Annotated in this window: 105 protein-coding genes, 3 tRNA genes, 1 pseudogene and 1 riboswitch; of the genes and pseudogenes, 44 read left to right on the top strand and 65 right to left on the bottom strand. The window is 54.8% G+C overall.

The annotated features are described in order from the left end of the window. The 11 genes from NWF31_RS14825 to NWF31_RS10885 form a co-directional block, all read left to right on the top strand. The coding region (locus NWF31_RS14825; RefSeq protein WP_258360782.1) for a 2Fe-2S iron-sulfur cluster-binding protein at window positions 1-81 on the top strand (81 nt) is incomplete at its 5' end. 108 nt (window positions 82-189) lie between these two features. Further along, on the top strand, window positions 190-318 hold the full coding sequence (locus tag NWF31_RS10930) for a hypothetical protein (RefSeq protein WP_258360536.1): 129 nt from the start codon (window positions 190-192) through the stop codon (window positions 316-318). A gap of 136 nt (window positions 319-454) precedes the next feature. Continuing rightward, window positions 455-1,087: a DUF3786 domain-containing protein gene (locus tag NWF31_RS10925; protein ID WP_258360535.1), complete on the top strand. Its 633-nt coding sequence runs from the start codon at window positions 455-457 to the stop codon at window positions 1,085-1,087. Then, on the top strand, window positions 1,075-1,944 hold the full coding sequence (locus tag NWF31_RS10920; RefSeq protein WP_489676601.1) for a DUF8753 domain-containing protein: 870 nt from the start codon (window positions 1,075-1,077) through the stop codon (window positions 1,942-1,944). Before NWF31_RS10925 ends, NWF31_RS10920 begins: the two co-directional genes overlap by 13 nt. 87 nt (window positions 1,945-2,031) lie before the next feature. Continuing rightward, complete coding sequence (locus NWF31_RS10915) at window positions 2,032-2,589, top strand: tetratricopeptide repeat protein (protein WP_258360533.1); 558 nt, start codon at window positions 2,032-2,034, stop codon at window positions 2,587-2,589. Between the two features lie 132 nt (window positions 2,590-2,721). Next, the gene (gene thiL, locus NWF31_RS10910; protein WP_258360532.1) at window positions 2,722-3,729 is read left to right on the top strand and encodes a thiamine-phosphate kinase; all 1,008 of its coding nucleotides are present in this window, start codon (window positions 2,722-2,724) and stop codon (window positions 3,727-3,729) included. Window positions 3,730-3,886: 157 nt separating this feature from the next. Then, window positions 3,887-5,443 (top strand): acyl-CoA carboxylase subunit beta, encoded by a 1,557-nt coding sequence (locus NWF31_RS10905; RefSeq protein WP_258360531.1) that lies wholly within the window; start codon window positions 3,887-3,889, stop codon window positions 5,441-5,443. Window positions 5,444-5,474: 31 nt separating this feature from the next. Continuing rightward, on the top strand, window positions 5,475-5,696 hold the full coding sequence (locus NWF31_RS10900) for a hypothetical protein (protein ID WP_258360530.1): 222 nt from the start codon (window positions 5,475-5,477) through the stop codon (window positions 5,694-5,696). Further along, the gene (locus tag NWF31_RS10895) at window positions 5,693-6,085 is read left to right on the top strand and encodes a biotin/lipoyl-containing protein (protein ID WP_258360529.1); all 393 of its coding nucleotides are present in this window, start codon (window positions 5,693-5,695) and stop codon (window positions 6,083-6,085) included. Before NWF31_RS10900 ends, NWF31_RS10895 begins: the two co-directional genes overlap by 4 nt. Window positions 6,086-6,115: 30 nt before the next feature. Beyond that, window positions 6,116-8,896: a helicase C-terminal domain-containing protein gene (locus NWF31_RS10890; protein ID WP_258360528.1), complete on the top strand. Its 2,781-nt coding sequence runs from the start codon at window positions 6,116-6,118 to the stop codon at window positions 8,894-8,896. Between the two features lie 215 nt (window positions 8,897-9,111). Beyond that, on the top strand, window positions 9,112-9,579 hold the full coding sequence (locus tag NWF31_RS10885) for a hypothetical protein (RefSeq protein WP_258360527.1): 468 nt from the start codon (window positions 9,112-9,114) through the stop codon (window positions 9,577-9,579). Between the two features lie 115 nt (window positions 9,580-9,694). Here NWF31_RS10885 and NWF31_RS10880 read toward each other — a convergent pair whose 3' ends face one another. Beyond that, entirely contained in the window at window positions 9,695-10,045 is a 351-nt protein-coding gene (locus NWF31_RS10880) for a TIGR04086 family membrane protein (RefSeq protein ID WP_258360526.1), read from the bottom strand. A 148-nt stretch (window positions 10,046-10,193) separates the two neighbouring features. Between NWF31_RS10880 and NWF31_RS10875 the strand changes: the two genes are divergently transcribed. From NWF31_RS10875 to surE, 8 genes are all read left to right on the top strand, one after another. Beyond that, window positions 10,194-11,183, top strand: a complete 990-nt coding sequence (locus NWF31_RS10875) for an acyl-CoA dehydratase activase-related protein (protein WP_258360525.1) — start codon at window positions 10,194-10,196, stop codon at window positions 11,181-11,183. Then, the gene (locus NWF31_RS10870; RefSeq protein WP_258360524.1) at window positions 11,180-12,292 is read left to right on the top strand and encodes a 2-hydroxyacyl-CoA dehydratase; all 1,113 of its coding nucleotides are present in this window, start codon (window positions 11,180-11,182) and stop codon (window positions 12,290-12,292) included. The genes NWF31_RS10875 and NWF31_RS10870 overlap by 4 nt, the downstream gene beginning before the upstream one ends. Continuing rightward, window positions 12,267-13,226: an acyl-CoA dehydratase activase gene (locus NWF31_RS10865; protein WP_258360523.1), complete on the top strand. Its 960-nt coding sequence runs from the start codon at window positions 12,267-12,269 to the stop codon at window positions 13,224-13,226. Before NWF31_RS10870 ends, NWF31_RS10865 begins: the two co-directional genes overlap by 26 nt. A 20-nt stretch (window positions 13,227-13,246) precedes the next feature. Further along, window positions 13,247-14,212: a hypothetical protein gene (locus NWF31_RS10860; protein ID WP_258360522.1), complete on the top strand. Its 966-nt coding sequence runs from the start codon at window positions 13,247-13,249 to the stop codon at window positions 14,210-14,212. A gap of 18 nt (window positions 14,213-14,230) precedes the next feature. After that, window positions 14,231-14,698 carry a Fur family transcriptional regulator gene (locus NWF31_RS10855; protein ID WP_258360521.1) on the top strand — a complete coding sequence of 156 codons (468 nt, stop codon included), beginning with the start codon at window positions 14,231-14,233 and terminating at the stop codon, window positions 14,696-14,698. Window positions 14,699-14,786: 88 nt separating this feature from the next. Beyond that, window positions 14,787-15,719 (top strand): tetratricopeptide repeat protein, encoded by a 933-nt coding sequence (locus tag NWF31_RS10850; RefSeq protein ID WP_258360520.1) that lies wholly within the window; start codon window positions 14,787-14,789, stop codon window positions 15,717-15,719. Beyond that, window positions 15,682-15,837 carry a YpmA family protein gene (locus NWF31_RS10845; RefSeq protein WP_258360519.1) on the top strand — a complete coding sequence of 52 codons (156 nt, stop codon included), beginning with the start codon at window positions 15,682-15,684 and terminating at the stop codon, window positions 15,835-15,837. Before NWF31_RS10850 ends, NWF31_RS10845 begins: the two co-directional genes overlap by 38 nt. Before the next feature lie 2 nt (window positions 15,838-15,839). After that, the gene (surE, locus tag NWF31_RS10840; RefSeq protein ID WP_258360518.1) at window positions 15,840-16,622 is read left to right on the top strand and encodes a 5'/3'-nucleotidase SurE; all 783 of its coding nucleotides are present in this window, start codon (window positions 15,840-15,842) and stop codon (window positions 16,620-16,622) included. Here the strand turns inward: surE and NWF31_RS10835 are convergent. Next, complete coding sequence (locus tag NWF31_RS10835; RefSeq protein WP_258360517.1) at window positions 16,583-18,124, bottom strand: putative polysaccharide biosynthesis protein; 1,542 nt, start codon at window positions 18,122-18,124, stop codon at window positions 16,583-16,585. The genes surE and NWF31_RS10835 overlap by 40 nt on opposite strands. Window positions 18,125-18,308: 184 nt before the next feature. On the opposite strand from NWF31_RS10835, the gene fusA reads away from it, so the two are divergent. Next, window positions 18,309-20,354: an elongation factor G gene (fusA, locus tag NWF31_RS10830; RefSeq protein ID WP_258360516.1), complete on the top strand. Its 2,046-nt coding sequence runs from the start codon at window positions 18,309-18,311 to the stop codon at window positions 20,352-20,354. A 186-nt stretch (window positions 20,355-20,540) separates the two neighbouring features. Further along, the gene (locus NWF31_RS10825) at window positions 20,541-21,809 is read left to right on the top strand and encodes a sensor domain-containing diguanylate cyclase (RefSeq protein ID WP_258360515.1); all 1,269 of its coding nucleotides are present in this window, start codon (window positions 20,541-20,543) and stop codon (window positions 21,807-21,809) included. A 77-nt stretch (window positions 21,810-21,886) separates the two neighbouring features. On the opposite strand, the gene NWF31_RS10820 is transcribed toward NWF31_RS10825, so the two are convergent. Next, window positions 21,887-21,962, bottom strand: a tRNA-Trp gene (locus NWF31_RS10820). A 188-nt stretch (window positions 21,963-22,150) separates the two neighbouring features. On the opposite strand from NWF31_RS10820, the gene NWF31_RS10815 reads away from it, so the two are divergent. The 5 genes from NWF31_RS10815 to NWF31_RS10795 all read left to right on the top strand — a co-directional run bounded on the left by NWF31_RS10815 (window position 22,151) and on the right by NWF31_RS10795 (window position 31,036). Further along, the gene (locus tag NWF31_RS10815; protein ID WP_258360514.1) at window positions 22,151-22,999 is read left to right on the top strand and encodes a PHP domain-containing protein; all 849 of its coding nucleotides are present in this window, start codon (window positions 22,151-22,153) and stop codon (window positions 22,997-22,999) included. Next, window positions 22,996-23,925 carry a D-alanine--D-alanine ligase gene (locus NWF31_RS10810; protein ID WP_258360513.1) on the top strand — a complete coding sequence of 310 codons (930 nt, stop codon included), beginning with the start codon at window positions 22,996-22,998 and terminating at the stop codon, window positions 23,923-23,925. The genes NWF31_RS10815 and NWF31_RS10810 overlap by 4 nt, the downstream gene beginning before the upstream one ends. Before the next feature lie 109 nt (window positions 23,926-24,034). Beyond that, entirely contained in the window at window positions 24,035-26,764 is a 2,730-nt protein-coding gene (locus NWF31_RS10805) for a UPF0182 family membrane protein (protein WP_258360512.1), read from the top strand. Between the two features lie 68 nt (window positions 26,765-26,832). Further along, complete coding sequence (locus NWF31_RS10800) at window positions 26,833-27,537, top strand: two-component system sensor histidine kinase NtrB (RefSeq protein WP_258360511.1); 705 nt, start codon at window positions 26,833-26,835, stop codon at window positions 27,535-27,537. 73 nt (window positions 27,538-27,610) lie between these two features. Further along, on the top strand, window positions 27,611-31,036 hold the full coding sequence (locus tag NWF31_RS10795) for a TSCPD domain-containing protein (RefSeq protein ID WP_258360510.1): 3,426 nt from the start codon (window positions 27,611-27,613) through the stop codon (window positions 31,034-31,036). Window position 31,037: 1 nt separating this feature from the next. On the opposite strand, the gene NWF31_RS10790 is transcribed toward NWF31_RS10795, so the two are convergent. Continuing rightward, window positions 31,038-31,682, bottom strand: a complete 645-nt coding sequence (locus NWF31_RS10790; protein ID WP_258360509.1) for a CBS and ACT domain-containing protein — start codon at window positions 31,680-31,682, stop codon at window positions 31,038-31,040. Window positions 31,683-31,799: 117 nt separating this feature from the next. Between NWF31_RS10790 and NWF31_RS10785 the strand changes: the two genes are divergently transcribed. The 3 genes from NWF31_RS10785 to gltX are packed head-to-tail and all read left to right on the top strand — an operon-like array spanning window position 31,800 to window position 34,953. Then, window positions 31,800-32,267 carry an HAD family hydrolase gene (locus NWF31_RS10785; protein ID WP_258360508.1) on the top strand — a complete coding sequence of 156 codons (468 nt, stop codon included), beginning with the start codon at window positions 31,800-31,802 and terminating at the stop codon, window positions 32,265-32,267. Between the two features lie 44 nt (window positions 32,268-32,311). Then, window positions 32,312-33,442, top strand: coding sequence for a glycosyltransferase family 4 protein (locus tag NWF31_RS10780; RefSeq protein ID WP_258360507.1), 1,131 nt, complete (start codon window positions 32,312-32,314; stop codon window positions 33,440-33,442). Window positions 33,443-33,480: 38 nt separating this feature from the next. Beyond that, window positions 33,481-34,953, top strand: a complete 1,473-nt coding sequence (gene gltX / locus NWF31_RS10775) for a glutamate--tRNA ligase (protein ID WP_258360506.1) — start codon at window positions 33,481-33,483, stop codon at window positions 34,951-34,953. Between the two features lie 81 nt (window positions 34,954-35,034). Here the strand turns inward: gltX and NWF31_RS10770 are convergent. Further along, window positions 35,035-35,108: transfer RNA gene (locus tag NWF31_RS10770), tRNA-Gln, on the bottom strand. Between the two features lie 132 nt (window positions 35,109-35,240). Between NWF31_RS10770 and NWF31_RS10765 the strand changes: the two genes are divergently transcribed. The 3 genes from NWF31_RS10765 to NWF31_RS10755 all read left to right on the top strand — a co-directional run bounded on the left by NWF31_RS10765 (window position 35,241) and on the right by NWF31_RS10755 (window position 38,026). Then, window positions 35,241-35,921 (top strand): response regulator transcription factor, encoded by a 681-nt coding sequence (locus NWF31_RS10765; protein WP_258360505.1) that lies wholly within the window; start codon window positions 35,241-35,243, stop codon window positions 35,919-35,921. Beyond that, window positions 35,918-37,330 carry a sensor histidine kinase gene (locus NWF31_RS10760; RefSeq protein ID WP_258360504.1) on the top strand — a complete coding sequence of 471 codons (1,413 nt, stop codon included), beginning with the start codon at window positions 35,918-35,920 and terminating at the stop codon, window positions 37,328-37,330. The genes NWF31_RS10765 and NWF31_RS10760 overlap by 4 nt, the downstream gene beginning before the upstream one ends. An 81-nt stretch (window positions 37,331-37,411) precedes the next feature. Next, on the top strand, window positions 37,412-38,026 hold the full coding sequence (locus NWF31_RS10755) for a hypothetical protein (RefSeq protein ID WP_258360503.1): 615 nt from the start codon (window positions 37,412-37,414) through the stop codon (window positions 38,024-38,026). A gap of 91 nt (window positions 38,027-38,117) precedes the next feature. Here NWF31_RS10755 and NWF31_RS10750 read toward each other — a convergent pair whose 3' ends face one another. From NWF31_RS10750 to NWF31_RS10740, 3 genes are all read right to left on the bottom strand, one after another. After that, window positions 38,118-38,840 carry an amino acid ABC transporter ATP-binding protein gene (locus NWF31_RS10750; protein ID WP_258360540.1) on the bottom strand — a complete coding sequence of 241 codons (723 nt, stop codon included), beginning with the start codon at window positions 38,838-38,840 and terminating at the stop codon, window positions 38,118-38,120. Beyond that, window positions 38,827-39,540, bottom strand: a complete 714-nt coding sequence (locus tag NWF31_RS10745) for an amino acid ABC transporter permease (RefSeq protein WP_258360502.1) — start codon at window positions 39,538-39,540, stop codon at window positions 38,827-38,829. The genes NWF31_RS10750 and NWF31_RS10745 overlap by 14 nt, the downstream gene beginning before the upstream one ends. Window positions 39,541-39,628: 88 nt before the next feature. Continuing rightward, window positions 39,629-40,483 (bottom strand): basic amino acid ABC transporter substrate-binding protein, encoded by an 855-nt coding sequence (locus NWF31_RS10740; RefSeq protein ID WP_258360501.1) that lies wholly within the window; start codon window positions 40,481-40,483, stop codon window positions 39,629-39,631. A 152-nt stretch (window positions 40,484-40,635) separates the two neighbouring features. Here NWF31_RS10740 and NWF31_RS10735 point away from each other — a divergent pair, with 152 nt between their 5' ends. The 3 genes from NWF31_RS10735 to NWF31_RS10725 all read left to right on the top strand — a co-directional run bounded on the left by NWF31_RS10735 (window position 40,636) and on the right by NWF31_RS10725 (window position 42,510). Then, complete coding sequence (locus NWF31_RS10735) at window positions 40,636-41,517, top strand: DMT family transporter (protein ID WP_258360500.1); 882 nt, start codon at window positions 40,636-40,638, stop codon at window positions 41,515-41,517. 22 nt (window positions 41,518-41,539) lie between these two features. After that, window positions 41,540-42,394: a deoxyribonuclease IV gene (locus tag NWF31_RS10730; RefSeq protein ID WP_258360499.1), complete on the top strand. Its 855-nt coding sequence runs from the start codon at window positions 41,540-41,542 to the stop codon at window positions 42,392-42,394. A 40-nt stretch (window positions 42,395-42,434) separates the two neighbouring features. Further along, window positions 42,435-42,510, top strand: a tRNA-Glu gene (locus NWF31_RS10725). 198 nt (window positions 42,511-42,708) lie between these two features. Here the strand turns inward: NWF31_RS10725 and NWF31_RS10720 are convergent. Both NWF31_RS10720 and NWF31_RS10715 read right to left on the bottom strand, forming a co-directional pair. Further along, window positions 42,709-43,518 carry a Dam family site-specific DNA-(adenine-N6)-methyltransferase gene (locus tag NWF31_RS10720; protein ID WP_258360498.1) on the bottom strand — a complete coding sequence of 270 codons (810 nt, stop codon included), beginning with the start codon at window positions 43,516-43,518 and terminating at the stop codon, window positions 42,709-42,711. A 169-nt stretch (window positions 43,519-43,687) separates the two neighbouring features. Beyond that, window positions 43,688-43,843 (bottom strand): hypothetical protein, encoded by a 156-nt coding sequence (locus NWF31_RS10715; protein WP_258360497.1) that lies wholly within the window; start codon window positions 43,841-43,843, stop codon window positions 43,688-43,690. A gap of 155 nt (window positions 43,844-43,998) precedes the next feature. Between NWF31_RS10715 and NWF31_RS10710 the strand changes: the two genes are divergently transcribed. The 3 genes from NWF31_RS10710 to lexA all read left to right on the top strand — a co-directional run bounded on the left by NWF31_RS10710 (window position 43,999) and on the right by lexA (window position 45,545). Further along, window positions 43,999-44,133, top strand: coding sequence for a hypothetical protein (locus NWF31_RS10710; protein ID WP_258360496.1), 135 nt, complete (start codon window positions 43,999-44,001; stop codon window positions 44,131-44,133). Between the two features lie 86 nt (window positions 44,134-44,219). After that, window positions 44,220-44,627: a (2Fe-2S)-binding protein gene (locus NWF31_RS10705; RefSeq protein ID WP_258360495.1), complete on the top strand. Its 408-nt coding sequence runs from the start codon at window positions 44,220-44,222 to the stop codon at window positions 44,625-44,627. Between the two features lie 297 nt (window positions 44,628-44,924). Beyond that, entirely contained in the window at window positions 44,925-45,545 is a 621-nt protein-coding gene (gene lexA / locus NWF31_RS10700; protein WP_258360494.1) for a transcriptional repressor LexA, read from the top strand. Here the strand turns inward: lexA and NWF31_RS10695 are convergent. The 45 genes from NWF31_RS10695 to NWF31_RS10475 all read right to left on the bottom strand — a co-directional run bounded on the left by NWF31_RS10695 (window position 45,527) and on the right by NWF31_RS10475 (window position 90,019). Next, window positions 45,527-46,822, bottom strand: coding sequence for a methionine gamma-lyase family protein (locus NWF31_RS10695; RefSeq protein ID WP_258360493.1), 1,296 nt, complete (start codon window positions 46,820-46,822; stop codon window positions 45,527-45,529). The genes lexA and NWF31_RS10695 overlap by 19 nt on opposite strands. A 28-nt stretch (window positions 46,823-46,850) precedes the next feature. Then, a complete protein-coding gene (locus NWF31_RS10690) occupies window positions 46,851-47,840 on the bottom strand; it encodes an AAA family ATPase (protein WP_277998979.1) in 990 nt (329 codons plus the stop codon). A 104-nt stretch (window positions 47,841-47,944) separates the two neighbouring features. Beyond that, window positions 47,945-48,331 carry a DUF1540 domain-containing protein gene (locus NWF31_RS10685; protein WP_258360492.1) on the bottom strand — a complete coding sequence of 129 codons (387 nt, stop codon included), beginning with the start codon at window positions 48,329-48,331 and terminating at the stop codon, window positions 47,945-47,947. A gap of 117 nt (window positions 48,332-48,448) precedes the next feature. After that, complete coding sequence (hfq, locus tag NWF31_RS10680; RefSeq protein WP_258360491.1) at window positions 48,449-48,694, bottom strand: RNA chaperone Hfq; 246 nt, start codon at window positions 48,692-48,694, stop codon at window positions 48,449-48,451. A gap of 40 nt (window positions 48,695-48,734) precedes the next feature. Next, window positions 48,735-49,700 carry a tRNA (adenosine(37)-N6)-dimethylallyltransferase MiaA gene (miaA, locus tag NWF31_RS10675; protein WP_258360490.1) on the bottom strand — a complete coding sequence of 322 codons (966 nt, stop codon included), beginning with the start codon at window positions 49,698-49,700 and terminating at the stop codon, window positions 48,735-48,737. Between the two features lie 34 nt (window positions 49,701-49,734). Then, a complete protein-coding gene (gene mutL / locus NWF31_RS10670; RefSeq protein WP_258360489.1) occupies window positions 49,735-51,615 on the bottom strand; it encodes a DNA mismatch repair endonuclease MutL in 1,881 nt (626 codons plus the stop codon). A gap of 4 nt (window positions 51,616-51,619) precedes the next feature. Continuing rightward, window positions 51,620-54,187: a DNA mismatch repair protein MutS gene (gene mutS / locus NWF31_RS10665; RefSeq protein WP_422880279.1), complete on the bottom strand. Its 2,568-nt coding sequence runs from the start codon at window positions 54,185-54,187 to the stop codon at window positions 51,620-51,622. Window positions 54,188-54,206: 19 nt separating this feature from the next. Further along, entirely contained in the window at window positions 54,207-55,541 is a 1,335-nt protein-coding gene (gene miaB, locus NWF31_RS10660; protein ID WP_258360487.1) for a tRNA (N6-isopentenyl adenosine(37)-C2)-methylthiotransferase MiaB, read from the bottom strand. 105 nt (window positions 55,542-55,646) lie between these two features. Beyond that, a complete protein-coding gene (locus tag NWF31_RS10655) occupies window positions 55,647-56,129 on the bottom strand; it encodes a bifunctional nuclease family protein (protein WP_258360486.1) in 483 nt (160 codons plus the stop codon). A gap of 54 nt (window positions 56,130-56,183) precedes the next feature. Then, window positions 56,184-56,627, bottom strand: coding sequence for a PPC domain-containing DNA-binding protein (locus NWF31_RS10650; protein ID WP_258360485.1), 444 nt, complete (start codon window positions 56,625-56,627; stop codon window positions 56,184-56,186). A gap of 33 nt (window positions 56,628-56,660) precedes the next feature. Beyond that, complete coding sequence (locus tag NWF31_RS10645; protein ID WP_258360484.1) at window positions 56,661-57,758, bottom strand: DUF362 domain-containing protein; 1,098 nt, start codon at window positions 57,756-57,758, stop codon at window positions 56,661-56,663. Window positions 57,759-57,848: 90 nt separating this feature from the next. Further along, window positions 57,849-59,309 carry an IMP dehydrogenase gene (gene guaB / locus NWF31_RS10640; RefSeq protein ID WP_258360483.1) on the bottom strand — a complete coding sequence of 487 codons (1,461 nt, stop codon included), beginning with the start codon at window positions 59,307-59,309 and terminating at the stop codon, window positions 57,849-57,851. Between the two features lie 217 nt (window positions 59,310-59,526). Continuing rightward, window positions 59,527-59,754, bottom strand: coding sequence for a helix-turn-helix domain-containing protein (locus NWF31_RS10635; protein WP_258360482.1), 228 nt, complete (start codon window positions 59,752-59,754; stop codon window positions 59,527-59,529). Window positions 59,755-59,812: 58 nt separating this feature from the next. Beyond that, window positions 59,813-60,457, bottom strand: a complete 645-nt coding sequence (gene cobC, locus NWF31_RS10630) for an alpha-ribazole phosphatase (protein WP_258360481.1) — start codon at window positions 60,455-60,457, stop codon at window positions 59,813-59,815. Beyond that, complete coding sequence (gene cobD, locus NWF31_RS10625) at window positions 60,458-61,582, bottom strand: threonine-phosphate decarboxylase CobD (protein WP_258360480.1); 1,125 nt, start codon at window positions 61,580-61,582, stop codon at window positions 60,458-60,460. After that, window positions 61,504-62,454, bottom strand: coding sequence for a GHMP family kinase ATP-binding protein (locus NWF31_RS10620; RefSeq protein WP_258360479.1), 951 nt, complete (start codon window positions 62,452-62,454; stop codon window positions 61,504-61,506). The genes cobD and NWF31_RS10620 overlap by 79 nt, the downstream gene beginning before the upstream one ends. A 15-nt stretch (window positions 62,455-62,469) precedes the next feature. Continuing rightward, the gene (gene cobS, locus NWF31_RS10615) at window positions 62,470-63,237 is read right to left on the bottom strand and encodes an adenosylcobinamide-GDP ribazoletransferase (protein ID WP_258360478.1); all 768 of its coding nucleotides are present in this window, start codon (window positions 63,235-63,237) and stop codon (window positions 62,470-62,472) included. Beyond that, a complete protein-coding gene (gene cobT, locus NWF31_RS10610; protein ID WP_258360477.1) occupies window positions 63,234-64,295 on the bottom strand; it encodes a nicotinate-nucleotide--dimethylbenzimidazole phosphoribosyltransferase in 1,062 nt (353 codons plus the stop codon). Before cobT ends, cobS begins: the two co-directional genes overlap by 4 nt. Continuing rightward, window positions 64,283-65,695, bottom strand: coding sequence for a cobyrinic acid a,c-diamide synthase CobB (locus tag NWF31_RS10605; protein WP_258360476.1), 1,413 nt, complete (start codon window positions 65,693-65,695; stop codon window positions 64,283-64,285). The genes cobT and NWF31_RS10605 overlap by 13 nt, the downstream gene beginning before the upstream one ends. Before the next feature lie 14 nt (window positions 65,696-65,709). After that, complete coding sequence (cbiB, locus tag NWF31_RS10600) at window positions 65,710-66,681, bottom strand: adenosylcobinamide-phosphate synthase CbiB (protein WP_258360475.1); 972 nt, start codon at window positions 66,679-66,681, stop codon at window positions 65,710-65,712. After that, complete coding sequence (locus tag NWF31_RS10595; RefSeq protein WP_258360474.1) at window positions 66,662-68,212, bottom strand: cobyric acid synthase; 1,551 nt, start codon at window positions 68,210-68,212, stop codon at window positions 66,662-66,664. The genes cbiB and NWF31_RS10595 overlap by 20 nt, the downstream gene beginning before the upstream one ends. Next, entirely contained in the window at window positions 68,212-68,850 is a 639-nt protein-coding gene (locus NWF31_RS10590) for a precorrin-8X methylmutase (RefSeq protein ID WP_258360473.1), read from the bottom strand. The genes NWF31_RS10595 and NWF31_RS10590 overlap by 1 nt, the downstream gene beginning before the upstream one ends. After that, window positions 68,834-69,217: a sirohydrochlorin chelatase gene (locus NWF31_RS10585; RefSeq protein ID WP_258360472.1), complete on the bottom strand. Its 384-nt coding sequence runs from the start codon at window positions 69,215-69,217 to the stop codon at window positions 68,834-68,836. Before NWF31_RS10585 ends, NWF31_RS10590 begins: the two co-directional genes overlap by 17 nt. A gap of 10 nt (window positions 69,218-69,227) precedes the next feature. After that, on the bottom strand, window positions 69,228-69,986 hold the full coding sequence (cobK, locus tag NWF31_RS10580; RefSeq protein WP_258360471.1) for a precorrin-6A reductase: 759 nt from the start codon (window positions 69,984-69,986) through the stop codon (window positions 69,228-69,230). Beyond that, a complete protein-coding gene (gene cobJ / locus NWF31_RS10575) occupies window positions 69,983-70,762 on the bottom strand; it encodes a precorrin-3B C(17)-methyltransferase (protein ID WP_258360470.1) in 780 nt (259 codons plus the stop codon). The genes cobK and cobJ overlap by 4 nt, the downstream gene beginning before the upstream one ends. After that, a complete protein-coding gene (locus tag NWF31_RS10570) occupies window positions 70,708-71,799 on the bottom strand; it encodes a cobalt-precorrin 5A hydrolase (protein WP_258360469.1) in 1,092 nt (363 codons plus the stop codon). The genes cobJ and NWF31_RS10570 overlap by 55 nt, the downstream gene beginning before the upstream one ends. Beyond that, on the bottom strand, window positions 71,792-72,556 hold the full coding sequence (cobM, locus tag NWF31_RS10565; RefSeq protein ID WP_258360468.1) for a precorrin-4 C(11)-methyltransferase: 765 nt from the start codon (window positions 72,554-72,556) through the stop codon (window positions 71,792-71,794). The genes NWF31_RS10570 and cobM overlap by 8 nt, the downstream gene beginning before the upstream one ends. A gap of 106 nt (window positions 72,557-72,662) precedes the next feature. Continuing rightward, on the bottom strand, window positions 72,663-73,385 hold the full coding sequence (gene cobI, locus NWF31_RS10560) for a precorrin-2 C(20)-methyltransferase (RefSeq protein ID WP_258360467.1): 723 nt from the start codon (window positions 73,383-73,385) through the stop codon (window positions 72,663-72,665). A gap of 12 nt (window positions 73,386-73,397) precedes the next feature. Then, entirely contained in the window at window positions 73,398-74,006 is a 609-nt protein-coding gene (gene cbiT / locus NWF31_RS10555) for a precorrin-6Y C5,15-methyltransferase (decarboxylating) subunit CbiT (protein WP_258360466.1), read from the bottom strand. Next, on the bottom strand, window positions 73,993-74,643 hold the full coding sequence (cbiE, locus tag NWF31_RS10550) for a precorrin-6y C5,15-methyltransferase (decarboxylating) subunit CbiE (RefSeq protein ID WP_258360465.1): 651 nt from the start codon (window positions 74,641-74,643) through the stop codon (window positions 73,993-73,995). The genes cbiT and cbiE overlap by 14 nt, the downstream gene beginning before the upstream one ends. Then, entirely contained in the window at window positions 74,633-75,730 is a 1,098-nt protein-coding gene (cbiD, locus tag NWF31_RS10545; protein ID WP_258360464.1) for a cobalt-precorrin-5B (C(1))-methyltransferase CbiD, read from the bottom strand. The genes cbiE and cbiD overlap by 11 nt, the downstream gene beginning before the upstream one ends. 17 nt (window positions 75,731-75,747) lie before the next feature. Beyond that, a complete protein-coding gene (cobU, locus tag NWF31_RS10540; RefSeq protein ID WP_258360463.1) occupies window positions 75,748-76,344 on the bottom strand; it encodes a bifunctional adenosylcobinamide kinase/adenosylcobinamide-phosphate guanylyltransferase in 597 nt (198 codons plus the stop codon). Between the two features lie 77 nt (window positions 76,345-76,421). Continuing rightward, window positions 76,422-76,597: riboswitch (cobalamin riboswitch) on the bottom strand. A gap of 29 nt (window positions 76,598-76,626) precedes the next feature. Beyond that, window positions 76,627-76,893, bottom strand: coding sequence for a translation initiation factor 2 (locus NWF31_RS10535; protein ID WP_258360462.1), 267 nt, complete (start codon window positions 76,891-76,893; stop codon window positions 76,627-76,629). Between the two features lie 49 nt (window positions 76,894-76,942). Beyond that, window positions 76,943-77,785: a PHP domain-containing protein gene (locus NWF31_RS10530; RefSeq protein ID WP_258360461.1), complete on the bottom strand. Its 843-nt coding sequence runs from the start codon at window positions 77,783-77,785 to the stop codon at window positions 76,943-76,945. Between the two features lie 56 nt (window positions 77,786-77,841). Beyond that, window positions 77,842-78,627, bottom strand: coding sequence for a TIGR00282 family metallophosphoesterase (locus tag NWF31_RS10525; RefSeq protein WP_258360460.1), 786 nt, complete (start codon window positions 78,625-78,627; stop codon window positions 77,842-77,844). A gap of 55 nt (window positions 78,628-78,682) precedes the next feature. Beyond that, window positions 78,683-79,210, bottom strand: coding sequence for a hypothetical protein (locus tag NWF31_RS10520; RefSeq protein WP_258360459.1), 528 nt, complete (start codon window positions 79,208-79,210; stop codon window positions 78,683-78,685). A gap of 154 nt (window positions 79,211-79,364) precedes the next feature. After that, a complete protein-coding gene (gene rny / locus NWF31_RS10515; RefSeq protein ID WP_422880277.1) occupies window positions 79,365-80,861 on the bottom strand; it encodes a ribonuclease Y in 1,497 nt (498 codons plus the stop codon). A 282-nt stretch (window positions 80,862-81,143) separates the two neighbouring features. Beyond that, the gene (locus tag NWF31_RS10510; RefSeq protein WP_258360458.1) at window positions 81,144-81,650 is read right to left on the bottom strand and encodes a regulatory protein RecX; all 507 of its coding nucleotides are present in this window, start codon (window positions 81,648-81,650) and stop codon (window positions 81,144-81,146) included. Further along, window positions 81,634-82,671: a recombinase RecA gene (gene recA / locus NWF31_RS10505; RefSeq protein ID WP_422880276.1), complete on the bottom strand. Its 1,038-nt coding sequence runs from the start codon at window positions 82,669-82,671 to the stop codon at window positions 81,634-81,636. Before recA ends, NWF31_RS10510 begins: the two co-directional genes overlap by 17 nt. An 89-nt stretch (window positions 82,672-82,760) precedes the next feature. Beyond that, complete coding sequence (gene thpR / locus NWF31_RS10500; protein ID WP_258360456.1) at window positions 82,761-83,357, bottom strand: RNA 2',3'-cyclic phosphodiesterase; 597 nt, start codon at window positions 83,355-83,357, stop codon at window positions 82,761-82,763. Between the two features lie 71 nt (window positions 83,358-83,428). Then, window positions 83,429-84,922: an AAA family ATPase gene (locus NWF31_RS10495; RefSeq protein ID WP_258360455.1), complete on the bottom strand. Its 1,494-nt coding sequence runs from the start codon at window positions 84,920-84,922 to the stop codon at window positions 83,429-83,431. A gap of 1 nt (window position 84,923) precedes the next feature. Further along, window positions 84,924-85,460 (bottom strand): hypothetical protein, encoded by a 537-nt coding sequence (locus NWF31_RS10490; RefSeq protein ID WP_258360454.1) that lies wholly within the window; start codon window positions 85,458-85,460, stop codon window positions 84,924-84,926. A 90-nt stretch (window positions 85,461-85,550) separates the two neighbouring features. Next, a complete protein-coding gene (gene rimO / locus NWF31_RS10485) occupies window positions 85,551-86,864 on the bottom strand; it encodes a 30S ribosomal protein S12 methylthiotransferase RimO (protein ID WP_258360453.1) in 1,314 nt (437 codons plus the stop codon). Beyond that, the gene (locus NWF31_RS14820) at window positions 86,864-87,622 is read right to left on the bottom strand and encodes a helix-turn-helix domain-containing protein (RefSeq protein WP_258360452.1); all 759 of its coding nucleotides are present in this window, start codon (window positions 87,620-87,622) and stop codon (window positions 86,864-86,866) included. The genes rimO and NWF31_RS14820 overlap by 1 nt, the downstream gene beginning before the upstream one ends. Before the next feature lie 72 nt (window positions 87,623-87,694). Continuing rightward, a complete protein-coding gene (locus NWF31_RS10475) occupies window positions 87,695-90,019 on the bottom strand; it encodes an FtsK/SpoIIIE family DNA translocase (protein ID WP_258360451.1) in 2,325 nt (774 codons plus the stop codon). 147 nt (window positions 90,020-90,166) lie between these two features. Between NWF31_RS10475 and NWF31_RS10470 the strand changes: the two genes are divergently transcribed. Then, window positions 90,167-90,943, top strand: coding sequence for a ClpP family protease (locus NWF31_RS10470; protein WP_258360450.1), 777 nt, complete (start codon window positions 90,167-90,169; stop codon window positions 90,941-90,943). 10 nt (window positions 90,944-90,953) lie between these two features. Beyond that, window positions 90,954-91,193 (top strand): YlzJ-like family protein, encoded by a 240-nt coding sequence (locus tag NWF31_RS10465; protein ID WP_258360449.1) that lies wholly within the window; start codon window positions 90,954-90,956, stop codon window positions 91,191-91,193. 203 nt (window positions 91,194-91,396) lie between these two features. Here the strand turns inward: NWF31_RS10465 and NWF31_RS10460 are convergent, their stop codons facing one another. The 4 genes from NWF31_RS10460 to NWF31_RS10445 form a co-directional block, all read right to left on the bottom strand. Next, the gene (locus tag NWF31_RS10460; RefSeq protein WP_258360448.1) at window positions 91,397-92,704 is read right to left on the bottom strand and encodes a TRAP transporter large permease; all 1,308 of its coding nucleotides are present in this window, start codon (window positions 92,702-92,704) and stop codon (window positions 91,397-91,399) included. After that, window positions 92,701-93,243 carry a TRAP transporter small permease gene (locus NWF31_RS10455; protein WP_258360447.1) on the bottom strand — a complete coding sequence of 181 codons (543 nt, stop codon included), beginning with the start codon at window positions 93,241-93,243 and terminating at the stop codon, window positions 92,701-92,703. Before NWF31_RS10455 ends, NWF31_RS10460 begins: the two co-directional genes overlap by 4 nt. Window positions 93,244-93,339: 96 nt before the next feature. Then, window positions 93,340-94,539, bottom strand: a complete 1,200-nt coding sequence (gene dctP, locus NWF31_RS10450; RefSeq protein ID WP_258360446.1) for a TRAP transporter substrate-binding protein DctP — start codon at window positions 94,537-94,539, stop codon at window positions 93,340-93,342. 127 nt (window positions 94,540-94,666) lie between these two features. Continuing rightward, the gene (locus NWF31_RS10445) at window positions 94,667-96,139 is read right to left on the bottom strand and encodes an FAD-dependent oxidoreductase (protein ID WP_258360445.1); all 1,473 of its coding nucleotides are present in this window, start codon (window positions 96,137-96,139) and stop codon (window positions 94,667-94,669) included. Window positions 96,140-96,496: 357 nt separating this feature from the next. Here NWF31_RS10445 and NWF31_RS10440 point away from each other — a divergent pair, with 357 nt between their 5' ends. Beyond that, window positions 96,497-97,396, top strand: coding sequence for a LysR family transcriptional regulator (locus NWF31_RS10440; protein WP_258360444.1), 900 nt, complete (start codon window positions 96,497-96,499; stop codon window positions 97,394-97,396). Window positions 97,397-97,498: 102 nt separating this feature from the next. Here the strand turns inward: NWF31_RS10440 and NWF31_RS10435 are convergent, their stop codons facing one another. The 5 genes from NWF31_RS10435 to NWF31_RS10415 all read right to left on the bottom strand — a co-directional run bounded on the left by NWF31_RS10435 (window position 97,499) and on the right by NWF31_RS10415 (window position 103,813). Next, complete coding sequence (locus NWF31_RS10435) at window positions 97,499-98,377, bottom strand: LysR substrate-binding domain-containing protein (protein WP_258360443.1); 879 nt, start codon at window positions 98,375-98,377, stop codon at window positions 97,499-97,501. Window positions 98,378-98,498: 121 nt separating this feature from the next. Then, entirely contained in the window at window positions 98,499-100,403 is a 1,905-nt protein-coding gene (locus NWF31_RS10430; RefSeq protein ID WP_258360442.1) for an oxidoreductase, read from the bottom strand. A gap of 80 nt (window positions 100,404-100,483) precedes the next feature. Beyond that, window positions 100,484-101,536 (bottom strand): zinc-dependent alcohol dehydrogenase, encoded by a 1,053-nt coding sequence (locus NWF31_RS10425; RefSeq protein WP_258360441.1) that lies wholly within the window; start codon window positions 101,534-101,536, stop codon window positions 100,484-100,486. Continuing rightward, window positions 101,533-102,483, bottom strand: a complete 951-nt coding sequence (locus tag NWF31_RS10420) for a flavodoxin family protein (RefSeq protein WP_258360440.1) — start codon at window positions 102,481-102,483, stop codon at window positions 101,533-101,535. Before NWF31_RS10420 ends, NWF31_RS10425 begins: the two co-directional genes overlap by 4 nt. 70 nt (window positions 102,484-102,553) lie before the next feature. After that, the gene (locus NWF31_RS10415) at window positions 102,554-103,813 is read right to left on the bottom strand and encodes an MFS transporter (protein WP_258360439.1); all 1,260 of its coding nucleotides are present in this window, start codon (window positions 103,811-103,813) and stop codon (window positions 102,554-102,556) included. 458 nt (window positions 103,814-104,271) lie between these two features. Here NWF31_RS10415 and NWF31_RS10410 point away from each other — a divergent pair, with 458 nt between their 5' ends. From NWF31_RS10410 to NWF31_RS10400, 3 genes and pseudogenes are all read left to right on the top strand, one after another. After that, window positions 104,272-104,661 carry a VTC domain-containing protein gene (locus NWF31_RS10410; RefSeq protein WP_258360438.1) on the top strand — a complete coding sequence of 130 codons (390 nt, stop codon included), beginning with the start codon at window positions 104,272-104,274 and terminating at the stop codon, window positions 104,659-104,661. A gap of 32 nt (window positions 104,662-104,693) precedes the next feature. Beyond that, a complete protein-coding gene (locus tag NWF31_RS10405; protein WP_340674375.1) occupies window positions 104,694-104,981 on the top strand; it encodes a VTC domain-containing protein in 288 nt (95 codons plus the stop codon). Beyond that, window positions 104,981-105,229: pseudogene (locus NWF31_RS10400) on the top strand (DUF4956 domain-containing protein); the annotation flags it as partial. The gene NWF31_RS10405 and the pseudogene NWF31_RS10400, both read left to right, overlap by 1 nt. 327 nt (window positions 105,230-105,556) lie before the next feature. Here NWF31_RS10400 and NWF31_RS10395 read toward each other — a convergent pair. Continuing rightward, entirely contained in the window at window positions 105,557-106,225 is a 669-nt protein-coding gene (locus tag NWF31_RS10395; RefSeq protein WP_422880278.1) for a radical SAM protein, read from the bottom strand. Window positions 106,226-106,266 lie beyond the last annotated feature (41 nt).

Here is a 106,266-nt window from a genome sequence, read left to right as displayed (position 1 = left end):
AGGGAATTGTCCGGGCATCTCTGTCGCTGCACGGGCTACCAAAACATCATCAAGGCCGTAGAAAAGGCCCTGGCAGATTAGAGACAAATGAAATTAACAAAAATTTAATTTTCCCCCTTGCATTTTCCACCTGTAAGTGTTATCCTGAAGACAGGATGGTGTATACAAAACACCCGAGGAGGCGGGGGTATGGATTACCTGCTGACCTGGATTGCCGGGGAAGAGGTCGATTACCGTTTTGTTAGCGCCGAAGAGTTGGAAAGGGTCCTGGCTGCCGAAGAAGAAAAACATAACTGCATTGTCGTCCCACTGCATTAGACACACCCGGCCGGTAAAAACCGGCTTTTATTTTTTATTAAACCATGATACTTTAAAGAAAAATATACTATGCAAGAATCCCGGCAACAGCAGTACCCCATAAGGTTATATTTTTTAAGAAAGGGGGCGTATTTACTTGGCCCTGCCCTATAATCTTGAAGTTACCCTGGACCTGGCCCGCAGAAAACTGGAACAAAAAAAACCCGGGGAGATAGCCCTTAACAAGGGGGCTTCCTGGGATGGAGACAAAAAAGTGTTAACCCTGACTTCTTTAAACGACGTCTTTTATATATCATACCCCGGTGGAAGCATTACTGCCAAGGACAGCAGTCCTGTCGACCCGCGGTTGCAGGTTTTAATCCTTCACTACCTGGTTGGCCCGGCATTAACCCTTAAAAGTGAATGGATTTCCTTCAAAGAATTGCCCGGCGGCGCCATTTATCAGCAGCCCTTTTATGGTCGCGCCGTTTTGCCCCTGGTCCGCACCTTCGGCCGGGATCCCGACTGCCTCCTCCAGGCCGCCCGGCCCCTGGGTGGCCGGCCGGTAAACCTCGGCGATGCTGGCGTCGAACTACATCCCTTTCCATACTTGCCGGTAAGACTTGCCATCTGGTCCGGAGATGACGAAATTCCTCCCGGCGGCACAATCCTTTTCGACGCCTCGGCGGCGGTAATGTTGGCCACGGAAGATTACGCCGTGCTAGCCGAATACCTTGTTAAACGTTTAAAAAGCCAGGCAAGGGAGTCGAGGCAGTTATCAAGCATGTAGTCAGTATCAGTTTAGGAACCGTTAAAAGGGATTACAAAATAAAGCTCTGTTGCGGCCGGGAGACAATCCTCCTGGAACGGCGCGGCTGCAACGGCCGCCTGGACATGGCTGCCCGCCTCCTAAAAGAACTGGACGGAAAAGTTGATGCCCTGGGACTGGGGGGCGTTAACTTTTATTACCACCTGGGTCAACGGCGTTACCTTTGTCCTGCAGCCCGGTATTTATCCCGCCAGGTAAAAAGGACCCCCCTGGTGGACGGTTCCGGCTGGAAGCAATGGGTGGAACCCCTGGCTGCAGGCAAACTGTTATTTTTACCACCCGGCAGCAGGGCACTGGTAGTTTCCGTACTTGACCGTTTCTGGCTGGCCCGGGCTCTACAAACAGCAGGCTATCCTGTCCTCGCCGGCGATGCCGCCTTTGGTTTAAAGATCCCCCTGGGGTTTCCTTTATCCTTCTTTATACTCTTAGGTTATTTAACCATGCCCTTACTCGCCCGTTTACCCCTGGCCTACCTTTACCCCCTGGGCCCCGAACAGGAAAAATCCCATCCCCGTTACCGCCATCTCTTCGCAAGGGTAAAAATCATTGCCGGGGACTGGCATTTTATCCGGCATCATCTACCCCTATCTCTTACCGGCAAAGTAATTATTACCAGCGGAACCACCCCTGACGATAGGGAACTACTGCGCCGGCGTGGTGCTACCTGGCTCCTGGCGACAACCCCTGTTATCAACGGTTTCAGCCCGGCGGCCAATGCCATGGAAGCCATTTTGGTAGCCATGGGGGTCGCAGCACCCCGGTACCCAGAACTGGCCGGTAAGCTTGGCTGGTTACCTGCCTTATTTCGCCTTCAATAAAAATATTTTCCTCCCATCAATCAGGAGCAATTTACCGCCCAAACTAGCTGTAATTTATCTCCCTTCCCGGCCATAGGATGTACGGGAATGGGGGAGATAGATATGATTGATGCCAGTATTCCAGCCACCTGCTGCATTAATTTCAAAATCCGGCACGCCGGGGAGAGAAAGACTATCGCCCGTTACCTGTACCTGACCCGGCAGGACATACCAACCTGTGCCGGCATCAACCTGAGGGGAAACAAACTGACTATCCGGGGTAACGGCTATGACGGCCGCTGCGCTTTCTGCCGTCGTTTCCGGAAGGCTTTAGAAAAGCACGGTATACGCGTTGACTACACCTGTCCCATGGAATTCCAGGATAATAACTCAAGCCGGCGTATAAAAATAGGCAGCGCTTTTTTTAACCAGAATTTACTGGAAGATGAAGGAAAATACCAATACTTTCTGCGCCGGGCGGAAAGAAACCCCCGGGACCTGGAAGCCAGCCTGGCCCTGGGTATCATCCATGAATACCACGGCCGCTTTGCCCTGGCCCTGGCCAGTTACTGGTACGCCTACAGCCTCGACCCGGAAGATGCCTTTATCAAGGAGCGCCTCCTGGATATCCTATCACTGCTAAGCAATCTATTATCTCCCGGGTAGAAGGATAGATAATATACCAGGGGTAAAAAGAGCAATAACTGCCTTCCTGAGTCGATTCCCCGGCACCTGAACTTGCACCCATCATGTCCCTGTGGCAATATATAGATAGCAAAAATAAGGATGGGAGTAGCTTTGAATTTAAAAACTATCGGTGAGTTTGGCCTTATCGAACGCCTGAAAGCTGGTGCCATTGTAGTACCGGATAAAGTTATTATGGGTATTGGTGACGATGCGGCAGTTTTGCAAGGAGAAAGAGACTACCTTACCCTGGCATCTACGGACATGCTGGTAGAAGACATTCATTTTACCCTGGCTACGGCTACAGCCAGGGAAATCGGCTACAAAACAATGGCCGTTAATGTGAGCGATATTGCCGCCATGGGTGGTATTCCGGAACATGCCCTTATTTCCCTGGGTTTAAGGCCTGAACAGACGGTAGAATTTGTGGACGAGCTTTACGCAGGCCTACGGGAATGCGGCCGGCGTTTTGGGGTCAATATAATCGGCGGCGATACTGTATCATCCCCCCGGGCAATGGTTATAAATCTGGCCATCCTGGGCAAGGTAGAAGAAGGAGCCTGTCTCTACCGCAGCGGAGCCCGGCCGGGAGATGTCCTCCTGGTAACCGGCGATCTCGGCGGGTCGGCTGCAGGTCTGGATACCCTGCTCTCACCGCGCCCGGCACCACCGGAAGCCGTTTCCTTCGCCCGGGAACGCCACTTCCGCCCCACCCCCAGGGTATATGAAATCCGTGCCGCCCTGCCGGCAGGCGGGATAACGGCAGCCGATGATATCAGCGACGGTCTGGTAGCCGAAATATATACCCTTGCCCATGCTTCCAATGTAGGCATTATCCTGGAAGCCGCATCTATACCCATTGCCCCGGCTACCAGGCAACTAGCCACCATTTATCAAAAAAATCCTCTGGACTACGCCCTCTATGGCGGCGAAGATTTCGAACTACTCCTCACCTGCCGGCCGGAAAAGGTGGAAGAAGTTAAAGAAACTGTAATGGAAACCTGCCATACGCCCGTCACTCCTATAGGTTATGCAGTCCCGCCCGGGGAAGGTATCTCCATAATAATTGATGGAAAAAGATTGCCTTTAAATCCCCGGGGGTACGATCACTTCAGTTATTAGCTTAAAACATTGTTCTTGCTGCCCGGGGAAGTACTAGAAGGTGCCAGGGCAAGAAATAGCCCGGTAGAAGGGTGAAAGTTTTTTCGGCAGGACTTGCAAGCTACCATTATTACCTGGTAATATAAGGAGGTAGGGGATAATAAGGAGGATAGTTTAATTGAGTGAAAATGTAAAGGCCCTGTTAGCCGACCTTGAAGCCAGACGAGCTGCAGTCTTTGCCGGCGGTGGTGAAGAACGCATCGCCAGGCAGCATGCTGCCGGCAAGCTTACAGCTCGTGAGAGAATCGAATTACTGCTGGACCCTGACAGTTTCCTGGAAATAGATCAGTTTGTGCGTCACCGGGCAACAGAATTTGGCATGCAAAATATAGAAACACCGGGGGAAGGGGTAGTTACCGGCTCTGGTACCATTAACGGCCGCCGGGTTTTTGTTTACGCCCAGGATTTCACAGTTATGGGTGGCTCCTTGGGGGAAATGCACGCTCTCAAAATTTGCAAGGTCCTCGACCTGGCTCTAAAGACAGGGGTACCGATTATCGGTTTAAATGACTCCGGCGGGGCCCGCATCCAGGAAGGGGTGGCTGCCCTCAATGGTTATGGAGAAATCTTCCGCCGTAATACCCATGCCTCCGGCGTTATTCCCCAGATTGCCGCCATTATGGGGCCCTGTGCCGGCGGCGCCGTCTATTCTCCGGGGTTAATGGATTTTATCTTTATGGTCAACGGCACAGCCCAGATGTTCATTACAGGTCCCCAGGTAATCAAAGCCGTCACCGGTGAAGAGGTTACGCCGGAAGAACTTGGCGGTGCCGCTACCCATGCTACGAAAAGCGGGGTAGCCCATTTCTGTACTCCTACTGAAGAAGACTGCCTGCATTTAATCCGGACCCTGCTTGGCTTTCTCCCGGGTAACAACCTGGAAGACCCGCCCTATGTACCCAGCCAGGACCCGGTTGACAGGCAGTGCCCCAACCTGCGTAATCTGGTACCTGTAGATCCCAATAAACCCTACGACGTTAAAGAAATAATTCGCGGGGTAGTAGACGATGGCCTTTTCCTGGAAATTCAGGCCCACTATGCTGCCAATATAGTTATTGGCCTGGCCCGCCTGGGCGGTTATACTATAGGTATTATCGCCAATCAACCCCGGCACCTGGCCGGATGCCTGGATATCGATGCCGCCGACAAAGCCGCCCGTTTCATCCGTTTCTGTGACGCTTTCAACATACCCCTTCTTACCATGGTCGATACCCCCGGTTATTTACCGGGGGTAGAACAGGAGCAGGGCGGTATTATTCGCCATGGAGCCAAATTGCTGTATGCTTTTGCGGAGGCAGTAGTCCCAAAAATAACCCTGGTGTTGCGCAAAGCGTATGGCGGTGCCTACCTTGCCATGTGTTCCCGCTCCCTGGGCGCGGATCATGTGGTAGCCTGGCCGACAGGGGAAATTGCCGTTATGGGTCCCGAGGGGGCGGCCAATATAATTTTCCGCCAGGAAATTTACCGGGCCGTTGATCCTTCTGAGATGCGCCGGCAAAAAATAGCCGAATACAGGGAGAAATTTGCCAACCCCTATATAGCAGCCGGTTTGGGCCTGGTGGATGCCGTAATTGACCCGGCCCTCACTCGCCGGCATCTAGTTCAGGTCCTTTTAACATTGCTAAATAAAAGAGAAAGCCGCCCGGCAAAGAAACACGGTAATTTTCCCGTATAACTGCATCCATGATCAGGGCAGGTGATATTTTATGTTTATCTATTACCCGCAAATTGTAATAGATAAAGCAGTAGCCCCTGAGATCGTCGCTGCTATTACCGCAGCTATAGCTGCGTATATGCCGGAAGAAACCGGCTGGCAAATCACGGCCATACGGCCTTCAAACTTGAAAATGAAACGCTGGGTCCTGGAAGGACGGCAGGAACTAATGCATAGTTCGCTGGTTTTAGAAAGGAGGCGGAAGGCCGGTTGAAGCGCCATTTTCAGGTTACTGTTAATGGGGAAACTTTTAACGTAGAAGTAGAGGAAGTAGGCGGTGCCCCCGAAAATTTACGTACGGTAATGAAAGGCCCGGCCAAGAAGACAACTGCCGCCTACCAATCCAGCCTTTCCCTGCGTCCTGCCATGACCCAGGATAATCCGGATACCCATACTGTTACCTCGCCTCTACCGGGTACAGTTGTAGAAATAAGGGTTAAACCCGGCCAGAGAGTAAATGCAGGCCAGGTCCTGCTTATTATCGAAGCCATGAAAATGGAAAATGAAGTGCACGCCCCGGCCGGGGGTATTGTCCGGGAAATCCTGGTCCAGACCGGCAGCAATGTTGCCAGCGGCCAACCCCTGGTTATGCTGGGTACTTAATCTCGAAAAAGAGGAAAGGGGGGCCGGTCAATGTTACCCTATAATTATATAGTCGTGGATATAGAGACAACCGGCCTTGATCCTGACCAGGACCAGATTATTGAAATTGCCGCCGTACGCCTGGAGGGAGGCCGGGTAACCGGCAAGTTTCATACCCTTGTCAATCCCGGCCGGCCCATACCGTCATATATCCAAAAACTCACCGGTATTAATGACGCTATGGTCGGGGAAGCCCCTCCTCTGGCCGAAATCCTCCCCGGGTTGCTGGATTTTATGAAGGGGGCGTTTCCCGCCGGTCACAACGGTAACTTTGACCTGGCTTTTTTAAACCGGGCCCTGGGCAATACCACCTGGCATCTCCCTTTGCTGGATACCTTAACCCTTAGCCGGATACTCTATCCCTGCCTGCCATCCTACCGGCTGGAGTTTTTAAGCCAAAAATTCTCCTTTGACGCAGGCGAACACCATCGCGCCATGGGGGACGCCCTGGCCACCGTTCAGCTGTTGCATATCCTCTGGCAAGCTACCTTGACCCTGGATAAACATCTGTTGAGCACTTTCTTCAAACTGGCTCCGGCCGGCCTGCAGCCATGGTTCCGGGCAGCCCTGGACGCCGAAGCCATCCCTGCGACCACGGAAGAAGTGGCTGCTACCGGGCTCTTCGCTCCGGAGCAACCCCTTCTAGCTTCGCCGTCAGTCCAGGAATACAGCCCGGACGAGATAACCGCCCTCCTGGGTCCAGGCGGCTTGCTGGCCTGCAAACTTCCCGGATATGAATACCGGCCCCAGCAAGCCGAAATGCTCCGGGCCGTAGCTACAGCCCTGGCAGGGCATAAGTACCTCATTGTTGAAGCCGGGACCGGCACCGGCAAATCCCTGGCCTATCTCCTTCCGGCCGTTTACTGGGCCTGCCATCAGGGCAAGAGGGTGGCTATTGCCACCCATACTATAAGCCTCCAGGAACAGCTCTGGAATAAAGATTTACCCCTCTTAAAGGAAGTCCTGCCTTTTTCCTTCAGGGCCGCCCTGGTCAAAGGGCGCAACAACTACCTTTGCCGCCGCAAACTCAGGGATTACCAGCTTAATCCACCTCCCGGGACAGAAGAACGCCATTTTCTCCTCAGGGTACTGCGCTGGTTTAAGCAGACTGCATCCGGGGATTGGAGCGAAATGAAGTTAAATCCAGAAGAGGAATCCTTAAAGCTGGCCCTGGCTGCCGATAAGGATACCTGCGCCGGAAACAGCTGCCCCTTTAATGACAGCTGTTTTGTAAATGCCGCCCGGCAGGAGGCCGAATCTGCAAATATCTTGATTTTAAATCATTCCCTGCTCTTAAGTGACGCCCGTTTAAATAACCAGGTCCTGGCCGATTATCCTTATCTCATTATAGACGAAGCCCATCACCTGGAAGAAGCTGCCACAGAACATCTGGGAGTGGTAGTACGGCAGTCCGGTGGTGAATTTTTTATCCAACGCTTGGGAAACAGAAATATAAATTTCAGTTTTTTAGGCCGGGCCTGGGCCCTTGCCCACCGTTTGGCGGGGGGAGAAAACGCCGGTTTGTTAGCCATTCTTGATGATATAGAAGGCAACGCTGCTCGAATTCGACGTGAATGGCAGGCTTTCTGGGATTGCCTGGCGCGTTTGCATGATGCCTGTCTTTGGGAAAACAACAACTCTACCCTGCGTTTTACTGCCCGCCTGCGGGAAACGCCGGCCTGGGATACCTTGTTAGGCACCTTCGGGCAACTGGAAGAAACCTTCAACAGCCTGGCCGGTCGCCTGGCCCGCCTGGCAGAATTACTTTACGCTGCCGGTGCTGAAGAAACGGCGGCTGATGCCGCCAACCTGGGAAATATTTTTGCCCAGATCAGCCATGATATGGGAGAAATCCTCGAGGCCGATCCGGAAACATTTGTTAGCTGGCTGGAAATAAATAACACCGGCCAGTATACCCTGCATTTGGCACCCCTGGAAGCCGGGACTCTGCTGGCAGATCTGCTCTTTACCCGGAAAAAAGCCGTGATTTTAACGTCAGCTACTATTACTGTCAATAATTCTTTTGATTTTTACCAGCAACAGGTAGGGTTAACGGCATTACCTCCAGGGCGGGTTATTACCTGCCAGGTACCATCACCCTTTGATTACCATTCTCAAGCCCTGGTTTGTACCGTCAAGGGCCTGCCCAACCCCGGTCAGCTCAACGACAGTGCTTATGCCGCAGCTATTACGCCGGTGATAGCAGAAATTCTGCCTGCAGTAGACGGGCGCACCCTAATCCTCTGTACTTCGCACCGTTTCTTGCGCGATGTTTACAACCTCTTGAGCGGTATGATGGACGACAGAGATTATACCGTTCTGGCCCAGGGCATAGATGGTGGTCGTTCCCAGCTCCTGGAGGAATTCCGGCAAACTCCCCGGTCTGTCCTCCTGGGGGCCAGTAGCTACTGGGAGGGTATCGATCTTCCCGGCGACCTGCTGCGTTGTTTGATTATCCCCCGCCTGCCTTTTCCTTCCCCGGGCATGCCCGTCCTGGCCGCCCGTATGGAACACCTGGCTGCTAAAGGCGGAAACCCCTTTACAGCTTTAAGTTTACCTCAGGCAATTATCCGTTTCCGGCAGGGATTTGGCCGCCTGATACGGAGTTCAATCGATCGAGGTGCCCTGGTAGTCCTTGATCAACGCCTCCTCTCCCAGCGCTATGGTCGATATTTCCTCCAGTCCCTGCCACCTGTTACAACGGCTGAAGTGACACCGGAGGAGCTCCCTGAAAAGTTAAAAGCCTGGTTTAACCCGGATGCAGCCCCTTAAACATGCACTTTTACCTCACCGGCTTAATACTATAATTAAGAGGCCAGACCGGAGTGAGGTGATTAGCATGAGGGTTTACTTTATTCCATTACCATCCTTTTTGAAACGCTTGTTAAAAAAAATATTACATCAAGAATGAGGGGGCAACCTCTCTTCTTTTTTGGCATAAATGGCCGTTCCCACCATTAAAATTAACATTGGAGGTGGGATTAGGAATGAAGGGCTTTAAATTTTTTTCTCTAGGATTAATTCTCGGTATCGGCTTGACCTGGGCGTGGTTTTCTTTTAGCGAAAAAAAAGAGATTTCCCCACCTGCCTTCCCGGTACTGGCCGCGCCCGGCCAGCAGCCGCCTTACGCTGTTATTTATGACTTTTACCAGGCCCTGGCCGCAGGAAGGCAAGAACAGGTTGCCGCCCTGGTTACCAGGGAGTTTAAAGCTGCTTTAAAATATAACTCCCTCCTCCAGAAGTGGCAACAGTCCAGGCAGCAGGATCCAACCTTGCGGTTCGTCTTTTTCTTGATCACAGAACAAGATTTTGATCTAAAAGCCGGAACGGCCCGGGTGAGGGGAAGTGCCGAATGGGTATCATCCCGGCAGGGTACCCTTTCTGTTCCCCAGACCATTTTCATATTAAACGAGGAAGGTGCATGGAAAATACAGGATATTAATGAGCATGGATAAAAGTTGCCTTTACCTTCATAAAGAAATCGGCCCCGAAGGGCCGGCAGTGGAGCTTCATTGCTACCTGTTTTTTGCTTCCCATTCCCCGCAGGAGAGGTTTTATCGCGGTACTAATTTAACGGCCGGCCATACCGGCTATCCCGCCCATGGCACCGCCCAGGAGACAAATTCCCAGCTTCTTGCCGGCTGCGCCCAGGACTAAAGGCCCGCCGGTCCATCCCATGGCCAGGGTAACTATAAAAAAGAGCAATGCTACTACCAAACCCTGGACAAGTCCCCTGGCCGCAGCGATCCTTGCCGCCTGCAGCCCCCCTAGAAAGACGGCCAGGGCCAAAATAATACTGGCAAGCAAAGGCAACAGGCCTTCGGAAAGGGGAGTAAAATACAGCAATAACCCGAGAAAAGTAGCCATACCCAGACCAGCTAACATGGCATAAAGTAAACCCGTCAAAACAGCACGCAACAAAATTTCCACCCCCGAACACTTAATCTTATTTCACCTAAACCCTATGCCTGCTTACCATAGAAAATACCTGCTTCTTTATAACCCCGGAAGGTTTTTTAAAATTGACGTCGAAATCTAGGTTGGATAGTTTGACAGGAGGAAAAAATCTTTGGCTTCACATATTGGCTTTCCTACGGCATTGTTTTATTACAGCCATTATCCTTTCTGGCTGGCCTTTTTTAACCGCTTGGGGATCGAAGTTGTCACTTCGCCTAAAACTACTAAAGCTATCCTTGATGACGGTTCCCGGGAGGCAGTAGCCGATGCCTGTATTCCCATTAAACTCTACCATGGTCACGTCCTGACCCTTAAAGATAAAGTGGATGCGATTTTTATCCCGCGTATGGTCAAGATAAACAGGCGTACCACCTTTTGCCCTAAATTTTTAGGGTTACCGGATATGGTGCGTGCCAGCCTGCCCCACCTACCTCCCATCATCGATCTCCAGGTCGATGCCAGCCGGGGTCTCCTGGGGTTTTGGCCGACCTGCCGGGGTCTAGCCGATCTCCTTGGTCGCACCAGGCGAGAGGCATGGTCTGCCTATCTGGAGGGAAGACACCACCATCACGCCTACCAGAAACTGCTGCAGGCGGGTTACCTGCCCCTGCAGGCCATGGCAAAGCTGCGTGGTGAGACAGTTGATGCCCCTGCCAGGACGCCGGGAAGTTTGAACCTGGCCGTCCTCGGCTATCCCTACCAGGTCTACGATCAATATATCAGCCTGGATATCATCGGTAAATTAAAAAAGTTACAGGTTAATATTTGGACCATGGAAATGATCAACCCGGCCAGGCTATACAGGTTGAGCGGCCGCCTTCCCAAACGTCTTTTCTGGCATTATTCCAACCTGGTTCTAGGGGCCGCCTATTACTATCTCCGGCAGGAAAATATAGACGGCATCATTCACGTCACTGCCTTTGGCTGTGGCCCCGACGCCATGGTGGACAAGATTATGGAGCTGGATATCCGTAAGTTTAGCCGGGGACAAATACCCTTTATGTCAGTAAGCATTGATGAACAGACCGGTGACGCCGGTATCACCACCCGCCTGGAGGCCTTTATCGATATGCTGCACCAGAAAAGGAGGGGAAACAGGTGAAAAAAGTATCTTTTGCCCACATGGGTTATTCCTACCTGGGTTTCAAACAGCTGGTGGAAGATATGGGATTTGAGGCCGTCGTCCCCCCCAACCCCAGTCCTGCCACCCTGGACCTGGGCGTCACCCATGCCCCGGAATATGCCTGTATCCCCTTTAAAATGGTCCTGGGTACATATCTTGAAGTTTTGAATAAGGGAGCAGAGATGATTATAACTTCCGGTGGAGTTGGACCCTGCCGGGCCGGTCTGTACGGGATGATGCATGAAAAAATTCTCCATAATCTGGGATACAACTTTGAAATTTTTGTTTTCGATCCCCCTCTGACGGGTTTGTGGTCTTTTTTCATCAAGCTAAGGCGGGTAATAAAAACAGCAGGGATATCCTGGCTGGCCTTTGTTGATGTCATTCGCCGGGCCTGGGCAAAATTAAAGCTCCTTGATGAACTGGAGCAGTTGGCCACCGGTATCCGCCCCTATGAAGTGAAAAGGGGAGACACTACCCGTACCTTTCACAGTTGCCTCAAAATAGTCGAACAAGCCCGGAGCCAGAAAGAAATAGCGGCTGCCCGGGAAGAATGCCGGCAACTCTTACAAAGCATCCCCCGGGATAACGGCCGCCGCCCCCTCAGGGTAGGTATTGTCGGGGAAATTTACGTCCTGCTGGAGCCTTTTATGAACCTGGAAATTGAAAAAACCCTGGGAGAAATGGGGGTTATTACCCATCGCTCTATTTACTTAACCCAGTACACGGCCACCGATGTCCTGGCCCATGGCGCCCAGGACGTACGCCAGCTTGCCCACCCTTATCTCAATCAATTTGTCGGGGGGCATGGTCAAAACAGCGTCGGCGAGGCCATCCTTTACGCCCAGAACGGTTTTGACGGTGTCATCCAGCTGGCACCTTTCACGTGCATTCCCGAAATAGTAGCCAAAAGTATTTTACCACGAGTCAGCCGGGACTTTGGTATTCCCGTTTTAAGCCTGACTATTGATGAACAGACCGGCCGGGCCGGAATAGAAACCCGGCTGGAAGCCTTTGTCGATCTTTTGCGCCAGCGGCGCGAGCAAATGGAGGCCAGGAGTAATGCAGCCCTGTTACCTGGGTATTGATGTCGGTTCCGTCAGCACCAACGTTGTTGTCATTACCCCTTCCGGGGAAGTATTAAGCAGCATTTACCTGCGTACCCAAGGCCAGCCCATCCAGGCCGTGAAAGAGGGACTCCGCCGGGTGAAGGCCGACCTGCCGGAAGACGTGAGAATTGCCGGGGCCGGTACCACCGGCAGCGGTCGCTATCTGGCCGGCGCCATAGTCGGCGCCGATATTGTCAAAAACGAAATTACCGCCCATGCCGTGGCCGCCCGCCTGGAAGTGCCGGATGTGCAGACCATCCTGGAAATCGGCGGCCAGGATTCCAAGATCATCATCCTTCGCCAGGGTGTTGTTATCGATTTTGCCATGAACACCGTCTGTGCCGCCGGGACGGGTTCTTTCCTGGATCAGCAGGCCGCCCGCTTAGGAATACCTATTGAAAAATTCGGCGAGCTAGCCCTAAAAGCCAGGAATCCCGTTCGCATTGCCGGCCGCTGCACCGTGTTTGCCGAATCTGATATGATTCATAAGCAACAAATGGGACACAATATAGAAGATATTATTTGCGGCCTCTGTGAGGCCCTGGTCCGCAACTACTTAAATAACGTTGCCAAGGGCAAAGAGATACTCGCCCCCGTTGTCTTTCAGGGTGGAGTGGCAGCCAATACCGGTATCCGGGCTGCCTTCAGCAAAGCCCTGGGACAGGATATCATCATCCCACGCCACTTTCCCGTTATGGGAGCCCTGGGGGCTGCCCTCCTGGCCAGGGATTCTGTCAACAATAATCGGGAAACCAAATTTAAAGGTTTTGAAGTTGCCGAAGAAGAATTCCGGGCCCACAGTTTTACCTGCCAGGGGTGTTCAAACCTGTGTGAAATTGTTAATATAGAAGAAGAAGGTAATTTGATAGCTCGCTGGGGCAGCCGTTGTGGTAAATGGGATACACTTGGTTAAGGGGAAAGGAGTAGATAGCTTTGCGAGAAAGTACCTTTTCTTTCTGGCAGGATACGGATTTTAACGCTTTACCTGATAAACCCCTGACGGTAGCAGACTTTGCTTACCAGGGCCTGGCCGGGGTGGAAGAAAACTGGCTCTGGGAAGCCAGCAGCAGTGACGGAACCTGCATCAGCGTTTTTTTTAACGTTGGCAATACAGGAGGAAAAGCCCTTCTCCTGGTGGCCAGGCCGGCCAGAGAAACAATCAGGCGGGAAGTAACCGCTCCTTTTACGGCCGCTACCCATCGTCTCGAGGTCCGGATGGCAGGTAATCACATCTTCCAGGAAGGCGAATTTTTCCACCTGGAATGGCAAACAGACGATATAGCGCTGCAGTTAAAATATAAACCGGAGTTACCGGGCTGGCAACCGGGCCACGGCCGGATTAATTACGGCGAGAAGGGAGATAAATACCTGTACTGGTGTGTCCCCGTACCCCGGGCCCGGGTTAGCGGCAGGATGCTTCTCGCGGGACAAGAGGAAAACTTTAACGGCTATGGATATATCGATTACCGCCGTTTTAATTTCCCTTTACCCCAGGTCCTTGGGGGAGCTATCCTCGGTCGCTACTATACCGATGCCTATACCCTTCTATGGGCCGACTTCTGGGGTAATCTCCTCTACAGCGGTAAACACGTAAGGGCCCTTTACGCGGCACGTCATGGGGAAATCCTGGCCTCTACCGCCAACCTTGATATCCAGATCCTTGACCGTAAAGCTACAGGGGAATTAACCTATCCGGCCGAACTATCCTTGCAGTCCGGTACTTCCCCCCTCATAAGGCTGGATATAAAAGATACAACGCTTATATCTCCCCAAATAGTTTCCGGCAGCGGGTTTAAAGGTCTTTACTGCCTCTTTAAGGGCAAACTAGTGCTGGCCACCCGGCCGGAAGAAGAAGTCGCCGGGCGCGGATGTATGGAAACCATCACAGCCAGGGATTAAAGGATTGCGGGTGTTACTATGGAAAATACCTTTAATGCCATTTGCCAAAAGCTTCACCAGCTTGATTATAAGGTAACACCCCAGCGCCAGGTGATACTCAGGGCCTTCCTGGAGAATGCCGCCGAGCACTTAAGTGCCGAAGAAGTATATAATATAGTCAAGGAACGTTATCCCGATATCGGCCTGGCCACCGTATATCGCACCCTGGATCTCCTGGCAGAACTTGATATTTTGCAAAAAATCAATTTCGGGGACGGCCGCACCCGTTATGAGCTTGACCAGCACGAAACCCATTACCATCACCACATGATCTGCCTGGGATGTGGCCGGGTCCAGGAGTTTGATGATGACCTCCTGGAATCCCTGGAGAAAGTATTAACGCGCCAGACGGGTTTTCATATAACCGATCACCAGTTAAAATTTTTCGGATACTGTCGTGAATGCGCCGCTAAAAACCGGGATAAGTCGGGTAATGATGTTATTTGACGTACGATTATTTCCATATGAGGGAGGAAATGGTATAAAGAAAGACGAAAAATAAGGACAGGATGGATATGCAAAGGAGCGATGGGCAATGTCCAGTCCTGTCCAAAATCCGATTTACAGCCGCGACCAGCAGCCAGTTGTCCATTCCCAAACGCAAACCTTAGAAGAGCAAGCCTGGAGGCTGCTGGAACAAGGACAATTCCCGGAAGCGGCCCGGCTATATCAGGACCTCCTTCATAACAGGAAGCGTCATGCTGCCGGGTGGAACAACCTGGGTTATTGTCTTTTTAAGATGGGGAATGCAAACGAAGCCCTGGCCTGTTACCAAAAAGCCCTCCGGCTCGCTCCCAGGGATACAGGTATTTTAATAAATACCGGCCTTTGTTACCAGTATCTAGGGCAATGGCAGGAAGCATACCGGTATTTACTCCGGGCCAGCCAGTACGGCGCCAGGGATGCCGAGCTGTTGAACAATATTGGTGTATGCCTTGCCCAGCTTAATCGACCTGAAGAAGCCATAAACTATTACCGCCAGTCTTTAAACCTGGCACCGCAGCAGGGGGAAGTTATTGCCAACCTGGCGGTTGCCCTGGCCCAGGCACGGCGCTGGCCGGAAGCAATCGACTACCTGGAAATAGCCTTGCGCTTGTTACCGGCCGACGTTTCCGTCCTCAATAATGCCGCCATCTGCCTGGAAATACTGGAGAAATATTACCTGGCTGCTTCCCTGTACGCCCGTGCCCTGGCCCTTCAGCCAGGTGACCTGAAGCTGAGGCGTAACTATGCTGCCTGTTTGTTGAAACAACACCGGCTAGAGGAAGCGCGGGAAATTCTGGAAGAATTACTGCGCCTTGATCCCGGCCACAGTGATGGATGGCAGCTGCTGGGCCATCTTTATGAGACTATAGGCGATCCGGAAGAAGCGGCCAGGTGTTACAACCATGCCTGGGGATTGACAGAAAGCAAGGAAAGGGTGGGCTCTCATGCGCCTGCTGGCCAGCAAGAGTTTCGCCAGCAATGATGAATTATATAAAATCGTTGACTTATTGAATAAAACCTTGAAGGATTTTAACCTCATGTTTGGCCTGTCTAAAGATACAAATGGAAAAACCATGACCCTTTCTATATACGAGGTGTGACATTGGTAATACTGCTAACTAATGATGACGGCATCTATGCCCCCGGAATAAAAGCCTTAAGCCTGGCCCTTGCGGCCGTCGGTAAGGTAGTCGTTGTCGCTCCTGAAAGAGAACGCAGCGCCATCGGTCACGGCATCACCATGCATAAACCTTTACGGGTTACCGAAGTCCCCTGGGAAGAGCCCATCGGTAAAGGCCTGGCCATTAACGGTACTCCCGCCGATTGCGTTAAACTGGCCCTGGATGCCCTCCTGGATGAGCCGGCAGCAATGGTCATCTCGGGTATTAACCGGGGTGAAAACCTGGGAACCGATGTCCTTTACTCCGGTACCGTCTCGGGAGCCATTGAAGGCTGTATCAACGGCCTGCCGTCCCTGGCGGTGTCCCTGGTGGGGGAAGAAGAATTTGATTTTACCTTTGCCGCCAGTTTTACAACCCGCCTGGCCCGGGAAATACTCAAGCGGGGTCTGCCCCCGGGAACCCTCTTAAACGTGAATATTCCTCAACTGCCTGAAAATAAAACAAAGGGAATAGCAATCACCCGTCTAGGGCGGCGCCGTTATGTCAATACCATCAGCACCCGCAGAGATCCACGCGGGCGGGCCTACTACTGGTTGGCCGGCGAAAAAGAAGACATTGACCAGGGACCTGATACCGATATCGGCGCTTTAAGTCACGGCTTTATTTCCATAACCCCCCTCCAACTAGATTTAACCCATTATGCCTTCCAGCAAGAATTAAAAGCCTACCTGCCGGGCCTGTGGCCGGGCCATGGCAATAAATAAAGATGGCCGGGTGTAATTACACCCGCAACAAGAAGAATTAAAAGATAGATCAATCCGCCACCGGCAATAGCCTGGATAAGGCGCCAGGTTGCCGGTACGAGAGCAAAGCCCGTCCAGATAAAAGAAGTTACCAGAACGAGCCCGCAGGAGGCCAGCAGGGGGCCAAAAACAAAACTGCGGCTATCCAGGTGTAAAGGAGTGTACCTGGACAAGGACAGGAGATTTAAAATAGCTGTTACCCCGCTACCCATGTTTACTCCCAGGGCAGCCCCGGTAATCCCCATAAAGGGTGTAAAAAAATAAATACCCAGGATATCAACAATCCCGCCGATAACAGTCGTCTTGAAAACGGTGGCTACAGCACCCAGGCCATTGAGGATGCCGACGGTAGTTTGCTCGAGGTAGATAAAAACGCTACCCCAGGAAAGCATTTTTAAAGCCACCCCGGCAGCCGGAGTAGAAAAAATAAAGTCACACAGTGGTGTAGCCAGGAGATAAAAGAAAAGCGCAAAGGGTAAACCGCTTAAAACCGTAAGTTTTAAAGCCTGCCGGCAACGTTTAGATAAAAGTTGATTATTTCTAACGGCCCGGGCTTCAGCAATGGCCGGGACCATAGCCATGGCAACCGCTACCGTAATAACCATGGGAAGGTATACCAGGGTCATAGCAATGCCGGCATACTGGCCGTATATTGTTGTCGCTTCCCCTACACTTGCTCCCCAGAGCTGGAGCCGGTGGGGAATCAACATGGCCTCCAGGGTTAACATCGCCCCGCCAGCCGCCCGGGCCATCATGACCGGCAGGGACAGGCGGGCCAGGGGTAAAATATCAGCCCGCATTGAACTTTTCTGGAAGCTTGCCACGTCATAATAGGCCCGTGCCCGCCAGAAAATAGCTATACTTATAACCAGCCCTGCCAGTTCTCCCAGGACCATACCCATGGCCAGGCCGGCAGCTGCCATGGCTACCCCTAAGGGAAGAAAATGAAGGCCTAAAAAAAGCCCGGCGCTCACGCGGATGACCTGCTCACTTACCTGGGCGAGGGCTACAGGATACATAAGTTGCAGTCCCTGGAAATAACTGCGAAAGGCCGAGCAGGTACAAACAACAGGCAGGGCCAGCAGCATGACCATAAAAGCCTGGTAAACCCGTGTATCGGCGAAGAATTTTGTGGTCAGATAAGGGGCCAGAAACCATAAAATCAATGCTGTGGTAAGCCCGCTCCCGGTCAAAAAGAATAAAGAAAGGCGGAAAATACTGCGCACCTTTCCCCAGGCCTGGAGGGCTACTCGTTCAGCTACTAACTTGGCCAGGGCTACCGGGACACCGGCGGAAGCTACCATCAACACCAGGCTATAAAAGGGAAAAACCATTTCATAAAGACCCATGCCTTCGGCGCCGATGAAACGTACCACCAGTATACGATAAGCAAAACTGATAATCCGGTTTAACAGGCTGGCCAGCATGAGAACAGCAGCACCGTGCCAGATAGATACGCCCATACTGTCACCTCATCTAAATTTATGCCGGCCAGGAAATGTTTAGAAGAACCATAAGCGGGGAAAAGTAGTAACTGCCAGCCTTAAAAATATTTGCTCTGAAAAAGAGGATTTTTACAAAAGGAAGGCTAATATATACCCTGTTAAGTACCCGTCAACAGCAGAAGGATGAGGAGGGCTTTATTTAATGAAGGTTTACCCCAGTACCAATATCCGTAACGTTGGCATTGTAGCCCACGGCGGCGCCGGCAAAACGAGCCTCGCGGAAGCACTGCTGTTCAATGCCGGCGCTACCAAACGTTTGGGCAAGGTGGATGAGGGCAACACCGTAACCGACTACCACCCTGAAGAAATTAAACGCAAGGTTACCATTAATACCTCCCTGGCCTTTGCCGAGTGGCAGGATAATAAAATAAATATCCTTGATACACCCGGTTACAGCGATTTCTTTGGCGATGTGGTGAGCGCCTTACGGGTAGTCGATAGCGCGCTGGTCGTTGTCAGCGCCGTTGCGGGCGTGGAAGTACAGACGGAGGTTGTCTGGGAAGAAGCCGAAGCCCGCAACCTGCCGCGGCTGGCTTATATTAATAAAATGGACCGGGAAAACGCCAATTTCCAGAAAGCTGTCGAGTCGATGCAGGAACGCTTGAGCGGTCGTATTGTTCCCGTCCAGCTACCTATAGGAGCTGCTGATACCTTCAGCGGCGTCATCGATATCCTCAAACAGAAGGCTTATACCTATGACGGGAGCGGCAATGAAAAAGAAGTTCCTATACCGGACGAATACGCCGGCGAAGTTGAATCTCTACGGGAAACCCTTGTTGAAGCCGCGGCCGAAGGTGACGACGAACTGTTAATGAAATACCTGGAAGGCGAGGAGTTGACTGTAGAAGAGGTTCGCCGCGGTTTAAAAAATGCCATTGCCGGGGGAAAAGTTATCCCGGTCCTCTGCGGTTCGGCCTTGAAAAATATGGCCGTTAAACCTTTACTGGATTATATAGTTGATTATCTACCCTCACCGGCAGAGGTTGCCGGGAAACCGGCCGCCGAACTGGAAAAGGAAAACCTGGCTGCCCTGGTATTTAAAACCCTGGCCGACCCCTATGTGGGCAGGTTGAGTATGTTCCGCGTTTACAGCGGCATTCTCAAATCAGATTCCGTTGTTTATAACGCCAACCGGGAAAGTGAAGAAAAAATCGGCCAGCTTTTTGCCCTCCAGGGCAAAAACCAGGTAGCCGTAACCGAAATGAGGCCGGGGGATATAGGGGCCTTGGCCAAACTGCAAGTTACCACTACCGGCGATACCCTTACTACCAAAACCAACCCGGTCAAACTTGAAGGCATCGACTTCCCCGAACCTACCCTTCCCGTAGCCATTAGGCCCAAGAGTAAAGGTGACGAGGATAAACTCAGCAATGCCTTAACAAGGCTCCTGGAAGAAGACCCCACCTTGCGCCTGAGTAAAAATACGGAGACCAGGGAGACCATCCTCACCGGCATGGGAGAAACCCACCTGGACATTACCCTGGAGCGGCTGCAGCGGAAATTCGGGGTGGAAGTAGAAATGAGCACGCCCAGGGTACCCTACCGGGAAACCATCCGTGCCAGCGTTACCCGGGTGGAAGGCAAGCACAAGAAACAGACCGGCGGTCACGGCCAGTACGGGCACGTCTTCATCGATATGTCACCCCTGCCGGATAAGGAATTTGAGTTTACCGAAACCATCTTCGGCGGTGCCGTACCGCGGCAGTACATCCCGGCCGTTGAGAAAGGCATCCGGGAAGCCATGCAGGAGGGAATCCTGGCCGGCTACCCGGTAACCAATATTAAAGTCAACCTGGCCGACGGTTCTTATCATACCGTCGACTCCTCGGAAATGGCTTTCAAAATAGCTGCCGGGTTGGCATTCCGCAAAGCTGTAGAACAGGCCAAACCGGTGCTCCTGGAGCCCATCATGAATGTAGAAATCATCGTACCCGAACAGTTCATGGGCGACATCATGGGTGATTTAAACAGCCGCCGGGGCCGGATTCTCGGCATGGAACCCAAGGGTAAAAACCAGGTAATCCGCGCCCAGGTACCCCTGGCCGAAATGTACCGTTACGCTATCAACCTGAAATCTATCACCCAGGGCCGCGGCCACTTCAGGATGGAATTTGCCCAGTATGAAGAAGTTCCGGCCAATATTGCCGAAAAGATTATCCAGGAAGCCAGGAAGGAAAAAGAAGAATAAAGATAAAAGGAACCCCCTCGCCAGGAGGGGGTTTCAATTTCCGGGAAGCAAATCCGGGAAATCGCCACCAATGACCGGCAGCTGTATTCACCGGCCTTATTTACAGTACACCTCTATGAGTAGAAGTTGTTATATAGTATAATTTGACCTGATGGCATGCCTAGCAGTTGCAAAGGGAGTGGTAACTTGCCCAGGCCGGCAGCATTAATAATCATAGCTACCGTACTCTATTTAATAGCCCGGGTCAATTACCTTATCTACCACACCCTGGTTGAGCTTTTCAGCGTGGTTGTAGCTTTCCTGATATTTACTATCTCGTGGTTAATCAGAGACCAGGAACATGATATGTTCCCGAGTGTTATTGGCGTGGGGTATGCCTTTATAGGTTTTTTTGATTTACTCCACACTATCGCTTACAAGGGCATGGGTATCTTTGCTGCAACCGGTGCCAACCTGGCAACGCAGCTCTGGATAAGCGGGAGGTTGCTTGAAGCCTTTGTGCTCCTGACGGCGCCGTTCGTGCAAACTAGAAGGGCACGGCAGTCGCTTTGGTTTATCTATGCCCTTTACAGCAGCCTGGTTTTGACAACTATATTCTGGTGGCGAATCTTCCCCACCTGTTATATCGAAGGCTCAGGCCTTACACCTTTTAAAATAATAACAGAGTATGCAATAATATGTATCTTGCTCTTAACCCTTTATATATTGAAAAAGCATGAGCCTGCCCTGCCGGGGGTTATGGTCAACTACCTTTCCTATTCGATTTTGACCACCATAGCCAGCGAGTTTTGCTTTACTTTATACGTCAACGTTTACGACCTGGCTAATTTTACGGGCCATTTATTGAAAGTGGCAAGCTATTATTTGCTTTTTACCGGCATTGTGGAAAAGTGTATTCGTGAACCCCTGGCAAACCTGTACCGCCGCCTTCAGGCCGACAACCTGCGCCTGCAACTACTGGCCTCCCTTGATTCCCTGACAGGCCTCCTTAACCGGGGCGCACTAATGTTGTTGATTCCGGCCGGGCTCGAAAAAAGCCGCACTGACCGGGTGCCATTTAGCTTGATGATGATCGACATCGACCACTTCAAGTTGGTGAACGATACTTACGGCCACCAGGTGGGCGATATCGTCCTAAAAGAGCTTGCAGGTTTAATTCTCAAGGCCGTACGTTCGCGGGAAGATATTGTAGGCAGGTACGGCGGGGAAGAGTTTATTGTCGCCATGGGAAACGCCAATGCAAATATGGCCAGGATCGTTGCTGAACGTATACGCCGGGATGTCGAAAAGCACGTTTTTGGTATTACATCCGGCCACGCCCTTAAAGTAACCGTAAGCCTGGGTATCGCAGAAGCCAGGAAAGGGGAAACCGTTGAGGGAATTATCGACCGTGCCGATCAGGCCTTATACCTGGCCAAAGCCAGAGGTCGTAATCGTACAGAGGTGGCGCTATGAGACAAAAAACAAGGCCGCTTCAGGAACAGGGATTCTTTCAGGTCCTTCGGCGGCCGGAAGCCTTATAATTGATGGTTTGGCAGGGGTGGCAGGGCTCGAACCCGCAACCAACGGTTTTGGAGACCGCTACTCTACCAATTGAGCTACACCCCTAAGAACCTTCATTTTCAAGGCTTCCCGGGTCGGCAACATGAACTCCATGCCGGCAACCCGGTCCTACGACAAATTTATTATATCCTTTTTCCCCCTGCCAGTCAAGATATCCTTTTTTATCGTCCAGGGAGGTTTCTTTTTTCATAAGCCGAATATATATTTAATGCCAGCTTTTCGAGGTGTTGCCCTTGGTATATGCCGACCTTCACATTCATACCCTGGCTTCGGACGGTAGCCTGGCGCCCGTTTCCGTCCTGGAACAGGCTAAAAAAAACGGCCTCAAGGCTATCAGCTTTACAGACCATGAGAGCCTTTACGGTTATTACCAGGCTTGCGATTACGCCCATGAACTCGCCCTGGATCTCCTGCCCGGAATTGAAATGGTTACAAGTATTAAGGGCCGTGAAATTCACCTCCTGGGCTATAATTTTGATCCCTATTCTCCCGTACTAACCTCGGCTTTACAAACTATCTGTCAAGAACGAAATCTCCTTGCCCGCAAAGTTATCCAGCGCCTGCAAACCCTGGGTTTTAACGTCAGCTGGGAAGAAGCCTTAAAACTTATCCCTACCGGCGGGGTACTGGGAAAAAACCATATCCTGCAACTTTTACGGCAAGCAGGATATATCCAGGAACCGGCTCAGACAATAGAATTTTTGCGGTGTTATTTATCACCCGGGGGCCTGGCCTACATTCCCTACGAAGGTAACCCCTTACCCCGGGCAATAGCCTTGATTCACGCCGCCAACGGGGTTGCCGTGCTGGCCCATCCTGGCCTGATCAGGGATGAAAGACTGTTGAGGAGCATCCTGGAAGAGGACATTGACGGCGTGGAGGTATTTTATTATTATCTAGGGGATGGTAGAAAAGATACCATTCGCTATTTTTACCGGCTGGCCGTGGAAAGAGGATTCCTTATTACCGGCGGCACCGACTTTCACGGTATTTATACGCCGGTAGCAATGGGTTCTATGGGCATTTCCGCCGGGATGGTTAAAAGGTTAAAGGATTTTAAGGAGGCACCTGTAAGAGTATGAAAATCGCCGTCCTGATGGGTGGCCCTTCTTCCGAAAGGGAAATTTCTTTAAAAAGCGGTGCTGCTGTCGCCACCGCCCTGGAAGCCCGGGGTCACCAGGTTATGAAGATTGACCTTGATGGAGAAGTAGCTGCCAGATTAAAGGCTTTCGCCCCCGATGTTGTCTTCAACGCCCTCCACGGCAGGCCGGGAGAAGACGGTTCCGTCCAGGGTTTGCTGGAGATTCTAGGTATCCCCTATACAGGCAGCCGCGTACTGGCCAGCGCCATTACCATGGATAAAATCATTACCAAACGCATCTTACGCCAGGCCGGCCTGCCCACCCCGGATTTTTTAAGCTGGACGGCCACACGATACGCTGCCGGCAGGGAAGAAGTACGGAAACGCATTTTAAAGGACCTGGGGTTACCGGTGGTGATCAAAGCCCCAACCCAGGGTTCAACCATCGGCACATTTATCGTCAAGGAAGAAGGAGAGCTGGCGCCCGCCATTGAAGCCGCCCTGAAATATGACCCCTGCTTTATGGCCGAGGCCTTTCTTCCCGGCCCGGAAATAACGGCTGCCGTCCTGGGAAATAACGATCCCATAGTCTTACCTTTAATCGAAATTGTATCCCATACCGGGTTTTATGATTATACGGCCAAATATACTCCCGGTTTAAGTGATCATATTATACCACCCCGGTTACCGGAGGGTGTTTTAAACGCAGCTGCCTCCCTGGCCCGCGAGGCTTATATCCTCCTGGGCTGCCGCGGTTTTGCCCGGGTAGATATGATTGTAGCCGGTGGCCAATCACCCCAGGTTATCGAAGTCAACAGCGTGCCGGGAATGACGGCCACCAGCCTGGTACCCGACGCTGCCCGGGCCGCTGGCATTGACTTCCCGGAATTAGTACAAAAAATAGTTGACCTGGCCCTGGAAGCGTGAGAAAGCCTGCCATGGACGCCCCGTTTATACGGGGTTTTTATTTTTGTCAGGAGGAATGGCCGCCCAGGCTGGCGAAGTATTAATGCATCCCCTGCAGGAGGTTTTTGTTATGAACATCCTGAACCGCATCCGGATAATCCTGGTAGTTGTCATCTTTACCGTCCTCGCTATTACCTACCTGGCTTCCCATTTCCTGGCCGACTGGTACTGGTTCGGTGAAGTCGGCTATCGTCAAGTCCTCATTGCGAGTCTTTTTTCCGACTGGGGCGTGAGGCTGGGAGTTATTACCTTTTTCTTCCTTTTCTTTTGCCTCAACCTGCTTTTTACCTGCAAGGGACTGGATTTATCTGTTTCTCCCGGGCGAGAAAACTGGACTTTAAAAGAATACCTGGTTGATCGTTTTGTTACCAAGAGGCGGTTGAGCATCTTATTCCTGATAGTCAGCTTTGCCGGCGCCCTGCTTTTCAGTCCCCTGGCAGCCGGTAAATGGCTGGTTATCCAGCAATACATCCGGGCAACCGACTTTGGGTTTACCGATCCTTTATTCACCAGGGATGTTGGCTTTTACGTCTTCAAATTGCCGTTTTATAGCTTTCTCTATACACTCCTAGTTACGGCCCTGGTAGGGGCTACCCTGGTTACCGGCTTTTTCTACCTGCTATTTAATCCCGGGGAGCTCCTGGGCTTTAGAAAGGGTCGCTTTGCCCGACCCCAGATCCATTTCGCCACCCTTGTGGCCCTTTTCCTCCTGGTACAGGCCTGGGGTTTCCGCCTGCGGGCCTTTGACCTGGTCCGTTCGCCCCGCGGCCTGTTTTTTGGTGCCGGGTATACGGATATCCACATCCTCCTGCCCGGATACAACATCCTGGCCGGCGTTGCCCTGGCCTGCGCCATAATTATTTTCTTCAATGCCTTTCGCCGTAGTTTCAAACTTGTAGGCCTTGGAGTCTTAACCTTCGCAGCTGCTTATTTTTTTCTGGTTGTATTTTTACCCCCGGTAGTCCAGAAATTCCAGGTAGAGCCCAACGAGTTTGCCCGGGAAGAAGCATATCTCCGCTTTAATATTGACTTTACCCGCCGCGCCTACAATCTAGATAAAATTGCCGTGCAGGAATTCCCGGCTCTTACCAACTTAACTGCGGCCGATTTAGAAAAGGAAAAGGCAACCCTGGAAAATATCCGCCTGTGGGATTACCGTCCCCTGCAGCAAACTTACAGCCAGCTCCAGGAAATTCGCTCTTATTATAGCTTTAAAGACATTGACGTTGACCGATATATCTTTGGAGACAGCCGTCGCCAGGTAATGCTTTCCGCCCGGGAACTTGAACAGGATAAACTTCCCGACAGGGCCAGGACCTGGATAAATGAAAAAATGCGTTATACCCACGGCTATGGCCTGGCCATGAATCTGGCCAGCACTGTTACACCAGGAGGGCAGCCCGAATTTATTGCCGGCGATTTGCCTTACCGCAGCACTGTTGGTCTCCAGGTTAACGAACCCCGCATCTATTACGGTGAGTTGACCGGGGATTATATTATTACCGGCGGTAGATCGGCTGAGTTCGACTATCCCTCCAGCGAGGGTGATAACTTTATTGAAACCCGGTATACCGGGAAGGGAGGAGTGCCCCTCAATAGCTACTGGCATCGTCTCATCTTTGCCTTCCGTTTTAATGATTACCGGTTATTGATGAGCAAGGAATTGACCCCCGAAAGCAAGATCCTCTACTATCGCAACATCATGGAACGGGTTCATAAGATTATGCCTTACCTGCAATACGACGCCGACCCTTATCTGGTCGTCGCCGATGGGAGAATGTACTGGTTCCTTGACGCCTATACCGTAACCAATATGTACCCCTATTCCGAACCGGTCGAAGAGGGCTTTAACTACATCCGTAACGCCGTCAAAGTGGTGATTGATGCCTATAATGGTACGGTCGATTACTATCTCGTTGACCCCGGTGACCCCTTGGCCCGGACATTGGGAAAAATTTTCCCCGGCCTGTTTAAACCACTGGCGGCGATGCCGGAAAGCCTTAAGCAACACCTGCGTTATCCAGGGGAACTGATGGCCATCCAGGCCAGGATGCTGGCCGGCTACCACATGGACAACCCCATGTTCTTCTACAATAAAGAAGACGCCTGGAATATTGCCGAGGAAATGGTCGGTGCCGAGCGCAAGACTATGGAGCCCTATTATACCATGCTGCGTTTGCCGGGCGAACAGGAAGCAGAATTTATCTTAATGCTGCCTTTTACCCCTGCACGGCGGGCAAATATGATAGCCTGGCTGGCGGCCCGCAACGACGGGCCCAATTATGGCCAACTCCTGCTTTACAAGTTCCCCAAAAATAGTTCTATTTACGGCCCCATGCAGATCGAAGCCCGTATTGATCAGGAACCCGGCATCTCCCAGCAGCTTACCCTCTGGGACCAGCATGGTTCCCAGGTTATTCGTGGCAATCTCCTTGTTTTACCCATTAAAGAATCGCTACTTTATGTAGAGCCCATTTTCCTCCAATCCCAGGAGAGCAAGCTACCGGAACTCCGCCAGGTAGTTGTAGCTTACGGTGAGAAAATAGTAATGGCCGGTACCTTGGCCGGGGCCCTGCATACCATTTTTGTTGACGGGGCAGAGGGTACTCCTCCCGTTGAAGCCGGGACCCCTCCCGTCTCGCCTGCACCCGATCAACTGGCGGCTGCCCTTCAAGAAGCCAACCGCCTGTATGCCGAAGCCCAGGAAAGGCTGAAGCAGGGCGACTGGGCCGGCTATGGAGATAATATAGAAAAACTAGGACGGCTTCTCCAGCAGATACAACAAATTTACACCCCCTGATATTTTTACCCGGGAGGAAAAAGGACCAACTTGTGGAAATATAGGTTATGGCCGGAGGTGATAGAGAGATGTTATATTCTTTTCATGAAAAGGATCAGGAATACCTGACAGAAAAACTGGCCATTGTTGGCGAACTGGCCGCCGGTATGGCCCACGAAATCCGTAATCCCCTGACTTCCATTCGCGGTTTTTTACAACTCTTGCAAACCAAATTTAATCCCCAGGACATTGAACAAGAATATTTTGCCATTATGTTTGACGAACTCGACCGCATCAATACCATTATCAAGGAGTTCCTGTCCCTTACCAGGCCTTCCCAGCTCCAGCTACAAATAACATCCTTTGGCCAGCTGTTAGCAGAAGCCTTACTCCTTGCCGAGCAGGAAGCTATAATGTATGAGGTAAAACTGGTCCGGCAGCTGGCACCGGAATTACCCTTTTTATGCATGGATCCCGGCCAGATAAAACAGGTCATCCTCAATCTCACCTCCAACGCCATCCATGCAGCCAGCCCGGGAGGAATAGTCGTTGTAAGTTCTTACCTGGATGCAGGTAATAACCGGGTCGTTACCACCGTAGAAGACAATGGGCCGGGTATTCCCCCGGAACAGCTGGATTTAATCTTTGAACCATTTTACACCACCAAGAAAAACGGTACCGGTCTGGGACTGACATTGAGCAGTCGTATCGTTGCCAGCCACGGTGGTAAAATAGAAGTCAAAAGTAAAGTAGGGGAGGGAAGCCGTTTCAGTATTTACCTGCCTGTAACATAATCCGGAACCAGTGGATAAAGTGAATAACTTTGTAGATAACTTTCTAAAATGTTATTTTATGGATGGTGACAAAATGGAATTAACAAATAATGCCCGTATAATTCTCGAAAAACGTTACCTGAAGAAAGAAAATGGTATCCCCGTAGAAACACCGGAAGAAATGTTCCTCCGGGTAGCCAGGTCCGTAGCGGGGGCAGAAAAAATTTTTAATCCCTCTTTACCAGATGAAAAACTGGAGGAATATACCGCGCGATTTTACCAACTTATGACTTCGTGGGATTTTTTGCCGAACAGTCCCACCCTGATGAACGCCGGCCGGGATCTGGGCCAGCTTTCGGCCTGCTTCGTCCTGCCCGTGGACGACAGTATGGAAGCCATTTTTACCGCGGTTAAAGACGCGGCCCTGATACATAAAAGCGGCGGGGGTACGGGCTTTTCCTTTTCCCGCCTGCGGCCGAAAAACAGCCCCGTACGCTCCACCGGCGGGGTGGCCTCCGGACCCGTATCCTTTATGAAGGTTTTCAACGCCGCCACCGAGGCCATCAAGCAGGGCGGGACCAGGCGGGGAGCCAATATGGGAATTTTACGGGTAGATCACCCCGATATCCTGGAATTCATCAGTTGCAAGGAAGATAACAACGAGCTGACCAACTTTAACATTTCCGTAGGATTGACAAAGGAATTCATGGAGGCCGTTGCCCGGGACGACTATTATGAGCTGAAGTTCGGCGGCAAAGTCTATCAAAAATTAAAGGCCCGCGAGGTTTTCAACGAAATCGTCAACCACGCCTGGGCTAACGGCGAGCCGGGCATCATCTTCCTGGACCGTTTAAACGAAAATAATCCCACCCCTGAACTGGGAGAGATCGAGGCCACCAACCCCTGCGTGACCGGCGATACCTGGGTGACTACAAGTGAAGGCCCGCGCCAGGTATGGGAACTGGTGGGCCGCCCTTTTACAGCAGTAGTCAACGGCCGGCCCTACGCCACAGATAAAGAAGGCTTCTTCAAGACGGCGACAAAGCCGGTCGTCAGCCTGCGCACCCGGGAAGGATACAGTGTCCGGCTCACCGCTGACCACCGGGTGCTGCGCGTGGTTGACCGGACGCGCAACCGTATTGCTTCCGAATGGGTCCCGGTCAAAGAGCTGAAGCCCGGCGACCAGATTCTCCTGCATAACCACCGCCCCCTGGCAGGGTGGCCTGGCGAACTGACGGAAGGTGAAGGTTACCTCCTTGGTCTCCTGGTCGGTGACGGCGTCCTCAAGAAGGACAGCGCTATTCTTTCCGTCTGGGCCAGGGAGAAGGCAGTTGGTGGCGACCTGCAGGCAGAAGACGGTACAGCCTCAGTCATGAAGCTGGCTTTAAGCTACGCCAGAGCATTACCCCACCGTTCCGACTTTACCGGCTGGATGGCCGCTAAAGGGCGCGGCGAATTCCGCCTCAAGACAGCCAGTCTGAAAATGCTGGCCGGGCGGATGGGTATGGGGTCCGGCGTCAAGACCGTTACCCCGGCAATCGAACGTGCTTCGTCAAACGGCTACCGGGGCTTCCTGCGGGGCCTGTTTGACTGCGATGCCTCGGTCCAGGGGAGCCAGCAAAAGGGCATTAGCATCCGCCTGGCCCAGAGCAACCTTGATCTCCTGCGCACGGTACAGCGCATGCTCCTTCGCCTGGGCATTGCCAGTACCATTTATGTAGAACGGCGTCCGGCCGGTAGCCGGCCCTTGCCCGATGGTAAAGGAGGTACCCGGGAGTATGAGATCAAGGCCCAGCATGAGCTGGTCATCAGCGGGGATAACCTGGCCTTTTTCGCCGAGCGGATCGGCTTTGGCGATGTCGACAAGGCGAGGAAATTAAATTCACTCCTTGCGTCTTACCGGCGAGGAATGAATCGTGAGCGCTTTACAGCCACGGTCCTTGCCATCGAAGATGACGGGGTCGAAGACGTATATGACGTCCAGGTTCCCGGCATCAACGCCTTCGACGCCAACGGCATCTACGCCCATAACTGCGGGGAACAGCCACTCTTACCTTATGAAGCCTGTAACCTTGGCTCCCTGAACCTGGCCAATATGGTCCGGGAGGGCGGCGTAGACTGGGAGAGGATTGCGGAAACAGTTTACTGGTCGGTACGCTTCCTGGATAACGTTATTGAGATCAACGAATTCCCCCTGGAAAAGATAAAGGCCATGGTCATGGGTAACCGGAAGATCGGCCTGGGAGTCATGGGCTGGGCCGACATGCTTTTCTTGCTCCGGATTCCTTATGATACGGAAGAAGCAGTGGAACTGGGACGCCGGGTGATGGCCTTTATTCAAAAAGAAGCCCGCCAGGCTTCCAGAAAGCTGGCGGAAGAACGGGGCAGCTTTCCCAATATCGAAAGGAGCATTTACCGGGAGCAGGAGCTCCGTAATGCTACCTGTACTACCATTGCCCCTACCGGTACCATCAGCATGATTGCCGGCACCAGTTCGGGTATAGAACCGGTTTTCGCCCTGGCCTATACTAAGAACGTCCTGGATGGTGAAAGCCTGATTGAGGTTAACCCCGTATTCCGTTCTTATATTGAAGAAAATTTTTCATCGAACGAGGCAAGGGTAATTTATCAAGAAATTGCAGCAGGTAAAAGCATCCATGATATCAAGCAAATCCCGCCCGATATGCGCCGGGTTTTTGTTACGGCCCTGGAAATCGCCCCGGAGTGGCACATCCGCATGCAGGCCGCCTTCCAGGCCAGTACCGATAATGCCGTTTCCAAAACGGTTAACTTCCCGCCCGGCGCCACCAGGGAAGACGTTCGCAAGGTCTACGAACTGGCCTACCAGCTGGGCTGTAAAGGGGTGACGGTTTACCGTTCCGGAAGCCGGGAACAAGAAGTACTGGTCAGCGGCACCAAAAATACGGCTGCGGCCGGCCAGACTCCTTCCGGCCAGAAAACCCATCCCCGCCCGCGGCCGAAACGTACCTGCGGCGTTACCGAGCAGGTAAAAACCGGCTGCGGTAAAATGTATATCACCGTCAATTATGACCAGGAGGGTATAATCGAGACGTTTATAACTACCGGCTCTTCCGGCGGCTGCAGCGGTTTTACCGAAGGTGTCAGCCGGCTGATTTCCCTGGCCCTGCGAGCCAATATTGCCCCCGAGGCCATTATTGACCAGCTCACCTCCGTAAGCTGCCCCAATTTCTTACGGCGCCGGGCTACCGATAAAAGTATAGTCGGTAAGTCCTGCCCGGACATCATCGGCCGCGTCCTGGCCCAGGAGTTAAAAAACTGGCAGGAGGCAAGTTCTTACCAGCTACCGCCTGATTTCTGCGCCCGCGCCCTGGCCGAGATTAGCGCAACTATTGAAAACCATCAGGCTGATTTCCAGCCTTTAAACCCGGCTGCAGAAGCCGAACTTATCCAGAAAGGTATCTGCCCGGAGTGCGGTTCTAACCTCCATTTCCAGGAAGGCTGCGTCACCTGTAACTGCGGCTTCAGTAAATGCGGTTAGGTTAGCCATTATAAGAACTCACGTGAATTACGCGGTACCCTTCGGCTTCCAGGGTGGGCAGGAGGTCACCGACATCATCCGTTGCCAACCGCAGGACGATATAAGTATGGACGTCGTCTTTATGGCGGTTGGCAACGTTAATAATATTTATACCGGCTTCAGCTACCCGCCGGGCAATGCTGGCCAGGACACCAACGCGGTCTTCTACTTCCAGGGTAACCCTTACACCCGGGCGTCTCAGGCCGAAGAGTTTAATCATGGCTTCAAAGAGGTCCGTCTGGGTAATGATGCCAACGAGCTTTTCCCTTTCCATGACCAGGAGGTTGTCGATTTTATGCTCCCGCATCAAAAGGGCCGCTTCTTCAATGGTCATATCCGGAGGAACGGTAATGGGACGTTTAATCATGGCATCTTTAACCGTCATCTTGGCCACCAGGTAATTGACTTCAAAGGCGCTGAGGGTTGAAGCCGGGGAAGGGGAAACCCTTAAGATATCCCGCTCGGTAACCAGCCCTACCAGCCGTCCATCCTGGACTACGGGCAAGCGCCTGATTTTATGCTTTTTCATAATTTCAAGGGCATCCAGGACGGAAGTCTCCTTGGTTACTGTTATGGGATCAGGGCTCATATGATCGCGTACAAACATCCCGGCCAGCCTCCTTTTTAATATCTTCTAATTAATTTTATTTCGTTTGCCCTTTTATAAATCCTGCCGGTAAGGATGAAGAACATTATAAATATTTTCGGCAGGGGGGGGAAGCATTTGCTAATTTATGAAATACCCGGGCGCAGGATAGAAATTCACCAGGTAGTCCTGGACTTTAACGGTACCATTGCCCGCGACGGCCGGCTCCTGCCGGGAGTGGCAGGGCGCCTGCAGGCCTTATCGGGAAGGCTTAAGGTTTATATCCTGACGGCCGATACCTTCAGCACGGCTGCCTCTGCCTGCCGGCACCTGCCCGTGGTCCTAACTACAGTCGATAACCGGGCCGGCGGGCCGGATAAAGAACGGATAATTACAGAATTAGGAGCAGAACATACAGCTGCCATTGGCAACGGCGCCAATGATGCTCAGATGCTCGGACGGGCCGCCCTGGGTTTGCTGGTTCTAGGACCAGAAGGAGCAGCAGTCCAGACACTGCTTCAAGCAGACGTTGTTTTTACCAGCATCCTGGATGCCCTTGATTTCCTCCTAAAACCCCGGCGGGTAGTAGCTACCCTGCGACCGTAGTGATATAATAAGGATAATGCCACCTGAAGAAAGGCGGCTCAAAATTGCATATTGGCATTTTTACCGACAGCTATTTGCCCTATACCAGCGGGGTGGTACGATCAATTATTACCTTCAGTACTGAACTCCAGCTCCTGGGACACCGGGTCTTCATCTTTGCCCCCGGTTACGGTACCACCGGTCCTGAAAAAGATATCTACCGTTTCTGTTCCTTGAGGGCACCGACCTTTAAAGAGTTCGCCCTGGCCATCCCCTTGGCACCGGCGTTACCGCAGACCCTGCGGGAATTAAAAATTGACCTCATCCATGTTCATTCTCCCTTTATCATGGGGAGACTGGGGGCACGCATGGCCAGAAAGCTGGGATTACCGCTGGTAATTACCTATCATACCCTTTATGAAGAATACGTTCATTATTTCCCCCTGGTACCAGGGCTGTTACGCAAGGCAGTACGCAGCTATACCACTTCTTTTTGTAACCGCTGCCGGCTGGTGATAACACCGACAGAAGTGATCGCTGCCTACTTAAAGAAAAACGGCGTTAAAGTCCCTGTCGTCAGTATACCTACCGGTATTGAGGTAGAACGTTTTCGCAATCTCGATTCATCCTGGTTGCGACGGTATCTAAACCTACCGCCGGAGAAAATAATTCTCCTCCATGTCGGGCGCCTGGGCAAGGAAAAAAACATCCCCTTTATCCTCAGAGCCTTTGCCCGGGTACAACAAGAGGTACCCGCCGTCCACCTGGTGCTGGTAGGTAGCGGTCCTTACAAAGAATCCCTGCAAAATATGGCCAACGATCTGGGTATCGGCCGGGCCGTAACTTTTGCCGGTTCTTTTTCCTTTGAACAGATGCCGGCCGTCTATGCAGGGGCCGATTTATTTATTTTTGCTTCTGTCACCGAAACCCAGGGGCTGGTAATCGGCGAAGCAAAAGCGGCCGGTCTTCCTGTAGTAGCCGTTAAGGCCTATGGCGTCCAGGAAATGGTCGAAAACGAAGTGGACGGTTTTCTAACCCCACTGGATCTCAATACCTTTAGTTCCTGTGTACTCCGGCTAGTTAAGGATTTAAACCTCCGGCGGCAAATGGGCGAGCAGGGCCGCCAGAACGTCCAGGCCCTGTCAGCAGCAACAATGGCCCGCCGCCTGGAGAACCTTTACCAATCAATATTATGACGCAAATTATAGTTAAGAGATGATAGGAGTGTTGTTGCTTGTCAAAGGTTCGTGTCCGTTTTGCCCCCAGCCCTACCGGGAGCCTGCATATCGGCGGTGCCCGTACGGCCCTGTTCAACTGGCTCTTTGCCCGGCGCCATGACGGTGCCTTTATCCTGCGTATTGACGATACCGATACCGAACGTTCTACAGACCTTTCCTACCAGGAAATCCTGGCTGCCATGCGCTGGTTGGGACTGGACTGGGATGAAGGCCCCGAAAAGGAAGGTCCTTATGGACCATATCTCCAATCCCGGCGACTGGAATTTTACCGCCGGGAAGCAGCACGCCTGTTGAATGAAGGAAAAGCTTATCTCTGTTACTGTACAGTGGAAGAACTGGCTTCACGGCGGCAAATTGCCCAGGCTGAAGGCCGCCCGCCTATGTACGACCGCCGCTGCCGTTATCTTACACCCGGAGAACGTACCCGCCTGGAGAAGGAAGGCCGGCAGCCGGTTATCCGGCTGGCAGTACCCGAGGGGGGAACAACAACCGTAAAGGATATTGTTCGCGGCGACGTTTCCTTTGATAACAATACTATCGACGATTTTATCATTGTCAAATCAAACGGCATGCCGACCTATAATTTCGCTACTGTCGTGGACGACTACTTAATGCACATCAGTCATATCATCCGGGCAGAAGAGCACCTGTCCAATACCCCCAAACAAATACTGGTCTATGAGGCATTAGGTTATGAACTGCCGGTATTTGCCCATGTACCAATGATCCTGGCACCCGACCGCAGCAAGTTAAGTAAACGCCATGGTGCCACATCAGTGGAAGAATACCGTGATGAAGGGTACCTGCCGGAAGCGATTATTAACTACCTGGCCCTTCTGGGGTGGTCACCGGAAGGCGAAGAAGAAATTATCCCCCTGGAAAAAATGATCGCCAGCTTTTCTCTCGAGCGGGTATCCAAAAATGCTGCCATATACGATACCAAAAAGTTAACCTGGATTAACGGTCACTACCTGCGGGAAGGCGACCTTGACCGGATTACCCGCCTGGCCGTGCCCTTTTTGCAGGCAAAAGGCCTCCTGCCCGACCCGTTACCAGAGAAGGAATACAACCGTGTCCGGGCCGTCGTCGCAGCCGTCCGTGACCGGGTCAAAACCCTGGCGGAAGTAGCAGAGGCGGCAAGTTACTTTTTTACCGGGGTGACTACCTATGAAGAGAAAGGGGTCCGCAAATACTTCAGCAAGCCCGGCGTCGCCTCGTTGCTGGATGAGGCCAGGGAAGAACTGGCGGCCCTACCCGAGTTTACAGCCCCGGCAGCAGAAGAGGCCTACCGCATCCTGGCTGAACGGAAAGGAATAAGTACGGGGCAGCTCTTCCATCCTACCCGCCTGGCCGTCACCGGTCGCACCATGGGCCCGGGGCTTTTTGAAATCCTGGAACTCCTGGGGAGGGAAACCGTTCTCGACCGTCTTGCCAGGGCCTCTAGGTGGATCCGGGAAAACCAGGTTTAAAAAAGAAAAGGAGGCCACGGCAATCGCCGGTGGCCCCGCAAAAATTTAATCCCCTTTCCGCAAGGAAAGGGGATTAAATTCTGGCTGCGGGACCTGGATTCGAACCAGGGCAACATGATCCAGAGTCATGGGTGCTACCGCTACACCATCCCGCATCGTTTTTCCTGCGCAAAAAGTATATTAGCACAAATCTACTTTTAAGTCAAGGCTCATCCGGTTTCCGAAACGTATCCCTTGACAGTATGTTAAACCCGCGATATATTTTTTACAACTTGGGGGTGTTATTATTGCGGAACCGCATCCTGGTCGTCGATGACGACGCCAAAATAACCTCGATGCTTAAAAGGGCCCTGGCCTATGAAGGTTATGAGGTAGAGGTTGCCGGCAACGGGCACCAGGCCCTGGCGCTGGCAGCCAACCAGCCAGATCTCATCATCCTGGACATCATGCTGCCCGGTTTGGATGGCCTGGCCGTATGCCGGCAGCTACGGGCCCATAGCGATATACCCATTCTCATGCTGACGGCCCGCGACGACACTGCCGACCGGGTACTGGGATTGGATACCGGGGCGGATGACTACCTGGTTAAACCTTTTGCCCTGGAAGAACTCCTTGCCCGCATCCGCGCCCTGCTGCGGCGCCGCTCGCGAAATAATGAGGCAGAAATCCTCCGGTACAGCGATTTATCCTTAAATACCGCTACCCGGGAAGGGAAAAGGGGCGAGCGTGCTTTTACCCTCACGGCCAAGGAATACGAGCTCCTGGCTTTTTTCCTGCAAAACCCCCTCCGGGTCCTTACCCGGGACGAGCTCATGACCCGCATCTGGGGTTATGATTTCAGCGGTGAATCCAACGTCCTGGAAGTTTACATCGGCTATCTTCGTTCCAAGCTGGAAGCCGGGGGCGAACCGCGTCTTATCCAGACAGTACGCGGGGTAGGGTATGTCCTTAAGGAGCAACAACCATGACCCTGCGCTGGCGGCTAACCCTTTTGGTCAGCGTTATCCTGACCCTTACTTTCATAGCCCTGGGTGCCCTGGTTTATTACCTTATGGGTCGCTACCTGACAGGTGCCATTGATACTTCTCTGGCCTTACGTGCCCGGGAAGTCGTCAATTCGATAAAAGTAGAAAGTAATTTCCTGCGCCAGCAGCGCATTACCCTGCCCGATGTTAACGTCTTTGCTGCCCCGGATATCTTCTTGCAAGTAGTGGACAGCGAAGGCTTCATCGTCGTTAAGTCCAGTAATTTAGGACGCCAGTCCCTACCGGTAGATCCCCGTACTTTAACCCAGGCGCACCTGGGAATTGACTTCTTTTCAACGGAATCTATTGACAATTACGCCTTGCGGATTTACAATATTCCCCTTTTGCTCAAGGGCCAAACGGTGGGCATCCTGCAGGTAGCCCGCCTCCTGGGCCCTGTTAAAAAAACCTTAAGCGACCTGCGACGAATCCTTATATTCCTTGGCCTGGTTGCCGTTTTACTCGCTACCTTCCTGGGATATATCCTGGCCCGGGCCGCCCTCAGGCCTATTGAACGACTGACCCAGGTAGCAGCCCGGATAGGAGAAGGGAAGGACCTGGCCCAGCGGGTCCCTTACCAGGGCCCCATGGACGAGATCGGCCGGCTGGCTGCCACCTTTAATGCCATGCTAGGGCGCCTGCAGCGGGCATATACCCGGCTGGAAGAAGCTTATAGCGCCCAGCGCCGCTTCGTCGCCGATGCTTCCCACGAATTACGCACCCCCCTGACAACCATTCGCGGCAACGTCGATTTACTACGTAAAATGAAAGGTACAGATACAGCCGTCAGGGAAGAGGCCCTGGCCGATATTGCCAGTGAAGCCGAGCGCATGAGCCGGCTGGTGAACGATCTCCTTACCCTGGCCCGCGCAGACGCAGGGTTGGAAATAAAACGCGAGCCCATGGAAATATCTGTCCTTTTGCAGGAAGTAGCCCGCCAGGCCCCTCTTCTGGGTGAGGCAACATTTACGGCCAGGGGTATAGAAAACCTGGCCGGGCAACAGGTTATGGGCAACCGGGATTATTTAAAACAATTGTTCTTCATCCTGCTGGATAATGCATTCAAATACACTCCTGCGAATGGTAAGGTAGAACTGTCAGCAACAGTTGATCAGCAAAAAATAATCATAAAGGTACAAGATACCGGGCCAGGAATTGCGCCCGAGGACCTGAGACATATTTTTGAACGGTTTTACCGTGCCGATGCCAACCGGAGCAGCGGCGGAACCGGCCTAGGGCTGGCTATTGCCCGCTGGATAGTCGAGCAGCACCAGGGTGAAATTAAGGTGGAAAGCAGGGTGGGGGAGGGCACCACTTTCATAGTTATCCTCCCGTTATTAAAAACCGTATAATTTCTTATCATTTTCTCAGGTTCATTTCATCATTTTCTTAACTGGAGTGGATAAAATAAACTCCAGGAAGGAGGTGATATGTTGGCTAAAATAAAAAAGCATTACCCCCTGTTTTTAGTACTGGTGCTTGTCTTAAGCCTGGCTGCAGCCGGTGTAGCCGTTGCCCAAGATGATTCTTCTTCCCAGCCCTGGAGCAGTCTGAAACAGCTCTATCTTGAAAAATTGGCTGCTAACCTGGGAATAGATGTGGACAGGCTCCAGGAGGCCATGCAGAACGCCGGGCAGCAGACCGTGGAGGCCGCCCAGACTTCTGGTTTAATCGACAGCGACAAAGCCGAGAGGCTCCAAAAAGCCCTGGAAGACGGGCAATGGCCTGGGTTTGCCGGCTTTAAGGGAGGCCCCCGTGACCGGGGATTCGGTGGGTTCAAATGTGCCGACGATATCGCCAATGTGCTTGGGATTACGCCGCAGGAGCTGCGCCAGGAACTCCAGGATGGTAAAACCCTGGAACAAATAGCTGCTGAAAAGGGCCTCACCCTGGATCAGCTCAAAGAAAAGTTGATTAATGAAGCTAAAACAAAGTTAGATGAGGCTGTAGCCAGCGGCAAGCTGACACGTGACAAGGCCGACAAAATTTTAAGCGGCCTGGAACAGTTAGACCTGAGCAAACTTCTCCAGCCAAGGCATCCGCGTTAAAGCCCCTCCCATACCTCCTCTAGCCATAAATGAATCTAATCTAAAAGCCACCAACGGCATCCCGGCGGTGGCTTTTTTGTCGGGCCTAAAATCATAGAATTTTACTCAAGAAACTCTTGGTGCGCGGGTTCCGGCAGTTATTAAAGATCTGGTCCGGCGTTCCCTCTTCAACGATCAAACCTTCATCCATAAAGAGGACCCGGTCGCCTACTTCCCGGGCAAAACCCATTTCATGGGTTACGACCACCATGGTCATCCCCTCCCGTGCCAGGTCCTTCATCACCGCCAGCACTTCGCCGACCATTTCCGGGTCCAGGGCCGAGGTAGGTTCATCAAAGAGCATTACCTTGGGCTGCATGGCCAGGGCGCGGGCAATGGCGACCCTTTGTTGCTGGCCACCGGAAAGCTGTTCGGGGTAAGAATCGGCTTTATCCCTTAGTCCAACCCTTGTCAGCAATTCCAGAGCCTGCTGTTCCGCGCGGGCGGCCGGCAGGCGACGGACTTTAATAGGTGCCAGGGTTATATTCTCCAGGACCGTCTTATGGGGGAAAAGATTAAAGCGCTGGAAGACCATACCTACTTCCTGGCGCACGGCATTGATATCGGTCCGGGGATCGGTCAGGGATATGCCGTCAATAATTACTTCTCCTTTGGTGGGTCTTTCCAGTAAATTGAGGCAGCGAAGAAAAGTGCTCTTCCCGGAGCCGCTGGGGCCGATGACGACTACAACCTCCCTGGCGGCTATGGTGCAGTTAATTCCCCGTAAAACTTCCAGGGGGCCAAAACTTTTGTGGAGATTCCTAACTTCGATCATGGTCACCGGTCCTCAGCCTCCTTTCCAGGTAATCCACAAAGCGGGAAATGGTAAAAGTCATCGCTAAATAAATAAGGGCTACGGCAAAATAGACCTCCAGGGGCCTGAAGGTAGCCGCGCTGATGAGCTGTCCCTGGCGGGTTAATTCCACGTAACCGATAACCGAGAGGAGAGAAGTATCCTTGAGCATGGCTATAAATTCGTTGCCCAGGGGAGGGATCACCCTCTTGAAAGCCTGGGGCAGGACTATATATCGCATGGACTGTCTCTCCGTCATGCCAAGGGAACGGGCCGCTTCCACCTGGCCCCTGTCAATAGATTGTATTCCGGCCCTGAAAATCTCGGCTACATAGGCGCCGCTATTCAGGCTGGTGGAGACCGTTGCCGCCACAAAGACCGGGATATGGGTTGTCTGTAAAACCTGGGGTAAACCAAAATTTGCCATTAAAAACTGTTGCCCTTCGTTAAGCAACTGGGGAAAGCCATAATATACTATAAAGATCTGGACCAGTAAAGGTGTGCCTCGAAAAAAATCAACATAACAGGTGGCCAGAAAACTGGTTAATCGCCGGCGGGAAAGGCGGCCCATACCGGCAATTAGCCCCAATATGATGCCCAGAGCTACGGCAACCAGGGTAATTTTTAATGTTTGCAGGGCCCCCAGCAGTAAATAAGGCAAGGATTGGATAACCAGGCCCACCAAAATTCACCTCACTAGACCCCGGAACAGCAGAATGCGTAACACCGCGGGGTGTTACGCATACCGTTGTATTCCTAAAATTTCGTTGTTACTGTTGCGGCGGTTCGCCCGGGAGGAAAGCCGGCGGTTCCTGGCCGAACCATTTCTTATAAATCTCGGCATACTTGCCACTGGCCTTCAGGGCCTTTAAGCCGTCATTGATCTTCTGCAGGACTTCCGTTTTGCCCTTTGGTACGGCAATGCCGTAATACTCGGCCGACCTCACGTCGCCAACAATCTTAACGTCTTGATTGCCCTGCTGGATGTAATATGCTGTTACCGGCAGGTCATTTACCACAGCGTCGACACCGCCGTTTTTCAGTTCCAGGAAAAGATCCGGCACTTTATCCAGTTCGGTGACCTTGGCCCCGGGGATCTTTTTCGCTTCTTTAGCACCGGTGGTACCGATTTGGGCAGCGATCTTTTTGCCCTGTAAATCGTCAAAGCCTTTAATGGTATTGTTATCTGCCTTCACTGCCACGACCAGACCAGACTGGTAATAGGGAAGGGAAAAATCCACCGCTTTCTTGCGCTCATCGTCAATACTGATCCCGGATATGGCCAGGTCGACATTGTTGGTCTGCAGCGCCGTAAGGATCCCATCAAAGCCCATTTCTTTAATTTCCACATCAAAACCGGCTACCTCGCCTATGGCCTTGATCAGGTCGACATCAAAGCCGGTAAATTCACCGGTCTTCATATCCCGGAATTCAAAGGGCGCAAAGGTAGCTTCCAGGGCGACAGAGTACTTGGGCCTGCTGGATGTACCGGTGGAGGAATCGGCCTGCTGGTTCTGGGCAGCCGGACTTTTTTCCTGGGAAGCGCCGTTGCCGCAGCCGGCCAGGCCAATGATAAGGAACACCAGTACCAGCATAACAAAAATCCTTTTAAGCAACGTTTTCACGCACTTTCTCCTCCTTTTTAAGGTTTTATTTATAACTTGTTACAGGACAACAATCTAATATTTATTCGCCTTAATTTATAAAAATCCTGCCGTGGCACATTAATTCTTGACAGGGTTTCACTGTAAATAGATAATTAAAACGGTGAGTAATCTTGCCAAGACATTTCCTGGCGGACAGTGCCCTTTTACTTGTTACCTTTATCTGGGGAACCACTTTTGTAGCTGTACAAAGGGCTTTAACCGGTATCGGGCCCTTTTATTTTGTTGCCCTGCGCTTCCTGCTGGCCTTTATTTTTTTGGCCCTCGTAACCTGGCGACACTGGTTTGCCCTTGACCGAGCTACCTTAATTAACGGTAGCCTGGTAGGCCTTATTTTAAGTGGGGGCTATATTTTCCAAACTATGGGTCTTAAATTTACTTCGGCAGCCAGCGCCGGTTTTATTACCGGATTATCGGTAGTCCTGGTACCCCTGTTAAGCGCCGTTTTCTACCGCACCTTACCTGATGCCTTTACCATAATTGGTGCCTTAGCTGCAGCCGTTGGCCTGGCCCTCCTGACTTTAAACGTAGGTCTGCCCTTTAATCCCGGTGATGTTCTCGTCCTCCTGGGGGCCTTTTGCTTTGCGGGACAGATTTTGCTGGTAGAACGTTTTGCCGGCTGCCATCATACCCTGGTCTTTACCAGCGTGCAGTTGGGTACTGTAGCCATAGTTGCTTTTTTCTTAGCCTTACCAGGCGAAAATTTTCCGGCCAGGTTCACTCCCGCCGTCTGGCAGGCGTTCCTGCTTACAGCCCTGCCGGCCACCTCCCTGGCCTACCTGATTCAAAACAAAGTCCAGCAGTATACCACCGCAGCCCACACGGCTATTATCTTTTCTATGGAACCTGTTTTTGCCGCCCTGGCAGCCTATTTCTGGGGCCGGGAGACCCTCACCTGGCGCCAGGGATTTGGATGCCTGCTTATCCTGGCCGGTATGCTCCTGGCTGAGCTTAAGGACGGCAACGCCTTTCAAGGTAAAAAGCATGTTAAATAATAACCAGGGAGATGATCCAACCGTGCTGCGCCTGGGAGCCCACCTTTCCATAGCAAAGGGATTGCTGAAAACCGTAGCCATGGCCGTAGAAATAAAGGCCAATACCTTCCAGTATTTTACCCGTAACCCCCGCGGCGGCGCGGCTAGGGAAATTCCTTCTTCAGAAATAGCTGCCTGGCAGGCAGCCAGGCAAGAAGCCGATCTCTATCCCATTGCCGGCCACCTGCCATATACCGTCAACCTGGGTTCGCAGTCGGACAGGCAGCAAGAATTTGCCCGTATGGTACTTCATGATGACACCCTGAGGGTAGCTGCTATTGGAGGCGAATACCTGATCACTCACCCCGGCCACCACGAAGGCGACCGCAAAGCAGCTTTGGCCAGGATTATCAAAGTGATTAAAGATTCCTTTTTAAGCATTCCCGATCCGGTCCCCATGCTTTTGCTGGAAACCATGGCCGGGCAGGGAAAAGAAATCGGTTCCCTTGAGGATTTAAGTTATATCCTGGCGAGCCTCGACTGGCCGGACAGGGTTGGTGTTTGCCTGGATTCGGCTCATTTATATGCAGCCGGTTGGGATCTGCGTACCCCATCCGGATGCCGGCAACTTGTAAGGGAATTAGATGCAAAAATCGGTTTGGAGCGGATCAGGATTATGCATTTAAATGATTCCCTGGTATCCCTGGGCAGTCGCCGGGATCGCCATGCCGGTATCGGCAGGGGGGAACTGGGGGAGCAGGGGATAGCCGCCATTGTCAACGATCCTTTTTTTAGTAAGTTAACCTTGCTTTTAGAAACACCGGTAAGCAATTATAAAGAATACGCTGGTGAAATTGCCCTGGTAAAGGAGCTACGTAGAACAAAAACTAAGTCTTGACGCCTTCCGTGAAGCTATGCTATAATTATCTGCGGGTTGAGGCCCTATCGTCTAGTGGCCTAGGACGCCGCCCTCTCACGGCGGTAACCGGGGTTCGAATCCCCGTAGGGCTACCATACCTTTAAAATCAAGACTTCAACCGTACTGAACCCCCTAAAGAAGGCGGTAACGCTGAACAGGGGGTTTTTTCATGGGCAGAATAGCCAGTCTCGTTACCAGGACACTTGACCTCCAAAGGGCACTTACCCGGCTTCACAAAAAGCCGGGTTTATTTTCTTTGGGGCTTGTTGTAAATACTAATTCTAACACACTGGTCATGGTGCAGCGCCGAAAAGAGCCAGCACTTCGCCGGCCTTACCACGGCCACTCCCGTCACAGCTGATGGAACGCGGGACCTTAATTCTGGTTATGCTTGCCGATTGATAAGCTTTGCCGGTAAACTCAGTATCATGGTTGGAGATGAGGACCGGTATGCCGGACCGGGCAAGCATCACGGCCAGCCTGGTCAGTTCTGCCTGTTGCTCAAGGGAAAAACCGCCGGCGCTGTAGGTAGTGAAGCTGGCGGTGGCGGAAAGCGGCACATAGGGTGGGTCGCAGTAAAAGACGTCCCCGGGCCGGGCTGCGGCCATCACCTCGGTAAAATCAGCCACAGTAAACTCAGCAACCCGCGATTTCTGATAGAAATGCCGCATCTCGGCTTCGGGAAAGTAAGGCTTCTTATACCGGCCAAAGGGCACATTGTAATCTCCCCGGTTGTTATAGCGGACCAGCCCGTTGTAGCCGTGACGGTTAAGATAGACCAGCAGCGCCGACTTTAGTACGATATCCTTCGTCTCATTAAAGGTCTCCCTCAGTTCGTAGTACCTCTCGGCCGTATTATTTTCCGGGATAAAGAACGAACGACAGTAGCGAATGAAATCTTCTCCCTCGGACTTAAGCGTGCGGTAAAGGTTAATCAGATCGGCATTGCTGTCACTCAGCCAGTAGGACGGGTAGTCGGTGTTCAGGAAAACCGCGCCGGATCCGGCGAAGGGCTCTACCAGGCGTTTACCTCTGGGCAGCCTGGCCTTGATTACGTTGACAATCCGGTATTTGCCACCTGGCCACTTAAGAAAAGGGCGCAAAAGAGTGCACCTCCTCGAACTTAATTATTATAATAGCACAGGTGGCAATAGCTGGGGAGATTAATGTTCTTGAGGCAGGATTTACCGCTATTGTAGAAATTCATCAACCGGTATATAATAATCACAAGAAACTGGAAACGTCTTGAAAAGGAGGGAGGCTTAGCCCCCGCTAGCTGGCTGGTTCTTGCTGCTGGCGCCGCCGTAACCAAATACTAAACAGGTAACCATCCAGCAGTCCCATGGGGTAAGCCAGTAAAACGAGCCACCAGGGCAAGCCGCGCCGTTGGGGGCGCTTACCTCCCATGGTTAAACGGGCTCGCCACATTTTAAATCCCCCCTTTTAAGCTTATTATCATTCCGAATAAGTAGATCTATTCCTTATTTCGTTAACATAATATCGATAATTTACCTGGTTAGACGCAGGGGAAGGAAGATAAACTAATGATAAAGAATTATAAAAATAACAAAGGGGGGTAGGGGGTGCCCAGGCGCTTTAAACTAAGCCGCAACGGTCCCAATCAGGAACGCCGGTCTAAAGTGAGGGCAAGGGAGCTTCATGCCATCCGCGGCAACCAAATTATAATTGATCCTGAACGTGGCCCGGAAAATAAATAAAAATTTGAGCGATGTATTGAGCTGGCCGTTGATCAGCAGGCCAGCTTTTTTAACTCATTTGGATAGAAGAATGGGGTTGTGATTTTATGAAGCAAGAAATCTGTAGCGGCAAAGGCAGGGAGGCTGCTACATCGTGCCCTCTTTGTGGCATAAAAGGGCAAAAAGTTCCCGGAGTAACAGTAGTTAGTTTACTTAATGCGGAAGCAGCAAAATCATTAAGGCAAATCCAGTACAATTTATGCCTGTCGCTGTCGTGTAACGCTGTTTATTATGGCGACGACGGTACCATTTTTACCAAGGAAGATGTTCGCGTTCCGGTCTGGTTTAAAGAAAAAACGCCACGGATAATCTGTTACTGTTATAATGTTACAGACCAAGAGATCCTCGAACACATAGTACACCGGCAATGCTGCCACAGTTTGCAAGACGTCCGTGAACACACCGGTGCCAACGCCGGCCATGAATGCCTTACCAAAAACCCGGCCGGAACCTGATGCAGCCCGGCGGTGCAATCGGTAATTGCACAGGGATTGTCTATGCGTGCTAATAAATAAACCGTTTATTATTTCCAAAGGCTACTCAATACAAATATTGCCCTCTTTATTACTTTACATAATAATTATTATAGGAAGTTATGCTGTCCTGAAAGCACTATCTCACTACAGTTTTTCCTTTCTCCTCCCCCGGTTTCCTCTTCTTAACTAAAGAAGGTAATTTTATATAACGAACGATTGTTTACAGGAAAAAAATATGTTAGGATAAGTTAGAACTTGATCCAGGAGGGATTAAGGTTGGCATCTGACTTAACGACCCGGCAGGAAATGGTTCTGAACTACATCCGCCATTATATCGAAACCCACGGATATCCGCCTACAGTAAGAGATATTTGCCGGGCTACCGGCCTGCACTCAAGTTCAACCGTCCACGGTCATTTAAGCCGGCTGGAGAAAAAAGGTTACATCCGCCGCGATCCTACCCGCTCCCGCGCTATTGAAGTCCTTTCTCCTCACCCGGGATTGCCCAACACTTCCAGAAAAATTGTTTCGGTCCCCTTGCTGGGAAAAATTACCGCAGGACAGCCTATCCTGGCCATTGAAAATATTGAAGAAGTCTTTCCCCTCTCCTCCCAGCTTGCCGGCAGCGAAAATGCCTTTATGCTCCAGGTCAAGGGCGACAGCATGATAGAAGCAGGGATCATGGAGGGCGATTACCTCATCGTCAGGCCCCAGGACAAGGCCGAAAATGGGGATATCGTCGTTGCTCTCCTGGGCGACGAGGCAACCGTTAAATATTTCTACCGCCATGAAGACCATATAGAACTGGTTCCCGCCAACAGCCGCATGGAACCCATAAAAACCCGGGAAGTTACCATCCTGGGCAAAGTAACAGGCCTCTACCGCCGCTTCTCTTGAATCAGCCCCGTGTCCAGCATCTCCTGGGCTGCCATGAGGAGGGCGACCCGGGTATAGGGATAGGCCAGCCCTCCCTGGAAAAAGACTGCATAGGGTGGTCTTAAAGGACCGTCGGCACTAATTTCAATGGAAGACCCCTGGATAAAACTACCCCCTGCCATAATGACCTGGTCTTCATAGCCGGGCAGGGGGGCCGGTTCCGGTACAGTGTCTGCTTCTACCGGGCAACCCCTTTGCAATCCCCGGCAGAAGGCCAGCAGGGCCTCCTTTTTCTCCAGGATGATACACTGGACGATATCACGCCGCCGTTCCCCGGGCAGGGGATCGACCTTAAAGCCAAGCTCCCGGAAAAAAGCGGCGGCGACGACGGCTCCTGTAAGGGCTTCCCTGACCACCAGGGGGGCCAGGTACAGGCCCTGGTAATAAAGGCGCTTCTCGGTAAAGGCTCCCAGCTCGCCCCCGAGACCCGGGGCAGTCAGGCGCGCCGCCACCTCCTCTAGCAGTTCTTCCCGGCCCACTATGTAGCCTCCCCCCGGTGCCAGCCCGCCGCCGGGGTTTTTAATTAAAGAACCCACTACCAGGTCGGCGCCCACCTCCCCCGGTTCCCTATCTTCTACCAACTCACCGTAGCAGTTATCTACCAGGCAGACGCTTTCCCGGTATGCTCCTTTAATGGTGTCAATAATCCGGGCAATCTCCTCAATACCCAGGGAAGGCCGCAAGGTGTAACCGCGGGATCGCTGGATAAGGCATACACGGGGATGCCATCTTGTTACAGCCTCGCTGATTTTTGCCAGGTCCGGCCGGCCTCCTGCATCCAGGGGGACTTCAGCATATTCTATCCCCCATTCCTTCAAACTCCCTGCCACCCGCGGGCCGAGGCCGATAACTGTCGCCAGGGTATCGTAAGGACGCCCGCAAACGGAGAGCAAGATGTCTCCCGGTCGCAGGAGGGCACTTATTGCCAGGGCCAGGGCATGGGTGCCGGATACAATCTGCGGGCGGACCAGGGCGGCACTACCGCCAAAAATACCGGCAAAAAGGCGTTCCAGGGTGGAACGCCCCAGATCGCCGTAACCATAACCGGTGGAATCCTGGAAATGGTACTCATTCACGCCGATATCCTGAAAGGCCCGCAGGACCTTTATATGGTTCCGGGAACATACATCGTTTACGGCGGCTATTGTTGCCCGGCTGTCTATTTCCGCTGCCTCCAGCCTCTCTACCAGCCAGGAGGCCACGGGATAAAACCTGGTTATATCTTTAGGCCAGTCCAATTCTTTTACTTTACCCCCGTGCTTTAAACTACTGGGAGTTATTATAACAGATCGGGGGCCCCCCGGGAAAGTCGTTTTCATTTTCCTTTTTCCCGGCCGGCGGGTCGGGCCGCAACAAATCCTCCCTTTCAATACTTATTAGATCCTGCCGCGTAAGGTTTTTCTTTTTCACCAGCCGCAGGGCCTGGCGGCGCATGGCCCTTTCTATAATATTGCGTACCATGCGGGCATTACCATTATACCGGTGGCCGAAGAGGATTTCCCGGCGTAAAATTTTTTCCAGTTCCTCAGCTGCCCCCGGCGTAAGGATATATTGCTTTTCGGCCAGCATTAACCTGGCAATGGCCATCAATTCTGTTATGCTATAATCCGGAAAATCAAGCTGGATGGGAAAACGCGACCGCAGCCCCGGGTTCGTCTCCAGGAAGTAATCCATTTCTTCTTTATAGCCGGCCAGGATCAGGATGAGGTTGTCGCGGTAATCCTCCATCCCCTTGACCAGGACATCAATAGCTTCCCGGCCGAAATCCTTCTCCCCGCCCCGGGCCAGGGAATAAGCTTCGTCAATAAAAAGGATCCCTCCGAGGGCCTTTTTCAATTGTTCCCTGGCTTTGTGGGCCGTGTGGCCGATATACTCCCCCACCAGATCCGCCCTTTCCACCTCAATCAAGTGCCCCTGGGTCAGGACGCCCATTTCTTTGAATAACCTCCCCATTAACCTGGCGACGGTGCTTTTTCCAGTGCCCGGGTTACCTTTAAAAATCATGTGCAGGGTATTGGTACTGCTCACCAGGCCTTCCAGCTGGCGCCGGCGTTGGATTTCAATAAAGGCCTTCAGTTCTTTAATTAAACCCTTAACGTTTTCCAGCCCGACCATCTTATCCAGCTCGGCCATGACGGCCTCCACCCGCCGGCGGTTGTTGAACTCGTTATCCCCGCTCCCCCGCTCGCGCTGTAAAGGGCGAATCAGGGACCTGCTGCTTCCTTTTGCGTTTCCTGTACCAAATTTAACCTGCAATTTCCTCAACCGCCCTCTCCTGCTCCCTTTATTTTATTTATACGCATCACTGTCCCGGGCAATAAAAAAGGGCCGGCAAAACCGGCCGTGCCATTTATTTCCTGTCAGCTTTTACGCTTAAAGGTAAAACAGTTAGTGTCCTGGCATTCATCGGCATTAATACCGACCACGTCAATTTTTTCGGCCTTGCAATGGTTTCCCTCTGCCCAGTAAGTACAGGTGTTGACGATACAGGTAACAGATGGGTAGAGTTCTCCCCCGGGCAGTACGGTATTGCTCACCAGGCCTCCCCAGTTGACATTATCCAGGGAGCCAAGCATGTTAGCCAGCCCCCGGCGGGCATAAAAGGTCTTACACTGGGTCTGTTCGGGGTTCTGGGCCATCCTGCCCTCTTCTTCATGCATGATATCTATATTTGCCGCCGTACATAAATCGCCGTTCATCCAGTGGTTGCAGGTATTTACTTTACACTTTACCTTGGGTCCGGGCATGTGTGATTCCTCCCTGTCCCTTATTCTCTGTCCGGCAACCGTAGATTATACCGGCTTCCCGTTTTAGCAAAAGAAAACTCCCCGTACAGGGCCGGGGAGTTAGGGGGTAATAAGGTGCTATTTGGCTTCAACCTTGCTCTCGGCCATAAGGTTAACCGGCCGGGATGGCATAACGGTAGAGATGGCATGCTTGTAAATCATCTGCTGCTTGCCGTCGGCATCCAGGATTACGGTAAAATTGTCAAAGCCCCGTACTATTCCCTTCAATTGAAAGCCGTTTACCAGGTAAATGGTAACGGGGGTATTGTCCCTGCGCAATACATTTAAATACAAGTCCTGCAGGTTTCCTTGTGTTTTATTCATTTTATACCCTCCAGGTTGGTATTTTTTGTTTAGTATAACCTTATTCTACATTAATATCAAGGAGTCGTGCAATATAATTAGCAATCCCTACCGCCATTTCTTCCATCTTAACGGGATCCACTTCCCACCACTGCAGGCGGAGATCGCGCCTGAACCAAGTCAGCTGCCGTTTGGCCAGGCGCCGGGTATTGCGTTTTAAAAGGGCGATGGCCTCTTCCAGTTCCATTTCGCCGCGGAGGTAGGCGCCAATTTCCTTATAGCCCACGGCCTGGAGAGCCGGCAGGCGGTAATCATACCTGGCCAGTAACCCCCGCACTTCTTCTACCAGCCCCCGGGCAATCATGGCATCCACCCGTTCCTCTATGCGGCGATAAAGCTGCGGCCGGGGCATAGTTAGACCTACCACCGCCAGGCGGTAAGGAGTTTCCTGCTGGTGCCGCCATTCCAGGGCCGCCGAAATGGGTCTTCCCGTCATCATATAAACTTCCAGCGCCCTGACTATCCGGCGCCGGTCGTGGATATGTATCCGCCGTGCTGCTTCCGGGTCAACCTTCTTTAACTCTTCATAGAGGTGCTCATTGCCGTAGCGCTGCGCCTGCTCTTCCAGGTGTTGCCGTATTTTTTTATCCCCGGGCAGGGAAGTAAAAAGGTAAGGATCGACTACCGCCTGGTAATAAAGACCCGTCCCTCCCACCAGCAGGGGCAGGTGACCCCGCTGGAGGATAGAGTCAATGGTTTCCCGGGCCAGTCTTTGAAAGTCGGCCACGCTGAAAGGTTCGTCAGGGGCGACAATATCGATTAAATGATGGGGTATGGGCACACCGCCGGGTCCCACCCGATCTGCCGGCGGCAATTTGGCGGTCCCTATATCCATACCCCGGTAAACCTGGGCGGAATCGACGGAGATTATTTCCGCCTGGAGCCTGGCAGCAACGTGCAAAGCGATGGCTGACTTGCCGGTAGCCGTGGGCCCGACAATGGCCGCCAGGGGCTTCTTGACCGTCAATCTCTCGTTCTCCTCCTTGCCGGCCTTTCTTCCCTTACCCCCCGGCATGCCCGTATGGCACAGGTACGTCCGCCGCCCCCCGGGGCCGCTGGAAAAACCGCGCCAGGGTGGTTTTATCGAGGCGGACTACGGCCGGCCGGCCGTGGGGGCAGGTGTAAGGCTGTTTAATTTCCTGGAGTTCGTCTAACAGCCCCTGCATCTCGGCCCCGCCAAGGGGGTATCCGGCTTTTACGGCCCCGTGACAGGAAAGGATCTTTAAAAGCCTTTCCCCTGCCGGCAAATTATCCTTCGCCAGAAAATCCTCCAGTACTTCCCTTTCTTTTCCGGGTGGTACCCCCGCCGGCACCGAGCGCAGCAAGAAAGAATTGGTACCGAAGGTTTCCACTATAAACCCCATCTCCCGCAGGGTAACAATCTGGTCGATAAGTTTTACCGTTATGGCCGGGGACAGGTGCAGGGTCAGGGGTGGCTCCAGCATCTGCGCCGGCCAATTACCGTCATTAACCCGCCCTTGCAACTTCTCAAAAAGACATCTTTCATGGGCTGCATGCTGGTCGACGATATAAAGACCGTCCCTGCCTTCAGCTAGGATATAGGTATGTAGCAGCTGCCCTATGGCCCTTAAGGGCGGCAGTACCTGGCCAACCGGAGCTGCCGTTTCTGTTTGCCCTTCGCCCCGGGTATCGATCGCCCTGTCAGGTTTAACCGTTTGAACTTCGCCAACCTTTTCCGTCCTTTTTACTTCTCCTGCGGGCCTTTCCCTCAATATATATTCTCCCCAGGAACGGGCCTGTGCTTCCTTTCCCTGGAAACCAAAATCTTGCTGGCAGGCTGCCGGGCTGGCTGCTTTCCTTCCCCCCGGCCGGCCTGCAGTTACCGGCGCAGCGGCGGCATTCGCCGGCGCGACGGACCGGGGACTATACAACGCCCTGTTTACCAGGGCAGCCACCTGCCTGGCCAGTTCATATTCCTGCCGGAAACGCACTTCCAGCTTGGCCGGGTGGACGTTGACATCTACCTGCCGCGGGTCAATAGCAAGCTGCAGTACAAAAATAGGATAACGGCCGCCGGGGATAACGGAGCGATAACATTCTTCCACGGCCCTGGTGATGGCGCGGTTAAAGATATAACGGCCGTTGACGGTTATCACCTGCTGGCTGCGGCCGGCCCGGTGCAACCATGGAGGCGATATGAAACCCACCAGGCTCCACCCCTCCCCCGCACCGGACACGGGCAATAATTCCCGCCCGGTTTCCAGGCCGTACAGGGCCGCTACCACTGCCTCCAGATCGCTGCTGCCCGGCGTCGACAGCAGGCGCCTTCCTTCCACCTGGAGGCTAAAGGCCACTTCCGGGTGGGCCAGGGCCAGCTTTTCTACCGCTGTAACTATGGCGCGGGTCTCGCTTGCCGGCTTCTTTAGATACTGTCGCCGTGCCGGGGTATTAAAAAATAAATCGGTAACCGTGACGGTGGTGCCGGGCGGACATCCTACAGGCGTAACCTCCGGCTCTCCCCCGCCGGCTATCCTAACCCTGATGCCGGCAGTCTCTCCCGGCGGTCTGGTATCCATTTCAACCCGGGCTACGGCAGCAATGCTGGGTAAAGCCTCTCCCCGGAAGCCCAGGGTAGTAATCCCCCACAGGTCCTCGGACCGGCGAATCTTACTGGTAGCATGGCGGGCAAAGGCCAGGGGGGCATCTTCGGGAATTATCCCCACGCCGTCATCCCGGACACGGATCAGGGTAAGGCCGCCTCCTTTTACCTCAATGGTAATATGCCGGGCAGAAGCATCTAAAGAATTTTCCACCAGTTCCTTTGCTACCGAGGCCGGCCTCTCGACTACTTCCCCGGCAGCTATCTGGTTGGCCGTCTCGGCGTCGAGGACGACAATCCTGGAGCTGTACTCCCCTGCCAAAGGATCACCCCCTGCCAATCTTTACAATTTCCGGGCCTTGCTCTTGAAGCTGTCGCTGCCAGCGGAATATCTGTTCCATGGCTTCCAGGGGTGTGGAGGCCATCAAAGGGAAACTCGCCAGTTCCTTTAAAACCTGTTTTTCAGTACCGGTCACGGGTACTTTCTTTGCCGGTTTGAAAAGGGCCCGGCTTTCATCCCCGGGTCCGTGTTCTAACAGCTCCCGGGCACGACGGAGAACCTCGGGCGGCAGGCCGGCCAGGCGGGCAACGTGAATTCCGTAGCTCTTATCGGTACTGCCGGGAACAATGGTACGCAGGAAGGTAATATCTTCCCCTTCTTCCCGCACGGCAACGCAGTAATTTTTTACCCCGGCCAGCCGGCCGGCCAGGGTTACCAGCTCATGGTAATGGGTGGCAAAGAGGGTGCGGGCACCGACAACGTCATGCAAATACTCCGTTACCGCCCTGGCAATGCTCAAACCGTCGGCCGTACTTGTCCCCCTGCCTACCTCATCCAGGATGACCAGGCTTCGCCGGGTAGCATGGCGCAGGATGTTGGCAACTTCCTGCATTTCCACCATGAAGGTGCTCTGGCCGGCAAAGAGGTCATCGGCCGCACCCACCCGGGTAAAGATCCTGTCCACCACCCCGATCCTTGCCCTGCGGGCCGGCACAAAGCTGCCGATCTGGGCCATGAGGACGATTAAAGCTACCTGGCGGATGTAGGTGGATTTACCGGCCATATTGGGCCCGGTAATAATATGTACCCGCTGTTCCTGGTCCAGGTAGGTGTCATTGGGTACAAAACTGCCGTGGGTCTCTACCATTTCCACGACCGGGTGCCGTCCCTGTTCGATCTGGATAACCGGACCGGTATCTACCAGGGGACAGGTATAGTTATTATCGACGGCTACAGTCGCCAGGGACAGGAGGGCGTCCAGGACCCCCAGGGCCCGGGCCGTGCGCTGGATACGGGGCAGGACTTGTAAAACTTCTTCCCGCAGGGCTTGAAAAAGCTCGTACTCCAGCCGGACCAGCCTCTCTTCGGCTCCCAGGACCTGGCGCTCCAGCTCCTGGAGGCGGCGGGTAACAAAGCGCTCGGCATTGGCCAGGGTCTGCTTGCGCTCGTAATCATCGGGTACCTGGGGTAAGTTGGGCCTGGTAACTTCTATGTAATAACCGAAAACCCGGTTATAACCTACCTTTAGAGATTTGATACCCGTCCGTTCCCTTTCTTCGGCTTCCAGGGCGGCTATCCACTCACGGCCGTGTTCCGCCGCCCGGCGCAAATCATCAACCTCGCTATTATAGCCGGGCTTTATAATCCCCCCTTCATGGATACTCAAGGGTGGATCATCAACAATGGCGCGGCCGAGGAGGTCCACCAGCCCCGTCAAGGGATCCAGCTGCTCCCTGAGGTCTAGCAAAAGCCCGGCCCGGGCACCGGCCAGCAGCGCCAGAATTTCCGGTACCACCGCCAGGGATTTTCTTAAAGCCTGGAGATCCCGCCCTCCGGCCGTACCATAAGCCACCCGGCCGGCCAGGCGCTCCAGATCCCTTACAGACTGCAGGGCATCCCTCAACTCCTGCCGCAGGATAAAGCCGTCCACCAGTTCCCCCACCCCTTCCTGGCGCGCTTTGATGGCTTCGACCTGTACCAGGGGCTGGTCCAGCCAGCGCCTGAGGGTGCGGGCACCCATGGCAGTAACTGTTTTATCGAGAACCCATAGTAAAGAACCCTCGCGCTTTTGCTCCCGGCTGCAGGCCACCAGTTCCAGGTTGCGCCTGGTGGCCTGATCGATTACCATCCGGCCGGTAACGGACGCCGGTGCCGGGATATCCAGGTGCGCCAGGGAGTTTTGCTGGGTAGCTTTCAGGAAAGAAAGGACCATGGCTGTAGCCAGGGCGGCACCCGGCGGTAATTCAACCCGGCGCCAGTTATCTTCACCAAAGTGAAGGCTTAACTCCCGGCAGGCATCGTCCGGGCAGGCCGCCGCAGGCCAGCTGGTGATTACACCCCTGGTATAAAGCTGCAGGCGCCGGCAAAAGGAAGCATCTGCTGCCAGTTCCGGCGGCAGCAAGTATTCTGCCGGCATCAGGCGTACCAGTTCGTCAAGGAGTTCTTCCAGGCCCTGGCAGAGGGCATATTGAAATTCCCCGGTAGAAGCATCGGCCCAGGCCAGGCCAAAGCTGCCGCCCCCCTCCACAACGGCCGCCAGGTAATTGTTCCCCCTGGCCGGCAGGGCTTTTTCATCAATTATCGTTCCCGGCGTTACCACCCGGATAACCTCGCGCCTGACCAGGCCTTTTGCCAGGCTGGGATCCTCCATTTGTTCACAGATGGCTACTTTGTATCCTTTAGCTATGAGGCGGGCTAAATAGCTATCGGCAGCGTGATAGGGCACCCCGCACATGGGGGCCGCTTCCTTGCCGCCCCTGGTAGTCAAAACCAGGTCGAGTTCCCGGGATACCACTTCGGCATCCTCATAAAACATTTCATAGAAATCGCCCAGGCGAAAAAAAAGGATGCTGTCAGGATACCGGGATTTAATCTGGCGGTATTGTTCCATCATGGGAGTCAGGGCCTGTCCTTTAGGCACGGCTGATTTCCCCTTTTAATAACCATGTCTGGGCTTTGGTGAGCCGGACGTTTACCAGCTTGCCGGTTAAGCCTGCCTCGCCGGGGAAGATAACCAGCTTGTTGGTGCGAGTGCGCCCGCTTAATTGGGAGGGATCGGTTTTGCTCGGTCCCTCCACCAGCACTTCTACTACCTGCCCAACCAGGGCTTCGTTTTTGGCCAGGCTGATCCGGTTCTGGAGCTCCATCAAACGCTTGAGGCGCTCTTTTTTTACTTCCCGGGGCAGTTGCCCGGGAAGGCCGGCGGCAACAGTTCCTTTTCGCGGCGAGTACATAAAGGTAAAGGCATTATCAAACTGCACCCTGGCCACCAGGTCCAGGGTTTCCAGGAAGTCCTCTTCCGTCTCGCCGGGAAAACCGACAATAAGGTCGGTCGTCAGGCTGATACCAGGGATGTGCCGGCGTAAAGACGCGACCAGCTCCAGGTAATGCTCCCGCGTGTAGCCCCGGTGCATGAGTTCCAGGATGCGGTTGCTGCCGGCCTGGACGGGCAGGTGGACGTGTTCGCATACCTTATCCAGGCGGCTGATGGTTGCAACCAGTTCGGGGGTAAAATCCCGGGGGTGGGAAGTAACATAGCGAATACGTTTTAATCCCGCCACGTCGTTGACCATGGTCAACAGGCTGGCAAAGGTAACGTCCCCCTCCAGATCACGCCCGTACGAATTGACGTTCTGGCCCAGGAGGGTCACCTCGATCACCCCCTGGTCGACCAGGGCCTCGATTTCCTTTAAAATATCATCCGGCCGGCGGCTCCTCTCCCGGCCGCGGACGTAAGGAACGATACAGTAAGTACAAAAATTATTACAGCCGTAGGTGATTGTCACAAAGGCCTGGGCCCCGCGGGCCCGGCGCCGGGGCAAATCTTCTACTACCGGACCCGCATCTTCCCGGACGGCCACCAGGGGCCGGTGTAGTTCCCTGATTTCCTCGACCAGCCTGGGTAATTCAGCCAGGTTATGGGTCCCCAGGAGCAAGTCGACATAAGGAGCCTGCTGGCGGATTTTTTCGGCAACTCCGGGTTGCTGCACCATACACCCGGCAACGGCAATCACCAGGTCCGGGTTGGCGCTTTTAAGCCTCTCTATCTGTCCCAGCTTGCCGTAAACTTTATTCTCAGCCTTTTCCCGCACGCAGCAGGTGTCAAGGATAATGACCCCGGCTTCGGCCTCGTCGGCCACCGGTTCATAACCTGCTGCCTGGAGCAGGTCGGCCATCATCTCGCTGTCCCTTTGATTCATCTGGCAGCCGTAGGTAATAATCTTAAAGGTTTTCCCTTGACCTGCCAAACTTTAACCCCCCGGAAAACTAGAGTGTAACCCCTTTTATTATACATTCTCACGGTCCCGGCTACAAATAATCCCGGCCTATACCCGGCCGGGATGGCAAACCCCTTAATGCAGGTGCTTTTTATCATCCTCGGGTTTGTTGTCCTGGAGCATTTGCTGCAGTTCTTCTACCTGGTCGGCACTGACCAGGTCCTCAATATTTAAAGTGTAGGCGGCCACTTTTTCGGTGATATAGAGGGGAGCGTTGGTCCTTAAAGCCAGGGCAATGGCATCGCTGGGCCGGGCATCAACTACTATCTCTTTATCCCCCTGGCGGAGGTAAAGTTCGGCATAATAGGTCCCGTCACGGATATCCTGGACCAGGACCTTGCTGACTTCCACTCCCAGGTTTTCACACAGGGAGCGCAGCAGGTCGTGGGTTAGGGGGCGCGGTGTCAGGATGCCCTGGAGGGCCAGGGCAATAGCCTGGGCTTCAAAGGGGCCAACCCAGATGGGCAGGATCTGTGTTTCCTCCCGGTCGCTCAGCAGCACTACCGGGCTCAAGGTCTGATCCAGAACTATCTGTTTTACCTTCACCGGTATGAGCATTATCCCCACCCCCATTAGGCTGATTTATTATACCCTATTTCCCTTTTTAGCATCTTATTCCCACAGGTTTAATCCGGTCAAGGGATCATACACTCTTTCCGGTGGTGCCGGGAGCTCGATTTCTTCAATGAAAACTTCCCCGGCATAGACAATAGTTCCCGGCAGGAGATGGCCGCCGTGTACCTTTCCCTCCCGGTCGAGGAAAGTCACATGGGCATGGACAAAGGGTTTACCATCTTTCAAAGAAACATTGCCCAGGCCGCTTAAAATTTCCAGGAGCTGGTCGATTTCTATGGTTATAAAACGCTTTTCCTCTACTAAAAAGTATCCTACCCTGGCCCTGGAAACGCTGCCCAAAAAATTTATGGACCCGAAGCGCACGTCCTCTTCTTCCACAATACCCTGGAGGGCTTCCAGCAAGTCGCAGCCGTAAGCCAGGCGGTAGGCCAGTTGCCGGCCAGACCTGCCTTCCAGCTTCTTAACATATAAATTCGCCATTTTTTCAAATCCTCCTGCTGCAATAGTTGGCAATTAAACCTTAACCAGCTCGTATTGCCGCGTCCCCAGCCCAATTTCCTCGGCATATTTTAAGAGGGGAGTACCGTCATAACCGCTTATGGCTAAAAATTTGTCCCTCGCGCCCTCGTGCCCGTCCAGCCTGGTCCCCGGCAGGCCGGGCTGGGCATTGGCCAGGTCAAAGCTCGCCTGGTCCAGGGCTACCGGGTCCCAGGAAGCCAGGATGCCGACATCGGGAATTATGGCGGCATCGTTCCAGGAGTTGCAGTCGCATTCAGGAGCGACGTGGGTCACGAAGTTGAAGAAGACGCATTTATCCTTTTTGCCTTTAACGGCACCAAGGGCAAATTCTACGATTTTCTCCTGGAGCGCAACCGGATCACTCTTAAAGCTGGCTTTAATGGCCCTTACCGGGCAGGTAACGGTACACTCGCCGCAGCCGATGCACAGCCCGGCGTCGATGCTGGCTTTGTCATTTACGGTGATGGCCCCTGCAGGACACCAGGGCCGGCACCTGCCGCAGCCGATACATTTATCTTCCTGGACCCGGGGCAGGACGTCGCTGTGCATCATCTGCTTGCCGCCCGGGCTGCCGCATCCCATCCCCAGATTTTTAATGGTCCCACCGAAACCGGTCAATTCGTGGCCTTTAAAGTGGCTCATCACCACCATGCCGTCGGCGTGATAAATGGCACTGCTGATTTTAACCTGCCGGAAATGCCTGCCGTCAACCTGCACCTCATAATAATCCTTGCCGTTTAAACCGTCGGCAATAATCAAAGGAGCCCCGGTTACAGCATAGGCAAAGCCATTTTCAATGGCCGTTTGTAAATGGTCAACGGCATTGGCCCGGGAACCAACATAGAGGGTGTTGGAATCCGTAAGAAAGGGCTTGGCCCGGCCGGCTTTAACCAGTTCTACCACCTGGCGGGCAAAAACCGGGTTGATGTAGGCCAGATTACCCCTTTCGCCAAAGTGGATTTTAATGGCCACCAGATCTCCGGGGTCTATGGCCTTTTTAAAACCGGCTTTGCGCCACAAACTGGCAACCTTATTCACCAGGTTTTTGCCCTTTTTAGCCCGCATATCAGTCCAGAATACCTCTGAAGCCACTAGCTTCCCCTCCCAGCTTGTTGCGTTAATACACCTCTCCTGACTTGCCAGGAAACTCCAGCCAATATTAAAAAGCTAATGCATCCGGGCTCAGGATTCAATCCGGTAGTTGGGTGCCTCTTTGGTTATCATAACGTCGTGGGGATGGCTCTCCCGCAAACCCGCCGGGGTAATGCGGATAAAGCGGCCTTTGGCCTGCAGCTCGGCAATATTCCGGGCGCCGCAGTAACCCATGCCGGCCCTGAGGCCCCCGACCAGCTGGAAAATGGTCTCGGCTACAGGTCCTTTATAGGGAACCCTGCCTTCAATGCCCTCCGGTACCAGTTTCTCGGCCTCTTCCTGGAAGTAACGGTCTTTGCTTCCTTCCTTCATGGCCGCCAGGGAGCCCATGCCGCGGTAACTCTTAAAGCTGCGGCCCTGGAAGATTTCGATTTCCCCCGGGCTTTCTTCCGTACCGGCCAGGAGGCTACCGATCATGACCGTGCTGGCCCCGGCGGCAAGGGCTTTGGTAACATCGCCGGAGTATTTAATTCCGCCGTCGGCAATAATGGGTACGCCAAAGGGAGCCGTCGCCCGGGCGCATTCGATAATGGCCGTGATCTGGGGTACACCGATGCCGGCAATAACCCGGGTGGTGCAGATGGAGCCGGGACCTACGCCCACCTTAACGGCATCCACACCCGCCTCGCACAGGGCCCGGGCGCCTTCGGCGGTGGCTACATTGCCTGCTACCAGCTCTATTCCCGGGAAAGCGGCCTTGATGCGGCGAACTGTTTCCAGGACACTTCGTGCCTGTCCGTGGGCCGTATCAACGACGATGGCATCCACTCCTGACCCTACCAGGGCTTCCACCCTGGCCATGGTATCCGCTCCCGTACCTACTGCTGCCGCCACCCGCAGGCGCCCCTTTTCATCTTTGGAGGCCTGGGGATACTTGCGAGTTTTCTCGATATCTTTGATGGTAATTAATCCTTTAAGGTTGTAATCTTCATCCACCAGGGGCAGTTTTTCGATCTTGTAGCGGCGTAAAATAGCCATGGCCTCGCTCAAGGTAGTGCCCACCGGGGCGGTCACCAGGTTTTCTCTGGTCATGACTTCCGCTATGGGCCGGTCGTAATTCTCCTCAAAGCGGATGTCCCGGTTGGTAATGATGCCTACCAATTTGCCGTTAACCGTAATGGGCACCCCGGATATATGATAATGTTCCATTAAAGCCACGGCATCCCTAACCCTGTGGTCGGGTGTAAGGGACATGGGGTCGGTAATGACCCCGTGTTCCGAGCGTTTAACCCGGTCAACCTCTTTAGCCTGGCGGTCTATGGACATGTTTTTATGGATAACACCGATGCCGCCCTCCCGGGCCATGCTGATGGCCATCCTGGCTTCGGTCACCGTATCCATAGCTGCGCTCACCAGGGGGGTGTTGAGGCGAATATGGCGGGTGAAATTGGAGCTGATATCTACTTCCCGCGGCAGGACCTCCGATTCCCCCGGTAACAGCAGGACATCGTCAAAGGTCAACCCTTCACCAATGATTTTATCGGTTAACAAAGTCAAGCCCCCTTGCCGGACAAGATTATTGTTTAATTATACCATAAACAAAGTTCCCGGTACCAGCCGCCTGCATGATTGCAATTAACCTGGCGGGTTGACCGTAATTATACCTGCCGGATTGATTAAAATCAAGGGCTTAAAAGAAAAGCAGGTATCTCCCATTATCCCTGCTATGGATTTCAGGAGAAATAATAAAATAGCCGGGGAAACCCGGCTAATCCTGCCCTGTGATGGAGTGTATCCCGTAACGCTCAAAATGGTCCCGCAGGTGAAAGATAACCTGAGAATCCACCCCTAATTCCGCCGCCAGTTCGGTGTCCGAGCGGTTGGCCGCCAGCCCTGCCAGGAAGCGGTCGTAATCCACCCCGGCCTCGGCAGCCATTTCCTTTAAACCGGGCCGCGTGCTCCAGGGCACTCGCGCGGGCTTGAAGGTCGGTTCCACGGCAAACACCTCCTGGAGGTAGTTTGCCTTAAAGGTTATCCTTTTAGCCCGGGATTGATTATAAGATGCCGCTACCGTTAGGCCCGCCCAGGGTTTCCAGGTGGTTGATATCGTTTAATAAAACCAGGATATACTCATCTTCATAACAATCGACAATACTGATGCCGGTGTTATCCAGGCGAAAGCGCCATACGGCAGTTAAATCCAGTCCTAGGACTGAACAGATAAGAACCCTGAGACTCCCACCGTGGGCCACGAGCAGGATCCGGCGCCCCTTTTCGTGCCGGACGATCCCGTTAAAGGCCTGCCACACCCGCTCCTTGACCTGCCGGAAGCTTTCTCCTCCGGGTACAATTGTAGAAGCAGGATCCTGCCTCCATGCTTCCCACTCGCAGGGAAAACTCGCCACTATTTCCTCATGGGTCATGCCTTCCCAGGCGCCAAAATTTATTTCCCTTAAGCCCGCCGTAACCTTAACTCCCAGGCCGTGGGGTGCGGCGATAGAGGCCGCCGTTTCCCTGGCCCGGCTGAGATCGCTGCTGTAAACAACGTCCAGAGGTATGTGCCGCAAACGTTCGCGCAGCAATTCCGCCTGTTGCCGCCCGCGCGGGCTCAAAGCCACGTCCGAATGCCCCTGGTAACGCCCCGAGTTGTTCCACTCCGTTTCCCCGTGGCGCACCAGGTAAACCCTTGTGCCTTCCAATCAACTCTCCTCCACTGCCCTCTTTAAAGCCTGCAATAACTTCCGGTTGGCTTCCCGGTCGAGGACGGCCGTACGAAAATAGGCCGGCCCCAGGCCGGGGAAAGAAGAACAGTCGCGTATTAAAATACGTTCCCGCCCCAGACGGGCAGCCAGCACCGGAGCTGTCAGGCCGCTGTTGGAAACGTCCGTCAGGATAAAATTAACTTCGGGATGGAAGGGCCGGAATCCTGCCAGTTCTGCCAGCCCGTAATAAAGATATTCTTTTTCCCTCCTGATTAATTCCCGGGTCTTGGTAAGATACCCTGTATCGGCCAGGGCCGCAACACCGGCCATCTGGGCCAGGATGTTGACGCTCCAGGGGTCCCGCCACCCTTCCAGCCTGGCCACCAGCTCCGGGTGGGCCACGCCGCAGCCCAGGCGTAATCCGGGCAGGGCAAAAATTTTCGTAAGGGAACGTAAGATCAACATTCCTTCCCTTGCTGCCGCCGCGGCTGCCAGGGAAAATTCCCGCCAGTTCTCGCAAAAGTCAAGGAAGGATTCGTCGACAACGAGAAAGGACCCTTGCCGCCGGCAGGATTCAACTACAGCTTTTAGAGCCTCTATTTCCAGGAGCCGCCCTGTAGGATTGTTGGGATTGCATAAAAAGGCAAGTTCCACCCCCGCCAGCTTTTCCCGCCAGCGGTCTACATCAAGGACAAAAGCCGACTCCGGTTCGAGTTCCAGGGTAACCACCTCGGCCCCGGCCGTTGCCGCTGCCCGGCGATATTCGCTGAAGGTCGGCTCGGCAATCAGGACACGCCGGGGCCTTAACGCCTGGACAATGAGATATATCAATTCACTTGCACCGTTGGTGGCGATAACGGCGGCCGGCTCGACCTGCAGGTAAGCGGCCAGGGCCTTTTTTAACTGCCGGCACCGGGGATCGGGATAGCGCCGGATGGCCGGCAGGTTCTCCTGCAGGGTTGCGAGGACCAGCGGGGGCGGTCCTAGGGGGTTGATGTTAGCGCTGAAATCCAGGATTTCGTCCGGCTGCCAGCCGTATTTTTCTACCGCTCCCTGCCAGTCACCGCCGTGAATAGGCTTGCCCGGCTCCCTGCCGCCAATATCCCTTTGCCCGCCAACCATGGTTCACCCCCGGCCTCCACTCCACCACCGGTCATCCTCGCCCGGATAAAATTTACATAGGGAAAGGCTGCCCGGATCTTTCCTTCCAGTTCCGCGCAATCTACCGCCCCGGGCCGGTAGAGGATACCTGCCACGGTACCGCTGTGGGCTACATTTACCCCCAGGGCTCCCAGGGCGGTAGCTATCTCCACCAGGGTTTCCAGTTCCGGTTTGTAAAGGATCCCCTGGTTGGCCAGGGCGCTGATTGTAGCGCCCCGGGCAAGCAATTCTTCCCGGCCGCCGGCCAGTCCTTCCCGCACCAGGGCCACCGCCTGGCGGACGGCTCCTTCCTTGACCCGGTTTAAAGCCATAAGATCCCGGCGCTGGTTAAAAAGGATGGTATCGACCGTACCCCCCAGGTCGACTATCAATACGGCCAGGGGCGGCGGTTCTCCCAGGCACTCCCAGAATTCGCCCCGGAGGTGATCGAAGAGGACAATACCCGGCAGGAAGGTGCCGTCGCTCGGTTCAATGGCCAGGGCTATGCCCTTAATCTCTTCCAGGGAAAGTTTTGCTCCCAGGGCCCCGGCCGTGGCCGCTGCCGCCGCCGCCACGTCGGCCGTACTGCTGGCCAGGCCCTTGCCCGGCGGCAGGGGGTTGTTAATTGTCAACCTGGCGCCCCAGCGTTTTTCTCCCAGCCGTTCCATGGCCAGGCGGGCTGCCGCCAGGGCCTTGTTTTTTCCCGGGGGAGCCTCAAAGCGGCCCCCGGGAACTAAAGTCACAATAACTTCGGCGCTGATATCTATAGGGCAGGTAATAAGGAAGTATTTTCCATCGGCCATTCCCTGGACTAATTCGCCGCAGGCGCCGCGGGCCAGGGCTACGCCCCGCATGGCTGCCACCCCCCTTTACCAGGGCCGCAAATAATAAACTGCCAGGAAAAAAACCTCAACGATTTCGGCCAGGGCGCCGTAGGTATCTCCCGTGAGCCCCCCCAGGAGCCGCCGGATCCAGTTGCACCACCCCAGGGACACCAGGGCCGCAAGGAGCAGGTAGACCAGGCCCGCAGGCCCCATAATAAACCATCCCAGGAGGGCAGTTAGCAGGGTGGCGGTAACCAGGTTGCGGCGGCCCCGCCCGGCCTGGAAAAGGGAGCCCAGCCCTTCCTTACGGGCGTAAGGGAAACAGGTCAGGGCCGGCACCATGGCCCAGCGGCCCAGGACAGGCATCAGCACCAGCGGCGGCGGCAGCGGCAGGCCGCCCAGCCATAGATGCCCGGGCGGCAGGGCCGCCAAAAAGCTGAATTTCAACACCAGCAGGGTGACAACTGCCGTAACGCCGTGGGCACCCACGTGGCTGTCCTTCATGATGGCCAGGATGCGTTCCCGCTCCCGGCCGGAAAAAAGGCCGTCCATGCTGTCGATAAAGCCGTCCAGGTGCAGGCCGCCGCTTAAGAAAACCGCCAGGGCCAGTACCAGTCCGGCCCGGGGAAGAGGAGGTACCAGTAAGCTCAATGCCTGCCAGAACCCGGCCAGGATCAAACCTAAAACCAGCCCTACCAGGGGAAAGTAGGCGACGCTCTGCTGCCAGGCCTCCCCCGTATTATCCCCGTCCTTGAAAGGGATCCGCGTCAAAAACTTCAGGGCAACAAGGAAGGCATTGAGCCGGCCCTTCAACTGTCCAGCGCCCCTGAAACCCCGGCCTGGCTGAAAGTGGCCATCTCGTGGTAAATTTTAATGGCCGCCTCGACTATGGTCATCCCCAGGGCGGCCCCGGTACCCTCGCCCAGGCGCATCGCCATGGTCAGCATGGGTTTGAGACCGAGAAGTTCCAGGACGGCGGCATGACCCGGTTCTTCCGAAAGATGGGAGGCCAGAATGTAGTCCCCGGCCCCGGGGGCCAGGCGGGCGGCCACCAGGGCGGCAGCCCCGGAAATAAAGCCGTCGATGATTACCGGCACCCTTTTGGCGGCCCCGGCCAGGATCACCCCGGCCATGCCGGCTATTTCCAGTCCCCCCACTTTGGCCAGAACATCCAGAGGGTCGGCGGGGTTGGGGTGATTTACTTCCAGCCCCCGGCGAATAGCATTGATTTTCAGCTGCAGGCGCTTATCATCGACCCCCGTCCCCCGGCCGGTAATCTTTTCCACCGGCAGGCCGCTAAAGGCGGCCAAGATGGCGGTGCTGGGGGTAGTATTGCCGATGCCCATTTCCCCTATGCCCAGCAGCTCGCTGCCAGCGGCAATTTGTTCGGTGGCAACCTCGATACCGGTTTCCAGGGCGGCAATAGCCTGTTCCCTGGTCATGGCCGGTCCCCGGGCCAGGTTGGCCGTACCCGGAGCTATTTTTCTTTTCAGCAAACCCGGGAGGTTCGGCAGTTCCGCCGCTACCCCGACATCCACCAGGACCAGCTCCGCCCCGGCATGGCGGGCCAGGACGTTAATTGCCGCCCCGCCCCTGGCAAAATTCAGCACCATCTGGGGCGTAACCTCCCGGGGAAAAGCGCTCACCCCTTCCGCCACCACCCCGTGATCCCCGGCCATGAGGATATGGGTCTTGCGGCTTAACCGCCGCGGTACTTCCCCCTTTATCCCGGCCAGCTGCCGGGCAATAGCCTCCAGGGTGCCCAGGCTTCCCGGCGGCTTGGTGAGGTCGTCAAGGTGGGCCTGGGCCCGGGCCATGGCCTCCCCGTCCAGGGGTTTGACGGCGGCCAGGGTCTGGTTTAATAATTGCATGAAGCATTCCTCCTCCGGTAGGCTTTAAAAAATCGCCTGCATGCCGCCAGGAAACTGGCTGCAGCCTGCTGGTTGCCCAGGAAATGTAAATGTAAGTATGAGGCTAATATCCCGGGGGTGGCATAACCTTCGTGGCAGGGTTTCTCCCCGGCCTGCCAGGTATAAGCAGGCGGGAAGTCGCCGGCCATACCGGTCAGCAGCGAATAGTGAAACTCATGGCCCCGGATGGGATCACCTTTCTTGCCCAGGATGGTGTCCCGGCATAAAAGGGCCTCCCGGTAGCCCAGGCCGGCCAGCCTGGCCTGCATCCGGCAGCCTGCCGGTACTATCCCGGCCAGTTCCCAGGTCCGGCCCTCGAGGTCGGTTATCCCCCTGGTCAAGTACATGAGGCCGCCGCACTCGGCATATAGGGGCATGCCTTCCTCCACCCGCCGGCGCAGGTCGGCTAAGAAAGACTTGTTGCCGGCCAGGGGTTCCAGGAAGATTTCCGGGAAACCACCGCCGATAATCGCCCCCGCCGCTTCCCCCGGCAGTGCGGTATCGTGTAAAGGACTGAAAGGGACTATCTCTGCTCCCAGGGCCGTTAAATAATCCAGGGAATCATGGTAGTAAAAGCTGAAGGCCTCATCCCTGGCCACGGCCACCGGCACCCACCCGCCGGCCTGCAGGGAGGCCGCCGCAAAGCTCCGGCCCGCCCCGGGGGGTACGGGGCTGGCCCTCCCCGCCAGGGAAACAACTTCCTCCAGGTCGATACCGGCGGCCACGCCGGCAGCCAGCTCCTCCAGTACTTTTTTTAATCCCCTTTGCTCCCCGGCCGGGATCAACCCCAGGTGCCGGGAAGGAAGGGACGGCAGGGCACCCTTAGGGATCCACCCCGCCACCCTTACACCGGTGTAATCTTCAATGGCCCGGCGGAGGAGCTGCAGGTGGCCCTCGCTGCCGACCCGGTTGAGGATTACCCCGGCAAGATGCAGCCCGGGATCAAATTCCCGGTAGCCCAGGACTTCGGCGGCTGCACTCTGGCCCAGGGATGTGGCATCCAAAACCAGGAGGACCGGTGCGGCCAGCAGGCGGGCGATGGCCGCCGTACTGCCGCCGCCGTCCTTCCTGTGGCCATCATAAAGGCCCATGACACCCTCGATAATGGCTATATCAGCCCCGGCGGCGGCCCGGGAAAAAACCTCCAGGACGTCGGCCGGCGACATTAAAAAGGTGTCCAGGTTGCGGGAAGGCCGGCCGGTGGCCAGGGTATGGTAGCCAGGGTCGATGTAGTCCGGCCCGACCTTAAAGCCCTGGACCTTTAGCCCCCTTGCCGCCAGGGCGGCCATTAAACCGGTGGCGATGCTCGTCTTGCCCACGCCGCTGCGGGTGCCCGCTATAACAATCCGCTTATGGCTCATATAAATGCTCCTTTTTAATACCAGCGCCCCTTAAAGCCCAAAATCAACCCGCCGGCCAGGGAAATCAGCAAGGTGGCGGCCGCCATGAGGCAGACGGCCTGCCCGATATGCTCCCTTCTTAAGGGCTGCCGGTCCTCGCCGATCAGGGGGCGCCGGGAGGGCCGTCCCTGGTAGTAGTTGAGGCCGCCCAGCTGCACTCCCAGGGCGCCGGCGGCCGCCGCCTCCGGAAAACCGCTGTTGGGGCTGGGGTGGCGGCGGGCATCGCGCAGCATTACCCTCCAGGCCCGCCGGCCGTAGCCCAGGAGTCCGGCCGCCGCACATAAAGCTATACCCGTAAGCCTTGCGGGAAGATAATTGGCCGCATCGTCCAGCCTGGCTGCCGCCCGGCCGAAATAAAGGTAACGTTCGTTCTTATAACCCAGCATGGAATCCAGGGTATTGACGGCACGGTAGGCCATGGCCAGGGGCACCCCGCCCAGGAAAAAATAGAAAAGGGGGGCGATAACGCCGTCGCTGGTATTCTCGGCTACGGTTTCCACCGTCGCCCGGACCACTTCGCTTTCCGAAAGTCCGGCCGTATCGCGGCCGACGATATAACCAACCTGCCGCCTGGCCCCCGGGAGGTCGCCCGCCGCCAGGGAGCGGTTAATGCCCGCAGCCGCGGCCGCCAGGCCCCGGGGGGCAATGGTTGTCGCCAAAAGCCAACCCGCCAGCAATACCTCCGCCCAGTAATTGAGCCGCCCGGCTGCCGCCAGCAGTCCCCGGGTAATAAACCAGGTCGAGGCGACAATGATCATTGCTACCGCCGCCCCTGCAGCCAGCAGGTAGCCCCGGGATGCGCCGGGCCGCCGGAGGAATTTTTCCAGAACGTTGATGCCCGCCCCCATGATCTGGGTCGGATGCACGAGCCAGGTTGGATCCCCCACCGCCAGGTCGATGAGGAGGGCCAGGACCAGGACCAGGACGCTAGGCTCCAAAACCTTCACCTGCCAGGGGCCGATCCAGGCCCATGATGGCCGCCAGTCGTTTAAGATCCAGGTGCCTGGCCACTGTGGCCGCCAGGACGTCAAAACGTCGCTCCAGATCGGCGGCGAATTCCAGGCCGCCCGCCCTGCCGGATAGACCGCGCCTGGCCCTTAAAACGGCCAGTATCCGGTGGCGGAAGGCATCATTGTCCCAGATGCCGTGGATGTAGGTTCCCCACACCAGCCCGTCGGGGCTCTGCGCCCCGTCATCGATATCCACCGGGGTGTTGCCGCGCCTGGTGATTTTAAAGGCCGGCCGGCCTTCCACCAGGCTGCTGGCCCCCATGTGGATCTCGTATCCCTTTACTTCCAGGCCCTGCAGCGGCCCCAGGAAAGGCCCCGTACCTGTTACCCGTCCCTGGACCAGGTTGGTGGCCTTGGTAGGTTCAAATACCGTCCGCACCGGCAAAAGGTCCATGCCGTCAACGCCGTCGTGGTCAGTCTCTACATGGCCGGGGTCGGCAATCTCCCGGCCCAGCATCTGGTAACCGCCGCAGATGCCCACCACCAGGGTCCCCCGCGCCGCCAGTTCTTTGACGGCTTCCTCCAGGCCCCGCTGCCGCAGCCACAACAGATCGCCGATGGTATTCTTGCTCCCCGGCAGGATGATGAGATCCGGTTTCCCGAGGGCATTTTTGTCTTCTACATAGCGCAGGTTAACGCCTTCTTCCCTTGCCAGGGCGTCAAAATCGGTAAAGTTGGCGATACACGGCAGCTTGATTACGGCGATTTCTACCTCGCCGGGGGCAGTGGGGCGAGCGGCGGCCCTTTCCAGGACCACGGAATCTTCTTCGGGCAGGCCGTGGGCCAGGAAGGGGATGACACCCAGGACGGGCTTGCCGGTCTTCCTTTCTAAAAAGTCCAGGGCCGGCTGCAGCAAATCCATATCACCCCGGAACTTGTTGATGATCAACCCGGCCACCAGTTCCCGCTCGTCATCGTCCAGGAGCTCCAGGGTCCCGACAATGGCCGCCAGGGCGCCGCCGCGGTCGATATCGGCTACCAGGAGCACCGGCGCCCCGGCCATTTTGGCCACCCGCATATTGGCGATTTCCCCGGCTTTAAGATTAACCTCCGCCGGGCTGCCGGCGCCTTCGATGACGATAACCTCAAATTCCTTATCCAGGGTGGCATAGGCCGCCTCCACGTGGCGCCACAGTTCCTGGTTAAAGTTCCCGTGGTACTCCCTGGCCCCCAAATTGCCCACCGGCCGTCCCAGGAGAATCACCTGGGAGCGGGCGTGGGCCGTAGGTTTGAGCAAAACCGGATTCATTTCCACCCGCGGCTGCACCCCGGCGGCATAAGCCTGCACCAGCTGGGCGCGTCCCATTTCCCCGCCGTCCGGGGTGGCGCCGGAGTTTAATGCCATATTCTGGGATTTAAAAGGGGCAACCCGGTAGCCGGCGCGGTAAAAGACCCGGCACAGGGCCGCCGCCAGGACGCTCTTGCCAACATTGGAGCTGGTCCCCTGGAGCATGACCGCCCGGGCCATTAATATTCACCTTCCCCGTCCCAGGCCAGGTGCAACAGGGCATTGACGGCAGCCACCGCCACCGTGCTGCCTCCCCTGGTGCCCCGGACGGTGACAAAGGGTACGCCGGCCGTTTCCAGGGCTGCCTTGGCTTCCGCCGCTCCTACAAAGCCCACCGGCGTGCCGATTACGGCCGCCGGCGCCGCCTGGCCGGCGGCCATCAATTCCAGGAGACGGAAAAGGGCCGTGGGGGCATTGCCGACGGCCACAACGGCGCCCGTCATCCGGGGCGCCAGGAATTCCATGGCGGCCATGGCCCTGGTCACCCCCCTGGCTGCCGCTGCCGCAGCCACCTCCTTTTCCCGGATGGCGCAGATTACCCGGCCGCCGCCCCGGGCCAGTATCCGGCTGCTGATACCCTGGCGTACCATTTCGATATCGGTGATGATGTCCGCCCCCCCGCGCATGGCCGCCGTCGCCGCCTCAACCAGCCGGGGGTGAATGACTACCAGCCGGGCATATTCCAGGTCACCGGTAGCATGAATGATCCTTGTTACGATGTCCCTTTCCCCGTCTCCCAGGTCGAGATCGCCGAGCCGCGCCGCTATGATGGCCCGGCTCTGGGCCTCAATGGCCCGGGGATCATTGAGATACGACACCCGGAGCCACCTCCCGGATGCGCTCGACTATAACCTCGGCGATCCGGCGGTCGGCGCCCAGGTTGGTGCCGTAAATTAAGGTGACCCCCGGAAAACGCTCCCGGGCCGCCTCCAGCAGCTCGGGAATGTCCCGCTGGACGTGGAGACCGTTGCAGAAGAACATGGGTATCACGACTATCTGCCGCAGGCCTTCCTCCACCAGCATAGCAATTCCTTCCAAAAGATCCGGATGGGTTCGCATCATGTAGCAGGGCTGTACCCGGACATCGCCCAGAAACTCCCGCACCTGGCCTGCCAGCAGCTTCAAATGTTGGTTGGCCTCGGGTATGCGACTGCCGTGGCCCAGTAAAATAATACCTGTATCCATTTAGGTCCTCCTATCTTCCTAAGGCTTCCCCCAGCAAGGGGATGATCTCCTCCAGGGACAGGCTGCCGGGCTCGGGCGGGCGGCGGACGACGACGACCGCCAGGTCCTGATCCAGGGCGGCCTGGATTTTTTCCTCAACCCCGCCGGCGGTGCCGCTGTCCTTGGTAACAACCACGTCGACCTTGAACTGCCGGTAAAGGGCCCGGTTCAACTCATAACTGCAGGGACCCTGGAGGGCCACGATATCCCGCGGCCAGATCCCCAGCTCGCGGCACCTGGCCAGGGAACTCTCCTCGGGCAGCACCCGGACAACGAGCCTCTTTCCTTTCAAGACCGGTGCCCTGGTAAAACACTCCAGGCGGCGGGTACCGGTAGTTAGAAATATCACCTGGCCCCGGGCGGCCAGCTCCGCCGCTTCCTCAAAGCTGGCAGCCAGCAGCAGGCCCGGATGGGAAGGTAGTTTAACCTCCGGCCGGCGGTAACGGAAATAGGGCAGTCCCAGGGCGCGGCAGGCTTCCCGGGCGGCGCCGGTTATGGCGACGGCAAAGGGGTGGGTGGCGTCAACCACTGCGGCAATGCCGTTTTCCCTTAAAAAAAACCGCAGTTCTTCTTCCCCCAGGGGGCCTGCGTGGACCATGTCGGCGCCTGCTTCCCCGGCCAGCCCCGCCCCATAGTCTGAAACGGCGCTGGCGGCAACCCGGTAACCTGTCGCCTTTAAAGTGCCGATAACCTTGCCGGCGTCGGCGGTGCCGGCCAGTACCAGGATCACAGCCGGTACCCCCGGGGTGTCACCAGGCGGCCGTCCAGCACCCTGGTCTGGCTGTTGCCGATGATTACCGTGCTGACCATGTCTACCGGTAAATCCAGCAAGGTGGCCAGGTCGCGGATCCAGGCTTCTTCTCCCACCCGGCCGGCGTTGCGCACCACCCCCACTGGCGTCGACGGCCAGCGGAACCGGAGGATAATATCCCGGGCGCGGCGGAGGTGATCGGGACGCCCGTGGCTGCGGGGGTTGTACAGCACCAGGACGAAATCGGCCGCCGCTGCATGCTCGAGGCGGCTGGCGATAACCTCCCAGGGGGTCAAGCGATCACTCAGGCTGATGACGGCAAAGTCGTGCATCAGGGGCGCTCCCAGGGCGGCTGCCGCCGCAGTGGCTGCCGTCACCCCGGGAATGACCTTTACCATTATTTCTTTGCGCCGGGGGTGTGCGGCCAGGACTTCCAGGAGCAAACCGGCCATGCCGTAGACGCCGGGATCACCGCTGGAAACAACGGCCACGCGGGCCCCGGCGGCGGCCCTCTCTACTGCTTCCCGGCAGCGGGCCACTTCCCCCGTCATGCCGGTGACTACTACCTCCCGCCCGGCCGCCAGGGAGGCTATCAAATCAATATAAGTGCGGTAACCGACGATTACTTCCGCCCGGGCCAGGGCCTGCCTGGCGCGGGGCGTCATCTCTTCCTCCCCGCCCGGCCCTAAGCCCACAACCGTTATCTCGCCAGGGCCAGGGCGACCGTCACTCCCCGGTAGCTCTTTTTCGGCCATATTAATTCCCCCTCTCCTGCAGCCAGGATTGCCGCCGGTTCGCAAACGCCGGGAATGCCGATAAACCTGTTAACCCTTGCCGAGCGATTGAGAAAGGGCCGGCGCTCCAGGCAGCCTGCCAGCTCCCGGGGGGTAAAGGTAAGAAGCTTTACCCCGAGGCGCGCCGCTGCCTCTTTAAGGCCCGGTTCATCACCCTTAAAATCGACGCTGGCCAGGGCTGCCAGGCTGCGGCGGCTGAGGCCCGCCTCCGCCAGGGCCATTCCCAGGGCGCAGAGGATCGTCCCGGCGGGCACCCCGCGGCGGCAGCCGATACCGGCGCTGATCACCCGGGGCCGCCAGTAGACCCACCGCGGGCCCGGCAGGGGCAGGCGCCGCCAGGTTACCATAATCCCCGCCCTGTCTTCCCCTTCCGGGGTGCAGTCCTCAAGGAGCCGGGGCCTCAAAGCCGGCAGGGCCTCCTCCAGGGTCTTGAGTAAAGGCCTTTCTACCAGCACCTCCACCGGCTCGCCATTGACCAGGGCCGCCATCACTTTGCTAAAGGCAGCCGCCGGCCTGACATCCATGTTCAAATCCCGGGCCACCAGGTCCAGGGGCGGGAGTCCCTGCACCTCGCTGGCGGTAGTAATAACCGCCCGGCCGCCCAGGATATCCGCCACCAGGCGGGCCAGTGCATTGGCCCCGCCCAGGTGGCCGGAAAGGAGACTGACGGCGTGTTGTCCCGCCACGTCCACCACCACAACGGCCGGGTCCGCCTTTTTGGAAACAAGGTGGGGGCTTAGAGCCCGCACGGCAATTCCCACGGCCATAACCAGAATTAAAGAGCGGTAACGGTGAAAAACCCGCCCCAGGAACGAAGATAAAGGACCGGAATAGTTCTCTATATTGAATGAATCCCCACCCCGGCCTCCTGCCGCTACTTCCAGGCCGGCGGGGATATAGACGGTGCTTTTTCCCGGCAAAGCAAGGGCCAGCCGCAAGGCCGTCTGGAATCCGGGCCGGGTCAGGGTGACGATGGCTACTCCCCCGACTTCATCCACCGGATTTCTCCACCTTGCGGTAGCCGTGGCTGAAGGCCGGGTTGTACAGGCAGGAGCGCCGGTAAGGGCCGGCCAGGAAATCGCCCACCAGGAGCAGGGCCGTCCGTTCAATACCTGCCTCCCTGCTTCTGGCGGCGATATCCCCCAGGGTGCCGCGGACGACCCTTTCTTCCGGCCAGGAGGCCTTGTAGACTACTGCCGCCGGCGTATCGTCCCCGTATCCCCGGGCCAGCTCAACCGTCGCCGCCGCCAGGTCCCGGCTGCTGAGGAAAAGGCACAGGCTGGCGCGGTGGCGGCTTAAATCGGGCAGGTTTTCCCTATCGGGCACCGGGGTGCGGCCGGCCCGCCGGGTGAGAATCACCGTCTGGCTGATGCCAGGCAGGGTGAACTCCCTTTTTACTGCCGCCGCCGCCGCCGCAAAGGAGCTGACGCCGGGCACGATCTCGTAGGGAATGCCCAGGCTTTCCAGGGCGTCCATCTGCTCCTGGATGGCGCCGTACAGGGAAGGATCGCCCGTATGCAGGCGGACCACCTTTTCGCCCCCGGCCACCGCCTCCTGAATAATGGCCAGGACCTCTTCCAGGGTGAGGGAAGCGCTGTTATACAGCCTTGCTTCCGGACGCGCGTATTTTAAAATTTCCGGGTTAACCAGGGAGCCGGCATAGATAATGACCCCGGCTTCTTCCAGGAGGCGGCGCCCCTTGACGGTAATCAGCTCCGGGTCTCCCGGCCCGGCCCCGACAAAGAAAACTTTCAATACCTGCCCGCTCCTCTCAGAATAGCGTTGTGCTAAAAATGGTGCCTTCTGATGGGGACATATCCCCACCCATAACCGCCACCACAGCTTTTCTATCTCCTGCCTGTTAACAATCATCCTTATTGGTGGCGCCTTTGACTATAATTAACGACAAATAGTCCTGTTTCTTACCCTTCCCTGCTGTAAGGTCCCGGCTGAAGCTCTCCCCGGGTTGGCCGCAGCGGCTGGCCAGGAACGCCTGCCCGGCCACACCTGCCTCCTCCAGCACGGTGACGATGGCGTCATAGCGGCGGGCGACTTTCATTAGGACGAGATTGGGGAAAAGAGATAGGTATTCCTTTAAAACGGCCGGGTCTTTCAGGGCCGGGATAACGGCCAGGGGCTCGTCCCCTACCGCCAGGGGGACATTCAGCCTGGCGGCCGCTGCGGCAAAGGAGGTGATCCCGGGAACGGTTACGATCTGTAAATCAGGCTTGAGTTTTTGCAGGCGCTCCATTAAATAGCTGTAGGTGCTGTAAAGGGAGGCATCGCCGAGGGTCAGGAAGGCGACGTCCTTACCGGCGCCAAGGGCGGCCAGCATTTCTGCCGCCGCCGCATCCCACGAGCGCTCCAGGTAAGCCTGGTCGCGGGTCATGGGCATGAAAAGGTTCATTATTTCCTGGCCGGGCCTGATAAAAGGGCGGACCACCTGGAGGGCCAGGCTTGCCTCGCCCCGCTGGGAAACCGGTACCGCCAGGACCGGCACCTGTTCTAAAATGGCTTTAGCCTTGAGGGTCAGCAGCTCCGGGTCCCCCGGTCCGACCCCAAGGCCATATAGGGTTCCACTCACCGCTCCTGCCTCCTATTCGTCATGCCGCCGTTGCGTCATCAGCTGCACGATATATACGGGATTCAGGGCCCGCCAGATGTGGTAGCGGCCGGCCGGTTCCAGGCGGGCCAGGTTAACGGCCAGGGCCTCTACCTGGTAGCCCCGCCGGTAGCCCCAGGCCAGGGCCGTACCCAGGGTCTCCACGGTAATGGCGTTGAGGACGATAATCCCCCCCGGCCGTAAAGTTTGATGGCAGGCCGCCAGTATCCCTTCCAGGTGCCCGCCGCTGCCCCCGATGAAGGCCCGGTCCGGCGGCGGCAAACCTTCCAGGGCGGCCGGGGCCATGCCGGTTATGACCCGGACGTTTTTAAGGCCGAAACGCCGGGCATTCTCCCGGACCAGGGCGCAGGCTTCCGGGTTTACCTCCACGGCCAGGACCTCTCCCGGGGCCACCAGCCGGGCCGCTTCCACGGCCAGGCTCCCCGTCCCGGAGCCGATGTCGTAAACGATCATCCCCGAACCCAGGCGGGCTTTGGCCAGGGTTAAGACCCTGATTTCTTCTTTGGTCATCGGGACCTGGCCGCGGCTGAAGTAGTGGTCGGGTATCCCCGGCGTGGGGTAGGGCCAGTCAATCCGGTTCATAGCCAACTATCACCACCCCGGGCCGGGCTAAAGGCCGGCGGGCCAGCTCGGCCGCCGTCAGCCAGGCCGTTTGCTCCCCGTCGCCGCCCAGATCGATTCCCACCCACACCTTGTGGCCGCCCAGGCCGTGGTCGGCCAGGTATTTACCTATAACCGGCGGGGTATTGGCCCCGCCGGTCAGAATGGCCAGCCGTACCTGTGCGGCCTTCAGGCGCGGCAGGTAGGGTTCAAGAACCTCCAGGGGACGTCCATGACAGCTTAAGAAAGCGGCATCTTCCCAGCCGCGTCCCAGGCGGGCGAAGGCAAGCTGGACGGCGCTGATGCCGGGGATAACGTTAATTTTTTCGCCGGGAAACTGGCCTTTGAGCCACGCCAGGAGGCTGTAAAAACCGGGATCCCCGGATACCAGGACGGCCGCCGGGCGGCCGCGTATCTTAAGGAGGAAGGAACGCAGCCCTTCAAGATCCCCCGTGATGACCCTTTTTTCACAATCTAAATCGGCAAAAAGGCCCAGGGCTCTCTCACCGCCGATAAGGACCTCGGCCGCCGCCGCCGCCCGCCGGGCCGCCGGCGTTATGTATTCCGGGCTGCCGGGTCCTACCCCGATTACCGTCAGCCAACCGTCTTCATTTACCATGGCCCATCTCCCTCATCATCTGCCGGGCCGCCGCATCCCGGCCCATAATTTCTCCCTGCAGGTTGAGGATGGCCGTGCCTACCGCCAGCTCCCCCCGGACAAAGACTGCGGCCCGCTGGCTGGCCCTCGCCGCCAGGTCGTCCCAAAATTCCCGGCCCAGTCCTGCAGCGGCGATAATTTCCCGGGCCCCTTCCACCGTCGTTGCCTCCAAAATCCGGCTCACCACTGCCGGTGAAGCCCCCCGCGCCGCGGCCCAGGCGGCCAGGATCTCCTGCCGCGCGTCGGCCAGGCGGCTGTGGGTATAAAAGATACCCCCCGCTACCTTGATGAGTTTGCCGGCGTGGCCCCAGAGGAGCACCCCCTTTACCCCGCGTTCGGCGCAGGCCTCCAGCATGTAGCCGATAAAGTTGCTGGTCAGGACTACGGCCTGCGACGGCAGGCGGTAGCCCTCTTCGGCCTGGCGCTGCCCCAGGCGGCCCGGGGTCAGGATGAGGGTTTCATGACCGGCGGCCAGGGCGACGTCTATCTGGGGCACCAGGGAAGCACGGTAGGCTTCCGCGGACATGGGCTCGACAATACCGGTAGTACCCAGGATGGAAAGCCCGCCCTCGATCCCCAGGCGGGGGTTGAGGGTCCGCCGCGCCAGCTCCTCCCCTCCCGGAATGCTTATTTCCAGTTCCAATCCTGTACCGGGCGGGGTAAGGCCGGCGACTGCCGCGGCTATCATCTGGCGGGGTACAGGATTAATGGCCGGCTCCCCCGGTGGCACGGCCAGGCCGGGGCGGGTCACCGTCCCCACCCCGGGACCGCCGCGCAAGATCAATCCCCGGGCGCACTGCCGGGCGCGGACGTGGATGGCGGCCCCGTGGGTTACGTCGGGATCGTCGCCGGCGTCTTTGACCACCACGGCTTCCGCCCAGCCCGGTCCCCGGCGCACGGTGACCGGCAGGGTCGCCTTTTCACCCCGCGGCAGGGTAAGGGTAACTTCCTCGACCAGCCGCTCCTGCCATAAAGCCACGGCCGCCGCCCTGGCCGCGGCGGCCGCACAGGTACCCGTGGTATAGCCCCGCCGCAACTCTTTATGCAACAAAGGTTCCCCCATTTTTATTGTATTTTCGGAGAAGTTTCTCCAGGCAAAAGATCTTTCAATACCAAAGGCAGGCCGGCCACCACCAGGTAAACCCGGTCGGCCCGGCGGGCGATCTCCTGGTTGGCCAGGCCCAGGAGGTCCCGGAAAACCCGGCCCAGGGCATAGGGAGGTACGAGACCCATGCCCGCTTCTTCGGTGACGATAATCACCCGCGCCGGTACTTCCCTGGCTACCGCCGCCAGCTCCCGCACCCGGGCCATGAAGCCCTCAACTACGGCCGTGCTCATTTCCCCGCCGTCCCCTGCCCCGCCTGTCTCCCGGCTCAACAGGTTGCTGAGCCACATGCCCAGGCTGTCCAGGAGAATGGTGTCTACGCGTCGCCCCTCCCGGGCCAGGGCTTTGGGAACGTCCAGGGGAGCTTCCACCGTCAGCCACTCAGGCGGTCGCCGGCACCGGTGGGCCGCCACCCGGGCCGCCATTTCGGCATCCCCTACCGTGGCCGTAGCCAGGTAGACCACCTGGCCGCCCCCGGCAGCGGCCAGTTCCTCGGCCAGGCGGCTCTTACCGCTCCTGGCCCCACCGGTAACCATGATTAACGGCCCGCGCTCCATGGCAAACCTCCTAAAAGAAAAACTCCAGCCCCCACGAAGAGCTGGAGTCACTTCCTCTAACCTTAGGCCCCTTGACGCGAGGGTGTTATGAACAGGCAGGTTTCCTGGCTCCGGCTCCTTGCCCGGCTTCGCCTTCCCGGTGTAAAACACCAGTGGCCTTGAAGCGGGCTCCCCGGTTACAGTGGCGCGACCGCTCAGGATTTACACCTGATTCCCTTTTAACCTTTAAGGCACCTGTTCCCTATTAAGTTAATTATAGTATAAACCGCTCCCCCTTCCCAGTCAAGCCCTGGGTAAAGGGACGCCATGCAGTTTACTTGCCAGCAGGGCCAGCTCTTTATTCTTTTCCCATATTACCCGGGCATAGCGCCGGTTGCGGAACTGGAGCTTTTCCTTTTCCTGACGCAGGCGATTAACCATTTCCCACTTTTCGTTCTCGCTTTTTTCCACCAGGCGCATCAATACCCGCCGGCTGACCCTCAATTGTTCCACCCTGCTCTCCAGCTCTTGAATCCGCCGGTAAAGGGCACCCGGATCGTTGCCAACCAACGATCCCACCCCCCTCAATAATTTGTTTGCTAAAATATATGCCCGGAAATCAAACCTTAGTCGCCTGTGCTTTAATCTTTTCCGCCCGCCTAAGTAAATATTCCAGTTCCACCGGTCCTACCCGGCAGGTACCCAGGTCGGCATGGCCGGCGTCAATTATACCGTGGAAATCGGACCCGCCGGTAACTACCAGCTCATACCGGGAGGCCAGTTCCAGGTAACGCCCGGTGGCAGCGGCGTCGTGGACGGGATAGTAGACTTCAACGCCCTGCAAGCCGCTCTCCACAAGGGCCGGGATAAGGGCATCGGCCCGGCTCAATCCCGGGTGGGCCAGGACGGGAACGCCGCCGGCCTTCAATATTACTTCCACCGCACGGGCAGGTTCAACTTTGGCCCGCGGGACGTAAGCCGGACGCCCCCGGGCCAGGAGGCTTTTGAAAGCCACCTCCACAGAAGGGGCATAGCCCCTGCGGACGAGGGCGGCGGCGATATGGGGACGCCCCACGGCCTCGCCCCGGACTTCCCCCTCCACCTCGCCCAGGGTGATATCATAACCCAGTTCTCTTAACCTGGAAACCATCCTGGTAATGCGCCGGTAACGGGCCCGGCGCATGGTTTCCAGGAATGCCAGCAAATTTTCCTCTTGCCATTCAAGGTAATAGCCAAGGATATGTATTTCCCTGTCTTCCCACTCGGTGCTCAACTCGACGCCGGGAACCACCGTCACGCCGTAACACTTGCCGGCGGCCAGGGCTTCATCCAGGCCGGCTACCGTATCATGGTCGGTGACGCCAATGGCCGTCAAGCCCCTGGCCCTTGCCAGCCGTATTAGTTCATCTGGTGACAGACGCCCGTCGGAGGCCGTGGTATGGGTATGTAAATCAGCTGCCATCTTTACCCGGCTCCAATCTTTTGCTACTCCCCCTACCGGTTGAGCAGGTTTTTAGCTTACACCGGGCCGTAGCGCTGCAATCTCTGGATGCCCTCCGCCCTGCCGGTATGGGGATCAATATCTATCAGCACGGCTTCCAGCTGGATAGTGCCGCCGGCAACTTCAAAGCGCACCGGCAGCTGGGTGAGAAATTTTTTGATAACAAGTTCCGTCTTTACGCCCAGGACCGAATCCCGGGGACCGGTCATGCCCACATCGGTGATATAGGCCGTACCCCCGGGAAGGACGCGGGCATCGGCCGTCTGGATGTGGGTATGGGTCCCGATTACCGCGCTTACCAGGCCGTCCAGGTACCAGCCCAGGGCCACCTTTTCCGAAGTCGCTTCAGCATGAAAGTCTACCAGGATGATCCTGGTTACAGCCCCAATCTTTTCTGCCAGGCAACGGCCCAGGCGAAAAGGGCATTCCAGGGATGATAGAAAAACTCGCCCTGATAGATTTATTATTCCTACCTGCAGGCCTTCTTTAACCTTTACCAGGGTATGCCCCCTGCCGGGGGTACCGGGAGGATAATTGGCGGGCCGGATAATGCGCACGTCCTCATCCAGCAGGGCTAGAGCTTCGCGCTTATCCCAAACGTGGTTGCCCATGGTTAAAATATCAATGCCGGCGGCAAGCAGTTCCCCGGCAATATCAGCCGTAATACCGTTACCGCCGGCCGCATTTTCACCGTTGGCCACCACCAGGTCCGGCCGGTATTCCTGGAGCAGGGGCGGCAGGATTTCCCGGATCGCTTTTCTTCCCGGCCGTCCCACAATGTCGCCGATCATTAAAACCCGCAAAAATAAAGCTCCCCTCGACTACTTAAAACTTATTATCATATTATCTGCTACGGCTTTATTTATTAAACACCATGACCCGGCCTTCTTCCCGGAAGGCAATAAGGCGGCGTTCCGGGACGGTGCCCCGGACGCTTTCCAGCATGCGGTCGATTAACTCTTCCTGTATCAAGAGTTCTTCTTCCATGATGTTATCATTATTCTCCGCCACCAGGCAGGAGGCAAACTCCTCCCGTACCAGGGCAATAATGAGGTCAATTTCATCCCGGGATAGGGTGGCAACATCCCGCTGCACTTCCAGGGCCGTCAGCTGGTCGTAGGGGGTATATTTAAGGTTAACGGTCCTCGCTTCCCGCCCTTCCAGGTAATTAAATACTTCCAGGGACTTGCGGAACTTACTTGCAAACTCCCGGACGATCTCCCCGGAGAGGGACCGGGATAGCATAAAGGTAAAGCGTAAGACCTGCTCCCCGGGTTCATAATTTATGGTAGCTACTTCCGGGTAACGTACCAGGATAGAAATAAGAAGGCCTATACTGTCAGATACTTCGCCGCCGTGTTTGTACTTCAGTCCCAAGGTCAACACCTGCCCCGTGCTTTTATGTACATGGATAAGATGTTATGGCTAATAAGTAAACTACTTCTGCACTATAAAGCAGATTCCTGCCTGCCCTGTCCCCCGGTAATAATGAAAATTTAATGGCAGGGATGGAAACCTGTTTTCCTCCCTGCCATTAAAATTATTTAGCATAGTCAACAGCGCGGGTTTCGCGGATAACCACCACTTTAATCTGGCCCGGGTATTCCATTTCCTTTTCAATCTTTTTCACGATATCCCTTGCCAGGTGGACGGCCATGGCATCGTCGATTTTATCGGGTTTAACCAGGATCCTTACCTCTCGGCCGGCCTGGATGGCATAAGATTTTTCTACGCCGGCAAAGGAATCGGCGATTTCCTCCAGTTTCTCCAGGCGTTTAATATAGGCTTCCAGGGTTTCCCGCCGGGCTCCCGGCCGCGCCGCCGATATAGCATCGGCCGCCTGGACCAGGCCCGCTTCGATACTGCGCGGTTCCACGTCACCGTGGTGGGCTTCAATGGCGTGAATTACCTCCGGTGATTCCCGGTACTTCTTTGCCAGCTCAACTCCTAAAGCGACGTGGGGACCCTCAACTTCAAAATCAACGGCTTTACCAATATCATGGAGCAAACCGGCCCGCTTGGCCAGCTGGACATCTACCCCCAGTTCGGCAGCCATGGCCCCCGCCAGGAAGGCTACCTCCAGGGAGTGTTTAAGGACATTCTGGCCGTAGCTGGTACGGTATTTCAGTTTACCCAGGAGGCGCACCAGCTCCGGATGCAGGTTGTGAATACCCGTTTCAAAGGTAACCCGCTCGCCTTCTTCCCGGATCTTTTGCTCCACCTCTCGCCTGGCTTTTTCTACCATCTCCTCAATCCGGGCCGGATGGATGCGCCCGTCAATAATCAATTTTTCCAGGGCAATACGGGCCACTTCCCTGCGAATGGGGTCGAAGCTGGACAGGATTACAGCTTCAGGGGTGTCATCAATGATCAGGTCAACACCCGTCAAAGTTTCCAGGGCGCGGATGTTACGGCCCTCACGGCCGATAATACGCCCTTTCATCTCATCATTGGGCAGGTTCACCACCGAAACCGTGGCTTCGGCCACATAATCGGCAGCACAGTGCTGGATGGCATGAATAATAATTTCCCGTGCCCTTTTTTCTGCTTCTTCTCTGGTTTCGGCTTCAATTTGCTTAATCAACATGGCTGCTTCATGCTTGATTTCCTTTTCGACATTCTGCAGCAGGATGGTCCTGGCTTCTTCGATGGTCAGGCCGGAGATGCGCTCCAGCTCGCCTACCTGCCGGCGGCGCAGTTCTTCCAGTTCTTCCCTCAGCTTCTGGGCGGCTTCCTCCTGGCGGTGAAGGCTGGCCTCTTTGCGCTCCAGGGCTTCGATTTTGCGGTCCAGGGCCTCCTCCTTCTGCACCAGGCGCCGTTCAAAACGCTGGAGCTCGTTGCGCCGTTCCCGGCTTTCCCGTTCTACTTCATTACGGATGCGGTGGGCCTCTTCCTTGGCTTCCAGGACCGCTTCTCGCTTTTTAGCCTCAGCTTCTTTTTTAGCTTCATCGATAATGGCAGCTGCAGCCTTTTCGGCCGAAGCGATCCTGGCCTCGGCCAGGTATTTACGAACGGCATAACCCCCGGCTGCACCCACCAGTAAAGCTATCAGGGCATAGATATAATGAATGGTTCTTCACCCCCTTTCATAAAATAAAGCCGAGTAGAAACCCGGCTTGCGATCAGGCACACCAACCAAATATCCCTTTTCAGGTTCAAAACCAGGACTTACGACTGCCTGTTAGGGACCCAAAAATAAAGCATGTTTATCTATTTTTAGGTCAGAAAATCTATTTCCATCCAGGCTAAACCTGGTAGTGAAATCAAGGTATAAAAGGGTAATGGCGGTGATCCTACACCTAGTTTCTCCCAGATTATTTTATCGATTAAATTTACTCCTGTCAATACAAATATGTCCTGCCAGTTCTTCCAGCACCCGGCAAACTGTATGACTGCTAAAACCGCGCTGCCAGAGGAAACGGGCCAAACGCCGGTAATAATGATCGTCGTTTTCTCCCGGGCGCCGGCGGTATTTCCCTGCCAGTTCCCGGGCTGCCGCCAGTTCTGCTTCCGGGTAAAGCAGGTTGCCGGCAATCTCTTCGGCCAGTGCCGGGACCACGCCGTGTTCCTGCAGCTCATGCCGGAGGCGCCGCCGCCCCACCGGGCGGGTGGCCAGCCGGTAGGCAGCCCAATCCCGGGCAAAGCGGGCGTCATCGAGCAAACCGGCATCCTTTAACCGGTCTATGGTTGCCGCTACTTCTTCTCCGGAGAAACCCCTGGCCAGCAATTTCCGGCGTATTTCCTCCTCACTCTGCTGGCGCCGGGCTAATATTTTCAGGGCCCATCCCCAGGCAGTCCCTTCCGGATTCTTAACCGTCCTGGGCACCTTCGTCTTCTACCGCTGCAGCCGCCTTGATTAACCCGGCCTTAAGGCGAATCTGGTTTTCAATCCCGGCCGCCACGTCGGGGTGATCGCGCAAGAACTCCTTGGCCGCTTCCCGGCCTTGACCGAGGCGATCTTCTCCCAGGGAATACCAGGCCCCGCTTTTCTTTACTATATCCAGATCTACGCCCATGTCAAGAAGGCAGCCCTCGCGATCGATACCCCGGCCGTAGATAATATCGAATTCGGCCTGGCGGAAAGGCGGTGCCACTTTATTTTTAACAACCTTAACCCGGGTGCGGCTACCGATAATCTCCGTCCCCTGCTTGACCTGTTCTACCTTGCGCACGTCCAGGCGCACCGAAGCGTAAAATTTCAGCGCCCGTCCCCCGGGGGTTGTCTCGGGACTGCCGAAAAGAACACCTACCTTTTCCCGCAACTGGTTGATAAAAATAGCAACCGTACGCGATTTAGAGATAACGCCGGCCAGCTTGCGTAAAGCCTGGGACATGAGCCTGGCCTGGAGCCCCACATGGGCATCGCCCATTTCGCCGTCCAGTTCGGCCCGCGGCACCAGGGCGGCCACGGAATCGATGACGATGACGTCGATGGCGCCGCTGCGCACCAGGGCCTCGGCGATTTCCAGGGCCTGTTCCCCGGTATCAGGCTGGGATACTAAGAGGTTGTCAATATCGACGCCCAGGTTCTTGGCATAGACCGGATCGAGGGCGTGTTCGGCGTCGATAAAGGCCGCCGTGCCGCCGCCCTGCTGGGCCTCGGCGATGACATGCAGGGCCACCGTCGTCTTGCCCGAAGATTCCGGCCCGAAAATCTCTACTACCCGGCCCCGGGGCAACCCCCCTACCCCCAGGGCCAGATCCAGGGGCAGGGCGCCGGTGGGTATGGCTTCTACATTGAGCCGGGCACCGGATTCGCCCAGCTTCATTATAGAACCTTTACCGAAGTGCCTCTCGATCTGGAGGAGGGCGTTTTCCAGGGCCCGCTGCTTATCCGATAAAACCACTATGTACATTCGCCTCCTATGAAAGTAAAGTTTTACCACAAAAGCGATTGCTGGTTGATCTGCATTTTCATTGTTCGTTGGAAGGGGCGTCAGCCCCCGAGGGGCCCCTCCGAACCCGGCAGCGGGCCGCCGCCGGGGGCCGGCAAAGGGACCGTCAGCACCGGGCTGTAAACAGCCCCGCGGGGTGTTAGTGTACTCTCCATCAGGCTTACCGCCGTCACCTTTTCCCTCCCCCAGGAGACGCCGGCCAGGCCCCGGAGCCTGTCCTGCAGCGGCCCGGGGTCCGTCCCCGGTCGCAGGCGGCCCAGGGTTAAATGGGGGGTAAAGGAATCGGCAGGGAACCCTAACCCCAAGTATTCCCTGGTTACCTGTTGCTGTAAAACATACAGGGGCTTTTCCGATTCCACCCCCACCCAGACAACCCTGGGACTGCGCCACCCCGGGAAAACGCCGGTACCCTTTACCTCCAGGTACCACGGATCAACCCCTGTAGCGGCACGCTGCAGGGCTGCCCCTACCTCCTCAACCCCGGCCGGGGCCACTTCCCCCAAAAATTTGAGGGTTAAATGGATATTCTCCGGCGGCACCCATTTAACTGCTACGGGCAGCCGGCGTAGTTCCGCCAGGAGCCCGGCCAGGGCCTTTTTCAGGTCCGGACAGAAGTTAATGGCTACAAACAGCCGCATGCCGATCACCTGTTTTATTTATCTATTCGCTTTTGCTTCGTTATAATCCTGCTGAGCTGCGACCAAAATTTTCAAGAAGCTGCTGCCCTTTCCTGCAGAAGGGTTCGCAGTTCATTCCCGTTAACCGTTTCCCTCTCCACCAGCCGCCCGGCCAGGGCCTTTAGTATCTCCTGGTAAGGCCGGAGGAGGGAAGCCACCCTTTCTTCTTCCCGGCTGATGATATGAGAAGAGGCTGTGTGCAGTTGCTCCTTGGTCAGGTTCTCTTCGGCTACTACCCCAAGGTCCGATAGCCCGGAGGTAATAATCACCCGGGCCAGGCGGATGGCTTCTTTAAAGTCATTGAGGGAGCCGGTACTGCGGCTGCCCAGGACCAGGTTTTCGGCTACGGCGCCGGCCAGGCAAATGTCTATCTGGTTTTCCAGGTATTCCCTGGTATACAGGTACATATCATTTTCCGGCTTCTGCCGGGTGTAACCGAGGGCCTGGCCCCGGGAAGTAATAGTCACGTGGGCAATGGACCGGGGACGCAGCAGTTCACCGGCAATGGCATGGCCCGCCTCATGGATGGCCAGCCGGTAAAGCTCGTCTGCCGCCGGCTTGCGGCCCAGCTTTTCCCCCAGCATTACCTTATCCACGGCTTCCATTAAATGTTTCTGGGTGATAAGGCGGGATTTTTCCCGCAGGGCCAGGATGGCGGCCTCATTGGCCACGCTTTCCAGATGCGCGCCGGAAAAACCGAAGGTCTCGCGGGCAATGGCCTCCAGGTCTACCTCCGGCGCCAGGGGCTTGTTGGCCGTATGCAGCTTTAAAATGGCCAGTCTCCCGTCCCGGTCGGGGAGGTCGACCTTAACCTGGCGATCAAAGCGCCCCGGCCGCAAAAGGGCCGGGTCCAGCAGGTCAGGACGGTTGGTAGCGCCGATAACCAGGATCTGGACGTCGTGGCTGCTTTTCAAGCCGTCCATTTCTACCAGGAGCTGGTTTAAAGTCTGGTCGTATTCCAGGTGGGAGGTGTGGCTGCCGCGCTTGCCGCCCAGGACTTCCAGTTCGTCGATAAAGATGATGGCCCGTTTTTTCTGCTGGCGCCGGGCCTGTTCCCGGGCCCGGTTGAAGAGGCCACGCACCCGCTGGGCGCCGACACCGGCATACATCTCGATAAATTCACTGCCGCTGGCTTCGAGAAAAACGGCATCCGTGTAGGTAGCAGCCGCCTTGGCCAGCAGCGTCTTTCCCGTTCCCGGCGGCCCGCTCAAAAGGATCCCCTTCAGGGGACGGATACCCATAGCCTCAACTTCCGAACTGCGGAGTAAAAACTCCAGGGCCTCCTTTAACTCGCGCACGGCTGTAGCCTGGCCACCAATATCAGTAAAGGAAACTTTCACCGGCGGCATATAACCCTTCACCCCCAGGGTTGAAGGGAGCATCCCTTTTTTCTCAATTACCCAGTATAAGAGGAAACCCATCCCCGCCAGGAGCAAAAAGGGAGTAAGGTCCACCCCTTTGATGATTGAAAAGATTGTCAACCCCAAAATTGTACCGGCTATTAATTCTTTTATTTCCCTGAACACTCTATCCCTCCCCCCGGGCTACATCATTGGACCGGGGTATTACCTGGTAAAGGTAATCCTGTCCCTGGCTGAACTGGAGATAAATAAAATCCGTGTCCACATCAACGGCATACCGGTCGATGCCCGACCGGCGTGCCAGTTCCTCTACAGTCGCCGCCATCTGGGTAAAGTTGCCGCGCGCTGCCGCTTCATAAACGGCAAACTGGCATTGCCGCCACAGTCCTTCAAGGTACGGGGAACGGTGGTCCTGGATGACCAGCTCTACCTGTTCCCTGCCGTAAAGTTTGCCAACTGCTTCCTGCACCTGCCGGTAAGCCTGGGGCAAATCGGCCCCCGGTCCCAGGGTAACCTTCACTTCCAGGTCTTCCGCTGCACGGGTAACCGTTACCTCCTGGACGGCAGGATTGGCCTTCAGGGTAGCGGCCAGGGGTTTTTCCTGGCTGTAGTGCCGGTAGACCCACTGGCCCCCGCTCAATAACCCCAAGGTTAAAAGGGCTGCCAGTAAAATAAAATGAAGGCGCCACCCTTTGAAGTGCAAAAACAACACTCCTCTCCCAGGATAACACCTTCAATTATAACAAATTTCGACTAATCAGGCCTTATGAATTACCTGGCAGGACTGCCACCTCTATCTTTCCGCTTCCACCTGCCCCACTAAATCGTAATTGCCGCGGACCCGGGTAATTTTAACCGTAACCAAAGTTCCCGGCGGCAAGGTGCTGCCTTCCATATCTTCAATATAAACCAGACCGTCGACCTCCGGGGCCTGGCGGTAGCTGCGCCCTATCCCGGGGCCTTCAATTAACACTTGCAACTGCCGCCCTATCCAGCGCTCGTTGCAGGACCTGGTAATGGTCTGCTGGTATAGCATTAACCGGTGATAACGTTCTTCTTTTATTTCTTCCGGCACCTGGTCCGGCAAAGCGGCGGCGGCAGTACCGGTTTCCGGTGAATATTTAAAGGCCCCTACCCAGTCGAACTGCATGGAGCCCAAAAAATCCAGGAGAACGCGGAAATCTTCCTCCCTTTCTCCCGGAAAGCCGACAATAAAGGTGGAACGCAGGGCTATGTCCGGCATGGCCTGCCGCAGGCGTTCAATGGCCTTGATGCCGGCAGCCAGGCCACCGGGGCGATTCATGCGCCGCAGGACGGTTTCGCTGGCATGCTGGAGGGGCAGGTCCAGGTACGGCAGCACTTTGGCCTCCGTAGCCATTACTTCCACCAGCTCCGGAGTAATCCTGGTGGGATAGGCGTAGAGGAGGCGCAGCCACTCGATTCCCTGGATACGGGCCAGCTCCCGCAGCAGCTGGGGTAACCGGTACTCGCCGTAGCAGTCCAGGCCGTAAGCGGTAGTATCCTGGGCTACCAGGATCAATTCCTTTACGCCGGTATTGGCCAGGGCTTCAGCCTCGGCAACGATCTTTTCCAGGGGACGGCTGCGGTAGGGCCCCTTGATGGCGGGAATGGTACAGTAGCTGCAGCGATTGTCGCAGCCCTCGGCAATCTTTAAATAAGCATAAGGCTTCCCCTGCTCCGTAAGGCGGGGCAGTTCTGTCTCCCCGGAATCAGCACCTGGGACGTCTAATAGCCGTTCGCCTTTTAACACCCGCTCAATAATCAGGGGCAGGCGCCCGATGGCTGCGGGTCCGATAAAGGCGGCTACTTCCGGGAGTTCCGGCCACAGTTCCCCGGCGTGCTGCTGGGCGAGGCACCCGGCAACAATAATATAAGGCCGCGGCTCTTGCCGGGCCACACCTAAAATAGTTTCCAGGGCTTCCTGTTTGGCCGCGGTAATAAAACTGCAGGTATTGACGATAACCACATCTGCCTCGCGGGGGTCCCCGACAAGGACGAAACCGTTTTTATCAAGGACGCCCAGCATATACTCGCTGTCAACTTGGTTTTTGGCACAGCCTAAAGTTACGACCGCAGTCTTGATCATTATCTCCTCGTTATTATAGCTTCACTGGTATCTTTAACGGCCTCAAAGGTAACTACATCGCCCACCCTGCCCAGGGGGGGCTGGACCTCACCGTTAATGGTAACCTCAACGGCCCCGGCACTGCCAAGGGTAACGGTAATCTTCTCTTCTCCCAGGAATTCTTTGCTTTCACCGGGTCTTATCAACCCGGAAAAATCTTCTTTACCATCAATGTTAACCCCCAACCAGCAGTTGCCGGTAGCACTGATTTTGACTTCCACACCCCGGGCTTGGGGTTCTTCCTCTTCCGGCGGCGCCTGGGGGACGGGTTGCTGGGGGGCCGGTGCCGCCGGTGCCGGCTCCGTCACCTGGGATTGCGGTGGTAAGGTGTTAGGCTCCAGGGATTGACGGTAATAATTATATAACCAATTGATGCCCCAGAGCACCAGGAGGACTGCCGCTACCAGCAGCCAGGGCTTCTTCTTATTACGGGCAAACTCCCTGGCTACCTGGTGCTTCTCTTCTACCGGGATAGTGTCTTCTTCGGCCGGATATTCCTGTTTAAACCTTTCTATAATCGCCTGGACATCGAGTCCCAGATAGCGGGCGTAAGTGCGCACGAAGCCCAGGGCAAACACCCGCCCGGGGAGCTGGTTATACTCCCCCTTTTCCAGGGCATCCAGGTAGCGCAGGCGAATCTTGGTGGCTTCTTCCGCCTCGCGCAGCGAAAGACCCTTTGCCTGGCGTGCAGCGCGGAGTACATCCCCCACCTTTTCCACGGCCTCACCTCCAGGTGTTTAAATCTTCTTCGACACCGTAACAGCAGAATCCTTCAATTATTATGCTCCCAATCATTCATCTTTGGCGCCAAATAGTTCCTGGTATTCTTCCCAGCTGGTTAGAATGGCGCGGGCTTTAGTTCCTTCATGGCCGCCGACAAACCCCCTGGCTTCCATCATATCCATCAGCCTTGCCGCCCTGGTATAGCCTATCCGCAGGCGCCGCTGGAGCATGGAAATTGAAGCCTGCCCGGTCTCCAGGATTACCCTGACGGCGGCAGGAAAAAGCTCGTCTTCCGCCCCGCCGCTGTCTTCGCCGCTTTCTTCCCCTTTCAGGAATCCCGGGTTGTATTCGGGCCGCCCCTGCTGTTTGACATAAGTCACCAGGTCTTCCACCTCCCGGTCGGAAACGTAAACCCCCTGGACGCGGATGGGCTTGCTGGCCCCGATGGGCAAAAAGAGCATATCCCCGCGGCCCAGGAGCTTCTCCGCTCCGGCCATATCCAGGATGGTCCGGGAATCAATCTGGGAGGAAACGGCAAAGGCAATCCGGGAAGATATATTAGCTTTAATCAGGCCGGTGATGACGTCTACCGAAGGCCGCTGGGTGGCAACAACCAGGTGAATACCCGCCGCCCGGGCCATCTGGGCCAGGCGGCAGATGGCGTCTTCTACATCGGCCGGGGCCACCATCATCAAGTCAGCCAGCTCGTCAATCAGGACTACTACCAGGGGCAGGGCGCCCTGGCCGTCGTTTTCCTTCTGCATCAGGCGGTTATAACGGGTAATATCCTTGACCCCTGCTCCGGCAAATAACTCGTAACGTTTCTCCATTTCGCCCACCATCCACTGCAGGGCGGCAGCGGCTTTTTTGGGCTGGCTGACCACCGGCGCCAGCAGGTGGGGAATGCCGTTGTACTGGGTCAGCTCTACCATTTTGGGGTCAACCATTAAAAGTTTTAGCTCCCGGGGGGTAGCTTTAAACAGCAGGCTGCAGATCAGGGCGTTCAGGCAGACGCTCTTCCCCGAACCGGTAGTCCCGGCGATCAGGAGGTGGGGCATTTTCGCCAGGTCGGCAATTACCGGGTTACCCGCTATATCTTTACCCAGGGCCACCGTCAGCTTGCTGCCGGATTCCATAAAGGCAGGATCTTCCAGGACTTCCCGCAGGTGGACCACGGCTATCTCCTTATTGGGCACCTCTATCCCAACGGCAGCTTTACCTGGGATGGGTGCTTCAATGCGCACCTGGGAGGCCGCCAGGCTCAGGGCAATATCGTCGGCCAGGCTGACGATCCTGCTCACCTTTACCCCCGGTGCCGGCTGGACTTCATAGCGGGTCACCGTCGGGCCGCAGCTGACCTGGGTCACCTTGACCTTGACGCCAAAGCTCTCCAGGGTATCTTCCAGGATCTTGATGCGGTCGGTAATATCTTTTTCTAAACGGGGATTTTTTACCCTTACCGGGCGGGATAAAAGACTTAAAGGCGGCAAGACGTAGGGGCCGGGCTCCTCCGGGGCGACTTCTTCCCCTTCTTTACCGGCGGGTTCCTCCGCCTGGAGGGCGACCCTGGGGCGGCGCCGGGCTTTCTTCTCTTCCTCGCCGGCCTGGGGAGACGGGCTTTCCGGGTAGACCCTGGCCTGGACCGGTTCTGCCGGGCTGACCACCGGCTGGATAAGGGACGGCGAAGGTTCCGGCGGCGGGTTAATGACCACGGGCACTACTTCCCGCTCCTGCGATACCGGTTTCCTCCTGGCCTTCAATCCCTTCTTTTCCGGTATCTCCGTCTCCTCCTCTTCCACCTCGGTAAAGAGAAAGGCCAGGAGCCAGTTTTTAAGGGAATGAAAGGTTACGCTGAGGAGGTAGCCCAGGCGGCCGGCCAGGCGGGTTAAAGAGACGCCGGTAGTCAGGAGAAAAGCTATAATACCCAGGGCTACCAGCACAATCCAGGTGCCCACGCGGCCGAAAATGGACCGCAGGAAAAGGGAAACAAGGGCACCCAGGAGCCCACCGCCCTGGCCGGCGACACCATAGGCCAGGACTTCTTTATAAGTACTGCCGTTCATCACCAGGGGCTGGTGCAGGGCGCTTAAAAAGGTAAGGAAAAGTAAAATGCCTCCCAGTAAACGCGGCCGCGTGTCCTTCATCTTGCCCCCGGCAATGAGGCGGATACCCCAGGCTGCCAGGAATAAAGGAAAGATATACTTTCCCTCGCCGGTCAAGGTTTTTAAAAAACCAACCAGTAGCTGACCCACGGCGCCAATGCTGGCCGTAGAGCTCATGTAACCCACGTCAAGGACGTACAACCCCGCCAGGCAAAGGAGGGCCATGGCCACCAGGGCCACGCCGATAATTTCATTTTTAATCTTCTCGTTTGCCGTCCTGGCAGGAGCCATTTTCCATCACCCCGGTTGCTACTATTCTACACCGGGGTGTGAAATTCCTTGCTCCGGCAATAAAAAGATGGCCATGTATGTTTACCGGCTTAATTTCCTATAATAACCCTGAGCCAGGTTTAAATTAAACAAAGGGGAGTCTTATTCATGCCCAGCCCTGATGTCAGTCCCTACCCCGTGCCCAATCAACCGGCCACACCCCCGCCCCGGCCGCAGGAGGAGCCCGTGCGCGTCACCGCGCGTCCCCCTGCCAGCCCGGAGGTTGAAAACATTAAAGAGCTGGGGCAAACCAATGTGGCCGACTATAAAAGTGAAATCCAATGCGTGCAGATCGTAGGCCAGATCGAAGGTCACCTGGTCCTGCCGCCCCAGAACAAAACCACTAAATATGAGCACATTATCCCCCAGCTGGTGGCCATCGAGCAGGACCCTGCCATCAAAGGCCTGCTGGTTGTTTTAAATACCGTCGGCGGCGATGTTGAAGCCGGCCTGGCCATTGCCGAAATGCTGGTCAGCATGTCCAAACCGGTGGTATCCCTGGTCCTGGGCGGGGGGCACTCCATCGGCGTCCCCGTAGCCGTGGCGGCCAACCATTCCTTCATTGCCGAAACGGCTACCATGACCATCCACCCCATCCGCCTCACCGGCCTGGTCATCGGCGTTCCCCAGACCTACGAATACCTGGATAAAATGCAGGACCGGGTCATCCGTTTTATCGTCGAGCACGCCAACATATCCGAGCAGGAACTGCGCCGCCTGATGTTCCAGACGGGCGAGCTGGCGCGGGATATCGGTACCATCCTGGTGGGCAAGGATGCCGTGAAGGTAGGCTTGATTGATGAAGTCGGCGGGCTTTCCCAGGCCGTCCAGCATTTAAAGCAGCTCATTGCCGAAGGCGCCCCCGGCCCGGGGAAACTCCATTGAGAGGGTGATAATGATGTACATCTACAGCCCCATGCCATGGGAGCTTATCTGGGAAGGGGCAGAAAATTTCTGCCCCCGCTACCAGGAAATCAAAGCCGGGCGCCTGACCCTGGAAGTCGAGCCCTTGAGCTTTAACCAGGCCCGGGTGGTCCGCCTGATCAGCACCGACCCGGCCGACTACCTGGCCGGCCCCTACCAGCCGGGAGCAATCCTGGAGTTTGCCCCCCGGCGGGTTTATAACCCTATATAATAGAGCCAGGTATCACGACGCCTCACTGCCGCTTAAAGCTGTTTTTTTCTTCGTATGGAGGCTTAGGGATTGTTGACTTTTTCCATGTGAGCAGGGTGTCTCACGCTGTTCCTGCCCCCGCCATTACCCCGACCCCGGCGCCACCTGGGGTTGGTACAGCTACCGGGAGTCTTTTTCAAGCGATACATGATTGGCAAGAAAACTTACCGGCTTATCATATAACCGGGCAGGAAATGGGTAAGCCCCGGGAACAATACGACCAGAATCGCCATGATCAGGAGGGTAACGATGTACGGGGCTGAGCCACGAAATACCTCCCCCAGCGATATACCTTTAAACAGGCCGGCGACAGCAACGCTTATCATGCCGTAGGGTGGCGTAAGGCCACCAATGCCCAGCAGGATGGTCAATAAGACACCATACTGGAGAGAGCTAAGATTGACCTGCTTTAGCATGGGGAAAAACAAGGGCACGGTTAACAGCGTCACCGAGCCGGGGTCCATAAACATGCCGAGGATAAAGTAAACACCAATCATTAGCATCGCGAAAACCAAGGGCGAATTGGTAAAGCCGCCGATGCTTTCTGCCAGTGCCCGCGGCAGGCCGCTAAAAGCCAGGAAAACGTTAAAAATGGTCGCTCCAATGATCATAAAGCCGACGGCACCCATAACTTTTCCTGCCTCGGTAAAAGCTTCTATAAACGATTTCCAGGTTAAACTGCGCCTGAGCAGGGCGATGACAAACATGATAAAACAACCGGCAGCTCCAGCTTCGGTAGGAGTAAAAACACCGATATAAATGCCACCCAGTATGGTCGCCAGGGCAAGCAGGAATGGCCACATCATCCCCAGGCCCTGCCACCGTTCCCGCCAGCCTGCCTTTACACCTACCGGAGCCAATTCTGGGTTTATACGGCAAGTAAGCCACAGGGTTAGCATATACAGCACTGCAAGAATCAGTCCTGGTATAACGGCAGCGATAAAAAGTTCCCCGATAGGCGTCTGCGTCAGCGCGCCATAGACTATCAGGGTGCCGCTAGGCGGAATCATCGTGGCGAGAATACTTGCCGCCACAATTGTTCCCATAGACAAGCTATCTTTATAACCCTGCCTGCGCATTTCCGGCAAGGACATTGAGGTAAAAGTTACAGCTGCACTCAAAGGGTCACCCACACAGGCGCCGAACGCGGTATTTGCCAGGATACAAGCATGACCCATGCCGCCCCGCCAGTGGCCGATCCAGCTTCTTGTCCCTTCATAAAAGCTGGAGGCAACATTGGCCAGAAGGGCAATGAAGCCCATAAAAGTAAACAGGGGAAACACTGACCAGACATAGGAAGTCATTGTATTAAAAGGACTGGTGCTGAGTACGGCCATGGCTCCACCAAAGCCTCGAAAATAGGCAATCCCGGCAAAACCAATAGACAGGAAGGCCATGGTAATAGGCATGCCAAAATAAATAAGGACGAAAAACAAGACAAGACCGATTATACCTATGAATTCCGGGCTCATTTCTGCACCGCCTTTAACTGGATAAAAAATTTTAGCATGCGGGTCAAGATCGCTACCACGCACAGGGCCCAACCGAATGTTGTCACGTAGTAAAAAGGATAATAAGGGATGCGGAGTATGTCAGTTGTCTGCCCGGAGTGGATCATCATCTCGCTCTGTCTTAACGTCCCCCAGAAAGCCAGGCAGGCTGTAATCAAGGCCAGACAGTGCATGAAAAACTCAATGATTATCCTGGTTTTTACTGAAAGCCGCTCCAGGATCATATCTACTTTGATGTGGCGGTCTATAAGGAAATTATAGGGTCCGGTCAGGAATACAAGGGTAAGTACCATTAAACTCGATATTTCGACTACGCCGATCAGCGGGTGCTTGAACAAGTAACGCCCGGAAACATGCGTGACTGTCAGGAGCATGAGCGTTAGCACCAGGATCATACCCAAAATCTGGCATACGCGCAATAAAGCCCCAGTAGCTTCTATAAAAGCTGGAGGCTGTTCGTCAATACTGTTATCGGTGTTATTACGCTCGTTGTCAGCCATTCTCTTGTCCTCCCTTCAGGGGTGATGGGGGGTATCTCCCATCCTGGCCCGGGCATCCAGAACCGGAAGGAGAGGTCCCCCCATCATAACCGGAAATTATTGTTGACCCCACTCTTTCAACATTTGTTCTGGATAATCTTTGGGATAGGTATCATAAGCGTACTTCTTGGCCAGATTTATTGCATCATTAAGAATCTCTTTTCCAGGAGCACCTTTGGCCTCGGCATCCTTTACCCATAAATCCCATGAGGGTTTTATGATCTTTTCCCATTTTTCTTTTTCGGCGTCAGGGAGAACATAAATTGGGTCTTTGCCGGTCTTCAGATACTTTTGCTCTATTTGCTCTCTAAAAGCTATTTCGTTCTTATCCGTACGATAGCTGTGGACCTCCATAAAAGCCTTCATGCCTTCACCCACGAGGAGCTGTTGTAGATCTTGCGGAAGGCTGTTCCATTTGTCCAGGTTCATGACCACCGCTTCAAAGCTCATACCTAACGAACCAACTTCTGTAGTGTAGTTAAAAAGCTGGTAAAATCCTGAGCTTATAGCAAACTCATATTCACCGATCATTCCCTGGACAATCCCTTTAGCCAGGGCGTCATAACCTTCAGCCGGTGAAATTGATGCAGGAGTTGCTCCGAGAGTTTTTATCGCCTCGGTAACATAACGCCCGGAATGGCATTCTATTACTACTCCCTTTAAGTCTTCCATTGTACGTATCGGCTTTTTGGTCGTGTGAATCTGGCCCGCGCCCATGGGCATAAAACCGAGAAGCTTTACTCCGGCAGCCTCAAACTCTTTCTCCAGCTGCGGGTATTTCTTTACCAATTCAGTCGCGGTAAGACCGGCAGCGCGTGATGCCGGATACTCAAACAGGAGCGGCAGCATTATATACTCGTTGAGGGGGAAACGGCCGGCATAAATGCCCATTTGGAAATCACCCATATCGGCAACGCCGCCTTTGACACCATCAAGTATTTCAGGCGCCTTAAGCACGGTTTCATCAGGCTGGAACTGGATCTGCAGGCGGCCACCACTTTTCTTTTCAATCCACTTAGCCCAAGGTACCATCGTATCCTTGTAGGTAGGCGTTGTCGACGTTTGGGCCGTAGCCCAGGTTAGTTTAACCGGAGCGCTGTTATTTGTAGCTGCAGCCCCACCACTCGTAGAAGAACTGCCGCTCTTCTGGCAACCTACAGCAACTAAAAGCATAACAGCTATAGTTAAATATAAAATTGCTCTTTTAAACCTCATCTTGTTTTTTCCCTCCTTATCAAACTTATTAATCTTGAGCACCGCTTTTCTTAACTGGATTTATCTCCTGGCCACCCGCTAGGCACACCCCCCATATATTCAATATGCACGTGGAACCCCCAAACCACCCGCTTTAAAAGTTGATGCAAGGCTGCCTGGCGTTCGTTGCCTATCGCAGCACGTACCTGGCCGCGTTCTCACCGGCCATATATCCTGAAGTAAAAGCCCAGGCCAGGGTTGTTCCCGGGATATGCCATTCAGTTACCCAACCGCTGGTGTTATCCCCGGAAGCATATAGGCCGCTAATAATATTACCATCACGCCTGATAACTTCCATCCGGTGATTTATTCTAATTCCACCGGCAGTGCCGTGACAGAACCGGACAGCTAAGATGGCGTAAAAAGGTGGCGTGCGCAGCGGGAGGAGGAAGCTGCGGTCTTTGACAAAATCGGCGTCGCGTCCCTCATCGCAGAATTTATTGTAACGATCTACCGTTGCTTTCAGGACCTCCGGTTTTACTCCTATAAATGAGGCTATTTCATCCCACGATTGGGCAATCTTTACTTTTTTCCCCCTGGCAGCCTCTTTTTCTAGATCCTCATCCAGGGTAGCAAACCAGTCCAACCCGCCCATGGCAATTTGTCTCTCGTTCGGATTTTCTTGAATATACCTTTTAATATCAGCATCAAGCAGCGCATATAAGACCGCACCCGGCTGCTTGTTTAAAGCAGCTCCGGCCATCATACTGGCGCACTCGTCGATAAAACGTTCGCCGTTTTTATTCACCCAGATACATTCGGGGCGTAACATGGTTTCATGAACACTGTATGCCCAGGGGTGATGGCCCGGACCAATTATCCCTGCGTCCATATCCTCGCCTATAAGAGCACCCAGCTCTTCAGCCATCGTTATCCCATCACCGGTGGAAAATCTTGTACAAAGCGTGTTGATCGGGCCATCTATTTCAAAATATTTGGGGAAATACTTTCTTAACATTTTATCGTTTGCCCCGAAGCCACCGGCGGCAATAATTACGCTTTTAGCGTTTATCCGGTATTCTTTATCCGGTCCTGAGGCCAGAACCCCGCTTGCCTTAAATCCAGGACCATCAAGCAGTATTTTATTTGCCTTAGTCCTTGTAAGTATTTTTATTCCTAACCTCTGGCATTCCTTATGCATAGCTTCTACTACTGTGCCGCCCACAAACCCGGGGCCCCTGGACGGGTCCTTCGCCCTGTAACCTCCCTGCCTGGTAGGCATTCTCAGAACCTGAAACTTTTTACCCTGGAGTTCAAACCCGCCCGTTACAAAATTTATTCCTTTGTCTTTCAGCCATTTAACAACTTCGGGGTTCTTCTCTAAATATGTCCTGACTATCCTGGCGTCAATCAGCCAGTTGCCGGATTCCATGGTGGTTTTAAAAGCATCATCAATACTGGCCTGCAAATCAGCCGGTTTATCAGATGTAAATCCCAATCCAAACATAACTACTGCCAGCCAGGCATTCCCGCCCGTACGCGAGGCTTTTTCAAGTACAACAACGTCTTTTACTCCCATTTCTCTTGCCCTAACAGCAGCGACCAGACCCGAGCCCCCGCCACCAATAATTACTAGATCGCAAGATAGATTTTCAGTGTTCAATAATTTTTCCTCCTCAGGAACATTATATCTACTTTATATCCCAGCTAATATTGCAGCTATTTTTCGCCACTTATTTAGGTTCTTTTATAAATTTCTTTTGAATAATAATTTTTTTGTAATATTTATATTAATTACTTCCAAGTTGGAAATTTTTTCGCATAAACGCCTGGTAACCGGTTACTTGCCAAATTTCAGGTTAAATCATTTTACCACCTCAACGATTCCTGATACAATCCTTTACCGTCAACATAAGTATAAAAAGAAACCGTTGAAAACGCAAATATAATTTGTTATATTAAGTCATAAAGGATTTGTTATGATTTATTATATTTCACAATGTGAGGAATAAGTCAACAGATGACATTACACCAGCTGGTCATTTTTCGCACTATTGTTGAAAAAGGTAGTTTCATTCGTGCCGCTGAACACTTAAAAATTTCACAACCTGCCATTAGTACTCAATTAAAACTACTGGAGCATGAATTGGGCCATGCCATGATTAAGAGAAAGCCGGCCACTGGCAAGGTGGAATTAACGCCGGCTGGCGAAATAACTTACAAAGCAACCATCAGGATCCTCGAAGAAGTAGAACAATTGATGGACGAACTCAAGTTTTTAAATAAAATCCGCGTAAACCGGCAACAGCTTATCAAGGTTATTTGTGATGATCTCACCGGAACTTATATTTTACCAAATCTAGTGGCAGAATTTCGCAGGGACTTCCCTAACGTCAATATCAGGATTATTTGCACCGCTATCCCAACTGCTGAAAGAATGCTACATGAGGAAACGTATGATCTGGCCCTTCTCCCCGTTGATATTAATACTCCAAGGTGCGTTCAGGAGTTCACCTATACTATAAATTTAACTGCAGTTACCAATCCTAAATTGCTCGAACAATGTAAATCCAATAATTGGCACGATCTGCCTTTTATCCTCCCGCCACCGGACAATACGTTACTGCGCAGGCGCGTCGAGGCCTACTTCAAGAAAATCGGTGTAACACCCAATATAGTCATGGAATTAGGCTCCCCCGAACTAGCCAGGCGAACTTTAATCAACGAACCCTTTGCCACAATCATCTTTAAAATAGTTATCCAGGAAGATCTCAAGGCAGGACTGCTTGTTGAGCTCCCTGTACCTGAAAAGCTCCCTGTGGCAATCCACAAGGTCGTATACAAACAATCGCAGTCAAACGATCATACAAGGGCATTCATCAATTTTTTGCGAGAAAAGTTGACAGTATGTATTGATTAGGAGGGGGCGGCTAGCCCCCTCCTGGCAGTTGCGTTCCAGCCAGATTACGCTAAAGCCGGCCGCAAACAGGCCTATGAGATTTTCGCCAACCGCGGGCGTCCGTCAATCGCAGAGCCTTTCGACAAATACCGGTATAACAGGATTGGGGTTTTGCTCCAGCCAAAAAACGCACAGCCCGGTGGGTATGCTATCAGAAATGGTAACGGTGCGCACTTCCTCGTTTTTCTCCAGCCTGGTATTGCGGTCAATGATGGCCACGCCAATGCCTACTTCAACGCACAGCAGCAGGCTTTCCAGGTTGTTGAGCCTGCGGGCTATTTTGGGCGTAAAACCGGCGGCAGCGCACTGCTCCAGGAATATAGAGTACCCCCCGGGCGACTCTTCCGGCGAGATAACCACGAAGGGCTCGTCCTTCAAATCATGAATATTGAGGTTTTCCTTGCCTGCCAGGGGATTTTTCCGGTTTATGGCTATCGCTATGGTTTGTTTCCTGATAGTCCTTTTCAATGCCCCGGGAAGGCTTTGCGCTTCAAAAGAAAAAGTAATAATGACGTCGTAGTACTTGTTGTTCAAGCCCTGGCGCAGGTTGCTAAAACCCCTTCGTTCAAGATTGAGCTCTATGGTAGGATTGCAGGCGGCAAAGGTATGAATGCGGTCCAGCAGGAAGGTGTTTACCTCCTGCCCTTCGATTATGCCTACCGAAATGACGCCGGTGTCGCTCCGCCCGATCGCCCTGGCCTGTTCAAAAGCCCTGGCCGTTCTATCGGGAATATCCTGGAGCTGCTCGAAAAGGTACTGGCCAGCCCTGGTGAGAATTAACGAACGGTTGGTGCGATGGAAGACCTGCACCCCGAGCTCCTGCTCCAGGAGGGAAATCTGCTTGCTCAAGTTTGGCTGCGTGGTGTACAGTTTTTCTGCCGCCACGGTAAAGCTCTTATATTTGGCGGCTTCGATGAAGTACCTGAGCCTCATGAGATTCATGGGCAATCACCACTGGGTAATTTTCTAATAATTATATCATACTCAATGCTGTAGTTTAAATTAATAATAAAGCCCCGGTCCATAACTGGCGACGGGCCGGGGCCTGGTAGCTTTTTATGAATTAGAGGTTGATGGCGGAAAACCAGCCTTCTTTGATGGCGTGTTCTACAGTGCGAGCCCGGACGCAGTCGCCTGCCTGGGCGTATTCTTCCGTTAATCCCATGAAGCTGTCAGCAAGCTCCGTGAGGCCCTTCATGCCCGTGGCAAGGATCACAGCATCTGCCGCTATGGAGACGCTTTCGCCGTCCTTTTCATAAGTGACGCTTCCGGCGGCAATAGCGGTGCAGCGGGCCGCCAATACTACATGGAGCCGTTCTGCCTCTTTTCGCATCTCGACCAGAAGCTCGTCGCGCTGCGTGGTCGAGGCATCAGGGGCCAGAGCCTGCTGCATTTCAAGCACGGTAACGTCTTTGCCGAGATGGGCCAGATGGATGGCCAGCTCGCAGCCGACCTGGCCGCCGCCAACGATTATTACCCTCTCGCCCAGCTCGGTCTCTCTGCCAAATACATCCACCGCGATAAGGGCGTGCTCCACACCGGGTATGGGCGGGATGAGCGGCTCGCTTCCCACAGCGGCGATCACCGCGTCGTAACCTTTCACATCTTCAGGCTTTACCTCGGTATTCAAGCGCACGTCCACAGCGGACTTATTGATCTGGCGTATGAGGTATTCCCTGAAATTGTCCAGCGGGTACTTGAAAGGTACGTATTTGGCATACTTTATCTTGCCGCCCAGGGTATCGGTTTTTTCAAACAGGGTGACATAGTGGCCCCGCTCTGCCGCGGTCAGCGCGGCCTGCATCCCGGCAGGGCCGCCGCCTATGACCGCTACTTTTTTCTTAACGGCCGGAGGCGCGATCAAATGATCGAGGTGCTGCAGCCCCACCGCCGGGTTGACAGTGCAGCTTAAATGACGCTCGTAAGTCGTGCTGTCGTGACAGCGCATGCATTTCACGCACGGCCGCACGTCCTCGACGCGCCCTTCACGGCATTTTTTGATCATATCGATGTCGGCGATAAAGGCGCGAGTCATTGCGACGAAGTCAGCTTTACCGCTCGCGATGATCTCTTCGGCGGCGTCAAGGTTGGGGATGGCCCCGACGGTAGTTATCGGGATGCGGATGCGGCCCGATTTTTTGAAGGCTTCGGCCAGGAACACGTTGGGCATGGGCGGCAGGAAACCGCAGGGGTGAGTGACCGTCATCCAGTCGGGGTTGTGCATACCGGCCGAGACCTGCAGGATGTCGCAGTAATCCTGAAGAATCTCGCCGATGCGGATCCCTTCCTCCAGGTCGATGCCGCCTTTTTGAAACTCGCTGCCGGATATGCGCACCTCCACGATCAGGCCCGGCGCTTTTTTCCTTATGGCCTGCAGGATCTCCACTATATAGCGGCAGCGGTTTTCTGTCGAGCCGCCGTACTGGTCGGTGCGCCTGTTTGTGTAGGGCGACAAAAACTGCGCTATGGGGATCGAGTGCCCGAAGTGAAGCAGGATCGCGTCATAGCCGAGCGATTTTATTACAGCGGCGTCTTCCGCGTACCAGTTTTTGAACTCCTCCATTTTGGCAACTGGTATCTCGCGTCCCGGCTCGCCGTTCATCTGCCGGGCGCCGTCAGATACCGTATAGCCGTCCGGGAATATTCCTAAAAGCTCCATGGAAGCCCTGGCGCCGTAAAAATGAATGCGGCTGGCGAGTTCGGCCAGGGCATTTGTGTGGTTGGGCTGGTAGAGGTTCCAGCTCATGTGGATGCCATCGTCAAAGGCGGGGCCTGTGCTGACCCCCGTCACGGTGACCATGCCGGCACCGGCCTTTGCCCTGGCTTCAAAAAAGCGCATTACCCTCTCAGTGGGGTAAGGCTGGCCGTCCGACATGGAATGCAGGGTAGAAGGGCCGGAGATTATGCGGTTTTTCAGCAGGATGGCGCCGACGCGCCTCGGCGAAAGAACATGGGGATATTTTTTCATTTTAGTCCCTCCAAAGGCTTTTAACCGGCGATATATTCGGCATTAGCAGATTATTACCTGCTCAATTTTATTTTCTTTTTTTACAGGTTAGGGTTTATGAGTATTTTTAGCTGGCCCCTGCGGTCTTTGCGGTCGAGGCCCTTTTCCACGCATTCGTCCAGAGAGATGATGTCGGTGACCATGCCGGGGAAAGAGATCTTGCCGGCGGCCAGCATGTCCAGGTAAATCCGCACTTCTTCTTCGGTGTACACAAAGGAAAACTGGATGTCAGGCTCAAATATGCTGAAACTCCCGGGCACGATATTCATGGGCTCCTGTATCGTGCCCAGTACGACCACCTGCCCGCCGGGCTTTACGCATTGATAAATGCAGTTGGACAACGATTCCATATTGCCCGCGCATTCAAAGACCACGTCCGCGCCCACAGGAGAACCGAGGATTTTTTTGATCTCATTGCCTATATCCTTGCATTCCCTTGCGTTAATGAAGTAGTCTGCGCCGTACTTCTTAAGCAACGGCTCTTTTTCGGAATTCGTACCGAGGGCGATGATCTTGTTTGCTCCGCCGACTTTGAGAAACTGGATGGCGGCGAGGCCTATGGGGCCGGTGCCGGAAACCACCACGTTGTCGCCGACCTTGAAGCGAGATTTTCTAACTCCGTGAAGCGAGACGCAGATGACATCAAAGAGCACCGCGTCTTTGGGATCCACGTTGTCCGGTATTTTTACCAGCATGGTGTGCGCGACGTCCCGCACCAGGAAGTATTCGGCAAATCCGCCGTCGGGACCGCCTATGCCGGCCGTTTTGGGAAAACCGTAGATGCAGACGTTGGTTTCCCCGCGCCGGCATGACGGGCACATCTGCTCGCAGGCGGATGGCGGCCCGCACAGGATCCTGTCGCCCACCTTGAAATCGGTAACGCCTTCTCCCACCTCGACCACTGTGCCGACGTTTTCGTGACCGAGCACCATGGGCAGGGGCGCGGGGACCATGCCTATTTTATAAAACTCCACGTCAGTCCCGCAGATGCCGGCGTATTCTATCTTGACGACCAGCTGGTTGGGGCCGGCAGACGGCCGGGGCCTTTCTTCAATCCTGAAATCTTGCTTACCGTATAAAACTCCTGCTTTCATTGAATGTCCTCCTTTTGTTCCGGCTTTGACGCCGAGATGAAGGCTACATATTTTTTTATCCTTTCTTTGTATTCAGGTGTCTTCTTCTGCTCGGCCAGCCTGGTCTCGTAGTGGTAGATGTCATCCATGTGCTTTAGCTTGCCGGGCAGAAGGGTGTGGGCCAGATCGTACTGTCCGGGTTCGACGGTAAAGACAAATTTGCCGTCGACCTTGCTGAGCTCGCCCGTCATGCCGCAGACTTCGCAGACGGCCATGCCGTCGCTGTTTAAAAAGAAGTTCCTGCTGTGGCATAAAGGGCACACTCCGGGGTCGCCCAGGTATCGGGCGTTATCTATATCGGCCGCGGCCTTCGCTATGTTCACGCCGACCCTGTGGCAGGTCGCCACCTTCTCATCGTCAAGCACTATGGATTTTGCCCAGGCAAAAACTATATCGTCGATGACCTTCCAGGACGCGGTCATGGCAACCAGGTTCATATCCGCGGATACGCGGGTGTTCCAGTCGCTTCCTCCTATTGATATGAAAGAGACGGCCTTTTTCTTAAACTTCCTGGGGTCAGGCCCCGGCTTGCCTTCTTTTTCGGCGATTTTTTGGGCGACGAAGTTTATGCCTATATCGTGCGAGGGGCCGCACAGGCGGTCCTGAAGCACATGCATTATGCCGGGAGAGCCCTTTTCAAAAATGGGCATGACAAAAATAATGCCGTCGGCGTCAAGCACCTTGTTTTCCAGCCATTTGAAATCGTCTTTAAGCACGCAGTCCCCATTGCCGCCCTGCATGAGGTTGTTTACACAGGCTATGCACCCGGTACACGGCTTTAAGTTGAGGTCGTGCAGGCGGATAAACTCAATCTCGGCTCCCGCTTCTTTAGCCCCCATCAGGGCCTCGCGGGCCATCGCGTCGTTGCTCCCGTTCTTGCTTCCGCCCGAAATGGCAAGCACTTTCATTTTTAAACCCCCTCATATTTAATATAACGGCTGTGTTATACCCCGGCTTTTCTAAAAAGCCGATGATGGATCAACAAGAATAATGACGAGACGCTTCTTTAAAAACCCCGGGGGAATTCATGCCTATTGCGGCAAGTGCTCCGGCAATACATACAGCAAAAACTATAAAAATTGAAACAACGTACATTCCTGTGATATGCAAAGCTGTTGAACCTGCCGCCACGCCGAACGTGCCTCCGAAGATACCGATGCCCATGGTCAATCCACCTACAGTACCGGTAATATGCACCGGATAGTTTTTAGAAATAAATGTCAAACAATTGGGATTGGGCTGGCCCATAAAAAACCCGGCCAAGATCAGACAAATCGTGAGGGTAACCGGATTGCTATTTACTATAGGAAGTAATACCGATACGCAGAAAAAAGCAGTTAAAATAAAAGTGGTAATAACCGCCGCTTTTATTCTCCCGCCAAATATCCTGTCCGTGATAAAGCCGCTGCAAATAGACCCTATCATGAATGCGAGAGTATATATGCCCATGATCGCTCCCGCTAATTTAGGTCCCATATTTAGTCCGGCCGGCGGCGGGACAGCAATATGTCCGGGTGTTAAATCATTGTATGCCTGCATAACCCAGGACAGGCAGAAAACACAAATAATGGTACACCAGAATACAGGAAGCTTTAAAACCAGCTTAAATTCTTCATTGGCCTTCTCTCCTGATTGTCGATCTGGCAGGTGTCCGGGAGATTTAGGCCCAAAGTTGTAAATTATGAGCATAATCAGAGCTATCAGCATTATCATCCCAAAAGCGGCAATCGTTCCCAGCCAGCCGCTCTTGGCTGCTATAAAAGGACCCGCCATCAATCCGGAGGTAATACCTAAAGAGAGCGCGGCTCCAGTAATACCTTGATATATTCCCCTCTCGTCCGGAGGGAACCATTCTGCCGCCACCCTGGGGCCTGAGGCTATAAGCGGGCCGCAACCAATTCCCTGGAGAGCTCGAAGTACAATAATTCCAGGGATTGAATGTCCGAACAGAGGCATGCATAACGCACCAACTACCGCAAGCGCCGTGCTAATGGTACAAGTTTTGCCAAGCCCGATCTTGTCCATAAAATAACCGCCTAAAATCCCGCCGATCGCTACCATTAAAGTAAAAGGCATCACTGCCACAGCTGTTGCCGTACCCAAATCTGTATCCAGCAATCCGGCAATATCCCCTACCAGTGGTGTTGGAGCGATCAGCAACATGCCCTGGGCAAGAACCGCCAAGCAAAATATAATGAGCACATACCAGCGATATTTGGGATATATTGCTTTAGACATATTGACCCCCCTCATTAGTTTTCTCCCTTAGCTTCCTCAAAGCAATTTAATCCTTCGTCTTAACCTGTTCTAAAATAATATCACCCCTTCTTTTTAAGGCATGGGAAAGCGCTGATGAAGGCAACCAGGGCTTAGAAGTTCATGTTGGTGCTGTACGAAGAGACAGGCGACTTGATGTGTCCAACCAACAAACGCAGGAGGGGCAATTGCTGTTTTTGTGTCCTTCATCACCTATTTTCATTATTAATTATGAAGAAAGAGATTTCAAATAACTATTTGGGTTGGTTTAACGTCTAAATAGTTATACCCGGAGCAGCCGTTCCAACCGTCACGCACAAGATTTTTATCTTTTTCTAAGCTTTTTTAAGTTCTATTTCACTTTTTTAGATTATACTAACTTAAGAGCAATCAGCTGGCCATGCCCCGCAACGAAACTCAAAGGGAGGTGATGCTAATCGATGAAAGATATTAAATACCGCAGCGAATTAAAGCATATCGTCACCCTGGCAGACGCGGTCGTGCTAAAGCGCAGGCTGGGAGTCTTGCTGCCCTGCGACGAAAACGCCGGGCCGGACGGGAAATACCATGTCCGCAGTTTATATTTTGACACCCCGGAAGACAGGGCTCTTTGGGAAAAGATTGAAAGCCTGCCTTTGAGAGAAAAATTTCGCATCCGTTTTTACAACCACGACCACGGCTTCATCCGGCTGGAGAAAAAGATTAAAAGATACGGCAGAAGCGCCAAGTTCCAGGCAGGGTTAAAAAAGGATGAAGTGCAGGCAATCTTAAATGGTGATATTTCTTTTTTAAAAATTCCGACCAGATTCTACTGCGGGAGTTTTACCTGAAGCTTAAAACAGAAAGGTTTATTCCTAAAACCGTGGTGGACTACATGCGGGAGGCCTACAGCTGCCGGCCGGGCAATGTGCGGGTGACGATCGACAGTGATGTCCGGGCTTCGATAAGCTCGACCGATCTTTTCAACGCCCATCTCCCCCTGATCCCGGCGCTGGATGCCGGTCTTTGCATACTCGAGGTAAAATACGACGGCTTCCTGCCGGAGTTCATCCAGGACCTCATCCAGTTGAACAAATGTACATCTACTTCTATTTCCAAATACGCGGCCTGCCGTCTGTATGCAGGTCAAATGAAAGGAGCGGTTTTATAATGAGATTTACCTTTAGCGACATTTTTAAGTCTAATTTTTTGGAGAAGGTTTCCGGGTTTTCCTTTACCGACGCCGCCCTGGCGCTGGTGGCGGCCTTCCTGGTGGGCATGTTCATCTACGTTGTTTACAAGAAAACTTTTGCCGGCGTCATGTACTCGCGCCCCTTCAACATCTCCCTGGTTATGATGACCATGCTGACGACTTTTGTCATCCTGGCCATCAGCTCCAACGTCATCCTCTCCCTGGGTTGCAGGTGGAGAATTGTGTTTTTCGAAGCAATCACGCCTCAAATTACGTACCCTTAAGAGCAGTCTTAAACCAGGAAAAGGAAAAGTTATTAAATACCATAAATTATATCCTAAAAGAAAAGGATCAGCGGTTTCTGCGCCCGGAATATTTACGCGGGTTATAACTGCAGGGGGATTTGACCCAGACCATGATCCGCGGCTCGATTTTATCCTACAGGCGGCCGGGGGTGAGAACAGCACCCGGAGCACCGGCTGGACCAACAGGAACAGGGCGGCTGTCCGGGCGCCCAGGCCCCTGTTAAACCGGGCGAGGTTATCTCGCCCGGCTCAAGCTCTCATAAGCTTTCTGCGTTTGAAGAAAAATGCCATGATTAACCCAAGAATGATGGCAAGGGCGGATACCGCCAGGGACCGGCGACCTCTACAAATCCACCGGTAACACCCTGAAATACAACGGCCCTGATCCGGAAGATTATTCCGGCTTTCAGATTCGGCGTGACGCTTTGAGCGTTCCCGGTCGCGTCCGGCCAGGCCCAGAATAACCGTAACCGATAATTTAATGCCGGAGCGGACGACGGCCCGCCCTGCAGTCACCATTTCCTGCACGCTTACCCCTTTGTTGACTTCGTCAAGCAGTTCCGGGTCGCCGGTTTCAACTCCCAGATAGGCAACCGTAAGCCCTTTTTCTTTTAAACTCGCGAGTTCTGCCTCGCTTTTTTCCAGGATACTGCGGGGGCCGGCATAAATTCCCACATGGCGAAGGCCGGGAAACGTTTGATATAAAAGCGAGAGCACATGGATTAGATCCTCAGTATTCATGGCCAGGGCATCGCCGTCGGCGAGGAACACCTTTTCTACATCTTGGTAGTACAGCCTGGCCATTCTAATATCGGTTTCGATCTCTTCCAGCGTTCGCACGCGAAATTTTTTATCCTTGTACATCCCGCAAAAAGTGCAGCCGTTGTGCGAACAACCTAATTTCGCTTGTAACTCCATCCCGGCCTCTGCGCGGCCATAAAAACCGCAATTGCTTACAG

Source organism: Neomoorella sulfitireducens, from assembly GCF_024733845.1.
Lineage (GTDB): Bacteria > Bacillota > DSM-521 > Neomoorellales > Neomoorellaceae > Neomoorella > Neomoorella sulfitireducens.
Note: the sequence above shows the minus strand (reverse complement) of the source record. Positions and strands in the feature narration are given on the sequence as shown.

Excerpts from the sequence above, each read along its gene's own strand:
- NWF31_RS10930 (WP_258360536.1), top strand. The coding sequence starts at position 190 with ATGGATTACCTGCTGACCTGGATTGCCGGGGAAGAGGTCGATTACCGT.
- NWF31_RS10915 (WP_258360533.1), top strand. The coding sequence starts at position 2,032 with ATGGGGGAGATAGATATGATTGATGCCAGTATTCCAGCCACCTGCTGC.
- NWF31_RS10900 (WP_258360530.1), top strand. The coding sequence starts at position 5,475 with ATGTTTATCTATTACCCGCAAATTGTAATAGATAAAGCAGTAGCCCCT.
- NWF31_RS10890 (WP_258360528.1), top strand. The coding sequence starts at position 6,116 with ATGTTACCCTATAATTATATAGTCGTGGATATAGAGACAACCGGCCTT.
- NWF31_RS10885 (WP_258360527.1), top strand. The coding sequence starts at position 9,112 with ATGAAGGGCTTTAAATTTTTTTCTCTAGGATTAATTCTCGGTATCGGC.
- NWF31_RS10865 (WP_258360523.1), top strand. The coding sequence starts at position 12,267 with ATGCAGCCCTGTTACCTGGGTATTGATGTCGGTTCCGTCAGCACCAAC.
- NWF31_RS10855 (WP_258360521.1), top strand. The coding sequence starts at position 14,231 with ATGGAAAATACCTTTAATGCCATTTGCCAAAAGCTTCACCAGCTTGAT.
- NWF31_RS10850 (WP_258360520.1), top strand. The coding sequence starts at position 14,787 with ATGTCCAGTCCTGTCCAAAATCCGATTTACAGCCGCGACCAGCAGCCA.
- NWF31_RS10845 (WP_258360519.1), top strand. The coding sequence starts at position 15,682 with ATGCGCCTGCTGGCCAGCAAGAGTTTCGCCAGCAATGATGAATTATAT.
- NWF31_RS10835 (WP_258360517.1), bottom strand. The coding sequence starts at position 18,124 with ATGGGCGTATCTATCTGGCACGGTGCTGCTGTTCTCATGCTGGCCAGC.
- fusA (WP_258360516.1), top strand. The coding sequence starts at position 18,309 with ATGAAGGTTTACCCCAGTACCAATATCCGTAACGTTGGCATTGTAGCC.
- NWF31_RS10810 (WP_258360513.1), top strand. The coding sequence starts at position 22,996 with ATGAAAATCGCCGTCCTGATGGGTGGCCCTTCTTCCGAAAGGGAAATT.
- NWF31_RS10805 (WP_258360512.1), top strand. The coding sequence starts at position 24,035 with ATGAACATCCTGAACCGCATCCGGATAATCCTGGTAGTTGTCATCTTT.
- NWF31_RS10800 (WP_258360511.1), top strand. The coding sequence starts at position 26,833 with ATGTTATATTCTTTTCATGAAAAGGATCAGGAATACCTGACAGAAAAA.
- NWF31_RS10795 (WP_258360510.1), top strand. The coding sequence starts at position 27,611 with ATGGAATTAACAAATAATGCCCGTATAATTCTCGAAAAACGTTACCTG.
- NWF31_RS10790 (WP_258360509.1), bottom strand. The coding sequence starts at position 31,682 with ATGTTTGTACGCGATCATATGAGCCCTGATCCCATAACAGTAACCAAG.
- NWF31_RS10760 (WP_258360504.1), top strand. The coding sequence starts at position 35,918 with ATGACCCTGCGCTGGCGGCTAACCCTTTTGGTCAGCGTTATCCTGACC.
- NWF31_RS10750 (WP_258360540.1), bottom strand. The coding sequence starts at position 38,840 with ATGATCGAAGTTAGGAATCTCCACAAAAGTTTTGGCCCCCTGGAAGTT.
- NWF31_RS10715 (WP_258360497.1), bottom strand. The coding sequence starts at position 43,843 with ATGTGGCGAGCCCGTTTAACCATGGGAGGTAAGCGCCCCCAACGGCGC.
- NWF31_RS10705 (WP_258360495.1), top strand. The coding sequence starts at position 44,220 with ATGAAGCAAGAAATCTGTAGCGGCAAAGGCAGGGAGGCTGCTACATCG.
- NWF31_RS10685 (WP_258360492.1), bottom strand. The coding sequence starts at position 48,331 with ATGCCCGGACCCAAGGTAAAGTGTAAAGTAAATACCTGCAACCACTGG.
- hfq (WP_258360491.1), bottom strand. The coding sequence starts at position 48,694 with ATGAATAAAACACAAGGAAACCTGCAGGACTTGTATTTAAATGTATTG.
- mutS (WP_422880279.1), bottom strand. The coding sequence starts at position 54,187 with ATGATGGAACAATACCGCCAGATTAAATCCCGGTATCCTGACAGCATC.
- NWF31_RS10655 (WP_258360486.1), bottom strand. The coding sequence starts at position 56,129 with ATGCTCATACCGGTGAAGGTAAAACAGATAGTTCTGGATCAGACCTTG.
- NWF31_RS10650 (WP_258360485.1), bottom strand. The coding sequence starts at position 56,627 with ATGGCGAATTTATATGTTAAGAAGCTGGAAGGCAGGTCTGGCCGGCAA.
- cobD (WP_258360480.1), bottom strand. The coding sequence starts at position 61,582 with ATGGTTGGCGGGCAAAGGGATATTGGCGGCAGGGAGCCGGGCAAGCCT.
- NWF31_RS10620 (WP_258360479.1), bottom strand. The coding sequence starts at position 62,454 with ATGCGGGGCGTAGCCCTGGCCCGCGGCGCCTGCGGCGAATTAGTCCAG.
- cobT (WP_258360477.1), bottom strand. The coding sequence starts at position 64,295 with ATGCAATTATTAAACCAGACCCTGGCCGCCGTCAAACCCCTGGACGGG.
- NWF31_RS10605 (WP_258360476.1), bottom strand. The coding sequence starts at position 65,695 with ATGAGCCATAAGCGGATTGTTATAGCGGGCACCCGCAGCGGCGTGGGC.
- NWF31_RS10595 (WP_258360474.1), bottom strand. The coding sequence starts at position 68,212 with ATGGCCCGGGCGGTCATGCTCCAGGGGACCAGCTCCAATGTTGGCAAG.
- NWF31_RS10585 (WP_258360472.1), bottom strand. The coding sequence starts at position 69,217 with ATGGATACAGGTATTATTTTACTGGGCCACGGCAGTCGCATACCCGAG.
- cobJ (WP_258360470.1), bottom strand. The coding sequence starts at position 70,762 with ATGGCCGAAAAAGAGCTACCGGGGAGTGACGGTCGCCCTGGCCCTGGC.
- cbiT (WP_258360466.1), bottom strand. The coding sequence starts at position 74,006 with ATGAACCGGATTGACTGGCCCTACCCCACGCCGGGGATACCCGACCAC.
- cbiE (WP_258360465.1), bottom strand. The coding sequence starts at position 74,643 with ATGGTAAATGAAGACGGTTGGCTGACGGTAATCGGGGTAGGACCCGGC.
- cobU (WP_258360463.1), bottom strand. The coding sequence starts at position 76,344 with ATGGAGCGCGGGCCGTTAATCATGGTTACCGGTGGGGCCAGGAGCGGT.
- NWF31_RS10530 (WP_258360461.1), bottom strand. The coding sequence starts at position 77,785 with ATGGCAGCTGATTTACATACCCATACCACGGCCTCCGACGGGCGTCTG.
- thpR (WP_258360456.1), bottom strand. The coding sequence starts at position 83,357 with ATGCGGCTGTTTGTAGCCATTAACTTCTGTCCGGACCTGAAAAAGGCC.
- rimO (WP_258360453.1), bottom strand. The coding sequence starts at position 86,864 with ATGATCAAGACTGCGGTCGTAACTTTAGGCTGTGCCAAAAACCAAGTT.
- NWF31_RS10475 (WP_258360451.1), bottom strand. The coding sequence starts at position 90,019 with ATGGCTCCTGCCAGGACGGCAAACGAGAAGATTAAAAATGAAATTATC.
- NWF31_RS10470 (WP_258360450.1), top strand. The coding sequence starts at position 90,167 with ATGCCCAGCCCTGATGTCAGTCCCTACCCCGTGCCCAATCAACCGGCC.
- NWF31_RS10465 (WP_258360449.1), top strand. The coding sequence starts at position 90,954 with ATGATGTACATCTACAGCCCCATGCCATGGGAGCTTATCTGGGAAGGG.
- NWF31_RS10460 (WP_258360448.1), bottom strand. The coding sequence starts at position 92,704 with ATGAGCCCGGAATTCATAGGTATAATCGGTCTTGTCTTGTTTTTCGTC.
- NWF31_RS10455 (WP_258360447.1), bottom strand. The coding sequence starts at position 93,243 with ATGGCTGACAACGAGCGTAATAACACCGATAACAGTATTGACGAACAG.
- NWF31_RS10440 (WP_258360444.1), top strand. The coding sequence starts at position 96,497 with ATGACATTACACCAGCTGGTCATTTTTCGCACTATTGTTGAAAAAGGT.
- NWF31_RS10435 (WP_258360443.1), bottom strand. The coding sequence starts at position 98,377 with ATGAATCTCATGAGGCTCAGGTACTTCATCGAAGCCGCCAAATATAAG.
- NWF31_RS10430 (WP_258360442.1), bottom strand. The coding sequence starts at position 100,403 with ATGAAAAAATATCCCCATGTTCTTTCGCCGAGGCGCGTCGGCGCCATC.
- NWF31_RS10425 (WP_258360441.1), bottom strand. The coding sequence starts at position 101,536 with ATGAAAGCAGGAGTTTTATACGGTAAGCAAGATTTCAGGATTGAAGAA.
- NWF31_RS10420 (WP_258360440.1), bottom strand. The coding sequence starts at position 102,483 with ATGAAAGTGCTTGCCATTTCGGGCGGAAGCAAGAACGGGAGCAACGAC.
- NWF31_RS10415 (WP_258360439.1), bottom strand. The coding sequence starts at position 103,813 with ATGTCTAAAGCAATATATCCCAAATATCGCTGGTATGTGCTCATTATA.
- NWF31_RS10410 (WP_258360438.1), top strand. The coding sequence starts at position 104,272 with ATGAAAGATATTAAATACCGCAGCGAATTAAAGCATATCGTCACCCTG.
- NWF31_RS10395 (WP_422880278.1), bottom strand. The coding sequence starts at position 106,225 with ATGGAGTTACAAGCGAAATTAGGTTGTTCGCACAACGGCTGCACTTTT.